The organism is Ruminococcus sp. RTP21359st1_H3_RTP21359_211015, from assembly GCF_040909065.1.
GTDB lineage: Bacteria > Bacillota > Clostridia > Oscillospirales > Ruminococcaceae > Hominimerdicola > Hominimerdicola aceti.
Map to the genome: position 1 here is coordinate 1 of NZ_JBDGDD010000005.1, position 115343 is coordinate 115343.

A 115343-nucleotide genomic window follows, 5' to 3' on the forward strand; every position below is an offset into this window, starting at 1 on the left:
TCATATTACGCTGCTGTTGGCGGAGGAGTATTGAGTTGAAAAGGAATCACAGCTTGGGAAGGGGCTGTGATTTTTTTTGATAATTTTTCGTGCAAACGAGATTGCTTTCCACGGAGAAAATTTTTCATAGTGTCCATAATGATGTTTGCAATGCACAAACGTTCAATCACAAATTTGACTATAGAAAGTGAAATCTATACACTTTATTACTGTAAAATTTTATTTTTAATCAACATATGATACTTGAAAAAATGTTTTATATATGATACAATAAATACAGTTCAGCGTTTGCAGATTTTTATTCTGCAACACGATAATATAAATTTAGAATTGGAGAAAAAGCTCATGGCAGTCAGTTATAAAAAGCTGTGGAAAATACTGATAGATAAAGATATGAAAAAAAAAGATCTTTGTTTAGCGGCAGGCATTAGTCATGCTTCTATGGCAAAGCTCGGTAAGAATGATAATATTACAACAAGTGTGCTTGTAAAGATATGCAATGCTCTGCAATGCGATATAGGAGATATTATGGAAATGGTGCCAGAAACGGCTGTCGAAAGGATGCAGAGTGATGAGCGTTAAAACAATGAAAGCTCCTGCTGCAAAGCCTATTTTGAAATGGGCTGGCGGTAAGACGCAGATGCTTGGCGAGCTTATGCCGAGAGTTCCGAAAACATACGGCAGATATATAGAGCCTTTTTTTGGCGGCGGAGCTTTATTCTTTTCTTTGAAGCCTGATAATGCTATCATAGCCGACAGCAATCCTGAACTGATAAATATGTATCTTCAGGTTGCACATCATGTTGATGATGTTATCGAGTGCTTGCAGAAATATGAAAATACAAGTGAGATGTTCTATGAGGTTCGTTCTCTCAATTGGCAGACACTGCCGAAAGCCGAAGCCGCTGCCAGAACAATATATCTGAATAAAACTTGTTTTAATGGCTTATACCGTGTAAACAGAAATGGACAGTTCAATACTCCGTTTGGAAAGTATAAGAATCCAAAAATATGCGATATTGACGCACTTAGTCTTGCTTCTGAAGCACTGAGAAAGGCAGATATTCTTTGCGGTGATTACACCCTTGTACTTGAACACTATGCTCAGCCAGGAGATTTTGTATTTTTGGATCCACCATATCTTCCCATATCCGAAAACTCAGATTTTAAGAGATATACCAAAGAACAGTTTTATGAGGACGATCATATTGAGCTGGCAAAGATGATCGGTACACTTCATGAACGTGGTTGTTATGTGATACTCACTAATTCCAATCATCCTCTTGTTCATCAGCTTTATGAGCAGTATAAGATAGAGGTTATCCAAACTAAGAGACATATCTCCTGTCATGGTGATACCCGAAAGGGTGAAGATGTAATTGTTACAATACCGCCTGAAAAGAAAAAGGCTCCTAAAGGTGAACCTCTATCCGATCAGGTATCGTTATATCCTCCGACGAGATTTATGGGTTCTAAGAGAAAGCTGCTCGGTGAGATATGGAATGTAGCTTCACGCTTTGAGTTTGATACGGCTGTCGATCTTTTTTCCGGTTCTGGAATTGTTGGATATATGTTCAAATCTCACGGCAAAACAGTAATCAGCAATGATTATATGGCTATGTCGGCAACGTTTACGAAAGCTATGGTTGAAAATAATACTGTTACACTTCCGATGGAAGAAGCTGAAAAGCTCTTGATACAGCAATGTGATGTAGATCATTTCGTATCGAATACATTTAAGGATTTGTATTATACAGATGAGGAAAACGAACTGATTGATATACTTCGCACAAACATAGCAGCGATAGAAGATCAGTATAAGAAAGCTATCGCAATGACAGCTCTTATTCGTGCCTGCACAAAGAAAAGACCTCGCGGCATATTTACATATACGGGGCATAGATATGATGACGGTCGAAAAGACTTGCAGAAATCACTTTCTCAGCAGTTTCTTGAAGCAGTAGAAGCTGTTAATAATGCTGTCTTTGATAATAATAAAGCTAACAAGTCCGTAAACGGTGATGCTATGGCTTTGACAGGTATCAATCCCGATCTTGTTTATATAGATCCCCCATACTATTCACCACTGTCGGATAATGAATATGTACGCAGATACCATTTTATTGAAGGACTTGCCCGTGACTGGAAAGGCGTAGAGATACAAGAGCATACAAAAACAAAGAAATTCAAATCATATCCTACACCTTTCTCAACAAAAGACGGTGCATACAATGCTTTTGATAAACTGTTCATCAAATTCGCCGACAGTATCCTTATAGTATCATATTCTTCAAACAGCCTGCCTACACAAGAGGATATGGTAGCTTTGATGAAGAAATACAAAGAACACGTCGAAGTGGTTCCCGTAGACTATAAATATGCGTTCGGCAATCAGGCTGATGCAAAAACACATAGAAACTCTGTTCAGGAATACCTATTTGTAGGGTATTGATAGGAGAATAAGTTATGGAAGAAAACATAAAGATTTGGCTCGTTGGTAATACAGGTCTGAGAAATCCTAACAGAATACAGGAAGGTCTTGCAGTATATGCCAAATCTGCCTTTGTCGGCAAACTACACGGTAGAGATAATGAAATCGGCTTTATGAATCTGCTGAATAAAGAGGGCATTATTCAAAATGAAAGCGGCAAGGACGAATCAGGCAGTCATGCCCGTAAATGGCGTTTGATGTTTGCGAAGAACGGCTATATCTATCCACAAGTCGGCAAAAAGGACGGCAATCAGGACGATCTCGGAGCTATGGATGAGATAACTCCGTTCGGCAGAACATTTCTGAAAGCTGATACTTTTCCTGCGGTTCAGGAATGTTTTCTCAGAGCAATGAGCGTTGAGCAGTTTGAAATGCCTGATAAAACAACATACTTCTCTCCGCTCCGCTGGATGCTTGCTATCATGCTGGAATTGGAGAAGCGGACTGGCTCTACAGAAATGAGCCGTATTGAGTTTGCCCTGTGGGGACATACCACTAATCCGAGCTATGATCTCTCAGAGGTTGTTGATCACATTCTTGATCTCAGACAGCGCAGAGCGAAAGCACCTGCAAAGCGTACTTTTGATAAAAACGAAATCAAAGAGCGCGGCAAGTATTACGATAAGAAATCCGACAATTTCACTGATTACTGTGATATGAATATGCGCTATCTGCGTATTTCAGGTATGTTTCAGCGTAAGGGCAGAGGTATTATGATTATACCTGCGAAACACCTGCTTGCAGAGAAACTCGCTAAAAGTACAGCAACATCAGAACCGCTTATGGAAGCATATAAAAAGCTTTGTTCTGGTGCTCCACTGCCGACGGATAACATCGATGTAGCTAAAACTCTACTTGAAGATCTCAAAAAGCAGATGAAGAAACGGCATATTGTATACGATATTTCTGATCTTTCGCTTAACACTTCTGCCGAGATCAATATTGCAAGACAGCGTTTGGAAGATACACTTGCCAAAACAAACGAAATACAGTACGCTAACGATCAGCGTAACCAGTGGAAAGAAATAGCCGACTATATGTCGCTATTGATAAAAGGTGGTGGAAAGCTCGTCTACGATGAAGATAACGCTATTGAAATACCGAAAGACGAAACTCCTGCATATTTTGAGTGGACACTTTGGAGAGCTGCACTTGCGATAGATCACATGATAAATAAACCGTATGAAGTCCGTGGGTTCAAACTTGATTCGGATTTTTTGCCCGTAACAGCAGCAGGAGGAGGAAAAGGTGATCTTTATTGCGAATTTGATAAATTCATGATACTTACAGAAGTTACAATGTCTACATCGTCTAGACAGGAGGCAATGGAAGGTGAACCTGTTCGTCGTCATGTATCAGATGCAGTATTGAAATATGACAAGCCGGTATATGGACTTTTTCTTGCTATAAGAATTGATACCAATACGGTTGAAACATTTCGACATGGAATATGGTATACCAAAAATGACGAAAAACAGAGGCTGGATATTGTTCCTCTTTCTTTGGAACAGTTTCGTAGACATTTTGTTTCAATGTTTGAAAGTAAACAAGCATGCCCTGAACATCTGAGAGACCTAATACTTCAATGCGAAACTGAACGTGATAATCTTGAGGCTCCAGATTGGATGCAGTACATTGAAAGTGTAGTTACACAGAGAAGTACCGCTCTTAGTAGTTAGTATAGTTAAAAGCAAATTATGTCTCGCTTTTTATTTTATCATCTCGCACCAAACACGCACCAACTATCCCTATAAGGTGCCAGCCTATGATAACATATGCCGCTCTAACTTTCTTCAAAAACAGCAATATATCAGCATTTGCAAAGATTTGAAGGGACATGAAAGCCCAGTCGAAGAATTCCCTACGATGAAGACGTTGGAGTAAACATAGTAAGATAATTATTAGAATTAATGGGCAATTCCAATCGGGATTGCCCATTTTCTAAAATGAATGGAAATACAAATCGGAATTTGTGGAGGATATTAAAATGGCGCAGATAATATGGGATGGCAATAAAAACTGGGAAAACGTTTGGGACGGTAAGCAGCCGTGGGACAGAGAGATTGAAGAAAAAAGCATTCCTGAAAATGCAGTTCTAATTGACAGACCAGATGACATAATTAAAGCATCAATTCCATACATGATTATCCCTTGTATTGTATGCTTTGTTGCAATTTTTACAAAAAAGGCGCAATCAGATGAATTTATATTTAATTTATGGCTTATGCCGCTGTCATTTATTATTGGCTTTTTTGTTGCGATGCCGTTACATGAATTTCTTCATGCTATAAGTTATCCAAAGGGGGCAAAAGTTTATATAGGAGTATCTCTAAAACAGTTGAGAGCATATGCTGCATCCTCAGCAGCACTTAGCAGAGGACGATATATAATGATGTCATTGGCACCTTTGATTCCGGGGATAATCTTTCTTGCTGTTTTCGTGGTCTGCCCGATTTCAATGAAGTGGTTGATGACAATATGTGTAGTTCCTTCGTTTATGGGACTAATTTCTCCAGCACCCGATTATATGGATGTTTTAATCATATTGCGAAAGGTACCGAAGGGGGCAATGATTCAGGCAACAGAAAATGGATTGGTTTGGTATCTCTAATACGACAGATTCCAGTTTCCCAACCTGCCCTTTGAGATAGGAGAAATCCCTTTCTCAAAGGGTATTTTTATATTGTGCAGTTTGTATGAGGTTTCTTGTGTTTCATATTATCACATAAGAAACCGCAAAGACATCACCGCTCTTACTTCTCCTCAAACATCCACTTGACCGCCTTTTCAGCATACTCACTCCAAAACATCATATCGTGGTTGCCTTTGCTTTCAAAATACTCGTGAGAAACGTTTCTGCTTTCAAGAAATTGGTGAAGATCACGGTTGTTTTCAAGCAGGAAATCTTCTGTACCGCAGCACATAAATATATCTGGGATATTTTTGCCCTCTCGCTGAAGTTCGTCTATAAGAAATTCGGGATTGTTCCTGCTGTTAAGCACCTCAGAGGTTTCGCCGAAACATTCTCTGTAATATTCATAATTCGCCACATCGTTGCCCTGCCCCTCTGACATTCCTGCGACTTCGTGTACGATAAGAGCCGAAGATAATGCAGCAACCTTGCCAAAGGTTTCCGGATATGCAAATGCTGTATGAAGCGCACCAAATCCGCCCATTGAAAGACCCATAATGTATGTTTCACTGCCGTCTTTCGCAAGTCTGAAAACTCGTCTTACATAGTCCACAAGCTCCTCGCCGACGAATTTGCAGAACTGATGACCAGTCGAGCGTCCGTCCAGCCAAAAAGAATTTTCGCCCGAGGGGATAACTACCGCAAAATTATACTTGTCCGAAAGATATTCAGGCACCCAGCTTTCTGCGTCACCTGTAAAACCATGCAGCAAGAAAAGCGTTTTGGTGCTGTTTTCCGAGTATTTCGTATCTGTCTGCCCCCAGTCCTGCCTTATGTCACATGGCAGGTACATTTTAAACGTGGTATATCTCCGCAGGCAATTTGAATAAAATCTGATCGTTAAGTTTGACATAGCTTTTCCTCCTGTTTTTTATATAATTATACTACATAAAATCAGGTTTGTCCAAGGGGGCAGCGAAAAAATTTTTCAATTTCCCTCACAAAATCATTTATCCCTATAAAAATAAAAATCACATCTGTCATAGCCTCGTCCCAACGTACCTTGCCGCTTTTTCATAATATTTTTTGTCGATCATAATTCTACGCTCCTCCACATTTACAAGGTGTCTGTCTACCTCGTCTGCAACTATTTTATTCATTATATCAAAATCAAAGCCGCAAAGTCAAACCAGCAAAAAGGCTGTCTGACCTTGCGGCTTTTGACCTTTATAATACAATACTAATCGAAATGTGCCCTACATATCCTCCCTCATCATATCATTCTCACTCTTTATAAACATAAGCACAAAGCATATAAGCAGCAATGCACAAGATATCCATATAAACTCATTGCCTATGTATAATGAATATGCTCCGCCTATTCCTGCACCGCAGGCAAATACGAATATCGTAAGAAAATATTGCAGCGATTTCCTAAGCAGCGACTTGTCCCCTATCCTCATGTATGCACTTATGGATTCCATTGCACTTCTCATATTTCCTATGCACATCGTGCTTGCGTATGGATAACTATTTACTTTCCTGAACGATTGCACCTGCATTGCACAGGCACATGATGAAAGTGCATTCGCAACAAAATCGTATGAACCGCCAAGCGGTATAAACCCCACAATGCAAAGCAGCACCATTTCCGTGAAAACTATTATCTGCCGCCAATGTATAAATCCCACGTCCTTGAAACGTGCGTGCAGACGCTCGGCTATGAAAATCCCCATTGCAAACGCCAGCACAGGTATAAGATAGTGCAACGCCCTGTGCCAGTTGCCTTTTGCGACATATGTGCTCATAAGCACAATGTTTCCCGTCTGTGCATTTGAAAAAACTTCACCTCGCACAAAATACGAATATGCGTCCTGCAAGCCCCCTGATATGGTCAGAAGTATCATGAGCATATTGGTTTCAGACATTTGTTTTCTTGATCGTAACATCATTTTATCATATTCCTTCATAAAAAATTAACAAGAAAAATATTTTTATACACTTTAATTTTCTCCTTTTTCCATTATAATTATCTCAGATATATAAGTCAAATATATAATTTATATGCAAGATATAAAATATTGATATAGCAAGAAAGTGATAAAGTGAATATAAATTACGAATATTATAAGATATTTTATTATGCCGCAAAGAACCGCAGCTTTTCAAGAACGGCAAAAGTGCTGCTCACAAATCAGCCTAATATCACAAGAGTGATAAAAATACTCGAAGGAGAACTTGGCTGCACGCTTTTCAATCGAATGAAAAACGGCGTCACGCTTACCCCTGAGGGAGAGATACTTTACGAGCACATCTCAAAGGCGGTGGAACTTATTACAGAGGGCGAAGATGAGATCTCAAAAGCCAACGACCTGCAAAGCGGAACTGTCACCATAAGTGTGACGGAGACCGCACTTCACGGCGTTATGCTGCCACTTCTCAATGAGTTCCATGAAAGATATCCGGGAATAAAAATAAAGCTGCTGAACCATTCAACCCCTCAGGCACTGACTGCTCTCAAAAGCGGCATTGCAAACCTCGCTGTGGTAACAACGCCGATAAGCACAGAGGGCTCGCTGAATTTTCATAAGCTCAGAGAGTTCCGTGAACTTATCATATGCAGCACAAAGCTAAAGGATCTTGCAAAGCGAACGCTCACTCTTGAGGAACTTTGCAGCCACCCTATAATATCACTTAACCGAAACACAAGGACATATGATTTCTATTCCGATTTCTTTTTCCAGCATGGAATAGATTTTCAGCCGGATATAGAGGTCGCAACTGCCGATCAGATAATGCCGCTTGTGAAAAGCAACCTTGGCATAGGTCTTATACCTGAACCAATGGCACAAAGCGGCGATGTTTATATTCTGAAAACTGATGAAGAGTTTCCAAAGAGGAGCATCGTTCTTGCAGAAAATGCAGACAAAAAACTCAATGCCGCCGCTACAGAGATACAAAAAATGATACTGAAAAAGTGTAATATGTTTGCAAATGCTGAGATATGACATATATGAAAGGAGATAATAATATGCCAACAGTTTTGCCAAAAGAAAATGAAGTCGAACAGTTTTTTTCAAGGATAATGGCATCGGAAGGAGCTTGCGAAAGGCTCAGCAGCGTGCTTTACGATCACCTTAGTGACGACGATATGCAGACCGATCCTGACCCAAAACATCTTGTGCAGGTGCTTTTGACCGCATATACGAACGGTGATATAAGTGCACTTCTGCTGGAGCTTTGTGGAAGAAGTCTTTTCGATCTGCTGAGAGAGGCTTACCTTATACCAAAGCGTTTTCACGGAAAAGCCGGAAAAAATCCTGAACTCCTTACGACCCCTGAAGGCGATGTCATTGAAGAAAAGAAAAAGCTTGTCACAAAGCATGAGTTCGAAAAATTTCGTGATGTGTACAAAAACCACAGCTGTGCACCACGTTCAAAGCTTTATCTTGCAGACGGATATGACCTTATGAGGGTCTATACCGACGGAATGAACATTAAGGAAAAGCGTGTTGACAAAAGACGTGGCGTGCTTATACTTTACGCCCTGCCTGACACTGTAAAGCTTGGACTTTCCGAGGCTCAGACCTATGATGTTATATGGAATACTTTCCACAAGATACAGCAGACTGCCCCAACTGCAATGGTCTATTACGGACAAGAAACAGGCGAAAAGGCTGGAAAATCATTTGATGAGATCGGCGTTTTACTGCCTGTTCATCAGTTTGAAAAGAAAATGCTCATGCACCTCAGCGAGATAGACGGCATTGTGCTTGCCTGCCGTGAGGAAATGATGAAAAAAGCAGGCTCAGACAGCCTTGATCTTTAAAAACGGAAGTGATACTGAATGTCACAAACTATAGTTAAGAAAAATCACATGGATATCCCATGGCACGATTTCACAGACGCCGAAAAGGACGAGCCAGTATCAAAGGCGAGCCTAAAAGAAAAAGCCTCTGTTATAGGCAGGGTGGGAATGATGTTTCTCTCCTGCGGAACGGGAGCGTGGCGTGTGAGAAGTTCCATGAACACCATGTCGGAATGTATGGGACTGACCTGCACAGCAGATATCGGGCTTATGTCCATAAACTACACCTGTTTTGACGGCGAGGCTTGCTTTTCGCAGTCTCTTTGCCTTACTAACACGGGAGTAAACAATTCAAAGCTAACACGTCTTGAAATTTTCATCAACGATTTTGTCAGCCGCTGCGATAGTTTGACTTGCGAACAGGTCCACAATGAACTTGACGATATCGAAAAGATACACGGACTTTACTCGCCGCCTGTTTTGGGCCTTGCGGCGGCACTTGCCTGCGGAGCGTTCACATTCCTGCTTGGCGGTGGACTGACCGAGATGATATGTGCATTTTTCGGTGCAGGCATTGGCAATTATGTGCGGAGCAAATTCACAAAGCACCACCTTACCCTTGTGCTTGGAATAGTTGCCTCAGTATCGGCGGCGTGCCTATCATATGCAGGGCTGTTTGAACTTGCGAAAATACTTTTCAATATAAAAATGCAGCATGAGGCAGGCTACATATGTGCAATGCTTTTTATTATACCTGGTTTTCCGTTCATCACAAGCGGCATAGACCTTTCAAAGCTCGATATGCGTTCAGGCATCGAGCGGCTGACCTACGCCCTCATCATTATAATTGTAGCCACAATGACGGCGTGGTTAATGGCACTTATCCTGCACCTTACGCCAATGGACTTTTTGCCTCTGCACCTTACCTTATGGCAGTTCATACTGTTCAGACTTGCGGCAAGTTTCTGCGGGGTTTTCGGATTTTCCGTTATGTTCAACAGCCCTGTCAAGCTTGCAGCCTCTGCGGCAGTTATAGGTGCACTTGCAAACACTCTGAGATTGGAACTTGTTGACCTTGTTTCATTTCCTCCGGCAGCTGCTGCGTTTGTGGGGGCATTCACCGCAGGCATACTCGCCTCGCTGCTGAAAAAGTATGTGGGCTATCCGAGAATATCCATCACCGTTCCGTCCATAGTCATAATGGTTCCGGGATTATATCTTTACAAGGCTTTCTATAATTTGGGCGTCATGTCCCTTGAAACATCTGCGTCATGGCTTGCGTCTGCTCTGCTGATAATACTAGCTCTGCCTTTGGGGCTTATCTTCGCTAGGATAATTACGGACAGGTCATTTAGGTGTTGTACTTAAAATCTTAGTCATAGCTAAAGCTATACCGAACCCACATAAAAAACTATATTGATATACACTTTCCTATTAAGACTATTCTCCATTACCTATAACTGGCGTCAGCGGCATTTGTCAGCAAAAGCGAAGTGCTGAGGTGTTTTAAGAACATAACAGGACAGTCGCCGTTTGAATATCTAAAAAATTATCGTCTGCGCAATGCGGCATATATGATAAAAAACACATCTGACTCGATAAATGCTATCTGTGGGCTTTGCGGCTTTGACGATCACAGCTATTTTTCAAAAGCCTTTAAAGAAGCCTACAGGTGCAGTCCCAGAGATTTTAAGAAGTAGAATATACGGGACAATATCTCACAGACTTATCCGTCTGTCGTGTAGACATTACATTTTCCTGTTTATAGGACTACGATAAAACTATTATCAAACAAAAGACGTTTCATTTTATCCAAGTGGAACGTCTTTTGCATTTGTGCTTTTTCTTGTATGAAAAAAGGGTCAATTATTCTCCTCCCAATAATCCTCTGCATCCTCGTAGTCATAGAAATCATCATAGTGATCCTCATAGAGATCCTCTGGGTCGTCATAATCATGAGCATCATACTCAGCAGATTTACTGGTTGAGGTTTTATTGGTATTCTTACGGGTGGCTCTGGTAGCTGAACTACTTGCTGTAGTGGTTTTCGGACGTGATGTTGTAGCAGTTGTGAATACTGAAGTATAGCTGTTATTATTGTAATACTTAGGGTCATGTATCAAACAGTAGCTGCTGCCTTCTTCAGGAGTATTGTCACAGCCGGAGTGTGCGCATTTTGGACGCAGGGCATCATAGATCATGGCTATCCCTATGATGATCAACACAGCGACAACGATTCCTTTGAGATTGAACGAGCTATGCTGAGAGCTGTTTTCTGTTGCCAGCTTGTAGCCTATATAATCGTCAAGCATTTCCTCGTTTCTGTTGTTTTTTCCAGATTCCATAATCACACCTCCAAACTGTATTTCTAATATTATACCATATTTTTTAAGATTTGTGGTAACAATTTTTGGACAGCTACTTATTCTGTCCCTTTTATCATTTTTCAGTGGCAAAGTCGGGAGATGTTGCCCACTTGGACGTTTTTATAAAGCAACGAACCATTGAGTACGAAACAACGAATTGATAATTGACCTGGGTTTATCTCTATGCTATAATTAGCGTACACCGGTGATAAAATAATTCGGAGGTATTTAAATGCAAGTAAAAATTGGTGAGAAAATAAAAGAACTGCGAAAGGTGACAGGAAGGAAGCAAGAGGACCTAGCCACCGCCTTAGGTGTTACGCCACAAGCCATTTCAAGGTGGGAGGCAAATGGCGGTTATCCGGACATGGAGATGATCCCATCGATAGCTAACTATTTCCATATATCGATCGATGAATTGTTTGGCTATAATAATGACAGGAACAGAATTATTCAGGAATATAATGATAAGGCTCAATGGCTGATAAATAATAACGATGATATGACAGAGTGTATTGCCCTAATGCGTAGAGGGCTTGAAGAGTTTCCAGACAGAGTGGATTTTAAGACCAAGCTTGCTTGTGCTTTACATAAGCAAGGTTGGAAAAATAAAGGCAAAGAGCCAAATATCTTTTGGGAAGAAGCCGCTAAACTGTATGAGAAATTATTGTCTCATGACCAATCGTGTATCATTCCGTTATTATCCGTATATTCCTGCCTTGGTAAATATGAAAAAGCCGAGCAGAAAGCATCTGAACAGCCCGACCTTGAATTGTGCAGACAAGTTCTGCTGGGGAATTTAGGGAGTATCGGCAGTATAAATGATAAGAAAAGGGCTGAACAATATCGTGGAGACGCAGTGTTAGAGCTTCTTCATGCTTTTCAAAAATCACTTGATGAAGCGATAGTGTGTAATAATGAACTGAATAATAGTCGAGAAGGATTGGAGCTTCTTTTATTGACTCGACAGTTGTTTGATAAAATAGTAGGTACTGAATGCCATGGATTTCACAGTGACTTATGTTTTATAGATATGAGATGCGTCAAAATCGCAAATAATATCGGAGATCATAAAGTTGCAATGGACTGTTTTGATTCAGCGTTTGAGCAATATATTAAATTTGAACAATGGAAAATTAAACAATCCAAAAGATGGGAAGAACGGAATAATAAGAGCATAAATGATGAGAATAACGATGAGCATTTTACTTCATCACTGTTGAAATCTGTAAATCCGTCAGGTCATAAAGTAATTGTATGTGAGCCAAGCTTTTTAGTAAAGACTGCGACTTCCTTTCCAGAGAAGGAAAAGAAGTTAATTACAGAAGATCCAAAGTACGCTTGCATATTTGAACAATGATTTTACATGATCAGTAAACAACAAAAACCTTTCTTTCGTTCGACAAATTTCAGTTTATAAAGGTACAGTTAAATTATTATAAAAATAATGGCCACACAACACCACAGGCTCTCGCCACACTGAAAAGCAGCGTGGCAGACCTTGCGGTGGTGACAACGCCTATAAGCACCAAGGGTTCACTCAGATAACATAAGCCAAAAGAGTTCCATGAGCTTACCCCCATTATACAGCTTGAAGCGAACTCTATGCCAATGGGTAAAAATTTTTTTCAAACCTCCCCAATTTTACCCCTAAGTATGCTATAATAGAATAGACAAGAAACCCGACCCAAAACCCAGCGAGGTGCTTTTATGACATATGCAATATCTGATATCCACGGCTGTTATGAGGAGTATATTAAGCTTCTCGAAAAAATAGGCTTCTCTGAGGACGATACCCTCTATATCCTAGGTGATATCTGCGACAGGGGCGAAAAGCCTATGGAGATCTATAACGACATCATGACTCGTGATAATGTTATCCCGCTGTTCGGCAACCACGAACACCTTGCCTATATCAATCTCCGCCACCTCATAAAAAATGACGTGAGCAAGCTTACAAAAGACGAACGGCTAGACCTGATAGATTGGCTCACCAGCGGAGGCAAACCCACTTTCAGCGAATTTATCTCCCTCTCCAAAGCCGACCGCATGGACTTCATGGAGTTTCTCAAAAGCTTCTCAATGTATGAGGATATTACCATAAACGGCAAACGTTTTGTCCTCACCCATGCAGGTCTTGGGGGCTTTAGCGAGGATAAGCCCCTTGATGAATATACCCTCCACCAGCTTATCTGGGAGCGTGCCGACTATTCAAAACGCTATTTCAGAGACCCGAATACTTTCCTTGTGACAGGTCACACCCCTACAGCCAATATCCCAAACCACGGCAGACCCGAAGCATACAAAGCCAACGGACACATAGCCATAGACTGTGGCTGTGCCTCAGGTGGACGTCTGTGCGCATACTGCTTTGAAACTGACAGTGAGTTTTATGTTGACAAAATAAACCAGCCCATTGAAAATTACTTCAAAATGTGATATACTTGTTCTAATAACATAACCGACGAGGACAAAACGGAGGTTATGCCGTATTAAAGCGTATTTATAGATTATATTTTATGGAGGTAATCATGGCTTTTGATTTTAAGAAAGAGTATAAAGAATTTTATATGCCTAAAAACAAGCCAGAAATTGTAACTGTTCCTAAAGCAAATTATATTGCAATCAGAGGAAAAGGCGACCCAAATGAAGTATGTGGAGCATATCAACAAGCAATTAGTGTGCTATATGCTGTTGCCTATACACTGAAAATGAGTTATAAAACAGATCATAAAATTGAAGGATTTTTTGAATATGTAGTTCCACCACTTGAGGGTTTTTGGTGGCAGGACGGCATAGACGGTATAGACTATACTGATAAGGCATCATTCAATTGGATATCTGTTATCCGTTTACCTGAATTTATAACTCAAAAAGACTTTGAATGGGCAGTTGAAACAGCAACTAAAAAGAAAAAGTTAGATTGTTCGTCAGCAGAGCTAATGACAATTGACGAGGGATTATGTGTTCAAATAATGCACTTGGGTTCGTTTGATGATGAACCAGCTACTATTGCTCTAATTGATGAATATCTAGAAAAAAACGGATATGTCAATGACATAACTAAGACAAGGTTACACCATGAAATTTATCTCTCAGATGCAAGGAGAGTTGTCCCTGAAAAATGGAAAACTGTCATTAGGCTTCCAATAAAGAAGATATAGAATACTTCCATTTAGTCATTCTTTTCTTAAATAATTATCCACCGATACAGCCCCTCTGTATCGGTATTTTTCTGCCCCAACGCCCCTATCCGCCCCACCTCTATTGACATTTCCCCCTCAATATGCTATCATAAAAAAGAACAAGTTAGTTGTAACTATCTCAATAACACCACAGGAGGAAGAAGAAATGGATATGAATGAAAAACCAAAGCTTTCAGGCGTGCCTGAAACTATGCTTCAAACTGTTTACGCCCGTGCAAAGGAAACCAAAACAAGGGGTGCGATAAAAGATACAAAAGCCGTGGAGATAATAGATAAGATAAACTATGATTTTTCACTTGCCGATAAGGACTCAGCAATGCACAGTGGCGTTGTGGCAAGGACAATAGTCCTCGATAAGCTTGCGAACAAGTATCTTGCAAAAAACAAGGGCGCAGTGGTGGTGAATATCGCCTGCGGACTTGATACACGCTGTTACAGAATGAACGGCTATTCCCATTGGTATAACCTTGACCTGCCCGAAACTATCGCCGTGAGAGAAAAGCTTCTCCCTGAATCAGGCGAGATATCCCAGATAGCAATGTCCGCAATGGACGATTGGAGCGGAGAAATAACCGAGCACGATGCCCCTGCTATCGTCATCATCGAGGGTCTGACTATGTACCTCTCAGAAAAGGACGTAAAGGAGATATTTGACGTCATAAACAAACGCTTTGAACACGTCACAGTATTGGTCGAGACAATGAGCCCCACTATGGTAAAGCGTATGAAAGAAAAGTCGATCGAGGGCAGCAAAGCCAAATTCACATGGGGCGTCAAGGACGGCAAAGAGCTTGCAAAGCTTATCCCGAACTTCCGCCACATTGAAGACCACAGCCTCGCCGAGGGAATGGCGGATTTTATCCCAATATTCAAGCTTCTTAAAAAGATAAAGCCTGTGAGCAATATCTCAAACAAGATAGTAGTAATGGAAAAATAACTTTAACTTCCCAACCCCGCCATGCTATAATCCCAAATTTAGAAGTTCCGCCACGCAAAAAGCCCGTCAAACAGCGTATCAGCGTTGTTTGACGGGCATATATTTTATACAAGTAAAAAACAGGTGAATATGCCTCTAAAATTATGGAGCAATAAGCATTATATCCTTTATATATGTACGCTTTGGGCCTTGAGACTTAATAACAAAAGAAATATGATTTCCCTTACTTATTATGTTTTCAGCATTAATGGTCTGAGAAAAAATGTTTTCATCAATGGTATATGTTTTATTATCATATCCCGTAACCTCTGCGTATTTTGCTCTTTTACCGCGTTTTACATCAGCTATGACTCCTTCTATTCTCGTAATGTCATTATTATATTCCATTACGGAATTTACATCGTCATCTATAAGTTCTGGATATTGCTTTTTGTATTTTGAAATGACCTCATAGGTTTCAGTGATCACATCACCGCCGCAATTCATATATAATTTTTTATCTCCAACAATATAAAATTCTTTTTTTGCACGGGTAGCGGCAACATTCATCATGTTTGGTTCACTCACAGCCCATCTTGCAGCACCTGCACTCTGTTGATCTGCTCCAAGTACCATAAAAACTATCGGCGCTTCTTTACCCTGAAATGTGTGAATAGTTCCCACGTTTTTAGGCTTTCCATGGTCGTCAAACCTTGTAAAGCCTATTTCCTTTAATTTTTGGGAAAGCATATACGCAACATTTGTAAAGGGCGATATGACGTATATGATATCTTTTGCTTTTTTGTCAATGATGGCAGGGTTTTCTTCTATCATTTTCTTGATTTTTTTTAAAAGGAATTCCCCTTGCTCCTTCACATACTTGTCATTTGCTTTTCCCTTTACGTCAAACCAACCAGTTTTTCCGTTTCCAGGGTTACCTTGAACCATAAATTCATTATATGAAATTCTATTTGAAATTGTAAACATAGGATCCAAACATCTTCTATGGACCCATAATGGTATACCTATCCATGATCTGTCAGATCTATCCTCTCCTTTGTAAAATCCATATCTGCTTGCACAGTCAGTCAATGTCTGCGTTGATGCGGAATTTGATAAATATTTTTCAGTCACTCCAAAATGTTCTCTAAGCATATTCAGAATGTTTGAATCCATTGTGAGTACGGGCTTTATTTGAGAAGGATCTCCTACGACCATAACATTATGGCTTCTGAAAATTGCTCCTACGCTTGCTTGCGGAACAGCCTGTCCCGCTTCATCTATAAAAAGATGACCAATGGTGTTGACCCCAAGATTTTTGCACATTCGAGAAAAGCTTGCAAAGGTGGAGCTTATAACAGGGATAGTCAGGTTAATCCACCCCCATGCTGCTTCAATAATATTTTTCCTTTCGATGTACTTGTTCTGAGAATCCCATATTTTAGCGGCGGCCATGACATTTTTTCTGTTTTCGTATAAAAACTGTTTTCTGACTTTAAGAGCTTTTATAAACAGCTTTGATTGTCCCTCTCTGTAATATTCATTAAACCAAGGATTTGACAAATGCAATTTATCATAATCCTGAGCCATATCAAGCGACATGACATCATTGTGATCTAACACAGAACTGAATTGCTGAACACTTTGCTCTAATTGCGATATTTGTTCATGGCAGGATAATTTCCATGCTTCAAGATCTTGTTGTGCGGCATTTAGCTTTGCTGAATACTTTGCTTCTTTTTCTGTTAGATCCTTTATGCGATCTTGAAGAGTATCTTCTTCATTGTTGTAATAAATTTCTTTATCTAAAGCATTTTTAAACCTTTCATTGGCCTCGTTTATTTTAAGCTGGTATTCACTTTTTTTATTTTTGCTTGAAAATAATCCCGGCTTTTGCTTTTGCAGCATATTAACATATTCTTTTACGCTGGCTTTAGTTTCTCTTGTTTTTCCCAAATAGATTGAATTTTCCTTTAGAAGATGCTCCGCCTGCTTGCGCTCTTCAACTATTTTCTTTAAAGCTCTGTTTGCCTCTACAAAATCACTATTAAATTGCTCGGTTTTGTCTTTTAATTTGGTATCGTATAATGATCTTAATTGATCGAGTTTAATACGTTCCTTATGATATTTACTAACCTTTTCTGCAAATTTCTGAGTTTCTTTTCGGATATTACTTACCCTTTCATACTGCTCAATGAATTCTGCATATACATCACTATCCGATACATATTCTTCATTCAAATATTTTGCAACACATTTTACATTGGCAGTTATATGCTTCATATTTGCATATCTTCCGCCCTCAAGAGAAAACAGTCCCCAGAATTTATCTGTATCGTCATTTGGCTTGACGAGAATGGTCTCATGCTTTTTACCATTCTCATCTTCTTCCCGTTTTGATAATACTTTTGAATTAGCAATGTTGCAAAAATAGTTAGCTTCTTTAAGCTCTTCGATAAACTTTTCGTCAATTTGTTCCTTAGTGAGAGGAAGTTCATTTACGATATTCTGCACTGCGCCATTATTGGAACTTGCAACAACAATGTTGTTTTCTGTAATGATCTCTGGAAGAACTCCAATAGATATGTTGTCAGAATCTGCCGTTTCTTTTGATGCCTTAATTGACTTGTCTCTTAGTTTTGCGATATCATAAGCCTGTTTTACAATAAGTTCTGCAAAAATGTCCTTCAGCAAAGTGGTTTTTCCTGTTCCCGGAGGACCATTCACGCTTCTTATTGTTGTGTCATCATATCCTGCTGAGAGATTTACCGCAACCTGTTGCATAAGCGAAAGAGCAAATTTTGTGTTTCCAGGAAATCTTCCCAATGGATAATTTTTAGGCTGAAGTATATCCTCAAAAACATTAGGGGCAAAATTCGGAGAAGTATTATTGCTGTCTAGATTTATTCGATTTTTTGTGTTTCCGTAAAGGTATACGTTAAGATTAGCGGTCGATATTTCTTTAGCATTTTCAAGATCATCAATGAAAAAAGAATGAAGATTTGTTGCGTCACTTTCTATATTTTTAAGGAATTGGATCCTACAGCTATCTGTTGATATTTTGAATTTCTTTAGGACTTTGTTAAATGCTTTATTGAACTTATATGCATCTTCTGAGGACTCATCAAAAAGCTGAGCAAGTTCTTTTTTTAGTTCGTCTTCAAATATTTTGAAATCAGCTTTATTGGGGATCTTTTTAAAATAACGTATGTATGCGCTTTCAGCGAAAAACATCATATCCTGCATATAGTTCAGTTTTTGGTCAAAGTACAGAGCGAAACTGAACTTCTTTCCTGTATTTAATTCTTCGTTAGTAGGCTTAAGATTATATTTTTCACGAAGTATTGCAATAACCTCAATGAAATCGAACACATCAAAATACAGAACTATCCCACTATTTTGATTATTTATATCGTTACAAATTTTGTTGTTCGTGATATTACTCTGAATATAGGAGTAAAAATCATTTTCCTTAGGGCTTTCCAACTTGAATATAGCTTTGTCATTATCTTTAATATCGCCCTCGGATAAATGTTCGATCATTATCCAGGCATCAATAATGTTTTTCTTGTCCACCATTTTAGCTTCTCCTCAAATGAAATTATAAATTGTATTTATACACGAAAGAAACAACGTCTAAAGATATCGACGAGAGTTATCGAAATATAACATTCCAATTATACCATATAAAGGGCGGGTTTTCAACACTTTTTGTAGAAATCTGCTTAAAAGAACTGCTCAAAACAAAATTTACAGACGATGACAAAAGAAAAATACGGGATTTAAAAGCTGTGAGCAGGTCAGAAAAGTGATCTGGCTTATTGACTATTGGTGCGGTAAGAACGTAAAAGAACTAAAAAAATGCCGCTTTCAAGGCACTAGATAATGCACATTGAAGCGGCAAACCAATTTTACCTTTCAGCGGCTATCAATACAGTTCTGCATGGTAAGCCGTCTGCATGATAAATTCAGCGGCGCTGCGTTTAAGAAATAAACGCCCTCTGAAGTCTCTGAGTCCCCACTTGATAAGGATCCTCTTGGCCGCATCTGCGTTCTGTTTTTTCGCCATAGCCCTAAACTCTCTCAAGAAACCTAACAGGCACACTCTCCGTCAGCCAAACTCCGTTCTCCGAAAGATAAGACTTATAAAAACGCTCGTCTTTTTCTTATCCATTGCCATTCCCCTATCTTCCGTTCATCACCCAAGCAAACCCCTTAGCTGTCCGCAAAGCAGGCTCTTTAAAATGCCCGCCCTTGTTCCATTCAAGGGCACATTCGATACCCTGCCCCGTCAGCAAATCATAACTCTCACGGATACAGTTGCCCACCTTTGACATGACCGCATTTTTCGTCCTTTCTTCCTTGTCACCAAGGCTGAGATAAACAGCGTCGGATTTTATCTTATTCTCTTTCATATACCCCACAAAATCAGGAAACCACACCGACGGAGAAGCCGCCGCAACACCTGAAAATTTCTCCGTTTGAAACGCCGCCCACAAGGCAAAAAGCCCTGCCAGAGAATATCCGCCAATGTAATAATTCTTGCTCTTGTCCGAGCAAAGCGTTAATATCTCCGCCAGAGTGTCTTCCGCTCCATTGCCGAAGCCCTCATTGCCAAATACCGCAGGAGCGTTCCAAGGCGATAACTCATCGTTCCAATCATCGACCTTCACCGCAATAAGCTGAAAATCCACACTCGTGAGCTTTTTTATCTCTGCCACCTCATTTTCTATCTCAGACAGATCATGGTCACCCACCGGCTGGATAAGAACAATATCAGCATTTTTGTCGCCATAATAATGGTATGTCATTTTGCCGTCACCTCTGTAATGTATCTCACTTCAAGTACCCCTTTACAACGCCAACAAATTCCCCTATATCCGCAAAATAATTAGGATAAGCCTCACTTAGCCTTGCGAAAGAAGAAAACCTGACAAGCACATTGTCCGCCCTATCGTTGCTGCGGTATTTCGTTTATTGACAGTATATCACATTATCCGCAATATTTCAACAGCCCTCAAAGTCAAGCCCTTTTAATCTGTGTAGTACTACAATAATTGTACCACATTGCAAAGTAAAATACTTGAAATGACATACGGAATATGGTATAATAACACTATCTAAAAAACTATCGGAGGAAAATTATATGGGATTATTTGATAAACTTCGTGAACCTGTGGTACTAAAAGAGGACAGCAGTGCGAAAAAACAACTTGAGCAGCTGGACTTTTATTCAAAGCTTGCACCTGAAAGTGTCAAGGAACAAATAGAACAGGACAAAAAACTTGTTTACTATGGCATAAAAGGTGAAGAGGCATTGATGTTTGAGCTGAAAAACAGTCATATGCCTATGTATATTCTTCACGATATTTTCTTTGAAGAAAATGGACTTACAACGCAGATAGACTATATAGTAATCACACGAAAAGTGATACTGATAATTGAGTGCAAAAACCTCTATGGAAATATTACTGTTAATAATCAGGGAGATTTCACTAGAACCATTCAATTTGGAAAACGCTATCATAAAGAAGGTATATATAGCCCTATAACTCAAAATCAGCGTCATTTGGATATGATAAAAGAAAAGCGTCGAAACACTAAAGGCTTACTCACCAAGGCTATTTTTGAACATTATTTTGACGATACATATAAGTCAGTAGTTGTTTTAGCTAATCCAAAAACCATAATTGACATGAAGTATGCACCTAAGGATATAAAATCCAAGATAGTTAAAGTTGACGGACTTAACAGCTATATAAAAAGACTGAATGACGAAAGCCGAAACGAAAATATGTCAGATAAGCAAATGAAAGAATTGGCTGATTTCTTTCTGCAAAGCAGCATTCCAAATACTACTGACTATACTGCCAAATATCAGCTTGAAGTCAATGAGGAAAAAACAGTTACTGTAAAGGAAGAGCCAATTCAAAACACATATTTTGACAGCATTGAAAATTCACCTGTATATAAAGCATTAAAAGACTATCGCTACAAACAAAGTGTTAAGGAAAAAATCAAGCCATATTTCATTTTTAATAATGCTCAGCTTGAAGAGATAATAAAAACTAATCCTCAAACTTTAGAAGAACTAAAATCAATAAAAGGCTTTGGTGATGCCAAATGCCTAAAATACGGTAAAGACATTCTAATGATATTGGGAGATTATTGATATAACAATAACTAACTTCAGATATATCCACCGATACAGCCCCCCTGTATCGGTATTTTTCTGTCAGAGAAACCTACCTCTCCCCTATTTTATTGACATTTCCACCTCAATGTGCTATCAAAAAAAGAATGAGTTAGTCACAGCTATCTCAATAACACCGCAGGAGGAAGAAGATGAATATGAATGAAAAAACCAAAGCTTCTTAAAAAGATAAAGCCTGTGAGCAATATCTCAAACAAAATAGTAGTAATGGAAAAATAACTTTGACTTCCCACCCCCACCATGCTATAATGATAAAAAAAGAGGTGACCCCACATGACCAATAAAGCATACTACCACCTGCCGGGGCTTTTCGAGTTTTATGACCTTTACGCCGCTTTCCTGCCCATATTCCGTAAACATAGAGATTATTTCTATGACTGGTGCGAAATAGGCTCTGTCTATGGCGCACCTGCCGACTGTATATGGGGCGGCGGACGAGCAGGCTTCGGCGAACATTCTCCACGAGAAGTCCTCGACCTTATGAAAGAATACAACATCTCCTCACGGCTGACCTTCAGCAATTCCCTGCTAAGAGAAGAACACCTTTCAGACAAAAAGTGCAACGACCTTTGTAGGCTGTTTTCCCAAAGCCAGCCTCCACAAAATGGCGTGATAATATGCTCCGACTTGCTTCTTTCATATCTGAAAGAGAATTATCCCAACCTCTATTTTGTGTCCTCTACCACAAAAGTCCTCACCGAGTTTTCTCAGCTTGTAAACGAGCTTGACCGCGACGATTTTTCCTATGTAGTCCCAGACTTTCGCCTGAACAAAGCCCTGGATAAACTCTCCGATCTCACCACTGAGCAGAAAAACAAAGTTGAGTTTCTTTGCAACGAGTGCTGTTATGTAGGCTGTGCAGACCGAAAAAACTGCTATGAAAACGTCAGCCGCAAAAATCTAGGCGAAAACTGTCCCGACCATGTTTGCAAAGCACCCAATGCCTCAGAGGGCTACCGCTTTTCAAAAGCCATGGAAAGCCCCGCCTTTATCGGCATAGAGGATATCCAAAACACCTATCTCCCCATGGGCTTTTCAAACTTCAAAATAGAGGGCAGAAACCTTGGAAGCGCCTTGATACTTGAATTTCTGCTCTACTATATGACAAGACCCGAACATCAGCTAAAGGTCAGAGAGCAAATTTATCTCGACAGTATGCTGGATCTGTTCTGACTATTCTTCACATTGCATATCTCCCATATTGCAAGAAATATGTCACAAAACTCATGTTACCCATGGCTTACTTGGAAACAAAAATCAAAATAAGTGTAAACAATGCCACTTTTTTGTTGAAACAGCCATTATAATATAGTATAATAACACAGTGCTTTGTCACAAAAAAGTTATAGGAGAATTTACATGAAGAAAATTATCGACATATTTCTGCGTTCTTTGCTCACAGGCGTGGCAATAGCCATAGGCGGAACAGTCTATCTGTCCTGCCCTAACAAATATCTGGGAGCATTTCTTTTTGGCATTGGACTGTTTGTAATACTGTCTTTCAGCTTTAATCTCTTCACAGGAAAAGTCGGCTACGCAGTTGAAAACAAGCCCTCTTATCTCGGTGAGCTTGGCATAATATGGCTCGGCAATTTTGCAGGAGCCGTCCTCTCCGCCCTGCTTATTGCCCAAACACGCATATCCACCATAAGCGACAAAGCCACAGAGCTTTGCAATATAAAGCTTGGGGATAATATCACAAGCGTTTTTATCCTATCATTTTTCTGCGGAATACTTATGTTCGTTGCCGCAGACGGCTATAAAACTATCCAAAACCCTGTGGGACAGATACTTGCAATATTTCTCCCCGTTGTGGTCTTTATCCTCAGCGGCTTTGAACACTGCGTCGCTAATATGTATTTCTTTACCATAGCAGACTTATGGAGCATTAAAGCCTTTGGCTACCTTATTATAATGTCCCTTGGAAACTCCATTGGCGGAATACTTATCCCCCTTCTGCGAAAAGGCTTCGTATCAAAAGCATGACGCCTATTTTTATAAGATTATGTAACACATAAAAAAAGATACCGCAGTTCAAAAAGAACTGCGGTAAAAAAATGACTTCTGCTCTCAGGAACACAGTAAAGGGGGTATTATGAAAAAAACAAATAAAACAAAGGAGTCAATAGTAACCATAAGATAACAAATAAAACACAATTTAAACAACTTAGAAGGAGTGTGCAGAAGTCATAAGGCAATACCGCACAAGGCACGCCTGTCGGCTTTGTACGCAATCTGCTTGCAGATTTTCCGCCATATCGCACCAAAGCTCTCAAGCTGGTTTACCAGCTTTGAATACGCTAGTATTCCTGCGTCGCTTTAGCACAATCTGACGAAAAATCTGACGGCACATCTTGCGCACAATCCTTGTGCGGTATTGCCTTGATTCGTTCCTGATATATGTATTATATCACACTAAAAACCATTTGTGGTAACTTTTTTTGGACAGTTGCGACTTTTTTCAAAAAAAATCTGCACTCTGAAAATCCCAAAGCTTTCAGAGTGCAGATTTATCTTTTTTTGTAGAGGCGAACAGCGTTTGCCCCTTCCCACGTCTATCCGAATTGTCGCCTGTCTATCAAATAATATCCGCCCTGCGTTTACCTATCTGTGCAAACTCTTTGCGCCTTGTGATAAAGTAAGCCACTGTTACCGCAGTGCCTGTTATCACCCAGGAAACAGGGTAAACTATCATGAGCATAAGATAGCTTCTGTGAGCCGCATAAATCGTGTTCACCCACACAAGCCTGAACACGCAGGTGCCAAGCACAGTTATGACCGCAGGTGTCATAGAGTGACCCATTCCCCTAAGACAGCCGCCCGATATTTCGTAAACGCCCGTAAGAAGCTCCAGCAGGCAAACTGACCACATTCTTATCATTGCGTAGTGTATAACGTTCTCGTCCGTTGAGAAGATCTGTATAAAAAGGTGTCTGCCAATAAGGAATATCAGACTCAGCCCAAGACAGCTTGCAAGCCCGATAAAGGTGCAAAGCCTGTATATCTTTTTACAGCGTTCCTTATCCTGAGCCGCAAAATTCTGACTTGTAAAGGTGGTCGCAGTCTGAGCGAAAGCGTTTATCACAAAATATGCCATGAACTCAAAATTCTGTTCCGCTGTGCTTCCAGCGATACCGTCTGAACCGAAGCTGTTTATCGCCGCCTGTATCACAACGTTTGACAGCGAGAAAACCATGCTCTGCAAACCAGCCGGCAAGCCTATCTTTATGATACCGAGGAGATATTTCCAGCGTATCCTGAGCTTTCTGAAATCAAGTCTTAGCATTTCCTCCTCGTGGGTAAGAAAGTAAAGTATCATGCAGGCACTGAAAAAGTTTGATATAACAGTTGCCGTTGCAACGCCTGCCACGCCCATTTTGAACACGATCACGAACACAAGGTTCAGAATAACATTTATAACGCCTGCGGTGATAAGAGCGTAAAGAGGTCTGGTGCTGTCGCCCTTGCTCCTAAGCACTGCCGAACCAAAGTCATATATCTCTATAAAAGGCATTGCAAAGAAGAATATCCTGAGATACAGCGTTGCAAGCTTTAAAACATCGTCAGGCACATTCATCATGCCAAGGAGTATCGGTGCAAGTATCTCGCCTACACCCAGTATGATAAATCCGCTTATGACCGCCAAAAGCACCACCGTATGTACAGCCTCGTTTGCCTTATCTTTTCTCCCCTGACCTATAAGCCTGGCCACCACAACGTTTGCACCGACAGAAAGCCCCAGAAAAAGGCTTACAATAAGGTTCACCAATGAAGAATTGCTTCCAACCGCCGCCATGGCTTTGTCGCTGTCAAATCTGCCCACCACCGCAAGGTCAGCAGAGTTAAAAAGCTGCTGTAAAATACTTGACAATGCAAGGGGCAGTGCAAAAATAACGATCTTGCCCACAAGCGGACCGTTTAACATATCTATTTTCTTATTTTTCATACCAGATCTTCTCTCATCTTTCAACTAACTATTTCTCATACCTAATATTATATCACACCATCAAAGCTATTTCAATACTCGAATTTGCACATAAGCACACACAGAGATGCGTAAAAATCTAAACATTACGACCATTTGTACAATTTTTTGAACTCTTTGCCTGTTGACAAAGGCATGAAATGGTGTTATAATAATATTCCACGGGAGGTGAGCAGTATGGCGATAGACAAAAAAGGCACAAAGCAGATTGCCGACAACCGAAAGGCACGTCACGATTATTTCGTGCTTGAGCAGATAGAGTGCGGTATCGAGCTTGTGGGAACAGAGGTCAAGTCTATAAGGAACGGCGGCGTCAATCTGAAAGACAGTTGGTGTTCTATCGAGGACGGAGAGATGTGGGTCAAGGGTATGCACATATCCCCTTATGAACACGGCAATATTTTCAACCGTGATCCACGCCGTGAGAGAAAGCTGCTGCTCCACAAACGTGAGATACTGAGGCTGTTCGGAAAGGTACAGCAGGAGGGTCTTACGCTTATCCCGATGTCGCTATATTTCAAAGGCAGCAGAGTCAAGCTTGCACTTGGACTTTGCAAAGGTAAAAAGCTTTATGACAAGCGTGACGACATGGCAAAGAAAGCCGCACAGCGTGACATAGAGCGTGCCATGAAAGAGCGAAACTAACATGGGGGTGTAAAGGTTTCGACGGGGGTTTTGAAGCACGATAAGCGAGTAGAGGAGCGCACACTCTTTAAACGGCGTACGTTTTAAAATTAGACGACAACGATAATTTTGAATTAGCTGCTGCTTAAGTCAGCGCTCGTCTTGCCTTAGAGTACCACGGCTTTGGTAAAGGCGTCGATCAGTGGTGAACGTTACAAAGCGACGGCTGTAGCCTTGTGATGTATCACAGCCTACCAAACACACAGGCGTGTCTGTTTGCCTTTGTGCAAGGGAACGGGAGTTTTCCGCAATAACAGAATACACTCGTAGAAGTTCGTGGGGATAGGCTTTCGGACAGGAGTTCGATTCTCCTCACCTCCACCAGCCACTCGCCGTGGCGGGCATTTCCCGTCAAGGCTTTTTTGTAAGCACACAAAGTCACCGCTGTAATAATTTGTGTGTCACTTTTACAAATTCAGGGGCGTGCCCCTGCACCCAATCCGCTTTACTTTATGTAGAGCGGTTTTTTATTGCCGCCCATCAATTTTATCTAAAACCCAACCATTGTTTCGCCGTGGCGGGCATTTCCCGTCAAGGTTTTTTGTAAACACACAAAGTCACCGCTGTGATAATTTGTGTGTCACTTTTACAAATTCAGGGGCGTGCCCCTGCACCCGATCCGCTTTACTTTATGTAAGGCGGTTTTTTATTGCCGCTCATGGATCATTATTTATAAACCCAACTTTGTTATTTCACCATGGCAGACGCTGATATAAAAAAAGAGTGCATTACCACCTCAGATAATGCACTCTTATATTTTACCCTATTTTTCCTCCAGTCCGCTGAGCGAAAGCCTGCTCTCCATTTTCTGAACAGTCTTGCTCTCCTGCTTTGCGATCTTCGCTTCAAACCAGAAGGTCGAGCCTTTGCCCTCCTCCGATTGAACGCCGTATGCAAAGCCGTGGGCTTTCAGTATCTCCTGACAAATGGAAAGTCCAAGTCCTGTGCCTACCACGTCACGCTTTACCTTTGCGTCACGGTAGTATCTGTCAAATATCTTTGGCAGAAGTTCCTTAGAAATGCCCTTTCCGTTGTCTGTTACTTCAATACGAACCACATCAGCCTTGTTTATCTGCTTGATACGAATGACCTTGTTGTCACCTGTGTAGTTTATAGCATTGTTTATAAAGTTGTAAATGACCTGATCCAGCTTTGCGATATCCGCCGTTATCACTCTGTCCTCGTCTGGAATATACTTGATATCATAACCATTTTGCTCTATGAGTATCTGATATCGAGTCATGCAGTCATTGAGCTTGTCAACTATAGAGAAGTCCGTGAGTTTAAGCTCCGCATTGCCCGACTCCAGCTTTGAAAGCTCCAGCAGATTATTTACCAGACTTGAAAGCCTGTCAGCCTCGTCGATAATGACTTGGATATGCTCCTGCCTCTTCACAGGATTATCCCCCGACAAGTCCCTTATCATTTCCGCATAAGCCTTTACCATAGTGAGCGGTGTTCTCAGGTCGTGAGATATGTTCGCAATAAGGTCTTTCCTAAGCTCCGATACCTTTTGTATCTCGTCCTTGGCATTGTTAAGCACCGTGGAAAGCTCCTCTATCTCACAATAGCCATGACCATTGAACTCCACCGTATAATCCCCTTCACCGAATTTCTTCGCCGTGTTCGTAATGTCAACGATAGGCTTTGAAAGTCGCTTTGAGATATACATAGTTACAATAAAAGCAAGCTCAAAAAGTATGATAGTGATATAAATGAGCTGTTCTCTTATAATGCTTACAGTGGAATCTATCGGCTCTATTGAGCTTTCAATGAAAAGATACGCCTGCTTATCCGAATCATCAGTGTAGATAGACGTGCAGTAAAATATCTCCTTGCTCTTGAAATTCTCATTCTGAGCAATTTTCGTGATGTAGTTATCGTCCGACTGCTTTAGCTTAGATATCATCTTGAAAAGTCCGATGCCATAGCCCTTGTTTATGACCTTGTTAAGATGCGAATATGCTCCCATGTTGTTTTCCATTACAAGAGGATTGCCCATTTCGTCCGTTATAACAATGCAAAGGCTGTTGTCAAAAGCCAGCGAGCGGTTCGTTACCTCCTGCTCGTCAGTGCCATATGCTTGGATTATCTGATTTGCAGCGTCTGTGATATCTCTTATCTTCGCCGACTGATAATATCTTTCCAAGAAAAAATACTGAAAAAGCCAAATAAGAATAAGAATAAAAGCCGTGAAGAATATAAAATACATCCACACATATGACCGCAGACTTCTTTTCGCCTTTATCTCCGCTGTCTTATTGCTGACTTTTTCCTTGACTTCTGCAAGCTTACTGGATCTTTTCAAACTTATATCCCATTCCTCTCAGAGTAACAATAAGATTGCGGTATTTTCCAAGGCTGTTTCTCAGCATTTTTATGTGAGTGTCCACAGTTCTGTCGTCACCGTAAAAATCAAAGCCCCATACCTCTTCAAGAAGTTTCTCTCTTGAAAGCGCAATGTTCATGTTCTTCACCAGATAGAAAAGCAGGTCATACTCTTTCGGAGTCATGGAAACCTTCTCTCCGTCTATCTTTACCTCACGGGCTGTAAAGTTTATCTCTAATCCCTCGTATCTTATAACGTCCTCAGTGCGCTGAGAAGCTGACGCGCGGTTAAGCACCGCCCTTATCCTTGCCATAAGCTCCTTTGGCGAGAACGGTTTTACTACATAATCGTCAACGCCTATCTCAAAGCCGAAAAGCTTGTCATACTCCTCGCCCCTTGCGGAAAGCATTATAACAGGTATCTGCTTTATTTTTCTTATCTCCTTGCAAGCTGAATAGCCGTCAAGCTTCGGCATCATAACGTCCATTATGATGATATCGAAATCCTGATTTTTCACCATTTCCACAGCCTGCATACCGTCCTCAGCCTGAGCTACTTCATATCCCTCAAACTCGGCATACTCTTTGATTATCTCTCTTATTTTAATTTCGTCATCGACTACAAGAATTTTTGCCATAGTCATTCCCTCCTATTCAGGCAACACCGCACAAGGAACGCCTGTCGGCTTTGTACGCAATCTGCTTGCATACAAATCTTGTATGTTGCTACCTTAATTCATATTCTTTGCTTATATAATAACCTATTATTGTGTAAAATTTGTGACGGTTTATAGAATATTCTAAGCCATACCGCACCAATTCACAAGAAAACTACTGCCCGCCAACCAAAATGGTATGACGGGCAGAGCTTATATAGGAATTTGTTATGAAAATGTCAGGAATCAGCAATGTCCCATCATAATGAGAGCCATAAGACAAAAACCTGTTACGATACAACTCATTGCGCCCATGATGTTGTCTATTTTTTCTGCTGTAAGCTTTTTCATAGTGATTACCTCCTTGGGGTCTAAAATAAACTATTCTGTTCTCAGTGCGATAACAGGGTCTTTCTTTGCCGCCACTCTTGACGGGAACAGACCTGCGATAAGCGTCAGGCAAACGCTTATTGCAATGAGTACAACTGCCGCACTGACAGGTATTGAAGCTCTTATCGGCACGTCCGTAAGATGTGCGATTATCATGTTTATCGGTATTGTGAGCAGATATGAGATAATTATTCCCAATGCACCTGCCACAAATCCCACGATAACTGTTTCGGCATTGAACACTCTTGATATATCCCTCTTTGAAGCACCTATACTTCTCAGAATACCTATCTCCTTTGTTCTTTCCAAAACTGAGATGTAGGTTATAATGCCTATCATGATAGATGATACCACAAGTGAAATTGCAACAAATGCAATAAGAACGTAGCCGATAGCGTTTATGATAGAGGTGATAGAACTCATCATAAGACCAACATAATCGGTGTATTCTATCTTGTCCTCTTCGCCGACACTGTCGTTGTAATCGTCGATAATATCTATTATCTTTTCCTTTGAAGCAAAGTCCACAGGATAGATATTTATGCTGTCAGGGTCTTCAACAACTGAATAACCAAGAGTTTTCATGTTGTTGTCATAGTTTGAAGTGGAATATTTTCCGCTGTTTGCAAGCTGATCCGCATTTGTGTCGGACTGTTCTTTGAGCATTTGCTTCATAAGCTCCATTTGCTCGTCAGAAAGTGAAGCTATATACTTCTTCTGAGTTTCGGTAAGAGATGACATATCACCGCCCTGAATTGCTGACATATCCATTGAACCCATGGCATTCATGCCCATATCTGCAAGCTCGCCTGTATTGGAAGCACCGCTCTGCTCCATAAGAGCCTTATACTGCTCCTCGGTCATTCCCTCAGGAATTTCCATAGAGCTGTCGCCTGCAACCAAACCAGCCTTCTTATCTGTGTCGGAGCTGTCTGCTGTTTTGTCAGCCTTGCTTTCTGTATCGGCTGTGCTGTCGGAAACGGTTTCTGAACTGCTGTCTGTATCTGCCGCATTCTCATCCGTTTTGAACTTAAGTCCTGTGAAAACATCTATGTCAGGATTTGCTATCTGCTCTTTTACTATCTCGCTGTTATCTACTTCGTCGATAAGATATGTCATAAGGTCATGACGATAGCCTATCGCACCGCTTATGGAAGCAGAGGAAGCGTCCTCGTCAGGTCGCAGGATACCGACTACACTTATTTCTGTGCCGTTTGCAACAGCCTTTTTCATGTAGCTCTCATCGCCTGTCATATCTTCCCACACACCGTCTTTTTTCTTATAGAGATCAGGTGTAGGAACGACCTTGAATTTCAGGTCAAGAAGCTCATCATAGGTGTAAACGTGCTGTTCGCTGTCAACGGATATATCCTCTCCTGCCATGGCACGTCTTACTATGCCGTTAAGCGAGCTTGGGTCAAGAAGTCCGAGAGAATAAAGCACATAGTCGTTTATCTCGTTGTTCTTATCAACTACAAGCACAACTTCGTTATACTTTTCAGGCAAACGTCCTGCGATAACGTCATACTGCTTGTCGATAAGCTCCTCATTATCTATCATTTCGCTCCATACGTCAGTACCCATGCCCATCATTCCACCCATTGAGCCACTCATTGACATTGCTTCCATCTGAGTTGAGGACATATATCCCATATCTTCAAGAAGCGTTGACGGATTGACCTGCATTACACCGCTGTCGCTCTCCGTGAAAACGTTAAGTGTGGTGGCGTATGTGTACTGAACGTCGCTTGTAAGGTCTTTCAGGTCGCTGTTATCGTCAAGATATTTCTTGAACTTCTCCAGATTGTTGACCTTTGTTTCTTCCATGAGAGTGTTTATCATCTCGCCCATGGCATTCTGAGAATAGACCTTGTCTTTATCGTGGTTTGCTGAATCCTCATGGTTTTTCGCCATGGTGTTCATTATCTCGCCTATACTTGCGGTGGTCTTTGTTATCTGAAGCGGATAGCTTGAAAGGGTATCAGACTGCACCTGATCTATATAAAGCTGAACACCGTTTGAGATAGAAAGAATAAGTGCGATACCGATTATACCAATAGAGCCTGCAAAAGAGGTAAGAAGCGTTCTTGCCTTTTTTGTCATAAGATTGTTTCGGCTCAAAGACAGTGCAGTAAGGAAGCTCATGGAAGTTTTAAGCTTTTTGCGCTCTTTCTTCGCCGCCTTTTTGTCAGCCTTAGTAGGCTCTTTTTCAGGCTTTTTGATAGGCTCAACAACATTCTTGTCAAGAGGGTCGGAATCGTCTATGACCTTTCCGTCAAGAAGTTTGATTATTCTTGAAGAATATTTCATTGCAAGCTCAGGATTGTGCGTTACCATTATAATAAGCTTGTCCTTTGAAATGCTCTTCAAAAGCTCCATTATCTGCACGCTTGTTTCAGTATCAAGCGCACCTGTAGGCTCGTCTGCAAGCAGAATGTCAGGCTCATTCACAAGTGCTCTCGCAATGGCAACTCTCTGCATCTGACCGCCTGACATCTGATTAGGCTTTTTGTGGAGTTGGTCGCCAAGACCCACCTGCTCGAGAGCCTTGACGGCTCTTTCACGTCTTTCTGACTTTGAAACACCTGAGAGGGTCAAAGCAAGCTCAACGTTTGAAAGCACTGTCTGGTGCGGTATAAGGTTATAGCTCTGGAACACGAAGCCTATGGAATGGTTTCTGTAGGAATCCCAGTCGCAATCCTTGAAATCCTTGGTAGATTTGCCGTTAATGTTAAGGTCACCGCTGGTATATCTGTCAAGGCCGCCGATAATGTTCAAAAGAGTGGTTTTACCGCAGCCTGACGGGCCGAGGATAGAAACGAACTCATTCTCACGAAAATCAATGCTGACGCCTTTAAGGGCAGAAACGGTGGAATCACCAACGACATAATCTTTTTTTATGTCCTTTAAACTAAGCATATATTTTCTCCTATTTTTGTTATTGTAAAGATATTATAATAGGGTTTTATAAACTCAGTTTAAACATAACACAGTTTTGGGTGTAAAAATTGTCGGAGGGGGGATTTAAGTGAGGAGTGAGGAATGAGCATAGCAAGCCAAAGTAAATTGCAAGCATAAAGTAAAATAAAGCACCGAGCGAAGCAAGAGATAAAGCGCACGCTCAAGCCCGGCGCTAGAGGGCTTGTGGGGTCTAGGGGCAAAGCCCCTAGCGGAGTATGAGGCAGAGCCTCATTCGGCGCAAGCCGACAAGGTGCAGATTGTAGTATCAAAAGCATATAGAAGTCCGATATCAGATAAAAGTGATATCGGAGAATTAAATCTGCACCGCCTTTCTAGCCCTAAGCGCAATGTAAATACGCAAAGAGCGGAGCGATTTTGCGGAGGTAGGACTTGCCCAAATAACTGTAGGGGCGAACAGCGTTCGCTCCATGTTCAGAATTTGCCATAAATTCTAAATTGTAGGGGCTTGGCGAAATTTCTGTTCGCAAGCTCACAGAAATACGACAGTCCGCTCGGAGGAGCGAGGTTTGTATTTTGTTCACAAGCCATGCAGGGGGACAAAGGCTGTCGAGGGGGCGGGACGTCGGGGGCGCCGTCCCCTACAAGCGTGATAGGATAGTTTTTTGTTCTGTCCTACAATGGTTGTAATCGTGGACTTGTTTCTTCGACGGGCGAGCGCTGTTCGCCCCTACAGATTTGTTGCCGTAATTTTGTGGTTTTGTACGATTTTTATTCAGTTTTCAAGCTTCAAACAAGGTGCAGGAAGTGCTTTTCTGTGCGATCAGAACCTCTCATCGTGTTCACCTAACTCACGTTGACAAAATGTTTCCTCATACACTGCTACCTTGCAGGATATTCAATTTGGGATAATACCCCTATACTTATCCCCGAAAAGCACCACTTTTGTTGCATAAAAAATGCAACAATTGCAGAAATGTTGCCAAATTAAAATATAAATCATTTGTTTGCACAAGACAATACCCCTGAAATTGTGCAGGATCAACATGGAATTTTGAACTAAATGTGTCTTGACATCGTTAATATCACGTTAATAAAACGGTGATATAATAAAAAAATGCAAAGTGAACGGAGGAGTAAAAATGTTTCACATACTTGTGGTGGAGGACGATACTAACACTCGCAAACTGACCTGTGATGTGCTTAGCGACAACGGCTACACACCTATCGAGGCTCGTGACGGTATAGAGGCTCTCGAAATAATGGACGAAAAACACGTTGACCTTATTATAATGGACGTTATGATGCCTCGTATGGACGGCTTGGAGCTTTGCGAAACTATCCGCAAGGCTGGGTTTCAGACGCCTATATTAATGGTGACGGCTAAGGAAACGGCTTTTGACAAAAAGCAGGGCTTTATAAAAGGTACGGACGATTACATGGTGAAGCCTGTGGACGAGGAGGAAATGCTTCTGCGTATTCAGGCACTTTTGCGACGTTCGCAGATAGTGAGCGACCACAAGATAACTGTGGGCGACACCACTCTCGACTATGACGCACTGACTATCAAGACCCCTGAAGGCATAAGAGAGCTTCCACCGAAAGAGTTCATGCTTCTTTACAAGCTTCTTTCCTATCCCGACAAGATATTCACCCGCCGTCAGCTTATGGACGAGCTTTGGGATATGACCTCAGACACTGACGAGCGCACTGTGGACGTACACATAAACCGCATAAGAGAGCATTTGAAGAATAACCACGATTTTGAGATAATGACAGTGAGAGGGCTTGGCTACAAGGCGGTCAAGCTGAAAGGATAGGCTCATGAAAAAACATCTTATCTCTGCTCTTCGCTCAGAGCGCAGGCGAAATTACACCATGAATGCCAGCATAGTTTCGGCGGTATTTATGATAATGATATGGGCAGGGCTTCTTACGGGATTTATAATGATAGGCATAAAAAGATGCCTGCATTTTCTATCCCCTTTGCAAATGCCTTTTGTTTTCCTTATTGTAGGACTTGTGGTATCTGTAATAATCGGCACTTGCATTTCTGCTGCTGTAGCAAGCAAGATAGTAAGACCTGTGCGTGAGGTAAAAAAGGCAATGCACAGGGTAGAAAAGGGAGATTTCTCTCAAAGGTTAGAGGTAACAGGCTTTAACGGCGAGATAGACGAGCTTATAGAAAGCTACAACAAAATGGCGCAGGAGCTTGGGGGCATCGAGATGTTCAGGGAGAATTTTATCAACAGCTTCTCCCACGAGTTCAAAACGCCTATCGTTTCTATCCAGGGCTTTGCAAAACAGCTAAAAAAAGAAAATCTGTCAGAAGAAAAAAAGCAGGAATACATTGACATTATCATCAGCGAATCAAGGCGTTTGACCAATCTTTCATCGAACATTCTTATGCTTTCAAAGCTTGAAAATCAGCAGATCATCACTGACAAGACAAGCTTTTCCCTTGACGAGCAGATAAGAAACTGCATACTTCTTCTGGAAAAGCAATGGACGGCTAAGGACATAAGCTTTGACATTGATATGCAAGAGATACAATACACCACCAATGCGGAAATGCTTTCGCAGGTGTGGGTGAACATAATAGGCAACGCCATAAAATTCTCCCCGGAGGGAAGCTCTATCAGAGTAAAGCTTTTCAAAGAGGGTGATGTGATAACGGCTGAGATAACTGACCGTGGCATCGGAATGGATCAGCAGACCATATCACACATTTTCGAGCGTTTTTATCAAGGGGACAGGGCGCACGCTTCAGAGGGAAACGGACTTGGTTTGCCCCTTGTTAAGCGTATCGTGGAGCTGTGCAACGGCAATATCCGTGTAGAATCACAATACGGAAAGGGTACAAATTTTATTGTTACGCTCCCGCAAAACGACAAATGACCTTAGTATCATAAAAAAGACGGACACTTCCAAAGAAATGTCCGCCTTTTTCTATTTTATCAGATAGCCGCAAAGCCCTGCTTCAGATCGTCTATGATATCCTCGACATTTTCAAGACCTACGGAAAGTCTTATCATTCCGCCGTTTATGCCTGCGGCAACGAGCTGTTCGTCTGAAAGCTGTCTGTGTGTTGCGGAGGCTGGGTGAAGGATACAAGTACGGATATCGGCAACGTGAACTTCGTTGGAAGCAAGCTTAAGGCTGTCCATGAACTTTGCCGCTGTATCTCTTCCGCCCTTGATAACGAACGAGATAACGCCTGCTGTGCCAAGAGGGAGATACTTTTCAGCAAGCTTATGGTACTTATCGCTTTCAAGTCCAGGATATGCAACGGACTCTACCTTGTCATTGCTTTCGAGGAATTTTGCCACTGTGAGCGCATTCTCGCAATATTGCTTCATTCTTACAGGGAGAGTTTCAAGACCCAGATTGAGCAGGAACGAGGAATTTGCTGCAGGATAGCAGCCGAAATCTCTCATAAGCTGCATTCTTGCTTTTACGATGTAAGGTGCAAAAGAATATTTCTCAGTGTAGATAGTGCCGTGATAGCTTTCGTCAGGCTCGGTCATGCAAGGGAACTTTCCGCCCGTCCAATCGAACTTGCCGCTGTCAACGATAACGCCGCCAACCTGAACTGCGTGGCCGTCCATATACTTTGATGTGGAATGGATAACGATATCTGCGCCCCACTCGATAGGTCTGCAAAGGTATGGAGTAGCGAAAGTATTATCAACGATAAGAGGAACACCATTCTTATGGGCGATATTTGCAAAACGCTCGATATCGAAAACTGTCAGCGCTGGGTTTGCGATAGTTTCACCGAAAACAAGCTTTGTATTATCCTTGAATGCCGCCTGTATCTCATCATCTGTAGCGTCTGGGTCAACAAAGATACACTCTATGCCAAGTCTTTTCATTGTTATGCTGAAAAGGTTTATGGTGCCGCCATAGATAGAAGTGGAAGCTATAAAGCTGTCCCCTGCCTGACAGATGTTCAGGATAGAGCAAAGTGTGGCAGCCTGTCCGCTTGATGTACACATTGCGGCTGCACCGCCCTCGAGAGCGGCTATCTTCTTCTCAACTGCGTCTGTGGTAGGGTTTTCAAAGCGTGAGTAGATAAGGCTCTTGGTGGGGTCGTCAAAGACCTCGGCTATCTCTCTTGATGAGTCATAGACATAGGTTGTACTTTGTACGATAGGCACTACTCTCGGCTCTCCGTTTTTAGGCGTATAGCCCTCGTGTAAACATTGTGTTTCGATCTTCAATCAAATCAAATCCTTTCAATGCGGTAACGACCGCAAAATTTTTACCAATATAAAAAGCTTTTCAAAAAGCGTTTAAAACAGCAGCCTCCTAAGACCGCCTCAACATTATAAATGCGTTTATTCTGCATAGCGAAAACTCATAGCTGAATCGAAAATATCTTCTCCCATTGAAACATACTTTAGTGGTATCACCACATTATATTGTATATATTCACTGTCAGAAAACTCATATATGCCCTGAACGTTCACACTTTGATCCTCACCCAGAGCCGCAATAACACAGCCACGCTTGCCATTGCCAAGGTCAAGTCCCCGATAATCAAGCCAAACATTATCATCAGAGCTGATATCAGCCGACTTTGCATACATATCTAGCATATCATCGACCGTGGTCTTGTCAAGCCGCTGATAATAAGACAATGACAGATTTAACCCGTCATATTTTTCGTCCACTTTGCCGTCAATAAGATTTGCATAGACGATCTTCACATCTCTCGTGCCGTCAAAATCATCTGTGGTTATCTCATGCTTTTCCAACTTTGCGGCAGAAAATCCACCTATCTCAGGCAACTCTAAAGCGGCAGAAAAATCCGAAAGTTCTATGGTCAAACCGTTTTCAATATCATAACGGTCTATATCCACCGACTCTCCGTTAAACATATCATAAACATAGCTGTCTATGACCATGTAAACGCCACCCGTGGTGATATTCGCAGAAATGCCATTTTCGTCAACGAAACTTTCAAGTTTCGTGAACGTGCTATCCTCGTCAAACTGCATTATAACTGCACTAGCTTTCTGCTCGTCGCTTATTTTGTCGCTAAACTCAAAACGAATGACCCCACCCCCGAAATCAGCGTCAGTATACTTGACAGGTATACTAAGGAGCGGCTCGTCAGAATTTATCATTGCGTTTATACCATAATAATCAGAAAGCATTGCCTCTGCACCAAAATTGCCCTCTACGGTGCATTTGGCTGTATATGGTATTTCGCTAAGGTCACAAACAAGCTCAGGGTCACGAATTATTTCCACCTGCGAACTGTCATCCGTCTGCGAACTTTCCTCCACACTGTCGGGCGTATCTGACACCGCTTCCGCAGTAGTAGTATCTTTCGTTTCTGAAACGCTGTCTGCGGCTTCCTCAACAGGTCCGCAGGCGCAAAGTGACACTGACAGCAATACTGCCAGCAGTACGGCTTTTTTTCTGCTATTTTTCATATTAAGTTTCTCCCTATTTTTTTTATTTTGTTTACCTTACAAGTCCTTGAAGTCCACCCTTGCCCCTGTCAAAGCGCTTTCCATTACTATTCTTGCACACTCTGAAAGCGAAACTGCGCTTTTGCAGGTCATCATGGCTTTTTGTATGCAAAGTCCGAAAACTATGTGAAGCTCTCCCCTGCCTGCTGACTTCTGTGCTATAGGCAGAAGCGGTTGCCAAAGAAGCTTTATATAGCTTTGGACAGTTTCGCCTGTGGTACAATTTCTTATTTTGCCAAAGCTTGCGCCCCCTGCGTTTGCCGCAGTGTAGCGGAGCATTTCCCCAACGTCCGTAAAAGGCTCGTTATATTTTTGAAGCACTCCTGCGGTAAAAGACCACACTGAGTAGTTATTGCCCACAAGCTTTTCGTCAATGATATCGCCGTAGAAATACTTTCTGCCCGACTTATCAGTGAACACTGTGAAAACGTCCTCCTCTTGAACTCCCTCTGTCATGAAAAGCTTTCTCACGTCCTGCTGACAGGAATAGCCTGCAAGAGAGCCTATACAGCACAAAAGGGATTGAGGATGAACGTAGCCCTCAGGGCTTCTCATGGCTCTGAGAAGTCTGTCAAAAATTTCAAAGGCACTGCTTTTATATTGTTCAAGTTCCATTTTTATCACCGTTTCTCACATTTTCTCCCCTTTTTGGCTTTTCTTCATGATGTTTATCAGATAAAATTCAGGGGCTTGACGATCTGAAAAGACCTATCAGCCCGCTGAAAAATATTTTTTATCCTTTGATATTATACGTTTATTTCTGCAACATCGTCAGACACGCCGTTTGCTTCGACAACAGGCTTTACGCAATTTTCGATAAACTCGTCCACCTGCTGTGGGCATCTGCCGATAAAGTTTTCAGGCTTCATTATCTTATCCATTTCTTCCTTTGTTATCATGAACATAGGGTCGTTAAGGATAAGCTCGCAGAGGTTATTGTCAAGTCCCTCTTTCTTAACTCTTGCGCCTGCTACCATTGAATACTCTCTTATTCTTTCGTGAAGTTCCTGTCTGTTTCCGCCCTTTTCTACAGCGTCCATCATAATGTTCTCGGTAGCCATGAAAGGAAGCTCTGCCATAACTCTTCTTCTGATGATCTTGTCATATACTACCAAGCCGTTATCAGGATCTGTAACATTGAGCATGATATTAAGTATAGCGTCAACACCAAGGAAAGCTTCGGCAACGGAAATTCTCTTGTTTGCAGAGTCGTCGAGAGTTCTCTCAAACCACTGTGTACCTGCTGTGAATGCAGGGTTGAGAACGTCGCAGATAACGTATCTGGCAAGTGATGTTATTCTCTCATCTCTCATTGGATTTCTCTTATATGCCATAGCGGAAGAGCCTATCTGATTTTTCTCGAACGGCTCTTCTATCTCCTTGAATGACTGCAAAATTCTTATATCGTTTGAGAACTTCATAGCAGACTGAGCGATACCGGCGAGAACTGAGCATACCTGATAATCCATTTTTCTTGAATAGGTCTGACCTGAAACTGGAACGACAGCGTCAAAGCCCATTTCCTCGGCTATCATTTTTTCAAGCTCTTTTACCTTATCAGTATCACCGTGGAAAAGCTCCATAAATGAAGCCTGAGTGCCTGTAGTTCCCTTTGAACCAAGGAGCTTGAGGTTAGCAAGTCTGAAATCCAGATCTTCAAGATCCATAAGAAGCTCGTTGCACCAAAGAGTAGCTCTTTTGCCCACTGTTGTGAGCTGTGCAGGCTGAAGGTGAGTATAAGCAAGGCAAGGCATAGCCTTATACTTATCGGCAAACTTTGCAAGCTGGTCGATAACCTTGACAAGCTTTCTCTTTACGACCTTAAGTGCATCTCTCATGATGATAACGTCTGTGTTATCGCCTACATAGCATGAAGTTGCGCCAAGGTGAATGATACCTGCTGCCTTTGGACAAACAAGGCCATAAGCATAAACGTGTGACATAACGTCATGACGAACAAGCTTTTCACGCTCAGCGGCAGCGGCATAATCTATATTATCAATGTTAGCTTCAAGCTCGTCTACCTGCTCCTGAGTAACATTAAGACCGAGCTTCATTTCAGCACGGGCAAGGGCTACCCACAGCTTTCTCCAAGTAGTAAACTTCTTGTCAGCAGAGAAAATAAACTGCATTTCCTTGCTTGCATATCTGGTACAAAACGGGCTTTCATAAGAATTTGTCATTGTTCTTCGACCTCTTTCGTAATATTATATAATGTATACACACTTATTATAGCATATTTTTTGCGGGTTTACAATAGGTTTAAGGAGAAATGTTTACTGTGGGACAACAATGGATAGGAAAGGAGCTTTTAAAAGTTAAATTTCTGTAAATTTTCAAGCGGAAACAGAGCTGTGCTTGACTTTTTGGGGCGGATATGTTATGATATTAAAGCCGCATATTCACGGTCATAAGTGTTTGTATTTGCAGACCACCATGCGTAGCGAGTTTATTTAAAGGTAGGTGCATTCGTAATGTACGCAGTAATTGAAACAGGCGGAAAGCAGTATCAGGTTAAGCCTGGTGATGAGGTTTTCGTAGAAAAGCTGGACGTAAACGCTGAGGACGCTGTTACTTTCGATAAGGTAATGGTAGTTGGCGCTGACGACGGTATCAAGGTTGGTGCTCCATATGTTGACGGCGCTTCCGTAACAGCTAAGGTCATCAAGAACGGCAAGTCCAAGAAGGTGACTGTATTCACTTACAAGCCAAAGAAGGGCGAAAAGACCAAGATCGGTCACAGACAGCCTTACACTAAGGTTATGATCGAAGCTATCAACGCATAATGATCTGTGCTGATTTTTTCAGAAATGAGCATGACAGACTTGTGGGATTTCGTATAACGGGTCACGCAGGTTATGCAGATTATGGCGAGGACGTATGCTGTGCAAGCGTATCGTCTGCTGTAATGTTGACGGCTAACACTGTCACTGAGGCTTTTAAGATAAAGGCTGATGTCGCAGTGGAAGAAAACGAAATAATATTAAGGCTTGAAAATGACAGCTCAGAGGAGGGGGACAAGCTACTTTTAGGGCTTCTCACTCATTTATATTTCCTAGCTGAGGAATTTTCAGGCAGGATCAAAGTCACGGTCAGAGATAACTGATCGGACGGATTACATTTTATGGAGGTGTAATTTAGATGATTAAGATTTCAATGCAGTTTTTCGCTCATAAAAAGGGAATGGGTTCTACAAAGAACGGACGTGATTCTGAGTCAAAGAGACTTGGCGTAAAGAGAGCTGACGGTCAGTTCGTACTGGCTGGTAACATCCTCGTTCGTCAGAGAGGTACTCACATTCACCCAGGCGAGAACGTTAAGAAGGGTTCTGACGATACTCTGTTCGCAACAAGCGATGGTGTTGTAAGATTTGAAAGACTCGGTAGAGACCGCAAGAAGGTTTCGGTTTATCCCAAGGCTTAATTTTGTAACATATGACCCTGAGCCTTAGGCTTGGGGTCTTTTGTTGGTTAATGACAACTAAATTTACGCATAATATCATTTATAAGGAGGTTTGATCATGTTTGTCGATCAGGCGAAGATCTATATAAAAGCCGGTGACGGCGGTGACGGTGCAGTTTCATTCCACCGTGAGAAATACGTTGCGGCAGGCGGTCCGGACGGCGGTGACGGCGGTAAGGGCGGAGATATTGTTTTCGTTGTTGACGACAATATCTCAAACCTTATAGATTTCAGATATAAGAGAAAATATGTTGCCGAAAAGGGACAGAACGGCGGCGCCAAAAACTGCTCAGGCAGGAATGCTCCCGACCTTGTTGTCAAAGTTCCTAGAGGCACTGTGGTTAGAGAGATAAAGAGCGGCAGGATACTTGCCGACCTTTCTACCGATGAGCCTGCTGTTATCGCTCACGGAGGCAAGGGCGGGCGTGGAAACGCTCATTTTGCCACTTCCACAAGGCAGATACCGAAGTTTGCAAAGCCTGGTTTCCGTGGTGACGAATATGAGGTCATGCTTGAGCTCAAGCTTATTGCAGACGTGGGACTTGTGGGCTTCCCGAATGTGGGAAAATCCACGCTCATTTCTGTTGTTTCAGCGGCAAAGCCAAAGATAGCCAACTATCACTTCACTACCCTGACGCCTGTGCTTGGCGTTGTTAAGATAGAAGAGGGAAAATCTTTTGTTATGGCAGATATTCCAGGTCTTATCGAGGGTGCGAGCGAGGGCGTCGGTCTTGGTCACGAATTTCTCAGACACGTTGAAAGGTGCAGACTTATCGTTCACGTTATCGACGTTTCAGGCAGCGAGGGCAGAGATCCTATTGAGGATTTCAAGGCGATAAATCACGAGCTTGAAAACTTCTCAATGGAGCTTGCGGAAGCTCCGCAGATAGTTGCCGCAAACAAGAGCGATATGGCTACCCCTGAGCAGGTAGAAAGACTGAGAAACTATGTTGAGGATCAGGGACTTCTGTTCTATGAGATCTCTGCCGCTACCACAAAGGGTACAAAAGAGCTTATGTATGGCGTATGGGAGCGACTTTCTGTTTTGCCGCCTGTTAAGCAGTTTGAAGCTCAGCCGCTCACTCAGGAGGAGCTTGACGATAAGCTCATCTCAAAGAAAGACTTCCGTGTTACTGTGGAGGACGGCGTTTATTTCGTGGAAGCAGATTGGCTTCTTGACATACTCAGGACGGCTAATATGGACGACTACTCTTCCCTCCAGTATTTCCAGAACGTACTCAGGACCAGCGGCATAATCGACAAGCTGGAAGAAATGGGTATCGAAGAGGGCGACACTGTTTCTATATTCGACTTTGAGTTTGAATATCTCAGATAGGAGGGAGCGTCACGGGAAAGCTTTCTGATATGGACGCCATGCAATACTCCCCTCTGGCACTGGCTTTTATCGGGGACGGCGTTTACGAGATAAGGGTAAGAGAAAAGCTTATCCTTGAAGCTAATATGCCTGCGGACAAGCTGCACAAGCTCACGGTTGAGAGGGTGTGTGCGGAGTATCAGGCAAAGGCTGTTCGCAAGTGGCTTGACGAGGGGCTGCTTAACGAACAGGAAATGGATATTTTCAAAAGGGGCAGAAATGCAAAGGGCATAAATGCTCCGAAACATTCCACTGTGGGGGAATACCGCATGGCGACAGGTTTGGAATGTCTTTTCGGTTTTTTATATCTCACGGGGCGTGAGGAACGTATAGGTGAACTGTTCGAGGCAGCATGGTCTGTGGGCAGCATCAATGAATAATATTACATCAAGGAGTGAATCAAATGTCAGGTCATTCAAAATGGGAAAACATTAAAAGAAAAAAGGGTGCAACAGACGCTGCAAGAGCTAAGATATTTACAAAGATAGGCAGAGAGATCGCTGTTGTAGTTAAGCAGGGCGGTGCTGATCCTGCAGGTAACGCAAAGCTGAGAGATCTTATCGCAAAGGCTAAGTCAAACAACGTGCCTAACGATAATATCGATAGAATTATCAAAAAGGCAGCAGGCGACGGCGACAAGAACAGCTACGAGTCAATGGTATACGAGGGCTACGGTCCAAGCGGTGTTGCTGTTATCGTTGAGTGCCTTACAGACAACAAGAACAGAACAGCAGGCGATATCCGTCACTTCTTCGACAAGTTCGGCGGAAACATGGGTACATCAGGCTGTGTATCTTTCATGTTCTCTGATGTTGGTACTGTTGTTATGGAGAACAACGGTGCTGACGAGGACAAGATAATGGAGGACTGCTTTGAAGCAGGCGCTGACGATTTCAACGTTGATGACGATGTTATCGAGATATCATGCGACCCTAATCAGGTTTCTTCTGTAAGAGAAGCTCTTGAGGGAATGGGTTACAAGGTACTTTCTGCTGAGGCTGAGAAAGTTCCTTCAAACTACACAACTATCGAAGACGAGGACGCTATCAAGAAGATGGGTCTGCTTCTTGAGCATCTTGAGGACGATGACGACGTTCAGAACGTTTACCACAACTGGGAGAATATGCCGGTTGAAGAGGAAGAATAATCAGGAAAATTTCTGACACTTTACTATTGACATTTACATATAATGTGGTATAATAGAATTAGAAAGATTTATTCTTTTAATAGGGGTTGCGAATCCGTCTAAAATCGCTTTAATAGGTATTTAAAGGGTCAATTTGTTTTGACCCTTTATTTTTTTTGTATGCAGATGTATGTGTGCGCATAAATGGACGGAGAAGCTCATAAAATAATCATGCAGATATGGGGGACTGACGCTTGCAGGGTGGCAGTCCCTTTTAAGCTTTAAACGACGATTTTTCGGGGATTTTCGTGTTAAAATCGCTGAAAATCCTTGCAGCTTTGCGGTGCTGTTTGTAAGTTGTGCTATTGACATAAAAGGGGTTATAGTATATAATAATCGTATGTGTAGATATTGCCCTGAAAAGATAAAAAAATACAGATAATGGGTGATAAGGAAGAAGCAGAAAATGATAGGAGGAAACTTATGAACAAGATTTTTTGTTCTGCTCTGACAGCCGTTGTTGCAGGTGCTATGCTCACAGGCTGTGCCATGCCTTGGGAAAAGGGTGCTGATGACGACGTTGCCCCTGGTGGTTATTCCTATACGGCTGACTCAAATTCAGAACAGAAACAAGCTTATCGCTGGCTCATAGAGCCAACTATAAACGCCGATAATATCATTTCTTTTGACGGAAGTCAGGTCGACCCTAACAACGAAAAGAACACAGCTTATGCCAACTATTCTGTTATCAGACAGAATGGCAAATATGGCATTATAGACTACAGCGGAAACATGGTAGTGCCTGCGGAATATGACGATTACTACACCTGCTGGTGCGGAGAGGTCACGCTTTTCAATATTATAAATGAAAAGAATGATGAGTATGAGTATTGCAGTATCGACAGCTCAAATCAGGTAGTATACTATGCGGCGGAACATCATGACAGCTCACCGAAATATTACTGGAACAGCAATGAGGAAAAGATCTATGTAAAGGACGCTGACGAAGAACAGGGCGAAGAATACACTGGCAAAAAGGCTGTTGTGGTATGTGAAGCTGACGTGAAGAAGTCTGACAATGGTTTTTATGACATTTCTCCTGTGAGCGAACCGCTTTACGGGCTTGCTAAAAAGGACAAGCTTATACTTGATATGCAGTACACTGATTTCTATGCCCCTGCATACAAAGGCGCAGGACTTACCTGCATCGCCTTTGAGAACGATGAAGGCAAGTGGGGATATGTTGGTTCTGACGGCAAGACTATAATCGACTTTAAGTGCGACGGTGACATGAGTGCCTATTGCGGAAAGGTGATAGATGACGAGATGGCTGTTCATCCTTATCTTTTCACTGACGATTATCTGCCGGTATCCATAGATTCATCATATGGTTATTATGACATAGACGGCAACTGTATCGTAAAGCCAGGCGAGTTCGATCAGGCAAGACCTGCTCACAACGGCAAGGCGTGGGTAATGAAGTCTGGAAAATGGGGCGTTATAGCATTCGGTGACGCACCTGTGGAGGAGGACTCATCAGAGGAAGAGACCACCACAACTACGACCACCACAAGCTACATCACCACGACCACAACTTCAAAGACCACCACAACAACTTCGGTTTCAACAGAAACGAAAAAAGCAACTGAAACTACTCCATCTTTGACACAGCCAAGTGAAACCACTGAGGTGTCAACGAACACGGAAACTGCTACAGAAACAGTAACGGAGCCTGTTACGGAAACTGATCCGCCTGCTCCTGAGCCTGAGCCTGAACCGACACCTGAACAATAGTAAGAATATAAACGGCGTTATCCCACTTTTGGGTACGCCGTTTTTTGGTGCATGAATATGTGCGGATATTGAAAATGCGTGCATAAACAAAGCATCGAAAGCGGGACGTCGTATTTCTGCAAAGCAGAAATTGCGCCGCTCCCCTACATGATTTGTGCGTTTTTAATATATTTTTTTGCTATACAAAAAAAGCCCTGCCGAAGCAGAGCTTTTCTTTTTTTACTGGTTATATATCTCTTTTCTGAGAAGTGCTTTGCAGGCTTCAAAATCCACTTCGAGAATTGATTGACCGTCAGATGATGTGCCATATGAATAGGAATCATCATCAGGTATTCTCATGGACTTTATCTCGTAATTCATGGAGAATATCGCCTTATAGGTAAGAGCAAAAAGCTGTGTCTGGGACATATTGGTTGTAAGATGTGACATTGATGCTTTTGCGAACTTGTCTATAGTCAGCGGATCTGAGCTTTTCGCCTTTTCGATTATCTTTGTGATAACTGTTCTCTGGCGTTCTGTTCGCTCGAAATCTGCGTTGCCAACATATCTAAGTCTTGCATAGGCAAGTGCCTGATTGCCGTTTACATGGAGCTTCTTTCCGCCCTTATCAAGATAGTCTGTACCCTTTTTATTGCCAAGAAGCTTATTTTGCTCTGCCATTGGAGGCTTCATGCCCTCGGCTTCTTCGTCGGAAATGTCAAGCTCGATACCGCCAACTGCGTCAACGATATCAACGAATGACAGAAAGTCGATATAAACATAATCGTCAACGGCAATATCAAAATTATACTCTATGGTATCCATAAGAAGCTCTGCACCGCCGTAAACATACGCCGCATTGAGCTTTGACCATGTGTCTATATCATTTCCGTCAGCGTCAATGCCCTTGATATTCACATACATATCACGCATGAAAGAGGTCATTGTTATCTCTTTTGTGGTGCTGTTAATGGAGAGAAGTATCATAGAGTCTGTTCTGCCACGCTCGTCAGCGTTTCTTGTATCAGAGCCTATAAGCAGGATATTTCGTACATCAGAGCTGTTCATGGAAGCATCTGTGTTCATTCGCTGACCTCTTTCCACCTTGTTCACCATGCCTATGTATCGCCATATAAGCACGTTCGCCAATATGAAAACCACCAAAAGTATGATGATAAGCACCTTGAAAAAGGTTTTTATAGGGTGTCTTTTTTTATTTTCCACTTTGTTTTTACCTTTTTTGTTCGTCTGACCATTACGGCTTTTATTGTTTTTGCCAAATTGCAGGTCATTATTTCGTCTTTGGGCTGAGGTCTTGTTGCTTTTTGCTGACTTGCCTGAACCTCTCTGCTTGCTTTGTCCGTTCTGTGGACGTGACGTTTGTCTGCTCTGTGTCTGCCGTCTTGGAGTGCTTTCTCTGTATGAGCCTGCGTAATCTGATGATGAACGGCTTCCCTGCCCGTATGGCTGAGCTGTACCCTGTGTACGATCATCAGGGTAGCCAGCGTCATAGTAATCGTCAAAGTCGTTCACGCCCTCGTCTATTTGCTGAACACGCTGTCCGCCCGCACCGCTTATGCGGTTGAACTCGTCAAGCTGTCGCTGATATTCCTGTTCATAGTAGTCCTGAGGCTTATTATCGTTTGTGTAGTTTTGTTGTCTGTCTTTATTAGCCACCTGACTGCACCTCCGTTCATTTTTACAATACCAATATTATAGTACATATCAGGCTTATTGTCAATGACAGAAAAAAGGCGGAGCTTTTTCCAGCGTCCGCCTTTAAGGCAAAACCGTGCAAAGCCGTCAGGCGGGCTTTGTGCGGTGTTGCCTTAACATAGTTTTTTATTTTATTCTGCTGCTTCTTAGGGCATTGAGGATAGCTATTACGGCTACGCCAACGTCTGCGAAAACCGCAAGCCACATTCCTGCAAGTCCCAATGCACCGAATATAAGCACAAGGGCTTTTACTCCAAGGGCAAAAATTATATTCTCTCTTACTATTGTCATAGTCTTTCGGGATATCTTTACTGCGTCTGCTATGCTTGACGGATCGTCGTTCATAAGCACAACGTCTGCGGCTTCAATGGCGATATCTGAGCCTAAGCCACCCATTGCGATACCGATATCGGCTCTTGCGATAACAGGTGCGTCATTTATTCCGTCCCCTGCGAATGCAACAAGTCTGCGGTCGGGGTCTTTTATAAGCTGTTCGACCTTTTCAACCTTGTTTTCAGGGAGAAGCTCGCTGAAGAATGTTTTTATGCCCACTTTCTTTGCCACCTTTTCGGCGGTATCTTTCTTATCGCCTGTGAGGAGGACAGTTTCGACCCCAAGATCTCTAAGTCTTGAAACGGCTGTGGCGGAGGTTTCTTTTATCTCGTCACCGAGAAGTATCTCGCCTATGAACTTGCCGTCAAGGGCAACATAAACTGCCGTTGCGGAGTCTTCTGAGCTTTGTGCTGCAATGCCGTTTGTTTCAAGAAGCGCTTTCTTTCCGCAAAGTATCTCCTTGCCGTCAAGCTTTGCTCTTACACCGTTTCCTGCAATCTCTTCAACATCAGAAAGTCTTGCACCGTCTATTTCCTTGCCGTATCTCTGCACTATGGAGATACCGATAGGGTGAGTTGACATACTTTCTGCATATGCGGCGGCTTCAAGGAGGATATCCTGTGAAACGCCCTGTGGGTTTACGCTGAGGACAGTGAACTTGCCCTTTGTGAGAGTTCCTGTTTTATCAACGGCGAGCGTCTTACACTGTGCCATTGTTTCGAGGTTCTTTGCACCCTTTATAAGTATTCCCTTTTTAGAAGCTCCGCCTATTCCTGCGAAGAACGAGAGAGGCACTGAGATAACAAGTGCGCATGGGCAGGATATCACCAGGAACAGAAGTCCTCTATAGAGCCATTTTGAGAACTGGTCAAAGCCCAGAATGAAGCTTGGTATAAACACCAGTGCAAGTGCAGCAATTACTACCGCAGGGGTATAAACTCTTGCAAAACGTGTGATGAACTTTTCGGTCTTGGCTTTTCTTTCGCTGGAGTTTTGCACCATATCGAGAATTTTAGACACTGCAGACTCGTGGAAGGTATTTGTGACCCGAACTTTGAGAAGTCCTCTCAGGTTTGTTGAGCCACTGAGGACGCTGTCCCCTGCTTTGACCTCGACCGGAAGAAACTCACCGGTAAGTGCTGATGTATCAAGCTCTGATTCGCCTTCTGTTACGATACCGTCAAGAGGTATTCTCTCGCCTGTTTTTACGGCAATTATCTCGTCTTTGAGGATATCCTCAGGAGGAAGCTCGTATGTTTTGCCGTTTCTCATTACTGTTACAGACTCAGGCTTAAGCTCCATAAGCTTTGTGATAGATTTTCTTGACTTCTCTACTGCGATAGTCTGGAAAAGCTCGCCCACCTGGAAGAACAGCATAACGGCTGCACCCTCACGGAAGTCTTTAAGTGCAAATGCGCCAACTGTTGCGATAGTCATGAGCAGTGACTCGTCAAAAGCCTCGCCTTTAACAAGGTTTCTTACAGCGGCGATAACAACGTCAAGACCTGCGATAAGGTAAGCAACTATTGCAAGGCCTGCACTGAGATACTCACATACAGTGCCGCTTCCAAGCTTATCCAAAAGCATTGATGCGATAAAGAACACGATAGCCACAGAAAGCTTGACTATCTCGCCCTTATGGTCATTCACAGGCTCTTCCTCTGCTGTCTGAGCACCATAATCCTTAACAGTAACATCAGGCTCAAGCTGATGGACGGTATCTTCTATCATGATACGCAGGTCAAGGTTAGAGCCGTCTGTTTTGACAGTAAGTTTTTTGCTGATAAAATCAACGTTTGATGAAATAACGCCTGCAAGCTCACCCACACGGTTTGCTATCTTTTCACCGCAGTTAGGGCAATCGAGATCCTCCAGCTTCAGATAGAGAGTTTTCTCAGCGCAATTGCCAAGCTCTTTCACGCTAACGTCAGGTTCAAGCTTATGGACGACGTTTTCTATCTGGGTAAAGAGGGCGTTTTTATCGCCGTCAAAATCAACTGTGAGCTTTTTATTGATAAAGTCAAGGTTAGAGCTTTTAACGCCTGAAAGCTCGCCCACACGTTTCTCGATCTTTTCCGCACAATGAGGACAATCGAGTTCCTTAAGAAGCAAAGTCATTTTACTCATTTCACATTCTCCTATACTACAAAGATCAGATCACTTCTTTACTCGCTGATATGCTCGATACCCATATTGAGTATGACAGCGACGTGTTCATCGGAAACTGAATAATAGACTGTTTTTCCCTCACGTCTATACTTCACAAGTCTGGCCTGCTTTAGCACTCTCAGCTGATGCGAGATAGCTGACTGTGACATTTCCAACAGCTCTGCGATATCGCACACGCACATTTCGTCCTTTATAAGGGTAAAGAGTATTTTCACTCTTGTTTGGTCGCCAAGGACTTTGAAAAGCTCTGCCACGTCATATATCTCCTCCTCAACGGGCATTGTTTTCCCTATTTCCTCCATTTTCTCTATATTCTTTCCTCCGCACTGTTTATGCTCATGCTTTACTGTATTCTCGCTCATTTATTTTCGCTCTCCTTTTCTTATTATTGTTTTAGTATATTCGATATGGGTCATTTCAATTCATCATATGAATAACTGTTCATATGTTTATTATATCATATATTCATGTTTTGTCAAGGGGGGTTTGAAAATTTTTTTGATTTAAGTTATTGGGGGTATTTTGTTTACATGGTACTGGTTGCATACCATGCGGGCGAACGATGTTCGCCCCTACGGATTATTCGGGCGAGTTTGCTGTGCCGCAAAATCGCTTCGCTCTTTGCGGATTTACGTTGTGCTAAGGGATAGAAAAGCGGTGCAGGTTTATGCTTCGATGTTGGTTTTATTTGATGTTTGGGTTCTATGTGCTTTTTGGATTTGTTCTGCACCGCTTAGTAGGCTTACGCCTATTGAGGCTCTGCCTCAAGCTCCGCTAGGGGCTTTGCCCCCAGACCCCCACAATGGGTTTCACCCCTTGACCCTGACCAGGGGCGTGCCCCTGGACCTTTTGCTCGCTTCGCTCGGTGTTGGGGCACAACTCTGGTCAGCTTTGCCCATTCCTCACTCCTCACTCATCATTCCTCACTCCTCATTCCTCATTCCTAATTCCTAATTCCTCACTCCTCACTTTTTACACCTGTATTTAAACTTGACAAGTGTCTAAAAAAATGTTACTATACTATAGTAATAAAACTTATATGCAAATTCTCGGTCCTATCGGAAAGGAAATGATACTATGTCAAAACCTGTTGAGATCCAATCTCAGGATCTAACCAAAAGATACACCCTCGGCGAGGAGATCTTCAACTCCGTTTCACACGGTGCAGGCGGTCTGCTATCCATTGCCGGCACTGCCGTTCTTATCGTTCTCGCTGCCATTTACTCCAACGCTTGGGGCGTTGTAAGCTCCGCTATTTTCGGAGCTTCTCTTATCATACTTTACACCATGTCAACCCTTTATCACGCTATCACCAATCCAAAAGCCAAAAAGTTTTTCAGGATAATGGATCACAACACCATTTTCTTCCTCATCGCAGGCACCTACACCCCTATCACCCTTGTGCCTTTGAGAGGTGCGTTTGGCTGGGTTCTTTTCGGAATCGTTTGGGGTGCGGCTATTCTTGGCATTGTGCTGAACTCCATTGACCTTGAAAAGTTCCGCAAGCCTTCTGTTGTATGCTATATCGCAATGGGCTGGGTAGTTATAATCGCCGTCAAGCCTATGATAGAAAAGGTTTATCCTCTGTCCTTGTGGTTTATTCTTATAGGCGGACTTTTCTACACTGTGGGCGTTATTTTCTATGTTAAAAAGAGCAAGAAATATTTTCACTCAATATGGCATTTGTTCACCATTGCGGGAAGTGTTTTCCACTACTTTGCGGTGCTTATGATGATAACACATGAATAAAAGATCATCCCGAGGGTTTGCGTCCTCGGGATTTTTCTGTTTAGAGAAATTATTTCTAAAATGAAATATATGGCGGTTTTTCTATTGCAAAAATGGCTGAAAAGTAGTATAATCATAATGATGTATTATATGTGACTGCACTGAAATTTTCACATGGGTGCGGTTTTGACATGAAAGGAGCATTTTTATGCGTAAGTCCGGTATTTTAATGCACATATCCTCTCTGCCTAACGATTATGGTATCGGCAAGCTTGGCAAGGAGGCTTATGCTTTTGTGGATTTTCTTGAAAAGGCTCACCAAAAATGTTGGCAGATACTTCCTATATCTCCTACAAGCTATGGTGATTCGCCATATCAGAGCTTTTCTGTTCACGCTGGAAATCCATACTTTATAGACCTTGAAGCTCTGGAGAAAGAGGGTTATCTGAAACCTGCGGAATACAAGGATATTGAGTGGGGCGATGACAAAGGGTCTGTTGACTACGGCAAGATATACGAGGTCATTTTCAAGGTGCTGAGGACGGCACACAAGCGTTTTCGCAAGAAGCCTGAAAAGGCATACTCAAAATTCGTGGTGGAAAATAAAGACTGGATATACGATTACGCTTTGTTTATGTCGCTGAAATTTGCCAACAAGGGCAAGGCTTGGTATGAATGGGACGAACCGCTGAAAATGTACAAGCCTAAGGCGATAAAAAGTGCAAGAAAAGAATATGCAAATGATATAGACTTCTGGTGCTTTGTGCAGTATAAATACTTCCAGCAGTGGAAAGAGCTAAAGGCTTATGCCAACGAAAAGGGCATCGAGATAATAGGCGATATCCCCATATATGTGGCATATGACAGTGTTGAGGTGTGGAGTACACCGCAGTATTTCAGCCTTGACAAGGAGAAAAAGCCTGTTGAGGTGGCAGGATGTCCACCTGACGCATTCACGGCAGACGGTCAGCTTTGGGGCAATCCTCTTTACAACTGGGAATACATAGCGAGAGATAAATTCCGCTGGTGGGTAGAGCGTATAAAGGCGGCTTCTGACACCTATGACGTGGTGAGAATAGACCATTTCAGGGGCTTTGAAAGCTATTACTGCATACCATACGGTGCAAAGAATGCAAAAAAGGGCAAGTGGAGAAAAGGTCCTGACATGAGGCTTTTCAAAGAAGTGAGAAAACAGCTTGGGGACGTGAAGATAATCGCAGAGGACTTGGGCTTCCTTACAAAACACGTTGTAAAAATGCTCAACGCAAGCGGATATCCTGGCATGAAGGTGCTGGAGTTCGGCTTTGATTCTGACAACACAAATGGCTATCTGCCCCACAATTTTAAGACCACAAACAGCATTTGTTATACAGGTACGCACGATAACGAAACCATACTTGGCTGGATAAAGAGCTGTGACGAAAAGACCAGAAGCTACTGCAAGGACTATCTTGGAGTTACAAAAGACGAGTTCGTGCCTTGGGCAATGGTAAGACTTTGTTGGTCCAGCGTGTGTGATACAGCTATCGCACAAATGCAGGATATACTTTGCCTTGACGATAAAGCCAGAATGAATACACCGTCAACAGTGGGAGCAAATTGGAAGTGGAGATTGGAAAGCTTTGATAAGCTTGATGATACTTTGGCGGAGAGATTGGCGAAGATAACAGCGGTTTATGGAAGATAGAGCAGGGATAAATGAGGAATGAGGAGTGAGGAATGTGCATAGCTTATCAGAGTTGTGCACAAGCACCGAGCGTAGCGAGCAATAAAGCGCAGGCTCAAGCCCGACGCTAGAGGGCTTGTGGGGTCAAGGGGCAAAGCCCCTGCGGAGTTTGAGGCAGAGCCTCAATAGGCGTAAGCCTACTAAGCGGTGCAGAACAAATCCAAAAAGCACAAAGAACCCAAACATCAAATAAAACCAACATCGAAGCATAAACCTGCACCGCTTTTTTATTCCTTAGCGCAACGTAGATCCGCAAAGAGCGACAGCGATTTTGCGGCAGAAGAAAATTGGCCAAAACATTGTAGGGAAACGGCTCAATTTCTGTTTCCCAGAAATGCGACGTCCCACTCGAAGTGACAAGGTTTAAATTATCCAGAATTTGTGCAGAGCAACATTGTGCGGATAACACAAATGAGATTGCAGTCGAAACGGCGAGGGGTGCGGGACGCCGAGGGCGTCGTCCCCTACGGTGCGGTGGGAAAATTTTCATGGTTATTGAGCCATGTTGTTATCGTTGCTTGTTTCTTCGACGGGCGAACTATGTTCGCCCCTACCATACGTTATGCGGATAATCACAAAGTACAAAATGCAATAGAATACATAAAATATCAGAAAGGATAAAAACCAATGAACAAAGAACTGTTTTACAGCGAACTTAATAAAGACCTGAAAAAGAAGTTTGGCACGAGCGTTGAAAAAGCTCTGCCTTGGCAGCTCCACGAAAGCCTGTCGGCTACTGTTATGGAGCTTATTGACAGCGATTGGGAGAACAGCAGAAAGGCTCACCTTGACAGCCGCAGAGCCTGCTATCTCTCTATGGAGTTCCTTATGGGCAGAGCCGTTTATAACAATCTCCTTTGCCTTGGTATCACTGACGAAGTGGACGAGCTTTTGAAGGCTCACGGCAGAAGTCTTAATGACCTTGAAGAAATAGAGGACGCTGCCCTGGGCAACGGCGGTCTTGGAAGACTTGCCGCTTGCTTCCTCGATTCCGCCGCCGCTCATGACCTGCCTTTGGACGGCTACGGAATAAGATACAAGTATGGTCTTTTCAAGCAGAAGATAGTTGACGGTTTCCAAAAGGAAGAGGCTGACAACTGGACTAAGTACGGCGACCCTTGGTCTAAGAGATGCGAAAATGACAAGGTAGTCGTTAAATACGGCGACCAGACTGTTTATGCTGTGCCTTATGATATGCCTGTTATCGGCTTTGGCACTAAGAACGTTGGCACACTCAGACTTTGGCAGGCTGAGAGCGTGGAGGATTTCGACTTCGCTCAGTTTGACTGCGGTAACTATGACGGTGCCGTAAAGGCTAAAAATGACGCTGAGAACATTTCTAAGGTGCTTTACCCTAACGATAACTGTGAAGAGGGCAAGATACTCAGACTTAAACAGGAATATTTCTTCTCCTCCGCTTCTGTGACGGATATTCTCAAAAAGCATTTGGCTAAGTTCGGCACTCTTGACAACCTTGGCGACTATATTACTATCCAGCTTAACGATACTCACCCTGTTATCGCTGTGCCAGAGCTTATAAGACAGCTTTGTGCTGAGCATAGCTATGACTTTGACAAGGCTTTTGAGATCGCCCACAAGGTCTTTAACTATACAAACCACACTATCATGGCTGAGGCTCTTGAAAAGTGGGATTGCAGACTTGTGGAAAAGGTAGTGCCTGAGGTCTACACATATATCCTTATGATAAACGAGCGTTTTATAAAGGATATGTACGCTCTCAAAAAGGACAGAGAATATATCTCTAAGCTTTCTCCTGTTGGCGACGGCATGGTAAAAATGGCGTTTATGGCTATCTATGTTTCAAGCTATATAAACGGTGTTGCGGCTATCCACACTGAGATACTGAAAAAGGACGCTCTTAAAGACTGGTATGAGCTTTATCCTGAGAGATTTCAGAACAAGACCAATGGTATCACACAAAGACGTTGGCTTGCACTTTGCAACCCTGAGCTTTCCGCACTTATCACAAAGCTTCTTGGCAATGCGGACTGGGTGAAGAACTTGGACGAGCTTAAAAAGCTTGAAAAATATGCTGATGATGAAGCTGTTCTTAACGAGTTCATGGCTGTTAAGGAGGCTCAGAAGAACCGCCTTGCCGCTTTTGTAAAGGAGCATGACGGTGTTGACATCGACCCGAACACTATTTTTGACATTCAGATCAAGCGTCTGCACGAATACAAGAGGCAGTTCCTTAACGCTTTGTCTATACTTTACATTTACTATGGCATCAAGGACGGCTCTATAAAGGACTTCACACCGACAACATTTATTTTCGGTGCTAAGTCTGCACCGGGATATCGCAGAGCAAAGGCTATCATCAAGCTTATTGGCGAGATAAGCAAGCTTGTGAACGCTGACCCTGACACAAAAGACCTTATCAAGGTAGTATTCGTACAGAATTACAACGTTTCCTATGCGGAAAAGCTTGTTACTGCGGCTGATGTTTCCGAGCAGATATCTACGGCAGGCACTGAAGCGAGCGGTACAGGCAACATGAAGCTTATGCTCAACGGTGCTGTTACACTGGGAACTTATGACGGAGCTAACGTTGAGATAGTTCAGGAGGCAGGCGAGGAGAACAACTACATCTTCGGTGCAAGAGTAGAGGAGCTGGCTGAGATAATGCCAAAGTATGACCCTAGGGAGATACTTTTCTCAAACGACAAGATAAAGCGTGTTCTTGACAAGCTTATTGACGGCAGTCTTTCAGACGGCGGCGTTCCGTCCAACGAGGAGGGCAGCTTCAAGGAGCTTTACAAGGCGCTCACTGACGGTGCAAGCTGGCACGTTCCTGATCACTACTATGTTCTTGGCGACCTTGAAAGCTATGTTCAGGCAAAGCTCAAGGTCAACGCAGACTACAAGGACAAGCTTGCATTCGCTAAGAAGTGCTGGCTGAACATTGCAAATGCAGGAAAGTTCTCTTCTGACAGAACTATCAAGGACTATGCAGAAAACATCTGGAAGATAGAGCCTGTTAAGTTGTAATTGGAAATCAAATTTCTATGCAAATTGAATTTGTTAAGGGTATGACACATGATTTTAAGCTTTTTATACACGAAAATGAACTTATCATAATATTAATTTGCGAAAATATGAACTAAAGCATTAATACACAAAGGACAGGCTCGTTTTTTGACGGGCTTGTCAGTTTTGATGTAAATATATTCAAGGGATAGATTTACATAAATGGCAGGAGGATAAATGTTAGACACCTTACTTAAACTAGACGGCGACATACTGTTATGGATACAGGACAACCTGCGTGCAGGGTGGCTCGACCCCATAATGAAGTTCATAACATATCTTGCAAACGGAGGTGCGTTATGGATAGGCATATGCGTTTTACTTCTCATACTGAAAAAGACTAGAACAACAGGCATCGTGTGTTCATGCTCCCTTGCGGTGACTTTTCTTATAAACAACATCATTCTCAAAAACATTATTGCCAGAACAAGACCTTACGAGGTGGTCGAGGGGCTTAACAGGATAATAGGGGCACAATCGGACTACTCGTTCCCGTCTGGACATTCGGGAGCTTCCTTTGCAGTGGCGGTGGTAATGTTCATGGAGATGCCGAAAAAATATGGCGTGCCTGCACTTATAGTGGCAACACTCATTGCATTCTCACGGCTGTATGTTGGTGTACACTATCCATTCGACGTTATCGCAGGCGTTCTAACGGGAACGATATATGCTGTTATCACAGTGGCAATATACAGAAAATTCTTCAAGGACAAGAAACATTCTGAAAAATAAAAGACATTTGACGGGCGGTTTTTGACCGCTCGTTTTTTGTTGCTTTATCATCAAATTCTATTGAAAATCAAGTGGAAATATGCTATCATAGAGATAATAAAAACAAAGGAGAAAATCTTATGAAAAAGGTGCTTAAAACTATTCTTATGGGTGCTGTGGCTTTCAGCCTTGCTATGGGAGCGGGCTGTGGGACTGGTGAAAACAGTAGTCTGGAAAAAGAAAGCTCAAAGGCTGAGGACAGCAGTTCACAGAATAAGCGCAGACAGCTTCGTGACAAGTCTGACTACGGAAAAGTGATAGCCCTCACTTTTGATGACGGCCCTAACACTGACACAACTCCCCTTGTGCTTGACAAGCTTGAAGAACACGGCATTGTGGCTTCGTTTTTCGTTATCGGAAACAACATCACTGACGAGAGTGCAGAGATCATGAAGCGTGCTTACAACATGGGCTGTGACATTGAAAACCACTCTCAGAGCCACCCTGACATGACAAAAATGACCGCAGAGGAAATAAAGGCGGAGATAAACTTTACCTCTGACAAGGTGGAAAAGGCTGTTGGCGAACGTCCACAGTTTTTCCGTCCGCCATATATTGCGGTGAACCAGACAATGTTTGACGTTATAGATATGCCGTTTATATGCGGATACGGTGCAGAGGACTATAACAATGCCATAGGCGTTGAGGAGCGTGTTGAAAAGGTGCTTGCACAGGCTAAGGACGGGGGAATTATCCTGCTTCACGATATGAACGGAAACGTTCAGACAGTTGAAGCCCTTGATAAGATAATCCCTGCGCTCAAAGAACAGGGCTACGAGTTCGTTACCATAACAGAGCTTTTCCACGCAAAGGGAGTTGCCATTGACCCTGACTCCGAGATAATCTACAGCTACGCTGAGCAGACTGAAATGTACGGCTAAAAATGACAAACAAAACCGCCTGAGAGAAATAGCTTCTCAGGCGGTGATTTTTTTTATCAAGTAAATCGTGCCCCAGGCTGATCCTCCGGTGGGATAGGCGCTCCGCAATGAGGACATTCTGTACAGGTATCTACGACATAGGTATAGCCGCAATATTCGCAGGCTTTTTCCTGAGCTGCGTCAGAACATGGCTTTGCTTTGGCATATTTTCTCGCCTTTGGATTTATGCCTATCATAAGGCAGGCGTGCAGACACACAAAGGCCAGAATGGCGATCGAAGTAAATAGCATAGCCCAATTCACTTTACTCTTCATTACGGTAGGCGTCAGGTCGTCAAATGATGTGCTGATAGCCGAGGACACTGTATAGCGTGTTCTCGCTGTGAGATTTTTCTGCAGCTCGTCATTGAAGCTGTTCGTTACTGATCCTGTCAGAACATCATCTGTATCATTGCCCTGCATATCCTCCCAATACCAATCCTCATAGCCGTCAGAGGAAGAATAGCCGTCAGGGGTAGAGTAAACTATGAGCCAATGGCTCTCGTCCGCAAAGTGGTTCACATACAGATCATAGGCATAATTTTCAAGATCTGAATAATACCCCTGCCAATCGGAATTTTCCACTGTTATGACCGCAGGAGAGATACCGGTGCGGTTATAAAATGCCACCAGCGAGTTCCTAAGCTCTGCGGTGTTGCCAAGGACATTTGCTTTATCCTCCACAACTATTTTATAATCATAGTTCTGTGGAAGCTTATGAGGGTGATGATAAGCCTCGGCAAACATAGAAAATGTGAATAAAATAAACGGCAGATAGAAAAGCAGCATAAGAAATCTCAAAGGACTTCTTTTTTCGGTTATGTCATAATCTGCATAGACATAGACAGGTCTGTGATGATCATAATATACATATCTTCTTGCGTCCGGGAAATAGGTGCTTCTTACGTGGCGTGAGCTTCTTCCTGAGCCTCCGTGCGAATGGCTGCTGTGATGCGAGCCTCCGTGTGATCCTCCTCCGTGAGAGCCTCCTCCCGATGAATGTGGCATTTATTATTTACCCCTTTCTTATTTTTTTGCAGCATCTGCGACAGGCTGTTCTGTTTCCACGTTATGTGGTCTGAGCGGTGCTCCGCAGTGTGGGCACTCATGACAAGTGCCGATAACATAGACATTTCCGCAGTATTCGCAGGTGTCCTCTTTTGCATCATTTGCACATTTCACTGCGCTTCGGTAAGCCTTTTTATTCGTAATAAGCGTCTGATATATCTCATAAGCCCCGATACCTGACAAGAGAAGTCCCCATATCACGAACAGCCACTCTACATGACCGTCCATAACGTTTGGCGTAGTTTCATCAAAAGCCGCTGCTATAGCGGAGCTGACATCATAACGGCTGTTGGCGGTAAGATATTTCTGCATAAGATCTTTGAAATCGTCTGCTACATCTACAGTTATGATATTGTCGGTATCATCGCCTGATATAATCCCCTTAGAGTAGACACATGAAATAATAAAATGGTGTAACTCTAAAGGGGGTTATTTTATGTCAAAGAATAAACCACCAGCCAATGCTCCTCGTCGTCAAATTCCGTCACATACATATCATAGGCAAAGTCCTCTAGCTTTGAATAGCTTCCCTGCCAATCCTCGTTGTTCACTGTCATTACCTCAACAGGTATACCCGTTTCGTCATAGAAATCATCTATTGCGCTTTGCACCATATCGGCATCGTCAATTACCCCTGCACAGTCCACTATCTCACAGCTATAAGAAGGACTTGTATCCATTTTTTGTGGCTTATCATAGCACATGGCAAGAAGCATGATACCAAAGAGCAGGCTGACAGCACTGCCAAGTATACTGAAAAACTTACCTGAAGCGGTCCCCTTGCGAATATCATAGTCAGCATAGACATAGACAGGACGATAGTTTTCATAGTATACGTATCTTCTTGCCCCAGGAAAGCTTGTGTGCTTTATGTGTTTAGCACTCGACCCTCCCGAACTTGATGAAGAGCTGGAAAAGCCTGAGCCGCTGTGTGACCCTCCGCTGTGAGAGCCTCCCCCTGATGAATGTGGCATTTATTTTTTACCCCTTTCCCCTATACAAATCTATAGATCCATCAATACTGCACACGCTCGGCTGTGTAGCCGTCTTTTTCAAGCAGGTCGATTATTCCTCCCTCGCCTGCATAGTGTGCCGCACCAACAACATAGAACACGTTCTTGCCCTGAGACATAAGATCCTCGGCAGCTTTTGCCATGTTCTTGTTTCTGTCATAGAGCATTTGGTTATTATAATCCTCGGCGATCTTTTTGTCCTCCTCGGTATAGCCTGCAAGCTCCTCCTCGTTATCTTCCTCAAGGAAGGTTTCGATATCTCCCGACTTCCATGCGGTATAGAGGTCTTCAAGAGCCTGCTTTTGGCTCTCCTTGGTTTCACCCTCGTAGCTTCTGAACATAAGGTCATAGATATCGTCAGAGAAATTTATGAGCATATTCATCTGGAAATCCACCGACTCAACTTCGTATATCTCCTTGCCGTCTGCGTGGGCAGTGGTAAGAAGGAAGTTATCAAGACCCTTTTCCGTGTCAAAGTCTGAATCCTGAATAAGCAGGGTATCAAGAGTGCTTGAAACAGCCCATGGTCTGTAGACCTCCAGGGCTGAGATATCCATGCCCCAATAGCCGAGATATGTTTGCAGGGCTGAATATGCTTCCTCGGAAATATGCTGGCTGAGCTTTGTGTTATCATTATAAAGCATTTGCTTCATAAGATTTTTCATATACTCGCCGTCCTCGCTTGTGGAGGTTATATCGCACTCCACCGCAAGTATATCAGCATTGTTGTACGCATTCGTTACTGCCTCAGGCAGCGGATAGCACTCGTCTTTCAGTGCATGGAAAGAGCCGAGCATCACCATTGTGTTGCCCTCAGGTGAAGTCACTTTCCACATAGCAGGTGTGATACCGTTCGTCTTTGTATCGTCCGTTACCGATGATGAGTTGTCTGAAACACTGCTGTCAGGCGCAGAAGTGGCAGAAGCTGTACTGCTCGCCTCCCCTGTGGTGGTTGTATCAGACGTTGTGTCGGCTGTTGTAGTTGTGGCTGCCTTTGAGCTGCTGTCGGTCTGTGAACTGTCAGGCACATCTCCGCATGAGCAGAGATGTGCGGCGCACATTGCAGCGACTGTAAAAAGGCTCAATGTTCTATGTATCTTTTTCATGGTTTTATCTCCTGTCTTCATAGTTGTATGTTTCAGTATATCACACATCAAAGAAATTTTCAAGTATGGTTACAATTCTGTAATAGTCAGGCTTTATTCTCCCTTATACGCTTTTCTATCGTTTCCATATCTATGCCGTATTGTTTAAGGATAGTCTGAGCGAAGCTGTTGTCACGGGGCATTCCACGGACTATCTTATACTTTCGCTCTCCTGTTTCATCATCTGCGTCGGCGACAATGCTTGCAAGCTTTGTTCTGAGCGTACTGTCTTTATTAAGCTCCACGGTCTTGTATGCGATATCCACAAGATGTGTTGCAAAAACTCCTCTCACGCCCATTTTGCAGAATATCCTCAAAAGCTCGCAGGCGACCTCAACACACTCCCTTGGGGTTGTGCTTTGGATAGACTCGTTCATAAGAAGCAGGCTGTTTGCTGTGATAGTGTCGCTTATTTCACGGAACTCTTTTATCTCCGTGGTGAAACGGCTTGTGTCGATACCTGTTTTTTCCTCTTGCGGGAACTGAGTGTAGATATAGTCCACAAGGGATATTTCACAGTATGAAGCAGGCACATAAAGCCCTGTCTGCGCCATTATCTGACACAGACCGACCGCACGGAGAAATGTGGTCTTTCCGCCATTGTTTGCGCCCGTAAGCACATAAAAGCCCTCGCTGTCACCTCCCATGGTGATATCGTTTGTGACAACGGATTTTTTCTCCTTGTGGTCAAGATTATATATCCTGGCTTCACGGAAATAAACAGGGTCAAAGATATCCTTTATGACGGCTTTTCTCTCACCTGCAGGAAGAATTTTCGGACGGCACATTTTAAGCCCCTGATCTTCGCAGGCTTCTATCAAAGCCACTGCGCCCATGTAGTATTCAAGCTGATAGTCTATATAGCGCATATCGGCAATGCCTGCTTTCTGATACTCAGCAAGCACCTTGTCTATCATTTTCACAAAAGTATCAGTAAGATCGCTAAGCTCGTCAAAAAGGGTCTTATCCACAGTATTGATAAGCTTATCGTCAGACACCTCGCTGTCATTATACTTTTTTCTGAGATTTTTCACAACAGCCTTATCGTTGAACTTTGCCCCATGGTAAAGTATCCTGTCAACAAGGGACGGTTTTATATCGTAACGCTCTTTTGAAAGCTCTATAATGCCTGCTGAAACAGGAACTAGCCTTTCGTCGAGGTTTATAGCGACCGTAACACTTCGTATGCGGTCATAGAGCGCCTTTTTAAGCTTCTCTATCTCACCCTTCAGGGATATATAATGCTTGTCACCGTAATGCTCCTCAAAGAACGCAAAAAGCTTTTTTACGCCCTCTGAGCGTATCTTATCTTTCATTTTTCCATAAAAATCGTGCATTATCTCCATGCACTGTATGTAAGCGTCAAAGCCGCTTATGGCATCATCAAGCTGTGAAAAGCTGTCGGGAGTAGTAAGATTATAGATGTTCTTTCTGTCATTTTCCACCATGACGTTTATCACCTTGCGTATGGTGGCAGACAATGACGGAAGCCTTATGAAATCATCAAGGATATCAAGGCGGTAGTTTATTACCTCCTCATCGTCGCAAACCTCACAAAAAAGCCTCATTACACGATACTGGTAATGGGGCGTGATAAAATCAGCCACCTTTTCAAGCTCCAGATTGTCAACAAACGCTCTGGGGAGCTTTTCAAGGGCGGCAGCTCTTTTTTTCATTGCGTTGTGCTTTTCCACAGAGGGATAAAGCAGGTCAGCCACAGGGGCTTTCATATCAAATTCGTCAAGTTTTGAAGCCATTTTCGTTTCCTCACTGGTCTTTGGCAAGGGCTTTCAGGTCTATTATTATGCCCACCTTTGCAAGAGCCTTTGACACAAGCTCTGCACTTAGGGGGTAGATATCAGTTTTTCCACACTCGTGGTCATACTCGTATCTGAAAAACTGCACATAATTCTCCTGATGATCCTCAGACGTATAAACTTTTCCCATGATATATTTATTTTTTATGGCATAATAGTTCACAGGCTTGAGCCTGAGAATAGCTTTCGGGTCGGCAGACATTTCCGATGCGAGGGTATCAAAGCCCTCGTCGACGTAGTTTATTTTTCTGCACTTCATATCCTTTATTTTCTTTTTAAGAGGCGGCTCGCTCTGAGCCTGCTTCTTTTTGAACAGTGAAAACATTTTTACACACCAAGCCTCTCAAAAAGCTGTTTGCGGCAATCTTCTTCAAGCTTATCGTTTATAGGTGCGGGGATATACTTTTCGCCAATCTTACGGCTCATGCAATATGAAATAACATAGTCGCTGACCTTTGGATTTTTAGACAGGAGCGGACCATGGAGATAGGTTGCGATAACGCTTTTTTCCATATAGCCCTCGGTACTGCTTTCAAACTCGTTGCCGTTGCCTGAAAGGACTTTTCCGAATGGGGACTTGACGTTGGTGGTCTGTCCGCCGTGGTTTTCAAAGCCTATGACCTTGTATTTTTCTCCGTCAAGCTGAGCTTCTATAACGATATTACCGATACATCTGCATCTTTTATCGGTAGACGCCACAGTATAGTAATCAAAAAGCCCCAGTCCAGGCACTTTCTCACCGTTTGAGTCCTTATAATACTGACCCATGAGCTGATAGCCGCCGCATATCATCAGGAAAAATGTTCCTGCCTTATAAGCTTCCATGATACTGTCCTTGCAGGAAACGAGGTCATCTGCAAGTATCTGCTGTTCAAAGTCAGCACCGCCGCCAAGATAGATGATATCATACTGGGTGAAATCAGTTTCCTTGTCACCAATAAGATGCTTTGAAACTTCCAGCTCTATGCCACGCATTTTGCAGCGGTATGAAAGCACTTCAACGTTGCCGCTGTCGCCGTAGAGGTCAAGCATATTAGGGTACATATGAAGAATTTTCAGCTTTTCCATTTTACTTTTCCTCCCCGTTTTCTTTCAGGTTCTTGTATCTTTTTATTGCCGCTCTTGTTGGCTGGATAGCGGTATAATTTGCTATGGCAAACTTATCCCCCTTTGTGGAGAAGAGTGACGCTGTTGCTTCGTCAAGATCAGGATAAACGAATATCTTGTCAGGGTCATAGCCTGAACATTTTATTCTTATGGCGATATCGTAGGCTCTTGTACCAGAAGTCACAACTCTGTCAACATTATTGAACACAGAGAAGTTTATATCCCATATCCAGGAAACGTCATGGCCGTCTGCAAGGTTATCGTTAAGGACAAAAAGCAGTTCCTTTGAGCCTGCCTGCTCGTTCATCACACGCAGGGTCATATTTGCGCCAACAGGGTTTTTAGCAAGGTTCACAAGAAGGCTTGAGCCGTCAACCTCAAAGCGTTCAAGTCTGCCGTTATTCACCTCGAAATGCTCGAAAGTGTCATGCAATATAGCCTTATCAAAATTATAGAGCTTTGCGGCGGTATAGACAGCTGCCATGTTATACATATAATAGATACTGTTATGAGCGGTCTTATATGTTTCCCCGTCTGCTTCAAAGGACGGAACAGTCAGGTCAACGTTCTTTATCTCCACCTCAGGCTTGATATTGCCGAAACCACACTTTGGACAATGGAACTTGCCGATATGTGAATACTGATAATAGTCATAGACAAGCTCAGTATCGCAGAAAGGACAGAACTTGCCCTCGCCCACCTCATAAGGCTTATCCGTTGCGCCCTGATATCTGTCAACGCTGAAATAGTGGATATTCTTGTTATTAGGGTTAGCAAGTCCAAGTCTTGCCACGTTTGGGTCATCGGCATTGAGAACAACGTTGCCCTCAAATGTTTCAAGGAACTTTTTCACCTTGAGAATGAGTGTTTCCACCTCGCCGTTTCTGTCAAGCTGGTCACGGAAGAAGTTTAGCAGAACAAGGGTCTGCAAATTGAGCTTTGAATAGACCACAGGAACGTGTGACTCGTCAGTTTCAAGCACAAGATAATCGGCGTGGACTCTGCCCCTCATATCGCAGTGATTGAGCAAAAGTGAGCATATTCCCGTATCAAGATTGTTGCCCTCCGGGTTTGTGATTATCTTCTTTCCACCGCTTGCAAAAATGTGGCTGAGATAGTTTGTAACAGAGGTCTTGCCGTTGGTGCCTGTGACAGCAACGATAGGGCAATCCACCTTGAAAGCCTTCAGGCAGTCTTTATTTATAGTCCACAGCACAAGCCCAGGAAAGTTGCCTGCGTCCCTGCCAAGCAGGTGCAGAGTTTTTACCATAAGCTTGCCGAAAATAATGGTGAAAGCGTTTTTTAAACTCATTTATGTATCTCCTATTAAAATAAAGTCGTATAAAATAATAATAGACCATAACGCCCATAATGTCAAGCATTTTAGACCTTTGCAAACAAAAAAACACCGCACAAAGGCGATAGACGCCCCTTGTGCGGTGTTGGCTTCTATATAATTTTTGAGAGAAAATCTTTCAAACGCTGATTTTCAGGGTGTGCAAAGAACTCTGACGGCTTGTTCTGCTCGAGTATTTTTCCGTCTGCCATAAACAGAACTCTTGAAGCAACTTCCCTTGCAAAGCCCATTTCGTGGGTAACGACAACCATTGTCATTCCGTCGTTTGCAAGCTGTTTCATAAGCTCCAACACCTCGCCCACCATTTCAGGGTCAAGTGCAGAAGTAGGCTCGTCAAAAAGCATTACTTCAGGGTTCATCGCCAGTGAACGTGCAATAGCTATTCTCTGTTTCTGACCGCCTGAGAGCCTTGAAGGATACTCGTCAGCCTTATCAGGCAGACCAACTCTTTCCAAAAGCTCCTCCGCCTTTTTGTCGGCTTCATCGGCTGTCATAAGGCCAAGCTTCACAGGGGCAAGAGTGATATTCTTTTTTATTGTAAGATGTGGGAAGAGGTTGAAATGCTGAAAAACCATGCCCATTCTCTGTCTGAGCTTGTTCATTTCATGCTCGTTCGCCTGAGTGATGTTCTCGCCCTCGAAGAAAATATCTCCAGAAGTAGGTCTTTCCATAAGGTTAAGACAGCGGAGAAAGGTGGATTTTCCTGAGCCTGACGGACCAACGATAACGACCTTTTCGCCCTTGTCGATAGTTTCGTTTATATCTTTCAGCACTTCGACCTCGCCGAAAGACTTGCTGAGATGTTTAACGTCTATCACTTTGCGACAGCCTCCTTTCAAGCTTTCCTACCAGATGAGTAAGCACAACTACCATTATGAGGTAAATAAGTGCAACTGTTATAAGCGGCATGAATGCCGAGAACGTCTGAGAACGGATTATATCTCCGCCCTTTGTAAGGTCCTGAATTGCGATATATCCTGCAACAGAGGTTTCTTTAAGCAAAACTATGCACTCGTTTGCAAGGGCAGGCAGAACAGTTTTAAAAGCCTGCGGAAGAACTATTGTTATCATTGTCTGACGATAGCTAAGGCCAAGGCTTCTTCCTGCTTCAAACTGACCGTTGTCAACTGACATGATACCTGAACGGACTATCTCAGCCACATATGCGCCTGAGTTCACGCCGAATGCAAGCACAGCCACAAGAGTCTTGTCTATGTTCACACTTCCGAAAATAACAAAATATGTTATAAGGAGCTGAACTACCATAGGAGTTCCTCTTATCACTGTAAGATACACTCTGCAAAGGGCGTTGAGTATCTTCATTTTGCCTGTCTTATCATGAGTAGAGCGGACTATAGCCACAAGAAATCCCAACACAAAGCCAAGTATGACCGCAAAGAAGGTTATGATAAGTGTTGTTTTAAGACCATTGGTAAGATAATGCCAACGGCTCTCGTCCAAAAAATTTTGCTGGAAATCGTCGATCAATTTGTTCAATTCAGCACTTCCTGTTCTTTATCAAAATAATTTCGGCTGCCGCTCTACGACAGCCGAAGTGTGAAAAATTATTTCTTTCTTACGATTATTACCTGACTTGATGATGTGTAAGTGTCAGAGAAAAGAACGTTTTTCTCTCTGTCAGGTGTAACTGTCATACCTGCAACGCCAACGTCTGCCTTGCCTGACTGAACGGCTGAGATGATAGAATCAAATGCCATATCGTCTATCTTAAGCTCATAACCAAGCTTGTCGCAAACTGCCTGCATCATATCAGCGTCGATACCAACGACCTTATCGTTCTCTTTGCTCTCGTATGGAGGGAACTCAGCGTTTGTTGCCATTACAAGCGTACCCTTATCTCTGCTAACATTATCAGGGGACTTGTATGGGTTCTTGCCAGCGTTCTCGCCAACGTAGTTTGCCTTGATAGCGTCAAGTGTTCCGTCAGCCTTAAGCTCCTTGAGAGCACCGTTGACAGCTGTCTGAAGCTCAGTGTTGTCAAGCTTCATAGCGATAGCGTATTCTTCCTCAGCAAAAGGCTCGTCAAGTATTTCAAGATCGTCGTTCTTCTCAACGAATACCTTAGCAGGCTCAGCGTCGATTATAACAGCGTCTATCTTGCCCTGCTTCAGAGCCTGAACAGCATCAGCGCCCTTGTTGTATTTTTCTACCTTAGCGTCCTTAACGTCCTCGGCATAGATATCGCCTGTTGTTCCAAGCTGAACACCGATAGTCTTGCCCTCCAGATCGTCAACGCTGTGAACTGTATTAGCAGGCACTCCGCAGCCTGCAAGCATTGTAACGCTCATTGCCACTGCAATAAGTCCTGCTGCAAATTTCTTCATAACATACATTCCTTTCAAAAATTGATAGCGACAGCCCTCCAATACCGACTGTGCATAAACCTATATCATATATTATAACTGAACAAACGGCTTTTTGCAATAGCTTTTATCAGTGATTTGATATATAAATTATGAATTTTTTGTTTTGCCAAACCATTTTAGTAAACAAAAAAGGTATCCACCCAATGGGGACACCTCTTTGTGAAAATCAGCTTAGAAATTCATTGTGAACTGAACTCTGTGGTTGCCGTCTGCGTCATCATCTATCATTTCAGCCTTTACGATAGTGATAGGCGTAACAGGCTTTGACTGTGCGTTGTCTGAACCTGTTGTTCTCTCAACTTTAAGAAAGTCATCAACAACGTCCATGCCCTCTGTTACCATGCCGAAAGCCGCATACTGTCCGTCAAGGAAGGTATCCTTATCGCTGTAGCAGATAAAGAACTGGCTTGAGGCACTGTCCATATCGTTTGCTCTTGCCATTGAAACAACGCCTCTTGTATGGCTCAGGCTGTTTTCAACGCCATTTGCTGAGAACTCGCCCTTGATAGTTTCCTTGCTTCCGCCTGTGCCGTCACCGTTAGGGTCACCGCCCTGTGCCATAAAGCCGTCTACAACTCTATGGAAAGTAAGTCCGTCATAGAACTTTTCCTTTACCAGCTTCTCGAAGTTCTCGCAGGTGATAGGTGCGTCATTGGCATAAAGCGTGATAACGAACTTCTTGTCAGTGTCAGCCGCAGAGGTCTGTGATGAGCTGTCACCCTTATCTCCGCAGGCTGTAAGAACTGCGCAGGCAAGCACGCCTGCTGTGCAAAGAGCCAATGCTCTGAATAGCTTTTTAAGTTTCATTTTTATCGTCCTTTCGATCATTATTAATGGCACTTCTGCCTTTTCACTAGCCTATTATAGCACCTCCCTGCAAAAAAATCAACATCAGACCATGTTTTTCACATAATTTTCATCATACGAAGCCTAAAGTTGGCTTATTTAATATTGATTTTTGACTCTTAATGGAGTATAATTATAATGTTTTTTAAAGAAAAATATAAAAACTATGTTATGTATGGAGGACTGAACAAAATGGATAAGCTGAAAAAAGCTCTGCCTTTTATCTTCCCACCTCTGGCTGTATTGCTCATAATGGGATTTGCTTTTTATCGGCATGGGCTTTACCCTTTTGGTGACGGCACTGTATCATGGTGTGATATGTCACAGCAGGTGATACCCCTGCTCACCGACTTCAAGGATATTTTCACAGGCAAGGACGGAATGTTCCTTAACTTCCACAACGCAGGAGGAATGGACCTGTGGGGCGTTTTCTTCTTCTTTATCGCAAGCCCCTACACCTTGCTTGTGCTTTTTGTTGACAAGGCTGACATCATCTACCTTGTGAACATTCTCACAGTGCTTAAAATGATGACGGCGGCTGTCACGGCGCAGATATATTTCCGCTCCTGTCAAAAAAAGCTCGACCCTTACATTGGCGCTGTACTCAGCGTCATATATGCATTCTGCGGCTATGGAATGCTCTATTATCAGAACAACATATGGCTCGACATGATGTATCTTTTCCCGCTTCTTATGGTGGCGTTCAGGGAGCTTTTTGAGAAAAAGCGCATTATCCCATACACTGTCATGCTCACACTTATGATGATAGTGAACTACTACATCAGCTACATGATAGTTGTTTTCATACTGCTTTTCATGGCGCTTTGCTGTTGGCGTTACCGCAAGGAAGAAAAATACAAGGACGTTCCATGCAGATTTGTTATAGGCTCGCTCCTTGGTGCATTGCTTTCGGCGGTGGTATGGATACCATGCTTCCTGCAGTTTTTGTCAAGCGGACGTTCAAAGTCAGTTATCCAACAGCTTGAGACTTCTTCATTCATCACAAACTACTACACGACCTTCTGCCTGCTGTTGTCAACGGCTTCGGTCATAGTGATAGTTGCGGTATTTCTTCTTGACGGCAAAAAGAGGAGCAAGCGTCTTAACACCGACCTTATAATGCTCTTTTTGATGCTCGTACCTATTTTAATAGAGCCTGCGAACCTTATGTGGCACACGGGAAGCTATATGTCATTCCCATGCAGATACGCTTTCATCACCATTTTCTTCGCACTTATCTGCGCAGGATATTTCCTTTCATCGGAAAACGCAGTGGCAAAAGGAAAGAAAAACTGCGACCACTTTGTTATATTCCTGATACTTGCGGCACTTATCTACGGCTTTTACAACTTCTCTGAGGGCTTTGTTGAAAACAACCGCTCGGGAATATCAAAATACACTTCAAGTCTTTGGCAGGACAGCACCGCCTTTGAGCTTTGCCTTGAATTTTTCATTGTGGCGGCGGCATTTTATGCGATTGTCGTTCTGCTACACAAAAAAGGCTGGATATCAAAGAAGATATTTGCTGTCTTCCTTGCAATGTTCGTTGCGGCTGAGTCCTACGCAAACGTGAACATTTATATGGTATCCCCAAGCATGAACAATCCTCAGCGTGCGGCTAATCATCAGAAGATAATGGATCTTTCAGACAGACTTGACGAAACAGAGGGCTTTTACAGAGTAAAGACCGCAAGCAAGCTTTTCGAGGTCAATCTGGTCGGTTCAATGGGATACAATTCCCTGAGCCACTACACCTCCCTCACAAGCCGTGATTATATGTACATGATGAAACAGCTTGGTTACTCCTCCTACTGGATGGAGGTAGGCTCATATGGCGGAACGGAGCTTACTGACGCTTTGCTGTCAGTAAAATATCTTATTGAAAAAAGTACAGGCTCGGCTGACGCTGTATATTCAAACGATACCTACGAAATAGTGCCGACAGAATACTATCTCCCCCTTGGCATTGTGACCGACGCTGACCTGAGCGGCAGTGAGGAGCTTTCCACAGGCACAAGAAGTAACGTTCAGAAGAAGCTTTTTGAACAGCTTTTCGGTGGCAACGGTAACAAGCTTATCACAGACTACGAATACACCACGATCTATGGTGTGCAGGACGACAGTAACTTTAAACCGAACTACACCCTCACTACTACTAGCGATGTAGCCTACATGGACTACAGCATAGATGTGACAGACAAGCAGACACTTTATTTTGACTGCTTCGACAAGCTTTCAAACAGCCTCAGCGAAGATATAAACGGAAGCTTCATGGTAACAGTGAACGGTCAGGTAAAACAGATGGATTATCCGTCACAATCGAGTAACGGGCTTTTGAAGCTTGGGGAATTTGAAAATGAACACGTCAACGTGCGTGTGACCTTGAAGAAAGACATCACAAGCTGCCGTTCCTATGGCGTTTTCGGGCTTCACCACAATGTTCTTGAAAAGGCACTTGAGCAGGCACAGACCGCCGGTCTTACAGACAGTGACGGCAAGCTTTCTGGAAGCGTTAATGCAAAGGCAGGACAGAAATGTGTGCTTCAGATACCATATCAGGAGGGTCTGAAAATAAAGGTCAACGGCAAGGCTGTTTCATATGACAAGGTTTTCGGTGACCTTGTAAGCTTTGACTTGCAGGAGGGCGAGAACACCATAACTGTAACAAGCGTGCCAAAGGGCTTTTATGCAGGTCTTGCACTGACTATCGCAGGCATTGCACTGACAGCAGGATTTTTCTTCATAAGAAAGAAACTGAAATTCGGAGAAACTATGGAAACCGCTGCATTTGTGGCAGTAATCGGTGCGGGAGCTATAGTGATCATAGTGGTTTATGTTGCACCTTGCATACTGAATATTTATAGCTGATAAAATATAACAGATATAAATAACACAGGGGCAAACAGCGTTCGCCCTCCTTGGTACAAGCATTGTAATTATAAAAACAAAAACTGCGGATAGCATTTTGCCGTCCGCAGTTTTTATTTTATCCGAATTTACTTATGCTCCTCCAGATACTTTTCAGTATCCATTGGATAACATTTCAGGTTTGGAAGCTCGTCAAGGGTGAGAACTCTTTCGCTGTTGTAGATCTTGTTCCACTCGTCAAATGTGGTGTACTGATCTGAAAGCTGTTTATCCTTGATACAGAACTCGCCGTTCCATGTACTGAACCACGCCCAGCGTGTGCCGTCGTTGAATGCTCCGTCAGGGTCGAACATCGAACCGTTCTCTGTCATTGCGATTATCTTTTTTGTGGATGTGCTTGACTTCACAAGGTCATAATACCACTTCTGTGAAGAGCTGTCCCGCTCTGCAGGATAACAGTCATAGCCCATGATGTCAACATACTCATCACCCGGATACCAGTCAGGATTCTGTGCGTTCCATACCCAGATCAGGTTGTTAAGACCATACTCATTTGTGAACTTGTCATACATGAGCTGCCAAAGCTGAATGTATGCGTCCTTTCCTGCTGAACCCCACCAGAACCATGCGTTGCCGGGATACTTAGGGTCGCCTGCCGCCTCGTGGAGAGGTCGCCAAAGGATAGGCACGTTTGCGTCTGCAAGCTCTTTAAGTACCCCTGCCATATGGTCAAGGTCTGCTATGATAGAATCGTAGCCCTCTTTGTCCTCGCCGCTGAGAGCCTTTGCAAGGTCGAAGTCTGTGTATTCAGAATAGAAGCCCTGCCACCATGCTCCGCCGTTCTTTTCCAGGTTTTTCTCAGGGGCATACCAATGCCAGCAAAGTGAAACTATACCGTTTTCGTTGTTGTACCAGTCCATAGCCTGCAACGGCACCATATCTCCGCCGCCTGCGCCATGTGAAAGTGCGCTGTTTGAAAGGTTTGAAACGTCAAGACCAAGTATAGCAGGCGTCTTGCCTGTGTGCTTCTTTATCTCCTTGAACTCACGGCAGTCCTTGCCCTCGTTATCTCCTGAGGACTGACCTGAGATAGTATACTTTCCGTAAACGTCCGTAAGGAAGTTATAAAGTCTTTTTGCCTCGTCAGAAGCGTTAGGGTTTGAAAGCTGATTTGATACCTCATACTGTGAAAGGTCGATAGCAGGAGCTGGGGTTATCTTTATCTTGTCAATATAGATATGACCATTGTCGCCCTTTATGCCTACCTTATGAGTACCTTCGTCGATAAGCACATTTTCAGCCATAGTGTCGCCAAACTCTGTTGTGGTCGATGTGAAGTTTGTGAGCGCAGCACCGTCAACAGTGATAAGATTTGACTGACCCTCGCCGTCTGCCGCCATTGTGAGAGTAATATTATAGCTTCCCTTTGCAGGAAAATCTATCTCGAACTCCACCATATCTCCCGATGAGCCTACGGAAACGAAGCCATCGCCAGAAAACTTACCAAGGAAATTCTTATCAAGCACTGCCGCACCTCCCGAAAGAGTTCCTTTTTCCGCCTCGGACTCGTAACTGAAATCCTCAGGAACGTCATACTCTGTCGTTACGTCTGAAAGGTCGATATTGCCCATATCCTCAACGACAGGGGCTGTTGTAGTGGTAGTCTCACCTGCTGACGAGCTGCCTGAGCTGCTGTTTCCTGTGCTGCTACAGCCTGCTGCCGCACAAGCGATAAGCACTGCCATAACGGCAGCAACTGTTCTTTTCATTATTTCACGCATAATGTTCTCCTTATCATTAATATTTAAAATATTCAAATTTTTATAAAGCCAAGCTTTGCGAAGCTCTCGCCTTTAGGCTTTATATTCCATACTTTTAAATATATCATATAAAAAATCATTGTCAATAGCCATTTTTAATGTTTAACATCGTGTTCAAAATTGATAACGTTTACTTTTATTTGAACTAAAAAAATATGAACCCACACGACATTGGGTTCATATTTTCATATATAAAAAATATTATTTTCTGAGAAACGTTCTGTATACCCAACGGGTGAATTTTCTGGGAAATATAAACAAGCCAAGCTGCAGAGCGCATGGCATGAAAAAGTCACGGAAGCCCGTATACCCTGAGCGGTGTATTATCCACCTCACACGAATGAAAGCCTTTGTATGCTCCCAGCTTTTGCGTGTATCCACAGTATTTTCATCTATGCGGTAGCGCACAAGCACCTCAGGTATATTCTGCCCCTTTGCACCATGCTGTAACATTCGTGCGATAAACTCATAGTCCTCGCACATTTTAAGGTCACTGTAACCGCCTATCTTCTCCGCAAAGGACTTGCGAAAAGCCACAGACTGCCTGTTGAAAGGGTTGCGTCGTTTGGAATATGAAGCGATATCCTTATGCATGACAGGCACTTTTTTCACCGAAACTACCTCGTCAGTGTCAGTGTCGAACTCCTCCACATATGTGCCGATGATATCAAGCTTAGGTTTCACCGCAAAAAGGGTCATCTGCTTCAAGCATCGGTTAGGGAGAGATATATCGTCGCTGTCCATTTTCACGATATAATCGCATTTACACGCCTTTATGCCCTCGTTGTAAGCCTTTCCAACGCCCACGTTCTCGTCTATCTGAACGATATGGAAAATATGCTTGAACTCGTCCTGAAAAGACTTCACGATGATATTAAGCTCGCAGGTGAGCTTGCCGTCGCACACAAGCACGAAGTCAGAGGGAGGATATGACTGCATGAGCATAGACTCAAGACTCTCGTTAAGGTTCTCAGGAAGCTCACGGTCATACACCGACATAAGCACACTGTATTCAGGCAGCGTATATTTTCCAACACGATACGTCATAAAATCCCTCCCCTGCATTATTATCAACTCAATTATACTATAACAGCTCCAAAAAGTCAACTACGACCAACAAAGTATACTATTTATATAGTACAGACCAATACACAAAAAAGACCGCCCCATTCGGAACGGTCTTGTAAGCTACTTTGAAAAATTAGCCAAGCTTCTTAGCAAGCTGTGATACCTTTCTTGCAGCGGCATTCTTATGCATAATGCCCTTTGTGCAAGCCATATCTACCTTCTTGATAGCAGCTCTTACTACTTCTTCCTTGTTTTCTGCATTCTCAGCTACAGCAGCGTCAGCCTTCTTGAGTGCAGTTTTAAGATCAGACTTTACAGCCTTGTTTCTCATTGTCTTAGTGTTGATAACCTTGACTCTCTTCTTAGCGGATTTAATGTTTGGCATACCGACACCTCCCTCATTCTGTATAAATTTGCACTTATTTGCACAAGCTATCCGCAGACTGAGAGGAAATGCGGAAAGCCCTTTAAACAAGCCTTGTAAAATATTTTACCACATTTCAAAAGAAATTGCAAGGGGGTTTACTGAAAAAAATATAGAAATTTTGCGGTCTAAATTGTAGGAACACACAAAAACTTACACGATATCACAGAAAGGTGAATAAAATGAGCATTAGAACGGATATGGCGGCGGAGAGCTTTTCTCAGGCAGGCGGTGCGGAAAAGCTTCAGGGAGTGAAAGTCAAAAACAAGGTTATTGAAAACGCTAGGCTTGAGGTAACGGACATCACCATAGAAACACAGGAAGCCGCCGAAAAGCTTGGCAGACCTGTTGGCAGATACATCACCCTTACCGCCACAGATTCAACATTCGATATGTACAGCGACAGTTTTCGTGAGCGTGCAGAAGTCATAGCAAAAGCCATAGGGGAGCTTTGCGGTGGTTGTGAACGTTTTTTGGCGGTAGGGCTTGGGAACTATGCCCTGACTTCCGACGCTGTTGGCCCTCTTACTGCTGAAAAGATCTTCGCTACCCGCCACATAAAAAGCCTTGCAAAAGAGATTGATACTGACGATCTGGGCGAGGTCACAGTGATACAGACAGGAGTGCTTGGAAACACGGGAATAGAATCCTCAGAGCAGGTAAAAGCAATTGCAGAGCGTGTAGCACCGCAGGCTATCATTGCCGTTGACGCACTGGCTTGCAGCGAACTTTCAAATCTTGGCAGGACAATACAGCTTTGCAACACCGGCATTTCTCCGGGAAGCGGAGTCGAAAACGCACGAAAAGAGCTTTCGCTTTCGACCCTCGGGGTAAAGTGCATTGCCATAGGTGTGCCAACGGTCATAGACCTTTGCACTGCCGCACAGCACATTTTCGGTCAGACCGCACCTGAAAGCTCCGAAAACATCATGGTCGCTCCGAAAACTGCTGACAAACTTTCGGAAAACTGCGCAAAGCTCATTGCAATGGGCATAAACCGCGCCGTTCACCCTGCCATGTCGCAAGAGGACATTCAAGCTCTCACCTGCTGACAAAAGGCAGGTGGTACAGTAATGTAAAACCTGTATACAACAATTGTAAACTTTTTATTAATATGTATGAGTGAAATTGCGAAAACGTTTTCTGAAAACGAATACTCACACAAATTCAACACACCTTTGTCATAATCAACAAAAACGCTTGAGCTTTATATTGCAAAATGCTGATTGACTAAATTTAAACTTTTTGTTATCATTAGTAAGGACGAAAAATAAGCGTTATGGCAAGCGTTGTCGGGTAACAATGCTTGTCGATCGTAACAGATGAACGTTTTTGGGTAAGGAACATTCGTCTATTATCAAGGAGGTTACTATAATGAAAATGGCAAAGAGAATTTTCGCTGCTGCTTGTGCGCTTTCACTGGCTTGCAGCATGGCTGCTTGCGGCAGCTCATCAAGTGACAGCTCATCTTCCAAGAAGGAAGCTAAGGCTATGACAGATGATCAGAAGGAGCAGGTAAATGCACTTCAGGATAAGCTCCCTGACATCGAGCTTTCAAACAAGACTATCAAGTGGATGGCTCACTATGACATCAACCCTAGTGATGGTAAGTCAGAATCACCTGCTATCTCACTTTTCCAGACTAAGTACGGTGGAAAGATCGAGTACGTTCAGACAACTTGGGATAACAGATATACTGATCTTGCTAAGGCAGTTATGGCTAACGACTCACCTGACTTCTTCCCTGCTGACGACATGGACGCATTCCCTAAGGGTGCTATCAAGGCCATGTTCGAGCCTATCGACGATGTAGTTGATTTCAGCTCAGACATCTGGTCATCATCACAGACACTTAACGATTCATTCGTATTCAACGGCAAGCACTATGTAGCTGCTATCGACGTAAGACCACAGTATGTTTGTACATACAACACAAAGACAATATCAGACTTTGGCTATGACGATCCTGCTGAGCTTTACGCTAATGACGAGTGGACATGGAGCAAGTTCACAGAGATGTGCCTTGACTTTGCAGACTCTGAAGCTGACAGATATGCTCTTGATGGTTACTGGTATGGCAAGGCTCTTAACGATACTTGCGGTTATCCACTTATCGGTCTTGAGGACGGCAAGCTTGTAAACAACATGGGCAAGGCTGAAGTTGGCACAGTTCAGGATCTTATGTACAACCTTGAGAAGAACAACGTTGTATTCGACAGATCAAGCAACAACTGGAATACAAGAGGTGACGGAGCTAACGGTGAAGGTCTTGGTTCACAGCTCACACTGTTCATTCCTATCGGCACATGGGCTCTCGAGGATACTCCTGAAAAGACTAAGACATTCGGAAGCGTCAAGGACGGCGAGGTTATGTTCGTTCCAATGCCAAGAATGGACGATTCTGACAAGTACTATGTATCTACAGGTGTAAACGGCTATCTTCTCTGCAAGAATGCTCCAAACCCAGACGGCTTCAATGCGTTCGTAAACTGCTGCAAGGTTGCAAACTCTGAGGTACAGAACATTACAGAAGAACAGCTCAAGAACGACTACGGCTGGACAGACGATATGATCGAGATGCGTAAGACAATTTACGATCTGGCTAGACAGAATCCTGTATTTGACTTCCAGGACGGCGTATCTGCTGAGCTTTCAACACTTATGCAGACAGTAAACCAGGCTACAATGATAACAGGCGGCGGAGCTACTACATGGACAGAGTGCGTTGCTGAGAACCAGAAGGCTGTTGATTACATCATCAAGGAAGCAAACGCTAACGTTGCTGAATAATTCAGTATTTTCAAGCGGGACGTTCATTCGTCCCGCTTTTTTATTGCCTTTGTATTTGTCACGAATTTGTTAAATATATTTGTACGCAAAATGCACAATATAAAATACATAAATTTGTGCAAGAATTTTACGAATTTTTATGTACAAATCACAAAAAATATGCTATAATAAATACACGTTAAAAAGAATATATCAAAGAAGGGAGATATGTTTTATGAGATCGATTATTACTATCAGCCGTGAATTTGGCAGCGGAGGACGTGAAATAGGCAAGAAGCTTGCTGATGATCTGGGCATACCTTTCTATGATAAAGAGCTTTTGGAAATGGCTTCAAAAGAGAGCGGTATATGTCAGGAGCTTTTTGTTAAGAACGATGAGTCCTATACCAACAGCTTTCTTTTCTCACTGGTCATGGGTAATTACCCTGTAAGTGCAGACGGCAGGATCAATCCTGATATGCCGCTGAATCACAAGATTTTCTTGGCTCAGTTTGAAACTATCAAGAACATTGCAAAGAAGGGTCCTTGTGTTATTGTAGGACGTTGCGCTGACTATGTTCTGAAAAATGAGCCTAATATTATCGACTTCTTCATTTCCGGCAACACTGCCGAAAAGAAAAAGCGTATCCTTGAGAGATACGATATCGAAAAAAACAAAGCTGAGGACTTTATCCGCAAGACTGATAAGCGGAGAGCTTCATACTATAATTATTACACCGACATGAAGTGGGGCGAAGCAAAGAACTATGACCTTTGTATCAACTCGTCCAAAACAGGCGTTGACGGTGCTATCAAGCTTATGAAGGCTTATATCGAAATAAAAGAAGCCAACGCTGATAAATAGGAATTTTTCGTTTTAATTCATTTTACTTTCCTTACTACGAAAGAGGGCTGACCATAGGGTCGGTCCTTTTCCGTTTTATGAGGAGTTTTATTACTCCAGCTTAAACAAAGTGTAACCAATATGTTATTGACAATAACAAGCAAATATATTATACTGTATAAAAGGGCAGAAGTCCGACAAAAAAATAAAAAAATACTGCAAAAGGAGAAACAGAAAATGGCTGAAATAAAAGTTATCACTATCGGCAGACATTATTGCGCAGGCGGTTCGACTATCGGTAAGCTTGTGGCTGAAAAGCTTGGTATCCCATGCTATGACAGAGAGATAATCGACATGGCGGCACAAAAAAGCGGCATTGCAATGAGCGAGATACAAAAATACGAGGAAGCCGCTCTGAGCATTCTCAAAACACCGATAAATCTGTTTTCAAAGGAGAAAGAGTATCCTATAACAGAGAAGATATTCGCTGCTGAAACAGAGGTAATAATGGAGCTTGTTTCAAAGGGAAACTGCGTTATCGTGGGCAGATGTGCAGATTTTATACTGAAAAACAAAGTCAAGACGCTGAATGTCTTCATTAATGCAAGCTTTGAGAAGCGTCAGGAGTGCGCAATTGAGAAGCACAACATCTCCGAGGACGAGGTGGAAGCAAGGCTCAAAAAGTATGACAAAAAACGTGCCGACTATTACAACTCCAACACCAACAAAAAGTGGGGAGATATTTCAAGCTATGATATGTGCCTTGACAGCGGCAGGCTTGGCTACGAAATGTGCGCCGAGATAATTGCTGACACTGTGAAGCTTTCAAGGGAGAAATAGGGGCAATATTTTATTGGGAGCGATAAAAAATGTCAAAGGATAAGGAAGTCAAGACCAACGCCATGCGTATTCTTGACAGAAATAAGGTAAAATACAAGGTCAACACATATGAGTGCGACGAATTTATCGACGGCATACACATTGCAGATATGCTCGGTCAGCCGTATGAAAGCTCGTTCAAGACCCTTGTGACAGTGGGTAAAAGCGGAAATTACTATGTTTTCGCTATCCCTATCGCAGAGGAGCTTGACATGAAAAAGGCGGCAAAGTCTGTGGGCGAAAAGTCGGTGGAGATGCTCCATGTGAAGGATATAAACTCTGTTACGGGCTACATTCGTGGTGGCTGTACACCCCTTGGTATGAAAAAACAGTACATGACGGTAGTTGACAGCTCTGCAGAGCAGTTTGAGGAGATAATCATAAGCGGCGGACGTATCGGGTCGCAGATAATGCTTTCTCCGAAAGACCTTATCAAGGTCACAAGGGGTAAATTTGAGAGCATAACAATGAGTGAATAGACAAAAAAAGAGAGCCGCTTGGCTCTCTTTTATTTTGCATTTATGTTGATATATTCGGGCTTTGTCTTTGAGTACATTATTTTCTGGCTGGAATAAAGTCCGTAATAGCCCGAAAGCATATAGCTTACTCCGCAGGCAACCGCAAAAAGCACAAGTCCACTTCCGCCGAAAAGCTCATAGCTGAGAAGTATGGAAGCCACAGGGCAGTTCACAACGCCACAGAAAAGTGCCACAAGACCTATAGCCGCACCGAATGATGGGTCAAGCCCCAAAAAGCCTGCGGCTGTACAGCCGAAAGTTGCTCCGATAAAGAAGGTCGGGACTATCTCACCGCCCTTGAAGCCTGTATTTATAGTTATGGCGGTGAAAAGCATTTTCAGGGCAAAGGCTTCCGGGTGCGCCTTACCTTTCTCTAAAGCCGCCACGATAACGTCTACGCCTACTCCGTTGTAATCCCTTGTACCTACAAGCAAAGTCAATGCAATGATCACAACGCCACCTACAGCTATCCTGAGATAGGTGTTAGGCAGATACATCTGAAATCTTGAATGTGAAAACTCCATTACCATGCAAAGGAGTATGGATATCACCGCACAAAGAGCCGCAAGCGCCGCTATCTGAGTCACAGACACAAGGGAAAGCCTTGGTATGCCTGTTATGTTGAACTTTGTTGGCGCAAGCCCTGCCAACAGCGATATTTTATATGCGATAAGAGAGGAAGCTATGCAAGGCACAAGACCCACATAGTATATAACGCCCACGCTTATTACTTCCATAGCGAAAAAAGTCGCAGTCAAAGGCGTGCCGAAAAGTGCGGCAAACACTGCACTCATTCCGCACATTATCACAAGGCTGGAGTCTTTTTCGTCAAGCTTTAAAAGCTCGCCTGCCTTTGCGCCAATGCTTCCGCCAAGTTGCAAAGCCGCACCCTCACGTCCTGCCGAACCGCCCGTAAGGTGGGTGAGTACGGTGCCTAGAAAGATGAGAGGCGCCATAAGCAGCGGCACTTTGATGTTTCCACGAACAGAGCTTATGATAAGATTTGTACCGGTCTCCTCGTTCACCTTGCAGACACGATAGCTGAAAATGATAAACAGACCTGCCAACGGCATAAGATACAATGTCCAGCTATGACCCTCACGGAAGCCTGTGGCAAAGTTTACCGCCATATGGAACAGCGAGCCGACTATTCCCCCTATTACACCCACTGCGCAGGCGATAAAGACCCACTTTGCAAAGGCTATGGAGAATTTTTTCACCGTCCGCATTTTGCTTTTTATAAACTCACTGCTTATTTTTCTCACCCCTTTTTACAGAAAAACAACGGGCGACATATGCCGCCCGAAATACTTGAAATACAGCCCCACAATAATGGGACGTCGCATTTCTGTGAAACAAAAATTCAGCCGTTCCACTACAAGATAATATGCTAAATTATACCTCAGCGATTACCTCTACCTCAACGAGAACGTCCTTTGGAAGCTCTTTTGCGGCAACGCATGAACGTGCAGGCTTTGATGTGAAATACTCGCCGTAAACTCCGTTAAATGCACCGAAATCTGACATATTCTTAAGGAAGCATACTGTCTTTACAGCCTTGCCGATAGATGTTCCTGCGGCTTCAAGAACGTTTGTGAGGTTCTTGCAAACCTGATGTGTCTGCTCCTCGATAGTTGTTGCCTCAACGTTGCCTGTTGCTGGATTTATTGCTATCTGACCTGATGTGAAAACAAGGTTTCCTACCTTCATTGCCTGTGAATATGGACCAATTGCGTCCGGTGCGTTCTTTGTGTAAACAACTTCTGCCATTTTTATCTACTCCTGTCTTAAAATTACTTATTGACTATCTTAAAGCCTGCGGCTGTAAGAGCCTGTCTTATCTCTCTGATATGATCGAAGTTTCTTGTTTCAAGAACAAGTCTGAGCAGGCAATCTGTGATATCGCTGTCCTCGCTTGCTCTCTCGTGGTGAACAGAAACAACGTTTCCGCCAAGCTTTGAAATTATCTCTGAAACATCTCTAAGCTGACCAGGTCTGTCCTCCAGCTGGATAGTAAGAGTATCAGATCTGCCAGACTTGAGCAGACCTCTCTTGATAACTCTTGAAAGGATAGTTACGTCTATATTTCCGCCTGAAACAAGACATACAACCTTTTTGCCCTTGATGTCAGGTATCTTATTAAACATTACTGCGGCAACAGGTGTTGCGCCTGCGCCCTCTGAAACGAGCTTTTGCTTCTCGATAAGGTGGAGGATAGCTGATGATATCTCGTCGTCTGAAACGGTAACAACGCCGTCAACATACTTGCTGCAATACTCAAAGGTATGCTCGCCAGGCTCTTTTACCTTGATTCCGTCTGCGATAGTGTGAACGCTTTCAAGGCACTCTATCTTGCCGTCTTTAAGTGAATTTACCATTGAAGGTGCGCCTTCAGCCTGAACGCCGTATACTCTAACGCTTGGCTTGAGCTGTTTTACAGTGAATGCAACACCTGAGATAAGTCCGCCGCCGCCAACTGGAACAACGATAACGTCTGCGTCAGCCACCTGACTTAGTATCTCCAGACCGATAGTTCCCTGACCTGCGATAACGTTCTCGTCATCGAACGGGTGAATAAATGTATAGCCGTTAGCGTCACGAAGCTCGATAGCCTTTGCATAAGCGTCATCATAAACGCCAGGCACAAGACATACCTCAGCGCCATAGCCCTTGGTTGCCTCTACCTTTGAGATAGGTGCGCCGTCAGGAAGACAGATGATAGACTTTATACCGTTCTTTGTTGCGGCGAGAGCAACGCCCTGTGCGTGGTTTCCTGCTGAGCAGGCGATAACGCCGTGTGACTTTTCCTCGTCTGAAAGCTGTGATATCTTATAATAAGCTCCTCTTACCTTGAAAGAACCTGTTACCTGAAGATTTTCTGTTTTCAGATAAACGTCACAATCAGGGTTTACCTTTGGCGCATGGATACACGCTGTTGGTCTGATGACCTCTTTAAGCACGTTTGAAGCGTCAAAAACCTTATCCAATGTAAGCATAAAAAACAACCTCTTTTTTCTATGTAATAAAAAAAGCCCTCGCCTGACTAGAGGCGAAGACATAATATCTCCGTGTTACCACTCTGATTGCAGACCATAAGCCTGCCACTCATATCTCTTTCTAACGGTGAGAAACCGTATCCGCTTAACACATCTGCTTAGGCGGATCAGCTCAGAGATGATCCTGACGGCGTTATCCCTGCGGACTTTCACCAAACGTCCGCTCTCTGCGAAGTATTCGCACCGTCACCTTTCTCGTCACAGCCTTTACGATATTCAATACAATCATTATATCACCATAAATATGAATTGTCAACAGCAATAAAATGAATTTTTCTCTAAGACATTATACAAAAAATAAAAACCCACACGAGCGTGCAGGTTTTTATTCATTAAGGAAGTATAGAAAAAATATATGAAGAAAACAATCATGAAGTCTTTTTAACTGTCGGTCTTTCCTTTCCGACTGTAATAATATTACCACTGCAATGTGATAGAATTATGTGCAAAGAGAGTGCATTTGCAAAAATATCACCTTTTGTTTGCGTAATGCACAACGATATGACGAAGCTTCCCTGTGGTCATATCCCTGCCCTTTATATCCGCTCCGTTGTGGCTCATAAGCTCAGCGCAGACTATGCCGTCGGTACTGCACCTGAAAACCTCGTGTCCGTCACACACCACCACAAGCTTTTCACTATCAACAGATATTCCGCCTGTTCTTCCGATAACATTTTCCTCTGCGCCCTCACGCTCCACCACATAGGAAACTCGTTTTCCGTGATAGCGTTCAAGCTCTTTTAACGGAGTGCCTTTATTTTTTCTGAAAAGTCCCATTTTACGCTCCTGTATCAATTATCTGCTATATTATTATCATTTCCTGCACAAAGCTGCCTTGCGGAGGCGATAACGTCAAGCGACTCGCCCACCGACTGCAAAAAGGCTGACAGCAGCCCAAGCTGGTCAACGCTCAAACCCTCGCCAAGATAATTTGCAAATGCCGCAGCCATTATATTAAGCTGCTGACCGCAGCACGATCCCCTGTTTTCCACTGATACCGCCCTTTCCTGCTCACAACGTTTCTCTGTCATAATATGCGTCAGAAGAATAATACGTTCGCATATGCAGATAATAAGGGCATATTCTGAAAGGGGTCACGCCTATGAACATCACTCACACCATACTTGCCACAGTTGGCTCTATAATCGTTATGTTTGCCATATCAAAGCTTCTTGGCAACAAGCAGATATCACAGCTCACGCTTTTTGACTACATCAACGGCATCACCATAGGCTCTATCGCCTCTGAAATGGCTGTTTCGCAGAAAATGGACGAGCTTATCGTGCCTGTTATCGCAATGGTGCTTTACGGACTGACAGGCTTTCTGCTGTCGGTGCTTACGATGAAGTCTATCCACTGCCGACATTTTCTTTCGGGCAAGCCTATCCTACTTATTGAAAAAGGCAAAATATATCCCGAAAACCTTAAGACCGCCAAGCTTGATGTGAACGACCTGCTTTCAAGAGCAAGAACATCAGGCTATTTCGACATCTCAAAGATATACTACGCTATTCTGGAAACCAACGGCACTATCTCTTTCATGGAACGTGCCACAGAAGCACCTCTCACTCCAAAAGACTTAGGATATGAGAAGCAGGACGAAAAACTTTGCACCGACCTTATCCTTGACGGCGTTATTATGGAGGACAACCTGAAATACGCAGGCAAGGAGATAAAATGGCTCACCAACGAAATAAGAAAGCAAGGCTGTTCATCGCCTGACAAGGTCTTTCTCTGCATAGTTGACGGAAACGACAAAGTGACAGTGTTCCCGAAAACTCAGGAGAGCAACAAGAAGATCTACTTCGACTGAACCTTCTTCAAAAACTCGTGCAGCTCCTCTGCAAGCCTGCTCACAGGCAGACCAACAACGTTATAAAAGTCCCCGTCTATCTTTTCCACAAGAAGTGCTCCAAGCCCTTGTATGCCGTAAGCCCCCGCCTTATCCATAGGCTCGCCGCTTTTCACATAGGCTTTTATCTCCTGGTCGGAAAGCTCTCTGAAAGTCACTGCGGTATCAACGGAAAAGCTACTGTAACGACAGCCTCTGCCAAGGGTAACGCCTGTTACAACATGATGAGTCTTGCCTGACAGCATTTTTAACATTCTTATGGCATCAGCTTCGTCCACAGGCTTACCGAGAACTTCCCCATCGCATATTACAACAGTGTCACAGCCGATAACAACGCTCAGGTCATAGACCGAAGCGATACATCTGCATTTTATCCCTGAAAGATACTCAGGGGCAAGCTCTGGTGTAACGTCCTCCGGTATTTTTTCGTCACAATCAGAGGGGATAACCCTGAAATTCTCACACATCAATGACAGCAGTTCTTTTCTTCTTGGCGACGCTGAAGCAAGTATAACATCATAATCCATAAGCTCGCTTGAAATATTCACTGACATAAAGATCTTCCTTTACTTCTTTTACTTCTTACTCAAAAAGGCAACGCACTTATTATCCTGCGCTGCCTTAGTTTTTTTATTACAACTTCATTCCGCACTCTGAGCAAAACTTAACGCCTGCCGGCTCTTTGTGACCGCACTGAGAGCAGAATACAAAACTGCTGTTTGCAGGCTCTTGCACCGGAGCTTCTGCTATCACCGGAGCAGGCTGTGGCATTGGTGCAGGCTGAGGTGCTGTTTCAGGCTGTGGGATAGGTGCAGCAGTCTGTGTCACAACAGGCTCAGGGATAGGAGCGGCTGTCTGAACATTCTGCTGAGCAGGATTGCCATAAACAGGATTAGCCTGTGGCTGATTATAAGCAGGTGAAACAGGGTGATTATGATAGCCCTGACTGTTTTGTATAACAGGCTGTGCGCCCATTGGAACTGCACCGCCCTGAGCAGGCTGCTGATAAACAGGCTGAGCCATTTCAGGCTGTTTTGTTCCGCAGTTAGGGCAGAACGCCATATTCACTGGTATCTCGTGGCCACAGCCGGAACAAAGTTTCATTCCTCTGATGGTAAGAAGCTGTTCATTAAGATTTTTCAGTTCTTCAAGAGTTGCGTCTATCTGAGCAATAAGGTTTTTCACCTCCGGCTCTTCTATCTTGTCAGCCATTCTGAGCTTAACAAATCTGCCTATCTCAGTATACTTATCGTTTATAAAGGCAAGCTTTGCGTCTATCTGTGCCTTTACTGCATTTTCAGGTGTATTCTTAGGTGAAAAAAATCCCATTTTTATTCTCCCTTTCGGTTATAATATTTCGTCTGTATTTTGCTCTGTGGCGATATTATCCTCAGGCTGAACGTCAAACGAAGTTGTTGTAGTATCAGGTGCTTCTGTAGCAGGAGCGGTGGTAACAGTGCCGTTCTCGGTCGGCTGAGTCTGTGCAGGCTCACTGTCCTCTTTGCTGTCGCCTGAAGCGTTTCCGCCTTCGTCAACTATCTCTGAATCCTTTATCTCCTTATCTATCTCGTCCTGCGACATCTGACCTCTCTTTACAGCTTTGTCATTTACAGCCGACAGACCAAGATAGCAATTCACATAATAGTGAGTAAGTATCTGATCATATGTATAGCCAGCCTCGGCATAATAGCAAGCGCCCCACTGCGACATTCCAACACCGTGACCCCAGCCATAGGACTTGAAAGTGAACACACCGTCCTTATAGCTTATCTCCATGGCGTTCGATTTCACATCAAAGAGATTGCAGAGCGTGATACCTGTTATCCTGGCTTCACTGCCATCATAGGTACAGCTCGTATGACCGTCGATAGTCACTCCGCTTATATACTTTCCGCTGAAAGCGGAGTCTATTTTAAACCAGTTCTTCACGTCGTCTGAAAGCTTTATATCAGTTTGGCTCTCGATACGCTCCTTGACCTCGTCTTTTGTATATGTAGCTTCAATGCCCCAGTTAGGATCTTTATCGTCAAACTCGCTCTTTACACGCTTGAGATACGGGTAAGAAACGCCCCATATATCCTCGCTGGTTGTAGAATAACCTGCTGTTGAAGCAGAATAAACTGCATTTATGATATTGCCGTTATACATAACGGTCTGACCCTCAACGGCATTTATACATCTTTCTATCTTTGAAGAATATCCGCTTTTAAGCCCCACCGTAGGTATAGCACCGATAGAATCGTTAAATCTGACCCATGTATAAGCCGCCACGGCCTGCGCCTTTATGGCTTCCTCGCCCCACTCACCGCCTATCTCGCTGTTGACTATCTGACAGAGCAGTTCATGACCATTAAGAGTGACAATATTTCCTGAGATTATATCGTTGACAGTATAATACTCATCAGCGACGCTTCTTGTATCTGTAAAGTTAGCAGGGTCGTTCTTTATGTCGTAATACTCGCCCTTATCCTCAGGCATTTCCACAGTAAACTCACTGGCTGAAGCCTTTTTCTTTGTGGTCTTTGCCTGCTTTTTCTGCTGAACATAAGACATATCATACTTATCCACAGAGGACTTTTTGAACTTCACAAAGTCATAGACCTCAGTAGCGGCAGTGGTTTTAACGCTTTGAGCTTCAACGTTTTTGACCTGCACCGCAGGGGCTTTTTCTGCGCCCACGCTTTTATTATCCAGCAGCAGCTCACCGCATATACCAACGGCAGTTATACTCATTACCGCTGCGCAGACATTTGCACATATCTTTTTTGTCATCAAATTCATCGTCAAGACACTGTCCTTACCTTCAAGCGGTCACACCGCAAAACATTCCCAATGGCAGCAAAATACTCACTGCATACCTAAATAATAGTTTATCAAATACTGAAAAAAAGTCAAGACAAAGCTAAGTTTCGTCCTGACTTTTCAGCATAATATACAATTTTACATCTACAATATCGGCATTTTAGCCAAAAACTTCAAATATTACTTGAAGTATCTCTGACCATCAAGCTCCATGCAGAATGTGAGTGATTCAAACCAAGCCGCTGTGCTTCCACCGCAATACTTTGGAGCGTAGTAATAAACTGCACCGTTTGAATTATCCTCGCCGTTCAGCGCTCTCTTTGCACAATCAATAGTGTTCTGAGTTGGCTTGTTTCTGCCGCTGTAATAGCCGTTTATTGCAGTGAACTGATTTGGCGCTGTAAGAACGTCGCTTATAGAGCTTCCAAATCTGCCTGTTTTCACTCTGTTGATAATAACATTTGCAACAGCGATCTTGCTCTGCTCTGAGCAGTTTCCTACCTCGCCCTGAAGAACGTAGCAAAGCATATCAAATTCTTCATCTGTATAGCTTATAACAGAACTGTTCGAGCTTGATGTTGTTGCTTTCTTTGTTTCTGTCTTTTTGGTTTCAGACTTTGTTGTCTTAGCCTTTGTTGTCGTAGTCTTTTTCGTTTCAGACTTCTTAGCTGCTGTTGTAGTTTCGGACTTTGCAGCGGAAGTTGTTGTTACTTCTGCCTTTTTAAGATAGTCCTTCATTACATATCCGCTGTAGTCGCCGTATGTAACCTTATACCAACCGTCGCTTGTTTCAGCCGTAACGATAACTTCCTCGCCTGTTGCAACGATAGCTTCTATCTCTGAGTTCTTGTCAGCCTTTTCTCTGACGTTCACGATCTCAGTTGCGACCATTGTTACGTTATTGACCTTTTTTTCTTTTGCTGCATTTTTAGTAGTTTCTGTCTTTTTTGTTGTAGTGGCTTTGGCGGAAGTTGTTGTCTCAGACTCTGCCTGTGCCATTTTATACTCGCTGATACCCGCTTTTCTCCATGTAACGGTGTTCATTGAAGTATAGGTCTCATCTCTCTCAGTTTCTGCTTCTGTCACAGAAGTGGTCTTAGTGTTGGTTATTGCAGCTTTTGTGTCCTTCTGAGCCTCGTTGTTGCCGCTTGTAAGTGCAAAGATACTTACTGTACCTATCATCAGCACTGCCAGCGCACCGCTGCCCAGCATTGTTCCTACTTTCCTGACCGACGGCTTAGCTGTTCGCTTTATGCTGTCTTCAGTTTTTTTCTGCTTCATTTTAATCACATTACCCTTTCCGACCGTCTGCACGCAAACCGTCTTCACTGCCGTCCGTGAGCTTGACGTCAGCTAAAATTTATTTTACACCGATTTGGTGTAATAAACATCAATAATCCCAGCCGAAATACTTCTTATTGTTTCCGTATACGTTTCTCCAGCATTTAGGGAAATAAATATCCTTATTTGCCTTGTCCTTATAGGAATCTATTATAAGATCCAGGTTATCGTCAGCTGTCATTTTCTTTGCCACGATCACCCACCTGAGATTTGAAGTTTCGTTTGTACAAGTTGAGAGCGATATATACTTATCGTCTGCTGTACACTCGATATCGTTTGAATACCACGAACGCTTTCTCACTTCTGAGATCCAATCGTCAAACTTATAGTCAGCGTCGTCAAAATATCTGGTAGTCCAGTATTTGAAGAGCTTTCCGTCGTCCTGATTTTCAAGTATTCCCGTCACGAACGCACCCACGATAACATACTTACAGTTGCTGTCATAGATAGTATTGAACTCGATAACAGGATATTTCTTAAGAAAATCCACTCCCTTTTTATACTCAGTAAGGTGAGTAAAAGAAGTTCCCACATATCTCATGTTATGACCATATATCGTGATATTGTCAGACTGCCCGTCCTTATTTATAGTAGACCAAGCGTCTGCATAAATGCTTCCCGATTCGTAATACTGCTTGTCTATATTCTTGTAAAGATAATATTCATTATCCTTGCCTTTAAGAACAGGGAAGTTTATATATTCATCACCAGCGGAATTTTTAAAGCCGGGGATCTTTATCCAGCCTACGACGTCCTTGTTCCTTTTCAGAAGCTTCTTAGCCCAACCCTGAACTTTTCTGTCCTTCGTTGAAGCCTCAGGGTCAGAAACGTCAATATCGTCTGAGCCGTTATTCTTGCTCAGGTCAACGTCATCGCTAAAGTCAGGCTCGTAATTTACGATCTCCTGCATATAGTTCTGATCCTGCTCGTCGGCTTTCAGAAAATCAGAAAGCTCATTAAGAGAAACACAGAAAAGCACGATAGAGAACATGAACACTATCTTTCTGAACACTTCTCCTGCTCTGTCGCCCTTCCACGGGATAAAATATCTTACTACTCTTACAAAAAAGTTTGTATCGTCCTTTTCGGACAGATTCATTGTTTCATTAGCCATTGACATTTATTTCAAGCCTCCGTCTTTTGTTCATACAGCTCAAGCACCATTCTCAGTGCTGTTTCTGTTGTAAGCATACGGATCTTTCTTCTGTCCAAATTCTCATATTCTTTATAAAGCTCAAGCCGTCTAACTATTTCTTTCTGACGACTTCTCACTGAAACATATACAGTTCCCACAGGCTTTTCCTGAGAGCCACCGCTTGGTCCTGCTATACCAGTAACAGCCACTGCACAATCTGCACCGAAAAGCTTCAGCGCACCCTTGCTCATCTCACTGGCTGTCTGCTCAGAATAAACAGTATACTGCTCCAGCGTTTCCTTTTTCACGTTCAGAAGCTTCATCTTTATTTCCTCCGTATAGGTGCAAGCACCGCCGAGGAACATTTCCGACGCTCCCGAAACGGAAGTGATCGTCTGGCTTATCATTCCGCCTGTACAGCTTTCCGCAGTACACAGCTTCCGACCGCTCTTTATCATATATTTTACTACACTTTTTGTAACTATGTCAATACTATCTGTAACCACTTTGTCACCTTCAGCAAATTTCATAGTAATAATCACCCCTTTTAGTTATATATTGCACATAAAAAATCGGCTCTTTTTGTCCATTTTGTTAATTCGACGATTTTCAAAAACCAATGTTAATAGCAAATTCTGTAAGCAAATGTTACACTTTTGTTACCAAATTACTGATTTTTCATTATTAGCAAGCCCGTTCAACACCCTTTTGGACGCAAAGAAAAGCCCTGAAAATTCGGGGCTTTTCGGCATTTTTCACCATGGGAAGACACAATATTCGGGTACAAAAAAGCGTACAATTAAGCTACAAGCTGTTACAGTTTTAACCCGTTTGTAACCTTTTCACAGACACCATGCAACGGGTGTACGCCATGAAAATACGCTATGCGTTTTTGATAAGATAAGGCTTTGTTCCCTCGATAGCTTTCTGGATATAAGGCTCCCAATCGAAAGCGTTCTGAGCGGCTTCAACGTCTGCAAGATTTGGTCTTGTCTTAGGGTGCTTAGGCGTGAAAACTGTACAGCAATCCTCATAAGGGAGGATAGAGGTATCAAAAGTATCTATCTTTCTTGCTATCTCCACAATCTCAGATTTGTCCATACCAACGCATGGTCTGAATACAGGCATACGGCAAGCGGCGTCTGTGCAAACCATTGCATACATAGTCTGGCTCGCTACCTGACCAAGGCTCTCGCCTGTTACAAGGGCTTGAATATCCTCTTTCTCGCATATCCTCTGGGCTATCTCCATCATAAGTCTTCTCATAAGGATAGTGAAAAGCTCCTCAGGGCAATTATCTCTCAGAAGCTCCTGGATCTCCGTAAAAGGCACGCAGAAGAAGTTTATATCACCGCAGTAAGCAGTGATTATCTTTGCAAGCTTCTCCACCTTCATCTTTGCTCTGTCGGAAGTATAAGGCGGAGCTTCAAAGTGGATAGCGGATATTATTGCACCACGCTTTGCCATCATATAGCCTGCAACAGGCGAATCTATACCGCCTGAGAGAAGAAGCATTGCCTTTCCGCTTGAGCCTACAGGTATTCCGCCAGCGCCCTCGATAGAGCCTGCGTGAACATAGGCGTTGGTTTCTCTTATCTCCACTGTTACTACAACGTCAGGATCGTGAACGTCAACTTTAAGGTGTGGAAATCTTTCAAGTATCTTTCCGCCCATTTCTATACATATCTCAGGAGACTTGAATGGGAACTTCTTATCTGAACGCTTTGCGTCCACCTTGAAAGTTCTCGCAGTTTCCATTTCGTCCTCGATATAGTCAAGTGACTTTGTGAGTATCTCGTCCATATCCTTTTCCAGAACGCAGCAGCGGCAGAGCTTAACGATACCGAAAATTTTCGACAGCTTTTCCACCGCCATGTCAACATCACTGTCATCATTAAGTGGCTCAACATACAATGTGGACTGCGCTTTTGATACGCTGAACTGTCCACAGCTTTTAAGTCTTCTTTTTACGCTCTTTGTCATCATGCTCTCGAAGCTTGATTTGTTAAGACCTTTCAGAGCTATCTCGCCATATTTGCAGAGAATGATTTCTTTCATAAATTTTATCCTTTCTTTACGAAAACTGCACAAAAAAGTTCTCGTCAAAAACCTGACAAAAGCGACCTTTTTCGCCGTTCCCCTTTATAAATAGTACAAAACATTTGTTTGCGTGTTTTACCTTACCTTGCACAGGTCATTTTGCGCAGACTTTATGCCCTCCATAAGAGCGTCGATATCAGCCTTTGTGGTGTCGATACTAAAGCTTATCCTGATAGTGGAATCAAGGCTCTGCTCTGGATATCTGAACTCTTTTAGCACAGAGCTTTTCTTGCCCTTTGAGCAGGCTGAGCCGCTTGAAACATATATCTCATGCTTTTCAAGATAGTGGAGAAGCACTTCGGACTTTAACCCATTGACGGCAATGCTTGTGACATAAGGCGAGCCGCCTTTTCGTGAATTTACGAAAACATCGCCGTTTTCGTTACACTTTTCTATGAGATAGGCTTGGATATCAGCCGCCTTTTCAAAGTTCGCAGAAACATTCGGCGCAAGCTTTTTCACCGCCGCACCGAAACCGCATATGAGCGGCACTGACTCAGTACCCGAACGAAAACCTTTTTCCTGTCCTCCCCCAAGCATAAAAGGCGGTATATGAACGCCCTTTTTCACATACAGTGCACCGATGCCCTTTGGAGCGTATATTTTATGACCGCTAAGAGATATCATATCGGCATTCAGCTTTTTGGCTTTCACAGGAATTTTCATAAATCCCTGAACGCAGTCGCAATGAGTAATCACCTGGGGATACTTTTTCTTTATCATAGAAAAAGCCTTTTCCACAGGGAGTATGTAGCCGTTTTCGTTATTCACAAGCATACAGCTAACAAGGAACGTATCCTCATTCACAGCCGCAAATATGTCACGGGCGTTTATCTCGCCGTTCTCGTCAGGTGATATCCTTATGACCTCACAGCCCATATCTTCAAGCTCCTGCGCAGGATTTTTCACAGCAGGGTGTTCAACAGAGGATATGACAACACGCTTTTTACGTTTTCCGTGAGCCTTGTAAGCCCCGAAAATAGCGGTATTGTTGCTTTCAGTAGCGCCTGAAGTGAAATAGACCTCATCAGGGGTAACACTGAGAGCGTCGGCAATGATCTCACGAGCGTCAGAAACAAGAAGTTCAGCGTCAAGACCTGCTCTGTGCAGAGAAGAGGGGTTTCCGAAGACCTCCAAGCCTTTCATTACAGCCGCTTTAGCTTCATCACAAGGTTTTGTGGTGGCGGCATTATCAAGATATATCAATTATCACAAGTCCTTTCATGTTTTATCGCAATTATTTTTATTATAACATATAATTGTGAATAATGCAAATAGCGGAGCGGTGTTAAGTGAGGAGTGAGGAATGACACAGCCGAACAGAGAAAGAAGCCAATGCAAAGCAGAGAAAACACCGAGCGAAGCGATTTTGCGACAGTAGAACTTGAAGCCAAAATGTAGGGGACGGCGCCCCCGACGTCCCGTTTCGGGGAAGTTCCAAGATATGGATTTTTTTACAAAGTTGAGTGGGTGAACGAAACGGGCGAACTACCGAGGTTTGTAAGGTTATCAAGGTTTGCGTGATAACCAATTCGCCAAAACCCCAAGTTCACATACAAATGCGGCACGGCATTTTCAGCCGCACCGCACAAAGCACTATTTATCACAGTTACAATTACTTCCCCATGAAGCCATTGACAGTCTGATATAATATCCCTGCGCTTCTCCGCAAACAGGACACCTCTCAGGGGCTTGCGTGCCCTCCACGATATAACCGCAGTTCAAGCATACCCACGTTTCAGACTGGGAGGAAGAGAACAGCTTTCCCTCTTTCATAAGCTTGCCAAAAGCTGCGAAACGCTTGCCGTGAACATTCTCTATCTTGGCGATATTCGTAAAGTCCTGCGCTATCTTTCCATAGCCCTCCTGCCTTGCGACCTCAGCAAACGCAGGGTAAACATCTTCTGATTCCTGACGCTCGTTGTGGTCTGCCATACCAAGCAAGGTACACATATCCTCCGAAATATCCACAGGATAACCGCCGTCAACAAACACGCTCTCCCCTGACAGCTCTTTGAGATGCTCGTAGAATATCTTTGCGTGAACTTTCTCCTGATCGGCTGTGAATTTGAACAGGTCGGCAAGCACATAAAGCTTCTGCTGTCTTGCCTTTTCCTCCGCCATTGTGTAGCGGTTTCTTGCTTGACTTTCCCCTGCAAAGGCTCTCATAAGGTTATCTTTTGTTTTTGAATTTCTGAAATCTGACATTTTTTTATCCTCCTACTTTATACAGTCAGTGTTCCTGACTTGCTTTCCACAAGAATGAGTATCTGCTCCTCCTCAGCGGTCTGTGCATTTATATACACAAGCACGTTCCTGCCGTTTTCTGCCCTGCACCGAAACTCATAGCACAGCTTCTCTTCCAAGCCGTCTGTAGGGATAAGTGCAAGCCTGCTGGATACTATTTCAAGGCGAGGGGACACGCTCTCTTTCGCTCGGCTTTGGGATATATCCGCTTCGGGAATATCTCTGTCATAGTGGTTCACCAAAAAGCCCTTTGCGTCAAAGCCTAATATCTCACCGTCGTCCATTGCTACTGATACCTTTATAAGGTCGGTGTAACAGCACACGTCAAGGTCGTTGTAGGCGAAATTCACTGTGAGAACGTTGTCGATATTCTCATAGTAGGTGGTTTTCATGGACAGTATGCCGAGGTCATCGAGAAAATCCTCTGCTGCCTTTACTCCCTGCTCGTTTGTAAGCTCTGTGCTTTCGCTGATACGGCTTTTGAGGAAATATGAGATATATCCGCCCTGCTTTGTCACCTCGCAAGCCACCGTCTTATCCTCGTTTGAAAATCTCCAGCATGGCATTTTGCCCTCTACCTCTGAGATATCTGTGAACACTGTGGAGTTCATGTTAAGCCCCAGGGAACAGCGTTCAAGGGCTTTGGTCTGTGAAACGTTCTCTGCCTCAGATGTCATGCGTGGGGTACGCTCCATGATATTGTCTGAGAATGGACCGTCATAAATAAGGCTTGGATAGCTTTCAAAGCTTCCCTCAAAGTCTGAGAAGCCATCTGTCACTGTGGGCGGGTCGCTCTGCTGTGAGCCTGTTTGGGTGAGGGCTATCTCACCGCTGTTCACTGAGCTTTCAAGCTCCCACATATCCTCGGAAAGTTCTTTGGAAAAGTCATAGAGCGAGGATATGTTCTCATACTCCTCGTCTGTTATCTCCTCGCCGTTCATGAGCCTCTCGCTCACTGCCATGGAGTAGTTTCCTACCTGTGAGAGAAATTTGTAGGTGTTTTCAAGCTGCAGCTCTTCTATGGGAAGCTGTGACAGAGCCGCCTTTGCCGAGGACGCTTCTCTGTAAAGCTTCACCGCAAGTGACTGGTGCATTTTCCCTGAGCCTGCATAAAGCTCCTTTTCAAGAGTGTCGCTCACGTTCTCTACTGCGTCGCACAGGTCGCCCATGGCTCTTGAATAGGTGTAGTTCACACTACGCAACGCCCTTTTTTCACTGCTCATAAGTTGTATATTTCTCACCGCAAGCACACCCACGACAGCCACTGTGAAAGACACTATCCTAACTGCGTTTCGCTTTGATATATCCATTTTTTATGCTCTCCTTTTCTTTTTTCTCCATTATTATGCCAGCTAAAATGCTGATTATTCTCATTAACTGTGCCTTGCAGTGCCATTTCAGGCACATCATGATACACAAAATTTCTTTCCTAATCTTGTGTATCATGAACATCTTTACTTACTTATTATTACATAAATCTCAAAATAAGTGTAATGATTTAACTTTAAAATTACTGAATTGTATTTATCTGTATAAACGCAAATTTGACAACGTTCAGAAAAAGGGCTATAATAAAGGATGTGTAAAAATTATCGTGTAAAATGGCAGGAAAAATGTTAACTCTGCCTACAATTCTACGGGAGGAAATTATGAAATTTATTCCAAAGCTGACTGGTGTGGTTTTGTCAGCGGCAATAATGGCTCAGTCTGTTCCATTCGTGTATGCGGCAGAGAAAAGCATTGCGTCAAGTGAGCTTTCAAATGATATCCAGGTATCAAAGCCTGAATATGCTACAGGCAATATGGAGGCTGATGGTCTTTTAGAGCCTGTCACTGAGGACGACCCTGAGTATCATAAATATCTTGAAAACAACGATCCATACGGCATTATGACAATGTCTGCTCTGTGGGGGGCTGACAGCCTTACTCATCAAAACAGATTCAGCGGTGTTTCAAAGGTCTATGGCATTGACGTTTCCTATTATCAGGGCAACATAGATTGGAAAAAGGTCAAAAACAGCGGTGTGGAATTTGTTATCATAAGAGTAGGCTACCGTGGCTATGGCAGTGCAGGAACGCTTGTGGAAGACCCTAAGTTCAAGACCTATCTTGACGGAGCTACCAAGGCAGGGCTTAAAGTTGGCGTATACTTCTATACGCAGGCGATAACCACAGCCGAGGCTAAGGCAGAGGCTAAGTTCGTTCTTGACAGGATAAAGGGATATTCTTTGCAAATGCCTGTTTATTACGATATCGAGTCTGTTGACTATGACACTGGCAGACTTGACAGCGCAGGGCTTTCCAAGGCTCAAAAGACCGCTCTTTGCACAGCTTTTTGCGACACTATCATAAAATCGGGCTACAGCGCAGGTGTTTATGCAAACTACACATGGCTAAACTACTACATTGACGGAGCAGGGCTTGGCAAGAAATATCCTATATGGCTGGCTCACTACACAAGCAACACCAATTATGACCAACGCATGGATATGTGGCAATATTCAGGAAGCGGTACTGTTTCAGGCATTTCAGCCTACACTGACGTAAACGTATGGTATTCGGGCAAGCTTCCACTTTATGTGTCCGACCTTATCTCAGTGTCAAACACCTCCACCTCCAACAAATTTGCCTGGAACGGCGCTCCTGACGCAACAGGATATGAGGTATATCAGGGAACAAGCCCTAGCGACCCTAAAAAGAAAAAAATAGGGGATACAAAGAATACATATTTTACAAACTCCAACAAGTCCACAGGCACTATGTACAAATACATGGTGAGAGCCTACAGTGACGCTTCTGGCAAGCGTGTTTACGGGGATTACTCTGATGTTTTCACCACCTGCACTCTTCCTGCGAACATCTCAAAGATATCCGCTTCTGCAAGGGGAACTTCTGTCACCATTAGCTGGGACAAAGTTTCAAAGGCGACCGACTACATCGTGGAGCATTATGTGAACGGTGCATGGAAACAGGTCGGCACAACTTCAAGCCTTTCATACAAGGTGAATGGTATCACACAGAACGGCGTTAATAAGTTCAGGGTAAAGGCGAGAAGAAATTACAGTGGCGTATACTACAATGGTGGCTACACATATGTAAACGCTGAGGTCACTGACATACCAAGTACAGTAACAGGCATAAGAAGCACTTCAAACACTTCTACATCAAACACCATAACATGGAACGCTTCCAAAAAAGCGGAAGGCTATGAGATCTATCAGTGGATAGGTACTAACGACAGCTACAAGCTCATAGGCACGACCACGTCCACAAAGTTCACAAACTCAAAGAAAAGCTCAGGCACGATGTACAGATACAAGGTAAGGGCATTCAACACTGTTGACGGACATCGTATCGAGGGTGCATATTCCTCTGAGCTTACCACCTGCACTCTTCCTGCAAACGTATCATTCTCCCTTTGCTCCACTGACGTTGATTCCATAACACTCAACTGGAACAAGGTATCAAAGGCTACAGGCTATCAGGTAGAGATGTACACAAACGGAACATGGAAAACTCTCTCCACCATTTCGGGAACGAGCTACACTGCAAGCGATCTTTCACAGAAAACAGCTTATCGTTTCAGAGTGAGAGCCATAAGAAATTATAACTACATAAACTACTACGGTGACTACACTGAAAAGGACATCACCATTCGTCCTGCAAACACACCAAAGGGGCTTTCCTCATCAGTGAACACATCAAGTTCTAACACTATCACATGGGAAAGCGTGAATGGAGTATCTGGCTACAGCGTTTATCAGTGGATAGGCACTACCGACAGCTACAAAAAGCTCGGCGACACTGCTTATCCGTACTACATCAACTCAGGCAAGTCATCAGGCACTATGTACACATACAGAGTAAAGGCATATTATGTAAGCGACAATGTTATGCAATACAGCAAGCCTGCACAGGTGGTCACCTGCACACTTCCTGCAAACGTCACTGTCAAAACGGCAAAGCGTTCGGGAAGCAACATCTCACTTGCATGGAACAAGGTATCAAAAGCCACAGGATATGAGATATATGTGAAGTCAGGAAGCAGTTGGAAGAAGCTCACCACAACATCAGGCAAAAGCTACACTGCAAAAAATCTGTCAGACACTAAAACATTCAAAATAAGGGCATACAGAAAATACAATGGTGTGAACTATTATGGTGCTTATACTGAAAAGACGGTTAAATAGTCACTCGCCGTGACGGGCATTTTACGCCATACATTGTGATATGATACAAATTTGCACCGCTGAATAAAAATGAGGGGCGACCTTAGGTCGTCCCTTTTTTTGCACAATTTTCAATATCCGCACAACATTATTGTAGGGGCTGGCGCCCTCGACAGCCCGTCCCCTCGACGTTTCGTCTGCAATCTCATTTGTATTATCCGCACAATGTTGCTCTACACAAATTCTGGATAATCCAAACCATATCGCCCCGAGTGGGACGTCGTATTTCTGCAAAGCAGAAATTGCGCCGCTCCCCTACATAGTTTGTACGTTAAATCACAATACTTTGCTTCCATTTGCTGTAAGCTTGAACTTTGCTCCCAGAACACCTGCCGCACCTCTGCACATAAGCATACGCTGCAGGAAAATGTCAAAATAGTCATACATGGTGCAGATACTTTCGTCTATCTGCAAATTAAGGGATATGACCTTTTTATCAGCATTTATCTTTAAGCTCGCTTCTGTTACCGCATAGTTCACCCTGTCATGGATATCAAAAGAGGACTTATCCTTATTTGACACACGATTTCTTCGCACGTCTGTTTTATCACCTATTATCACTGCGGCTGACACCGGGTCTGTTGCGCCCCCTGTTGATTCGTCATGGCTTCCAATGCAGGAAACTATCGTCACCCTATCTTCCAATGGCATATCAGTGTCTTTGAGAATATCGTTTGCAAGTATTGCACCATACTCTGCATGGTGTGTACGATTGACAGCGTTGCCGATATCGTGCATATACCCTGCTATCTTTGCAAGCTCTATGGTATGCTCATCATAGCCGAACTCTTTAAGTATTGCGGCGGCTCTGTCTGCCACAAGAGTGGTATGCACCTCTGAATGGTCTGTAAAACCCAGAGATGTAAGATTTATCCCTGCCCTTTTTATAAATGCTTTTATTTCCTTGTTTTTTCTTATCTCTTTGTATGTCATTGATTTCTCCTGTTGGTTTATGATTATATTTATCTACGCAAGGCTTTTTACGTCCAAATAATGTATTGTAGGGGCGAACAGTGTTCGCCCGCATTTGCTCGCCTGCATGAATTTGCGATTATACAAACCATGTCGCTCTCCAAACGGGACGTCGTATTTCTGCAAAGCAGAAATTGCGCCGCTCCCCTACAGTCACTCGCCGTGACGGGCATTTTACGCCATACATTGCAGCATGAGATACACTTGCACCGATCTTTAAAATGTGTAATTATAACCTGCAATTATCATATCACTATCCAAGCTTATATACAATACATTCCGCATTTATTTTACAATATTTTGACACTATACAGGCACAAAATAGCCGTCGATGTGCTCTTTGTCAAGCCCCTCGCCAATGACGATAAACACCGCCTGACCTCGCTCTATAGGCTTAACAGTGATGTTCTTGTGGGTGGCGTTAAGCTCAAGCCACTTGCCCTCAGCGTTTTGCATAAAGCCTTTTACACGGAATATCCTTCCGCACTTGCTGTCGCTCATAAGCCTGCTCACAGCATCTTCCATAGCATTATCAGGAAGCTTCATATTCATAAAATACAAAGAGGTATAAGCTTTATCTTGGTCGAACCACAGCTTTTCGTGGGAATCAGGCTCATAGCCACTGTTGGCTATCCTTTCCATATCCTCATCTGTAAGCTCCGACCAATCTTTCATTATTATCTCAGGCTTAGTCATTCTGTGGCAATGGAACTTTTTCTGCACGGCTTCAAGGTGTTTTAGAGTATCCTCAAGCTCCTGTTTTGTGGCTTCCTGACATCTGCTCATGAGAACTATGCCTGCTTCCGAAAGCTGAGAAGCAAGAAGATAATCAGAAGCTTCCGACAAGTTGGTATCAAGGCAGGCATCTGCAATAGTTATAACGCTTCCTATCTCATACCAATTATCAAGAGGTTCTTCTCTGAGCACGTCAAAGAACTCGTCAGCTTCATAGATACCTGACGGCTCCACAATGACCCTGTCAAGACCGCGCATACCCATAGCGATAAGCTTGGTCTTAAAACGCCGTCTGTGGCAATCCTTATCAGCCGCCGAGACCATTTCAAGGTCGCAATTCTCGTCCAAAAGCTCCTGCAAAAGAAGCATATCCACATTCACTGCACCGAAATCATTCTCCAACACGCCAATTTTACAGCCCTTATCCAAAAGATAACGGGCATATTTTTTTATAAAAGTGGTCTTCCCTGCTCCGAGAAACCCCGTCACAAGGTCTACCTTGGTTTTCTTTTTCTCTGTGTTCATAGTTAATGCCTCCTAATGGTCATATTATACCACATTGACAGTGCTTTGGCAATGACAGAAATAAAAAAAACACGCCTTACGCTAAGTAAAGCGTGTTTTGTACAGGGACTCGCCCTACATTGTAAAAGTTGACAACAAAGCTTGACAACAAAAAACGCACCCTGCAAGCTCGCAAAGTGCGTAAATACGCTGGTGCGCCAGAAGGGACTCGAACCCCCGACCTACTGGTTCGTAGCCAGTCACTCTATCCAGCTGAGCTACTGGCGCATTCAACTCTAATATTATATCATATGCAAGCCCCTTTGTCAATGAGTTAATGGAATTTCTCTGCTTATTTTACAGAATGTTCACATCGTTTCTTGTAGCTTCACACCTTTATCATCCCTTTAAATGCCATTGTTTTTCACACTTTTTGTCAATCAAGTGTTTGTAATCATTTGTAATACTTTTTCGGCAAACTGCTCTGTTTTTAACCGGAATTTTTGTAGATTATTTATCATTCTATGCCCTTGACTTATATTCTGATTGTGGTATAATAGTAAATGTTCAATATTATGTTGTGATAAAAGAAGCCAACCACAATATATAGTGGTTGAGTAGGATAGAATGAAAGGAAGAGTATAGGTGAAGATAATAAAAAGAAGCGGCGCTGAGAATACGTTCGATAAGGAAAAGATAGAAAATGCCGTTGCGAAAGCTAATATCACTGTGGAGGAAAAGGATAGGCTCTCTGAGGGAGAAATAGGAGAGATAGCACAGAATATAGAGGACAAATGCTCTGAAATGAATAGGGCTATGGACGTTGAAACTATTCAGGACTGGGTGGAAGCCGATATCATGCGCCACGGCAAGTATACAGTGGCAAAGCATTATATCACCTACCGCTATGAGCGTTCTATCGTCAGACAGGCTAATACTACTGACAAGCAGATACTTTCTCTTCTTAACTTCGAGAACGAGGAAGTCAAGCAGGAAAATTCCAATAAGAACCCTACTGTCAATTCAGTTCAGAGGGATTATATGGCAGGTGAAGTGAGCAAGGATATCACAAGAAGATTTTTGCTTCCTGACGATATAGTTGAAGCTCACGAAAAAGGTCTGATACATTTCCACGACGCCGATTATTTCGCTCAGCATATGCACAACTGCTGTCTTGTCAATCTTGAGGATATGCTCCAGAACGGCACTGTCATAAGCGAAGTCATGATAGAAAAGCCACACAGCTTCTCTACAGCCTGCAATATCGCTACACAATCTATCGCTCAGATAGCTTCTTCACAGTATGGCGGACAGAGTATCACACTTTCCCACCTTGCTCCGTTCGTTCAGATATCCCGTGATAAATACCGCCGTGAGGTAAAAAAAGAGTTCGCAGAGCTTAATATCCCTGCCGACGAGGATACTATAAATAAGGTAGCCGAAATGAGAGTAAAGGCTGAGATAGTTCAGGGCGTTCAGATGATACAGTATCAGGTCATCACTCTTATGACAACAAATGGTCAAGCACCTTTCGTTACTGTTTTCATGTACCTTGACGAGGTGCCGGAGGGGCAGACAAGAGATGACCTTGCGGCTATCATAGAGGAAATGCTCAGACAGCGTATCCAAGGTGTAAAGAACGAAAAGGGTGTCTATATAACACCTGCGTTCCCTAAGCTAATATATGTCCTTGAAGAGGACAACATAAGAGAAGGCTCAAAATATTGGGAGCTTACAAAGCTTGCTGCAAAGTGTACCGCAAAGAGAATGGTTCCTGACTATATAAGCGAAAAGAAAATGAAGGAGCTTAAGGTAGACAAGAATGGCAATGGTCAGTGCTACCCTTGCATGGGCTGCAGAAGCTTCCTTACAACATATCTTGACGAAAACGCCAAGCCTAAATATTACGGCAGATTCAATCAGGGTGTTGTTACAATAAACCTTGTGGACGTTGCCTGCTCGTCATATAAGGATATGGATAAGTTCTGGAAGATATTTGATGAAAGACTTGAGCTTTGCAGACGTGCGCTTATGCTCCGTCACGAAAGACTTAAAGGCACTCCGTCAGACGTTGCGCCTATCCTTTGGCAGAACGGCGCATTGGCAAGGCTTAAAAAGGGCGAAACTATCGACAAGCTCCTGTTCGGCGGATATTCCACCATATCACTTGGCTATGCAGGTCTTTGCGAATGCGTAAGATACATGACGGGCAAGTCACACACAGACCCTTCAGCAACGCCTTTTGCACTTGAAGTTATGCAGCACCTTAATGACGCCTGCGCAAAGTGGAGAGCAGAAACAAACATAGATTTCAGCCTTTACGGCACGCCATTGGAGTCCACAACATACAAATTTGCAAGATGTTTACAGAAGCGTTTTGGTGTTATCGAGGGTGTAACAGACAGAAACTACATCACAAACAGCTATCATATCCATGTTACCGAGAACATCGACGCATTTGACAAGCTCACCTTTGAGTCACAGTTCCAGGCTCTCTCACCAGGAGGAGCTATCAGCTATGTGGAAGTGCCGAATATGCAGAACAACATAGAGGCTGTTCTTGCAGTTATGCAGCATATTTACGACAACATCATGTATGCAGAGCTTAACACAAAGAGCGACTACTGTCAGAAGTGCGGTTTTGATGGTGAGATAAAGATAGTAGAAGATGACGGCAAGCTTGTATGGGAGTGTCCGAACTGCGGCAACAGAGATCAGAACACTCTGAACGTTGCAAGGCGCACCTGTGGCTACATCGGCACGCAGTTCTGGAATCAGGGCAGGACTCAAGAGATAAAGGAGAGAGTTTTGCATTTGTGATTTTTAGGAAAACCCAAAAATTTTTTTGAGCGATTTTCAAAAAAAGTGAACATTATAGCCGTTAAAACTCAAAAGTTCAAAAATCAAAACTCGTCAAAAAAATGAACATTATAGCAAGGAAAACTCAAAAACTCAAAACTGCAAAATCCGAAAATAATGAACATTATTATTGACATAAAACAGCAAACAGCATATAACTATCGGGGCAATACAAAATCGTATTGCCCTGCGTTGTATGTATGAAAGGAGCGGAAAATGAATTATTGTGAGATAAAGAAAACCGATATCGCCAATGGCTCAGGGGTGAGGGTCACGCTGTTCGTATCAGGCTGCAGACACCACTGCAAGGGCTGTTTTCAGCCTGACACCTGGAACTTTGACTACGGCAAGCCTTTCACAGATACCACCGCAGACGAGATACTTAACGCCCTCTCAAAGGGCTATATAAAAGGACTTACGCTCCTTGGCGGCGAGCCTATGGAGCCTGAGAACCAGCCTGAGCTTACAAAACTCCTCCGCCGTGTGAAAACCGAACTTCCCGACAAGGACGTGTGGTGCTACACAGGCTGTACCCTTGAAACTGACCTGCTTGCAGGCTCAAAGTCCCCATACAGAACGCAGTACACAGACGAAATGCTGAGCCTTATCGACTACCTAGTTGACGGCGAATTTGTTCTCGAAAAGAAAAACATCTCCCTGAAATTCAGAGGGTCTGAAAATCAGAGGATACTTCATAAAAAAGACGGCATTTGGCTGCCTTGCGAAGATATGTAAAACAAAACCGCTCCCCGTGACATCACGAAGAGCGGTTTTTTATACAAATTGTAGGGGGACGGCGTCCTCGACGTCCCATTTATTGACCATGTGTCATGCTCTTGACCTTACTTTTCAGACTTTGTAAAGAATATCGCCTTTATAAGCTGGATAACAAGCATTGAGCCAAAGCTTAGAATGTATATCCATGCAAACTGCATACCTGTCATGTCTGCGATCTTGAAAAGTCCCTTGAGCGGTGGAACGAGCAGAACGGAGTTTAAAAATACCATTCCAAGACCGAACGCCATAAGACCGAACTTGTTGTTGAAAAAGTCCTTTGAGAAGATAACAGGGCCTTTTTTCTTGCACGAGAAGCCGTGGAACAATCTTGCAGAGCAAAGCACCGCAAAAGCCATCGTCATGCCAAGATCTGCGCTTGTCTTGTTTCCGATAAGGAAAGCCGACGCTACCGCTATCGCTATAACTACGCCATACAATGCGATCTCGCCCAGGAAAGGACGTGTGAGGATAGATTCGTTTGCGTTTCTAGGCTTGCGTTTCATGACCTCTTCAGAGTGCGGTTCAAGACCCAAACCGATAGCAGGAAGCGAGTCTGTAAGCAGATTAATAAACAGCAAATGTATTGCCGCAAATGGGACTGGAAGTCCAAGAAGCGAGTTGAAAAGCACCACAAGAATTGCCGCAAAGTTGCCCGAAAGCAGGAAGAGTATAGCCTTTTTAATGTTCTCGTAAATGTTTCTGCCGTTTCTTATGGCCTTTACTATAGTTGCAAAGTTATCGTCTGCAAGCACCATTGAGGCAGCGTCCTTTGAAACCTCAGTTCCTGTGATGCCCATTGCAACGCCCACATCAGCCTGCTTTAACGCAGGTGCGTCGTTCACACCGTCGCCTGTCATGGAAACTATACAGCCGTTTGCCTGCCAAGCCTTTACGATCCTTATTTTATGCTCAGGTGTAACACGAGCGTAAACAGCCTTGTCCTTTACAAAGTCAACAAGCTCTTCGTCTGAATAAGCGTCAAGCTCGTGACCCTCAACAGCCTTTGAGTTGTCGTCAAGAATACCTATCTCACGGGCAATAGCCGAAGCCGTAACGATATGGTCGCCTGTTATCATGACTGGCTTTATGCCTGCCTTGCGACATTCCGCAACGGCCGCCTTTGACTCCTCCCTCGGAGGATCCATCATAGCAATAAGACCGACAAACTCCAATCCGTCCTCGTCCTCTGGACATACGGTATCCTTGTCGAATTTTTTCTCTGCAAATGCAAGTATACGCAGACCTTTTTCCGAAAGCTCTGCCACACGCTGGGTTATAACAGCCTTTTCTTCGTCGCTTGAAGTTATCCTGTTTATAAGAACGTCAGCCGCACCCTTTACATATAGCACCTTCTCGCCGTCGATAACGTGCAGAGTTGACATAAGCTTTCTGTCTGAATCGAATGGTATCTCAGAAATTCTCGGGAGAGTTTCTCTCACCTTGTCAGTGTCTATACCAAGCTTTGTGCCAAAATTGATAAGAGCCGTTTCAGTCGGGTCGCCTATCTCAACGCCGTCCTTACAGCTTGAATCGTTGCAAAGTATCATGGCTCTTGTCATAGTCTTGACCTTTTCATCGTCAAGGTCAACAGCGTCAGTGTCGATTATCCTGCCATCTACCATTATTTTTCTGACTGTCATCTTGTTCTGTGTCAGTGTACCGGTCTTGTCAGAGCATATTACAGAAACGCTGCCCAAGCCCTCAACAGCTTGAAGCTTTCTTATGATAGCGTTTTCCTTTGACATTTTCTGTGTGCCGAAAGAAAGCACAATAGTAACGATAGAGCTGAGAGCCTCAGGAATAGCCGCAACAGCAAGTGCGATAGCGAACATGAACGAATCCATAAGCTCGCCACCACGAAGCATACTAAGTCCGAACACTACTGCACAGACAATAAGTATAGCAATGGAAAGCTTTTTGCCGAACTCGTCAAGCGTGTTCTGGAGAGGCGTTTTTCTTTCTGATGCGTTTTGGATAAGTGAAGCTATCTTGCCCACCTCAGTGTCCATACCCACCTCAGTGACAAGCATTTTTCCTCTGCCGTATGTGACAAAAGAGCCTGAATAAACCATGTTAGCACGCTCAGCCAAAGGCTTTTCGCCCTCTATATCGCTCATATCCTTGTCGATATTAACGCTCTCACCTGTAAGTGCAGACTCGTTCACCTGAACAGACGCACATTCTATCAGCCTGCCGTCTGCACATATCTGATCGCCTGCCTCGATAAGAAGAATGTCGCCCACTGCGATCTCCTCAGAGGGGATAATGACCTTTTCACCGTTACGAAGCGCCTTAGCCGTCGGTGCAGAAAGCTTTTTAAGGTTCGTCAGTGACTTTTCAGCCTTGACGGTCTGAACTGTACCCAAAATAGCGTTCATTGTGATAACAACGAGAATTACCGCACAGCTCTCAACGTCTTTCATGAAAGCTGAAACTATCGCAGCAATAATGAGTATAAGCACAAGAAAGTCCTTATACTGCTCTAAAAATATCATTGGAATGGACTTTTTCTTGCCCTCCGTGATAACATTTCGTCCGAACTTTTCGCAGTTTTTCACTGCCTGCTCGGTTGAAAGACCATTTTCACCTGATGAAAACTCAGTGTAAAGCTGGTCAAGTTTTTTTTGATACTGCTTCATAAAATACCACCTTTTTTATTTTTTCCTGTAAGCATTGCCGATATACCCTTCAAAGCCTCCTTTTCTCATAGGCTCAGAAAAATAAACGCATAAAAAATCGGCAAGACGTTTATTGGGTAAACTGCGCCTGTGGCAATTTAATCAATAAAAGTCTCGCCGTTTAGATATGCAGCGGTCCCTCATCGGAACGTATTGACGCAAACATAAACGGATCTCTCCGCCAGCTACTCTCTTTTACTATGAGGTTATTATAACCTATATTTTTGATTTTGTCAATAGTTTTTTATATATTTTATTGTACATTTGCAACGCTTCATATCATCAAAAAAGTGAGTCTTTGAAGCCTGACTTTTGTGTAAAAAGTCCTTGGACATATGAAAAAATATATGGTATAATAATTATAACAATGAGCAGCGACAGCGTAAGTCCGATTGTATTCGGACCTATGCTGTTTTTTATGCGCAAAAACGGGAGGTAATAAAATATGAGCGAAGAAGTTCTGAAAGAAAACAAGATGGGCGTTATGCCCATGCCGAAACTCATGCTGAGCATGGGTCTGCCTATGATAATTTCAATGATAGTTCAGGCTTTTTACAATATCGTTGACAGCTATTTCGTAAGCAGGATAACAGATGATACAGTTGAGCACATAGGCGAATATGCCGTAAACGCCCTAACCCTTGCATACCCTGTCCAGCTTTTGATAATCGCTGTAGGCGTAGGCACAGGCGTTGGAATAAATGCCTTGCTCTCCAGAAGCCTTGGAGAAAAGAATTTTGAGCGTGCAGGCAAAATAGCAGGCAACGCCATTTTCATAGGTCTTTGCACCTACATCGTGTTCATGCTGTTCGGATTTTTCGGCACTGACGCATTTTTGAAAACACAGACCCATGATAGTCTTGCTCTAAAGCTTGGGGGCGAATATCTAGGCATATGCTGTGTGTTGTCATTCGGTGCAGTAGGTTCAATGATATTTGAAAAGCTTTTGCAGGCGACAGGCAAAACTATCCATTCCACCATTGCTCAGCTTGTAGGCGCAATAGCCAACATCGTCCTTGACCCTGTTTTGATTTTCGGGCTTGGCCCTTTCCCAGAGCTTGGAGTAAAAGGTGCCGCATATGCCACTGTCATCGGTCAGGTACTCACAATGGTCATAGGCGGCGTGCTTCATTTTGTGTGCAACAAAGAGATACCAAGCGGCATGAGGTATTTTATACCCCAGCGCAAAATGATAACAAACATTTATAGAATAGGCGTTCCTGCCATAATAATACAGGCTCTTATGTCCGTCATGACCTACGGTCTTAATGTCATACTCAACAGGATAGGTCAATCCGCCGTAACAGCCTATGGTATCTATTATAAAATACAGCAGTTCGTATTCTTTGCGTCATTCGGCATGAACAACACTATCATTCCGGTTGTATCATACAACTACGGCAAAGGGGACAAAACAAGAGTTCGTTCAGGCATAAAATACGGTATGCTCTACACGTTGGGACTCATGCTCCTTGGCATTATAGGCTTGCAGCTTTTTGCTTCTCAGATATGCCATGTATTCTCACTGTCAGCGGATACGGAGATATTCGCCACCTACGCCATAAGGATAATCACTTTAGGCTATCTTTTTGCAGGTGCAAACATAGCCTATCAGGGAATTTTTCAGGCACTCGACCATGGCATAGCTTCCCTTGTGCTTTCCCTTATCAGACTTTTAGTTATCCCTCTCCCCACGGCTTATCTTCTCACCCTTACCTCCTCAGCAGGCAAGATAGTATGGGCAGCCGTTCCGTTCGGCGAGCTTGTAGGCACTGTCGCCGCCATTGTGATAATGGGCAGGATAAAACGTGAGATAAAGCTCAAAGACTAAAACACTGCCCTTGATTATTATTCCAAAAGGTGATATAATAGCATTGGTGATAATAATGAAAAGGAAAATACTTGTAGGCCTGCTTACCGCCGTTATCTTTTTGGCTTGCGCCATTGTGATAAATATAACCCCAAAGGTGGAGAAAGGTTCAGCTGTGCTGACCTGTGACGGAAGCAAATATGAGCTTCCCGGCACTGAAAAGACACGATACTGCAATGGCAAGAGCGAGAGCCTTTCCGCTGAAGAGAGCTTTGAAGATCTGCTCTCCTCTGTACCGTCATTTAATGTAAAGGCAGATGTAGATAAGGACGGCAATGTTACCCTTAAAACCCCTATGTCCGTAGAAGTCACAGGGGACAGGCTCGGTGACGTGCTTTACACTGTCTACAGCTATGACGGAAAGGTGCTTGCCAAGGAGTCCAAAAAGCTGGAGCTTCCAAAAGAGGATATTGACGGCTGTCTTGTGAAAATAAAAATTACATGGGGCAAGAAAGACACAAGCTATCTTGAAGAAGATTACTGGTTTGCCGCAATGTACAATACCGAAAGATAAACATAACATCAAAATGTAGGGGCGACCTCTGGTCGCTCACTTTCTTTCTGTAAACTTTCAGACAACAAAACGTCGGACGAATTTGAAAACGTCCGACGTTTTTTTAACATATTTGAAATCCTATTATGCCCGCCATACAAATAACGCTGCCGATAAATCTCAGCTTTGTGATAGGCTCTTTTCTTATGAGCGCTATAACAAACAGCGAACACAGTATCATAGGCTGGATAAATGACGCACTCGCAAGGCTCACAGCAATAACAGCGTTCTCCGCAAGCAGACCTGCCACATTCGGAATTTTTGTAAGCACGACCACCCATGCGCCCTTTTGATTTTTCTTGAATATCTCCAAAGGCTTCGCCCTTGGCAGAAGTATGATAGCCATAAGTATAAGCGCAAAGAACAGCGCCATGGTCGAGGATATGTAATTCTCCGACGCTCTTACAACTATGCCGTAGCCGTATCTTGCCAAAAGATAGAACACCAAAGGAACAACTATCCTGCGGTAATTTATATTGCCGCTGTCCGTTCTGCCTGATTTTGCGATAAAAACAAGTCCTGCAACAGTAAGCACGATAAAAAGAAACTTGAAAATGCTCGGCTTTTCACCAAGGAAAATATCCGTTGCATAGGACATGAAAAGGGTGATACCAAGCCAAGCCTTAAGCTCAAAGGCTGATATTTCATCAAGGATAATAGCCGAAAGCTTAAATTCAAGGATCTTCGACAAGCACAGCAGACCTATCGCCGCAAAGGATTGCCAGCTAAATGTAATAGTCCTGTCGAGGAAAGGCAGACAGCAAGCCATGAAAACAGCCGTTGCCGCCGCCATTAAGAATCCAAGCTCATCGCCGTTGAATTTTGCCGTTGAAACAGCGTACTTGTCACTAAGGGAACATATCGTGTAGCATACAACTACAAGTATAAGCAAAAACATTATTTTTCTTCTTCCTTACTCTATGATTTTCTAAGACCTGTATGCTGTGAAACATACGAAATAATGGGCGACCCAAGGTCGCCCCTACGCAAAGCCGATTTATCAGTTCTTTTTATTTTTCACAAGCCATACTACCGCCAAAATACCAAGTATCACCGAGAACAGAGTAGCAATGGCTAGACATATCCAGCTTGCATACTGACTTTGTATAAATTCGTTCTGCGATTGGCTTCCTATAAGGGTATCTACCCCCGATTGCGAGCCTAACGCTGAGAACAGTATTATAAATGCCATTCTCACATTCATTACGCAGGCTATAACGCTGTAAATATGCACTATACCCTGAAAAAGGCACACTCCGCAGTCGTCCTTTACATAGCTTTTCACTCCAAGCACCGCACATACCACCGACACTGCCGTGTAGATAATGAACGCCGCAAAAAGCACTATCGTTGGAACTTTTGCCCCCTCGGTTTTCACTATCATGCTCATAAGCCCAGCCATACACCCCATGAACACAGCCGCTGCCGCAAGCCCTGCAACAGACCATTTTCTGTATATAAGTTCTGACTTTTTTATCTGCTCTTTCTTTATCTGCTTAGGCATTTTCTTCCTCCGCCTTCTTGCTTTCAAGCTCCTCTTCGGATATCTTGAAGCGTATCCTGTCTATTTTCTGCTCGTCCTCCATTTTCACTGTCATCTCAAAAGGCGGACAGCTTATAACTTCATTCTGCTCAGGAAGTCTGTCAAGCATATCCATTATCCAGCCACCGAGAGATGTTCTTTCGGTTTCGATAGTGTCCTCCGGCAGTCCTGTCCTCTCAAGAAAATCCGATACCGAAAGCTCCGCCGACGCTTCGTAAACACCGTCGCTTATTTTCACAAGGGAGGTATCCTCCTCGTCACTTTCATCATAGATCTCGCCCACAAGCTCCTCTATGATATCCTCAAGGGTACAAATGCCCTCCGTACCGCCGTATTGGTCGAGCACCACCGCCATATGCACCTTTTTGCGCTGCATCTGCTTCAGGATCTCAGAGATCTTGCGGTTTTCGGTTATGTAAAGTGGCTTGTTCATTATAAGGCTTATGTCCGTCTTGCCCTTGAGATACATTTCAAAAAAGTCAGACTGGTGGATAAGTCCCACAATGTGGTCTAAGTCCTTGTCATACACGGGGAGCCTTGAAAACTTTGTCTGCACAAAGCGTTTTTTTATGCTCTCCATATCCTCATGAAGCTCAACACCCTCGATATTTACTCTCGGCACAAGTATCTCGCTTATGGTTATCTCGTCAAAATCAAGTGCCGAACGCACAAGCTCCGACTCCTGCTCTTCAAGTACGCCCTCGTCCTGAATCTCGTCTATGATATATTTAAGCTCTTCCTCAGTAACAGACGGCTCGCTGTTCTTGTTGCCCACAAGCTTTGTAACACCGCTTTTTATGCCCATAAAGATAGCCGTTATAGGCGTGATGATGAACATGAATGCGGAAAGCGGAGCCGCCATAAGAATAGAAAACCGCTCAGAATTTTCCTTTGCAAGGCTCTTAGGCAAGATCTCACCAAAAATAAGCACAAGCACCGTCATGACTACAGTAGCCAGACCCACGCTTCCCTTGCCGAACTTCTCCGTAAAAAGCACCGTTGCAATAGAAGATGAAGAAATGTTCACCACGTTGTTTCCAACAAGTATAGCAGTGAGTGCCTTGTCAAAATTATCGCATATGTTCATTGCCTTCTTTGCAGACTTGTTTCCGTCGTCTGCAAGTTTTTTAAGCCTTATCCTGTTGCATGAAGAAAACGCTGTCTCCGTTGCAGAACAAATAGCAGACAGCATAAGAAGCACAGCGATGATAACAACTTTCATAAAATAAAATTATCCTTTCAGGTCAGAATATAAATTTGCTGCCCTAGTTATAAAAATAGCACTAAAGGCAGTCATGAAAACTGACTACATATAGTTATCATAACATATTTTTTAACCAATTGCAACAGTATTGTTGAAAAAACGATGTAAAAGAGTTATAATATTCTTTGTGTTCATAATATTCATATGCACAAAAGGAGATAACAGAAATGGCAAAGAAAAATAAAGACATTTTCGACAAAATTATGGACTGGAAGATATTCGGCTGGTTCAGACCCTTTTACGTCAAAAACAAGGAAATGCTTTTGTATCTGTTTTTCGGCGTACTCACCACCGCAGTCAGCTTTGTGACCGCAGGCATCTCAAAAGTACTTTTGGAGCAGGCAGGCATAGGCAAGGGCGGTGTTTCCACCACAAGCACCGTCATATCATGGATATGTGCAGTAACATTCGCATACATAACCAACAGGATATGGGTTTTCGAGTCTGAAGCAGAGGGCAAAAAGGCGATAATCTCCGAAGCGGCTTCATTTTACGGCGGAAGGATATTCACTCTTCTCGTAGAAATGTTCATGATGTGGCTCGGCTACTCACTTCTCAGCTTCAACTATTGGGTAACAAAGATAGTGGCAAACGTTGTTGTGCTGATACTTAACTATGTAATCAGCAAGCTTGTGGTCTTCAGAAAGAAATAAGCATACAAAAAAAGCTGTCAGATCTGACAGCTTTTTATTTTGCCCCAGTTGCCACGTTACAACCGACTAATCTTTGTACATAAGCGTGACCGCCATGCCGTTTATCACGCCCACTACAACTCCGCACACAATGAAAAACACCTTGATAGGCAGGTCAAGCAGAAGCGAGATAAGCCCGAACACGATAACGAACGCCATTGCTCCGCCTATCTGCACAAGAAACTTTCTTTTCACAAGCACAGGAAAACGCTCAGCAAGCTTTGCGGTCTTGTTACCCTTGTGGTCAATTATCCTGTAAATAAGCTGAGTCAGTGCCATTGGTATTCCGATAAATAAAATTGCTGTTATAAGTTTGTCCATTTTAAATTCCTCCATTTTTCACTTAAATTATAGCTTTTTTTGTATCAAAAAAGGCTGCCCAAGACGCAGTTCGTCCGTGGGCAGCCTCATTGCTGCATATAAAATTTCTTTTATCAACAATTAAAGAACTCTTACGCCAACAACGCCCTCGATAGACTTGAAAGCGTCAGCGTCAACGTCGCCTGTAACATCGAGCATTGTGTAAGCCCAGTCTTTCTTAGACTTGTTTACAAGGTTCTCGATATTTGCGCCCTTGTCAGATACAACAGATGTGATCTGTGCAATAAGAGCAGGAACGTTCTTGTGAAGCACGCAAACAAGGTGGTCGCCTGTTTTAGCAAGCTCTGCATTAGGGAAGTTTACAGAATTCTTGATAGTTCCCTTCTCGATATAGTCGATAAGCTCGTGAGCCGCCATTGTTGCGCAGTTGTCCTCAGACTCAGGTGTGGAAGCGCCAAGGTGTGGAAGAACGATAACATTCTCCTCGCCAAGAACAACATCATCTGCAAAGTCTGTTACATACTTTGCAACCTTGCCGTCCTTGATAGCCTTTACAACAGCCGCACTGTTGATAAGCTCGCCTCTTGCAAGGTTGATAAGACGAACGCCGTCCTTCATCATTGCTATCTGAGCTTCGTCGATAGTGTTCTTTGTGTCAGGTGTATAAGGAACGTGGATAGTGATATAGTCACTGTTCTTGTAAATATCATTGATATCAGCAGTTACCTTTACAGCAGGCTCGAGCTGGATAGCTGCGTTTACTGAAAGGAATGGGTCATAGCCGATAACGTCCATGCCAAGTGCAACGGCTGCGTTTGCGATCTTTCCGCCGATAGCACCAAGACCGATTACGCCAAGAGTCTTGCCCAATATCTCAGGACCTGCGAACTTAGACTTGCCGCCCTCAACTGTCTTTGGAGCGTCAGGAGTGCCCTTGAGTGATGCAGCCCATGCAGCAGCCTCAGTTATCTTTCTTGAAGAAAGAAGAAGCGCACAAATAGCAAGCTCCTTAACAGCGTTTGAGTTTGCGCCAGGTGTGTTGAATACAACGATTCCCTGCTCTGCGCACTTCTCAACTGGAATATTGTTTACGCCAGCACCTGCTCTTGCAATAGCAAGCAGGCTCTCAGGCATTTCCATATCGTGCATCTTTGCTGAACGTACCATTATAGCGGTAGGATTTTCAGCATTGTCGCTTACTGTGTACTTAGCCTTGTCGAAAATATCTGTACCGCAAGCGGCGATCTTATTCAAAGTCAATATGTTGTACATTAAACTAACCTCTTTCATCTATTTAAGTGATAATTCTTACAAACAGGCAAAGAACAAGTATTACAGCGAAAAGAACGAGAACAACTTTGCCTTTTGACTTACTTCTTTCATTAAGCTTATCACGCCAATCGTCCGGATTGTTTTTGATCAAATCAGCAGTGCTTATCATATGAAGCAATCGATGAAGCATTGAAATTTCACCTCGATCAAATCTGATTATGCGTTCTCAGCCTCGAACTTCTTCATGAACTCAACAAGCTTTTCAACGCCCTCGATAGGCATTGCGTTGTAGATAGAAGCTCTCATACCGCCAACAGTTCTGTGACCCTTGAGGTTTACAAAGCCTGCTGCTGTAGCCTCAGCAACGAACTTCTTGTCAAGCTCAGC

At 43.3% G+C, this 115343-nt stretch carries 100 protein-coding genes, 1 tRNA gene, 1 other RNA gene and 1 other annotated feature (1 of these 103 running past the window's edge); of the genes, 44 read left to right on the forward strand and 58 right to left on the reverse strand.

All coding sequences use genetic code 11. The features are described from left to right. Positions 1-345 precede the first annotated feature (345 nt). The 4 genes from AB5Z01_RS03110 (at position 346) to AB5Z01_RS03125 (ending at position 5102) form a co-directional block, all read left to right on the forward strand. Entirely contained in the window at positions 346-582 is a 237-nt protein-coding gene (locus AB5Z01_RS03110) for a helix-turn-helix transcriptional regulator (RefSeq protein ID WP_332009233.1), read from the forward strand. Next, on the forward strand, positions 572-2452 hold the full coding sequence (locus tag AB5Z01_RS03115) for a Dam family site-specific DNA-(adenine-N6)-methyltransferase (protein WP_195221039.1): 1881 nt from the start codon (positions 572-574) through the stop codon (positions 2450-2452). Before AB5Z01_RS03110 ends, AB5Z01_RS03115 begins: the two co-directional genes overlap by 11 nt. Before the next feature lie 14 nt (positions 2453-2466). Next, on the forward strand, positions 2467-4170 hold the full coding sequence (locus AB5Z01_RS03120) for an AlwI family type II restriction endonuclease (RefSeq protein WP_195221040.1): 1704 nt from the start codon (positions 2467-2469) through the stop codon (positions 4168-4170). 308 nt (positions 4171-4478) lie between these two features. After that, positions 4479-5102 (forward strand): DUF3267 domain-containing protein, encoded by a 624-nt coding sequence (locus AB5Z01_RS03125; protein WP_024739139.1) that lies wholly within the window; start codon positions 4479-4481, stop codon positions 5100-5102. Positions 5103-5244: 142 nt separating this feature from the next. Here AB5Z01_RS03125 and AB5Z01_RS03130 read toward each other — a convergent pair whose 3' ends face one another. Both AB5Z01_RS03130 and AB5Z01_RS03135 read right to left on the reverse strand, forming a co-directional pair. After that, on the reverse strand, positions 5245-6036 hold the full coding sequence (locus AB5Z01_RS03130) for an alpha/beta hydrolase family protein (protein ID WP_278645803.1): 792 nt from the start codon (positions 6034-6036) through the stop codon (positions 5245-5247). Positions 6037-6379: 343 nt separating this feature from the next. Next, positions 6380-7075, reverse strand: a complete 696-nt coding sequence (locus tag AB5Z01_RS03135) for a YoaK family protein (RefSeq protein WP_022288241.1) — start codon at positions 7073-7075, stop codon at positions 6380-6382. Between the two features lie 153 nt (positions 7076-7228). Here AB5Z01_RS03135 and AB5Z01_RS03140 point away from each other — a divergent pair, with 153 nt between their 5' ends. From AB5Z01_RS03140 to AB5Z01_RS03155, 4 genes are all read left to right on the forward strand, one after another. Then, on the forward strand, positions 7229-8131 hold the full coding sequence (locus tag AB5Z01_RS03140; protein WP_022288240.1) for a LysR family transcriptional regulator: 903 nt from the start codon (positions 7229-7231) through the stop codon (positions 8129-8131). Between the two features lie 23 nt (positions 8132-8154). Beyond that, positions 8155-8952: a DUF4866 domain-containing protein gene (locus AB5Z01_RS03145; RefSeq protein WP_022288239.1), complete on the forward strand. Its 798-nt coding sequence runs from the start codon at positions 8155-8157 to the stop codon at positions 8950-8952. Between the two features lie 18 nt (positions 8953-8970). Further along, complete coding sequence (locus tag AB5Z01_RS03150; protein ID WP_117859224.1) at positions 8971-10299, forward strand: threonine/serine exporter ThrE family protein; 1329 nt, start codon at positions 8971-8973, stop codon at positions 10297-10299. A gap of 92 nt (positions 10300-10391) precedes the next feature. Beyond that, a complete protein-coding gene (locus tag AB5Z01_RS03155) occupies positions 10392-10631 on the forward strand; it encodes a helix-turn-helix transcriptional regulator (RefSeq protein ID WP_353805460.1) in 240 nt (79 codons plus the stop codon). Between the two features lie 162 nt (positions 10632-10793). Here AB5Z01_RS03155 and AB5Z01_RS03160 read toward each other — a convergent pair whose 3' ends face one another. After that, positions 10794-11276, reverse strand: a complete 483-nt coding sequence (locus tag AB5Z01_RS03160) for a hypothetical protein (protein ID WP_287216380.1) — start codon at positions 11274-11276, stop codon at positions 10794-10796. 253 nt (positions 11277-11529) lie between these two features. Between AB5Z01_RS03160 and AB5Z01_RS03165 the strand changes: the two genes are divergently transcribed. The 4 genes from AB5Z01_RS03165 to AB5Z01_RS03180 all read left to right on the forward strand — a co-directional run bounded on the left by AB5Z01_RS03165 (position 11530) and on the right by AB5Z01_RS03180 (position 15440). After that, a complete protein-coding gene (locus AB5Z01_RS03165; protein ID WP_287216382.1) occupies positions 11530-12657 on the forward strand; it encodes a helix-turn-helix transcriptional regulator in 1128 nt (375 codons plus the stop codon). Positions 12658-13007: 350 nt separating this feature from the next. Further along, positions 13008-13736 carry a metallophosphoesterase gene (locus AB5Z01_RS03170; protein WP_287216384.1) on the forward strand — a complete coding sequence of 243 codons (729 nt, stop codon included), beginning with the start codon at positions 13008-13010 and terminating at the stop codon, positions 13734-13736. A 92-nt stretch (positions 13737-13828) separates the two neighbouring features. Next, complete coding sequence (locus AB5Z01_RS03175; protein ID WP_278339601.1) at positions 13829-14461, forward strand: GyrI-like domain-containing protein; 633 nt, start codon at positions 13829-13831, stop codon at positions 14459-14461. Positions 14462-14648: 187 nt separating this feature from the next. Beyond that, positions 14649-15440, forward strand: coding sequence for a class I SAM-dependent methyltransferase (locus AB5Z01_RS03180; RefSeq protein WP_332009240.1), 792 nt, complete (start codon positions 14649-14651; stop codon positions 15438-15440). Positions 15441-15581: 141 nt separating this feature from the next. On the opposite strand, the gene AB5Z01_RS03185 is transcribed toward AB5Z01_RS03180, so the two are convergent. The 3 genes from AB5Z01_RS03185 to AB5Z01_RS03195 all read right to left on the reverse strand — a co-directional run bounded on the left by AB5Z01_RS03185 (position 15582) and on the right by AB5Z01_RS03195 (position 20230). After that, positions 15582-18998: an ATP-binding protein gene (locus tag AB5Z01_RS03185; RefSeq protein WP_195221046.1), complete on the reverse strand. Its 3417-nt coding sequence runs from the start codon at positions 18996-18998 to the stop codon at positions 15582-15584. A 349-nt stretch (positions 18999-19347) separates the two neighbouring features. Further along, the gene (locus tag AB5Z01_RS03190) at positions 19348-19488 is read right to left on the reverse strand and encodes a hypothetical protein (RefSeq protein ID WP_368365325.1); all 141 of its coding nucleotides are present in this window, start codon (positions 19486-19488) and stop codon (positions 19348-19350) included. Between the two features lie 115 nt (positions 19489-19603). Continuing rightward, positions 19604-20230, reverse strand: coding sequence for an esterase (locus tag AB5Z01_RS03195; protein WP_287216417.1), 627 nt, complete (start codon positions 20228-20230; stop codon positions 19604-19606). A 335-nt stretch (positions 20231-20565) separates the two neighbouring features. Here AB5Z01_RS03195 and AB5Z01_RS03200 point away from each other — a divergent pair, with 335 nt between their 5' ends. From AB5Z01_RS03200 to AB5Z01_RS03210, 3 genes are all read left to right on the forward strand, one after another. Then, positions 20566-21591, forward strand: a complete 1026-nt coding sequence (locus AB5Z01_RS03200; RefSeq protein WP_117859190.1) for an NERD domain-containing protein — start codon at positions 20566-20568, stop codon at positions 21589-21591. A 315-nt stretch (positions 21592-21906) separates the two neighbouring features. Beyond that, positions 21907-22806, forward strand: coding sequence for a hypothetical protein (locus AB5Z01_RS03205; RefSeq protein WP_368365326.1), 900 nt, complete (start codon positions 21907-21909; stop codon positions 22804-22806). A gap of 186 nt (positions 22807-22992) precedes the next feature. Next, positions 22993-23619 (forward strand): formate/nitrite transporter family protein, encoded by a 627-nt coding sequence (locus tag AB5Z01_RS03210; protein WP_195552161.1) that lies wholly within the window; start codon positions 22993-22995, stop codon positions 23617-23619. Positions 23620-24211: 592 nt separating this feature from the next. On the opposite strand, the gene AB5Z01_RS03215 is transcribed toward AB5Z01_RS03210, so the two are convergent. Next, entirely contained in the window at positions 24212-25579 is a 1368-nt protein-coding gene (locus AB5Z01_RS03215; protein ID WP_242994561.1) for an MATE family efflux transporter, read from the reverse strand. Positions 25580-25795: 216 nt separating this feature from the next. On the opposite strand from AB5Z01_RS03215, the gene smpB reads away from it, so the two are divergent. Both smpB and ssrA read left to right on the forward strand, forming a co-directional pair. Further along, complete coding sequence (gene smpB, locus AB5Z01_RS03220; RefSeq protein WP_022286588.1) at positions 25796-26263, forward strand: SsrA-binding protein SmpB; 468 nt, start codon at positions 25796-25798, stop codon at positions 26261-26263. Between the two features lie 3 nt (positions 26264-26266). After that, positions 26267-26626, forward strand: a transfer-messenger RNA (tmRNA) gene (gene ssrA / locus AB5Z01_RS03225). Between the two features lie 439 nt (positions 26627-27065). Here ssrA and AB5Z01_RS03230 read toward each other — a convergent pair. The 3 genes from AB5Z01_RS03230 to AB5Z01_RS03240 form a co-directional block, all read right to left on the reverse strand. Beyond that, positions 27066-28610 carry a cell wall metabolism sensor histidine kinase WalK gene (locus AB5Z01_RS03230; protein ID WP_287216376.1) on the reverse strand — a complete coding sequence of 515 codons (1545 nt, stop codon included), beginning with the start codon at positions 28608-28610 and terminating at the stop codon, positions 27066-27068. Further along, on the reverse strand, positions 28594-29268 hold the full coding sequence (locus AB5Z01_RS03235) for a response regulator transcription factor (RefSeq protein ID WP_022286586.1): 675 nt from the start codon (positions 29266-29268) through the stop codon (positions 28594-28596). The genes AB5Z01_RS03230 and AB5Z01_RS03235 overlap by 17 nt, the downstream gene beginning before the upstream one ends. Before the next feature lie 399 nt (positions 29269-29667). Beyond that, positions 29668-32595 (reverse strand): ABC transporter ATP-binding protein/permease, encoded by a 2928-nt coding sequence (locus AB5Z01_RS03240; RefSeq protein ID WP_287216375.1) that lies wholly within the window; start codon positions 32593-32595, stop codon positions 29668-29670. A 1142-nt stretch (positions 32596-33737) separates the two neighbouring features. Here AB5Z01_RS03240 and AB5Z01_RS03245 point away from each other — a divergent pair. After that, a complete protein-coding gene (locus AB5Z01_RS03245) occupies positions 33738-34415 on the forward strand; it encodes a response regulator transcription factor (protein ID WP_117859183.1) in 678 nt (225 codons plus the stop codon). A 4-nt stretch (positions 34416-34419) separates the two neighbouring features. Then, positions 34420-35493 (forward strand): HAMP domain-containing sensor histidine kinase, encoded by a 1074-nt coding sequence (locus AB5Z01_RS03250; RefSeq protein WP_256322560.1) that lies wholly within the window; start codon positions 34420-34422, stop codon positions 35491-35493. A 59-nt stretch (positions 35494-35552) separates the two neighbouring features. Here the strand turns inward: AB5Z01_RS03250 and AB5Z01_RS03255 are convergent, their stop codons facing one another. From AB5Z01_RS03255 to purB, 4 genes are all read right to left on the reverse strand, one after another. Then, positions 35553-36818 (reverse strand): O-acetylhomoserine aminocarboxypropyltransferase/cysteine synthase family protein, encoded by a 1266-nt coding sequence (locus AB5Z01_RS03255; RefSeq protein WP_022288724.1) that lies wholly within the window; start codon positions 36816-36818, stop codon positions 35553-35555. 117 nt (positions 36819-36935) lie between these two features. Then, positions 36936-38039 carry a hypothetical protein gene (locus AB5Z01_RS03260; protein WP_287215484.1) on the reverse strand — a complete coding sequence of 368 codons (1104 nt, stop codon included), beginning with the start codon at positions 38037-38039 and terminating at the stop codon, positions 36936-36938. A gap of 36 nt (positions 38040-38075) precedes the next feature. Next, the gene (locus AB5Z01_RS03265; RefSeq protein WP_287215486.1) at positions 38076-38693 is read right to left on the reverse strand and encodes a hypothetical protein; all 618 of its coding nucleotides are present in this window, start codon (positions 38691-38693) and stop codon (positions 38076-38078) included. 131 nt (positions 38694-38824) lie between these two features. Continuing rightward, on the reverse strand, positions 38825-40261 hold the full coding sequence (gene purB / locus AB5Z01_RS03270; protein WP_046441833.1) for an adenylosuccinate lyase: 1437 nt from the start codon (positions 40259-40261) through the stop codon (positions 38825-38827). Between the two features lie 291 nt (positions 40262-40552). Between purB and rplU the strand changes: the two genes are divergently transcribed. The 7 genes from rplU (at position 40553) to AB5Z01_RS03305 (ending at position 45835) form a co-directional block, all read left to right on the forward strand. Beyond that, positions 40553-40864, forward strand: a complete 312-nt coding sequence (rplU, locus tag AB5Z01_RS03275; protein WP_022288731.1) for a 50S ribosomal protein L21 — start codon at positions 40553-40555, stop codon at positions 40862-40864. Continuing rightward, complete coding sequence (locus tag AB5Z01_RS03280; protein WP_022288732.1) at positions 40864-41184, forward strand: ribosomal-processing cysteine protease Prp; 321 nt, start codon at positions 40864-40866, stop codon at positions 41182-41184. The genes rplU and AB5Z01_RS03280 overlap by 1 nt, the downstream gene beginning before the upstream one ends. Before the next feature lie 35 nt (positions 41185-41219). Beyond that, positions 41220-41501, forward strand: coding sequence for a 50S ribosomal protein L27 (gene rpmA, locus AB5Z01_RS03285; protein WP_022288733.1), 282 nt, complete (start codon positions 41220-41222; stop codon positions 41499-41501). A gap of 97 nt (positions 41502-41598) precedes the next feature. After that, positions 41599-42876 carry a GTPase ObgE gene (gene obgE / locus AB5Z01_RS03290; protein WP_118162585.1) on the forward strand — a complete coding sequence of 426 codons (1278 nt, stop codon included), beginning with the start codon at positions 41599-41601 and terminating at the stop codon, positions 42874-42876. Positions 42877-42905: 29 nt separating this feature from the next. Further along, positions 42906-43295 carry a Mini-ribonuclease 3 gene (locus tag AB5Z01_RS03295; protein ID WP_046441827.1) on the forward strand — a complete coding sequence of 130 codons (390 nt, stop codon included), beginning with the start codon at positions 42906-42908 and terminating at the stop codon, positions 43293-43295. Between the two features lie 23 nt (positions 43296-43318). Beyond that, positions 43319-44062, forward strand: a complete 744-nt coding sequence (locus AB5Z01_RS03300) for a YebC/PmpR family DNA-binding transcriptional regulator (RefSeq protein ID WP_038672277.1) — start codon at positions 43319-43321, stop codon at positions 44060-44062. Between the two features lie 462 nt (positions 44063-44524). Beyond that, the gene (locus tag AB5Z01_RS03305) at positions 44525-45835 is read left to right on the forward strand and encodes a WG repeat-containing protein (protein WP_256320920.1); all 1311 of its coding nucleotides are present in this window, start codon (positions 44525-44527) and stop codon (positions 45833-45835) included. A 219-nt stretch (positions 45836-46054) separates the two neighbouring features. On the opposite strand, the gene AB5Z01_RS03310 is transcribed toward AB5Z01_RS03305, so the two are convergent. The 3 genes from AB5Z01_RS03310 to AB5Z01_RS03320 form a co-directional block, all read right to left on the reverse strand. Continuing rightward, positions 46055-47491: an LCP family protein gene (locus AB5Z01_RS03310; protein WP_287215490.1), complete on the reverse strand. Its 1437-nt coding sequence runs from the start codon at positions 47489-47491 to the stop codon at positions 46055-46057. Positions 47492-47656: 165 nt separating this feature from the next. Next, a complete protein-coding gene (locus tag AB5Z01_RS03315) occupies positions 47657-49990 on the reverse strand; it encodes a heavy metal translocating P-type ATPase (protein WP_287215492.1) in 2334 nt (777 codons plus the stop codon). A gap of 38 nt (positions 49991-50028) precedes the next feature. Beyond that, a complete protein-coding gene (locus AB5Z01_RS03320; RefSeq protein ID WP_022287119.1) occupies positions 50029-50394 on the reverse strand; it encodes a metalloregulator ArsR/SmtB family transcription factor in 366 nt (121 codons plus the stop codon). Positions 50395-51109: 715 nt separating this feature from the next. Here AB5Z01_RS03320 and AB5Z01_RS03325 point away from each other — a divergent pair. The 5 genes from AB5Z01_RS03325 to AB5Z01_RS03345 all read left to right on the forward strand — a co-directional run bounded on the left by AB5Z01_RS03325 (position 51110) and on the right by AB5Z01_RS03345 (position 58186). Continuing rightward, a complete protein-coding gene (locus AB5Z01_RS03325; protein ID WP_287215494.1) occupies positions 51110-51781 on the forward strand; it encodes a hemolysin III family protein in 672 nt (223 codons plus the stop codon). 187 nt (positions 51782-51968) lie between these two features. Then, the gene (gene malQ, locus AB5Z01_RS03330) at positions 51969-53447 is read left to right on the forward strand and encodes a 4-alpha-glucanotransferase (RefSeq protein WP_287215496.1); all 1479 of its coding nucleotides are present in this window, start codon (positions 51969-51971) and stop codon (positions 53445-53447) included. 666 nt (positions 53448-54113) lie between these two features. Beyond that, positions 54114-56495: a glycogen/starch/alpha-glucan phosphorylase gene (locus tag AB5Z01_RS03335; protein WP_368365327.1), complete on the forward strand. Its 2382-nt coding sequence runs from the start codon at positions 54114-54116 to the stop codon at positions 56493-56495. A 216-nt stretch (positions 56496-56711) separates the two neighbouring features. After that, a complete protein-coding gene (locus AB5Z01_RS03340) occupies positions 56712-57266 on the forward strand; it encodes a phosphatase PAP2 family protein (RefSeq protein WP_117859450.1) in 555 nt (184 codons plus the stop codon). A gap of 119 nt (positions 57267-57385) precedes the next feature. Then, the gene (locus AB5Z01_RS03345) at positions 57386-58186 is read left to right on the forward strand and encodes a polysaccharide deacetylase family protein (protein ID WP_287215500.1); all 801 of its coding nucleotides are present in this window, start codon (positions 57386-57388) and stop codon (positions 58184-58186) included. Between the two features lie 56 nt (positions 58187-58242). Here the strand turns inward: AB5Z01_RS03345 and AB5Z01_RS03350 are convergent, their stop codons facing one another. From AB5Z01_RS03350 to AB5Z01_RS03405, 12 genes are all read right to left on the reverse strand, one after another. Next, complete coding sequence (locus tag AB5Z01_RS03350; protein ID WP_287215502.1) at positions 58243-59232, reverse strand: TPM domain-containing protein; 990 nt, start codon at positions 59230-59232, stop codon at positions 58243-58245. Between the two features lie 18 nt (positions 59233-59250). Continuing rightward, positions 59251-59604: a hypothetical protein gene (locus AB5Z01_RS03355; RefSeq protein WP_287215504.1), complete on the reverse strand. Its 354-nt coding sequence runs from the start codon at positions 59602-59604 to the stop codon at positions 59251-59253. A 122-nt stretch (positions 59605-59726) separates the two neighbouring features. Further along, positions 59727-60266 (reverse strand): hypothetical protein, encoded by a 540-nt coding sequence (locus AB5Z01_RS03360; RefSeq protein WP_287215505.1) that lies wholly within the window; start codon positions 60264-60266, stop codon positions 59727-59729. A gap of 41 nt (positions 60267-60307) precedes the next feature. Continuing rightward, a complete protein-coding gene (locus AB5Z01_RS03365) occupies positions 60308-61411 on the reverse strand; it encodes a TraB/GumN family protein (RefSeq protein ID WP_287215507.1) in 1104 nt (367 codons plus the stop codon). A gap of 86 nt (positions 61412-61497) precedes the next feature. Continuing rightward, positions 61498-63207 (reverse strand): DNA mismatch repair protein MutS, encoded by a 1710-nt coding sequence (locus AB5Z01_RS03370; RefSeq protein ID WP_287215509.1) that lies wholly within the window; start codon positions 63205-63207, stop codon positions 61498-61500. Between the two features lie 10 nt (positions 63208-63217). Continuing rightward, complete coding sequence (locus AB5Z01_RS03375) at positions 63218-63592, reverse strand: hypothetical protein (protein ID WP_287215511.1); 375 nt, start codon at positions 63590-63592, stop codon at positions 63218-63220. A 2-nt stretch (positions 63593-63594) separates the two neighbouring features. Further along, complete coding sequence (locus tag AB5Z01_RS03380) at positions 63595-64335, reverse strand: type 1 glutamine amidotransferase (RefSeq protein WP_287215513.1); 741 nt, start codon at positions 64333-64335, stop codon at positions 63595-63597. A 1-nt stretch (position 64336) separates the two neighbouring features. Next, a complete protein-coding gene (locus AB5Z01_RS03385) occupies positions 64337-65686 on the reverse strand; it encodes a MurT ligase domain-containing protein (protein ID WP_287215515.1) in 1350 nt (449 codons plus the stop codon). Between the two features lie 137 nt (positions 65687-65823). Further along, on the reverse strand, positions 65824-66549 hold the full coding sequence (locus AB5Z01_RS03390; RefSeq protein WP_022287638.1) for an amino acid ABC transporter ATP-binding protein: 726 nt from the start codon (positions 66547-66549) through the stop codon (positions 65824-65826). After that, positions 66536-67228: an amino acid ABC transporter permease gene (locus AB5Z01_RS03395; protein WP_117877813.1), complete on the reverse strand. Its 693-nt coding sequence runs from the start codon at positions 67226-67228 to the stop codon at positions 66536-66538. The genes AB5Z01_RS03390 and AB5Z01_RS03395 overlap by 14 nt, the downstream gene beginning before the upstream one ends. A 68-nt stretch (positions 67229-67296) precedes the next feature. Next, positions 67297-68076, reverse strand: coding sequence for a transporter substrate-binding domain-containing protein (locus tag AB5Z01_RS03400; RefSeq protein WP_022287636.1), 780 nt, complete (start codon positions 68074-68076; stop codon positions 67297-67299). Positions 68077-68289: 213 nt separating this feature from the next. After that, positions 68290-68925: a peptidylprolyl isomerase gene (locus tag AB5Z01_RS03405; protein ID WP_270761470.1), complete on the reverse strand. Its 636-nt coding sequence runs from the start codon at positions 68923-68925 to the stop codon at positions 68290-68292. A 231-nt stretch (positions 68926-69156) separates the two neighbouring features. Between AB5Z01_RS03405 and AB5Z01_RS03410 the strand changes: the two genes are divergently transcribed. Next, positions 69157-71832, forward strand: coding sequence for a YfhO family protein (locus AB5Z01_RS03410; protein ID WP_332008287.1), 2676 nt, complete (start codon positions 69157-69159; stop codon positions 71830-71832). Positions 71833-71960: 128 nt separating this feature from the next. On the opposite strand, the gene AB5Z01_RS03415 is transcribed toward AB5Z01_RS03410, so the two are convergent. From AB5Z01_RS03415 to rpsT, 3 genes are all read right to left on the reverse strand, one after another. Then, positions 71961-73613 (reverse strand): glycosyl hydrolase, encoded by a 1653-nt coding sequence (locus tag AB5Z01_RS03415; RefSeq protein ID WP_368365328.1) that lies wholly within the window; start codon positions 73611-73613, stop codon positions 71961-71963. Between the two features lie 240 nt (positions 73614-73853). Beyond that, positions 73854-74699 carry a glycosyltransferase gene (locus AB5Z01_RS03420; protein ID WP_022287632.1) on the reverse strand — a complete coding sequence of 282 codons (846 nt, stop codon included), beginning with the start codon at positions 74697-74699 and terminating at the stop codon, positions 73854-73856. Positions 74700-74853: 154 nt separating this feature from the next. Then, on the reverse strand, positions 74854-75105 hold the full coding sequence (rpsT, locus tag AB5Z01_RS03425) for a 30S ribosomal protein S20 (RefSeq protein ID WP_022287631.1): 252 nt from the start codon (positions 75103-75105) through the stop codon (positions 74854-74856). A gap of 221 nt (positions 75106-75326) precedes the next feature. Here rpsT and gpr point away from each other — a divergent pair, with 221 nt between their 5' ends. From gpr to ybaK, 5 genes are all read left to right on the forward strand, one after another. After that, on the forward strand, positions 75327-76196 hold the full coding sequence (gpr, locus tag AB5Z01_RS03430; protein ID WP_278339865.1) for a GPR endopeptidase: 870 nt from the start codon (positions 75327-75329) through the stop codon (positions 76194-76196). A gap of 322 nt (positions 76197-76518) precedes the next feature. Further along, positions 76519-77934, forward strand: coding sequence for an ABC transporter substrate-binding protein (locus tag AB5Z01_RS03435; protein WP_117927458.1), 1416 nt, complete (start codon positions 76519-76521; stop codon positions 77932-77934). 214 nt (positions 77935-78148) lie between these two features. After that, entirely contained in the window at positions 78149-78778 is a 630-nt protein-coding gene (locus AB5Z01_RS03440; RefSeq protein ID WP_022287628.1) for an AAA family ATPase, read from the forward strand. Between the two features lie 216 nt (positions 78779-78994). Then, entirely contained in the window at positions 78995-79597 is a 603-nt protein-coding gene (locus AB5Z01_RS03445; RefSeq protein ID WP_022287627.1) for an AAA family ATPase, read from the forward strand. 29 nt (positions 79598-79626) lie between these two features. Beyond that, entirely contained in the window at positions 79627-80115 is a 489-nt protein-coding gene (gene ybaK / locus AB5Z01_RS03450) for a Cys-tRNA(Pro) deacylase (RefSeq protein WP_022287626.1), read from the forward strand. A 29-nt stretch (positions 80116-80144) separates the two neighbouring features. Here ybaK and AB5Z01_RS03455 read toward each other — a convergent pair whose 3' ends face one another. The 5 genes from AB5Z01_RS03455 to AB5Z01_RS03475 form a co-directional block, all read right to left on the reverse strand. Then, positions 80145-81383, reverse strand: a complete 1239-nt coding sequence (locus AB5Z01_RS03455; protein WP_368365329.1) for a chloride channel protein — start codon at positions 81381-81383, stop codon at positions 80145-80147. Between the two features lie 166 nt (positions 81384-81549). Further along, positions 81550-81924 (reverse strand): RidA family protein, encoded by a 375-nt coding sequence (locus AB5Z01_RS03460; protein ID WP_022287624.1) that lies wholly within the window; start codon positions 81922-81924, stop codon positions 81550-81552. Between the two features lie 23 nt (positions 81925-81947). Continuing rightward, complete coding sequence (gene ilvA / locus AB5Z01_RS03465) at positions 81948-83150, reverse strand: threonine ammonia-lyase (RefSeq protein WP_022287623.1); 1203 nt, start codon at positions 83148-83150, stop codon at positions 81948-81950. A gap of 46 nt (positions 83151-83196) precedes the next feature. Next, positions 83197-83421, reverse strand: a binding site (T-box leader). 260 nt (positions 83422-83681) lie between these two features. Further along, a complete protein-coding gene (locus AB5Z01_RS03470) occupies positions 83682-83987 on the reverse strand; it encodes a hypothetical protein (RefSeq protein ID WP_022287622.1) in 306 nt (101 codons plus the stop codon). Positions 83988-84001: 14 nt separating this feature from the next. Further along, complete coding sequence (locus AB5Z01_RS03475) at positions 84002-84241, reverse strand: hypothetical protein (protein WP_022287621.1); 240 nt, start codon at positions 84239-84241, stop codon at positions 84002-84004. 71 nt (positions 84242-84312) lie between these two features. Here AB5Z01_RS03475 and AB5Z01_RS03480 point away from each other — a divergent pair, with 71 nt between their 5' ends. Continuing rightward, positions 84313-85023, forward strand: coding sequence for a DUF421 domain-containing protein (locus tag AB5Z01_RS03480; protein WP_287215985.1), 711 nt, complete (start codon positions 84313-84315; stop codon positions 85021-85023). Here AB5Z01_RS03480 and AB5Z01_RS03485 read toward each other — a convergent pair. From AB5Z01_RS03485 to ypeB, 10 genes are all read right to left on the reverse strand, one after another. Next, entirely contained in the window at positions 85011-85616 is a 606-nt protein-coding gene (locus AB5Z01_RS03485; protein WP_181979751.1) for a nucleoside triphosphate pyrophosphatase, read from the reverse strand. The two genes, AB5Z01_RS03480 and AB5Z01_RS03485, sit on opposite strands and share 13 nt — an antisense overlap. A gap of 79 nt (positions 85617-85695) precedes the next feature. Further along, positions 85696-86391 (reverse strand): zinc-ribbon domain-containing protein, encoded by a 696-nt coding sequence (locus tag AB5Z01_RS03490; RefSeq protein WP_138336358.1) that lies wholly within the window; start codon positions 86389-86391, stop codon positions 85696-85698. A gap of 18 nt (positions 86392-86409) precedes the next feature. Continuing rightward, positions 86410-87843, reverse strand: a complete 1434-nt coding sequence (locus AB5Z01_RS03495) for a SpoIID/LytB domain-containing protein (RefSeq protein WP_287215988.1) — start codon at positions 87841-87843, stop codon at positions 86410-86412. Positions 87844-88044: 201 nt separating this feature from the next. Next, a complete protein-coding gene (locus tag AB5Z01_RS03500) occupies positions 88045-89145 on the reverse strand; it encodes a cell wall hydrolase (RefSeq protein WP_195221551.1) in 1101 nt (366 codons plus the stop codon). A 109-nt stretch (positions 89146-89254) separates the two neighbouring features. Beyond that, positions 89255-90325: a class B sortase gene (locus AB5Z01_RS03505; protein WP_287215990.1), complete on the reverse strand. Its 1071-nt coding sequence runs from the start codon at positions 90323-90325 to the stop codon at positions 89255-89257. Between the two features lie 5 nt (positions 90326-90330). Next, positions 90331-90870 carry a CinA family protein gene (locus AB5Z01_RS03510; protein WP_287215992.1) on the reverse strand — a complete coding sequence of 180 codons (540 nt, stop codon included), beginning with the start codon at positions 90868-90870 and terminating at the stop codon, positions 90331-90333. A gap of 352 nt (positions 90871-91222) precedes the next feature. Then, a complete protein-coding gene (gene thiI, locus AB5Z01_RS03515) occupies positions 91223-92398 on the reverse strand; it encodes a tRNA uracil 4-sulfurtransferase ThiI (protein ID WP_117863880.1) in 1176 nt (391 codons plus the stop codon). Between the two features lie 117 nt (positions 92399-92515). Continuing rightward, on the reverse strand, positions 92516-93646 hold the full coding sequence (locus AB5Z01_RS03520) for a cysteine desulfurase family protein (RefSeq protein WP_368365330.1): 1131 nt from the start codon (positions 93644-93646) through the stop codon (positions 92516-92518). Positions 93647-94036: 390 nt separating this feature from the next. Further along, on the reverse strand, positions 94037-94648 hold the full coding sequence (rbr, locus tag AB5Z01_RS03525; RefSeq protein WP_117863882.1) for a rubrerythrin: 612 nt from the start codon (positions 94646-94648) through the stop codon (positions 94037-94039). A gap of 17 nt (positions 94649-94665) precedes the next feature. Further along, on the reverse strand, positions 94666-95997 hold the full coding sequence (gene ypeB, locus AB5Z01_RS03530; protein WP_368365331.1) for a germination protein YpeB: 1332 nt from the start codon (positions 95995-95997) through the stop codon (positions 94666-94668). 339 nt (positions 95998-96336) lie between these two features. Here ypeB and AB5Z01_RS03535 point away from each other — a divergent pair, with 339 nt between their 5' ends. Further along, a complete protein-coding gene (locus tag AB5Z01_RS03535; RefSeq protein ID WP_287215997.1) occupies positions 96337-98877 on the forward strand; it encodes a GH25 family lysozyme in 2541 nt (846 codons plus the stop codon). 315 nt (positions 98878-99192) lie between these two features. Here AB5Z01_RS03535 and AB5Z01_RS03540 read toward each other — a convergent pair whose 3' ends face one another. From AB5Z01_RS03540 to AB5Z01_RS03550, 3 genes are all read right to left on the reverse strand, one after another. Then, positions 99193-99849, reverse strand: coding sequence for an HD domain-containing protein (locus AB5Z01_RS03540; protein ID WP_022287608.1), 657 nt, complete (start codon positions 99847-99849; stop codon positions 99193-99195). A gap of 345 nt (positions 99850-100194) precedes the next feature. Further along, positions 100195-101148 carry a GTP-binding protein gene (locus AB5Z01_RS03545; protein WP_038672317.1) on the reverse strand — a complete coding sequence of 318 codons (954 nt, stop codon included), beginning with the start codon at positions 101146-101148 and terminating at the stop codon, positions 100195-100197. 190 nt (positions 101149-101338) lie between these two features. Further along, positions 101339-101415 (reverse strand) — tRNA-Arg (locus tag AB5Z01_RS03550). A gap of 357 nt (positions 101416-101772) precedes the next feature. Between AB5Z01_RS03550 and nrdD the strand changes: the two genes are divergently transcribed. Next, complete coding sequence (gene nrdD, locus AB5Z01_RS03555) at positions 101773-103947, forward strand: anaerobic ribonucleoside-triphosphate reductase (protein WP_332008310.1); 2175 nt, start codon at positions 101773-101775, stop codon at positions 103945-103947. A gap of 255 nt (positions 103948-104202) precedes the next feature. Next, positions 104203-104721, forward strand: coding sequence for an anaerobic ribonucleoside-triphosphate reductase activating protein (nrdG, locus tag AB5Z01_RS03560; protein WP_117863310.1), 519 nt, complete (start codon positions 104203-104205; stop codon positions 104719-104721). A 107-nt stretch (positions 104722-104828) separates the two neighbouring features. On the opposite strand, the gene AB5Z01_RS03565 is transcribed toward nrdG, so the two are convergent. Then, complete coding sequence (locus tag AB5Z01_RS03565; RefSeq protein WP_332008313.1) at positions 104829-107402, reverse strand: cation-translocating P-type ATPase; 2574 nt, start codon at positions 107400-107402, stop codon at positions 104829-104831. Positions 107403-107886: 484 nt separating this feature from the next. On the opposite strand from AB5Z01_RS03565, the gene AB5Z01_RS03570 reads away from it, so the two are divergent. Next, positions 107887-109272: an MATE family efflux transporter gene (locus AB5Z01_RS03570; RefSeq protein WP_287216295.1), complete on the forward strand. Its 1386-nt coding sequence runs from the start codon at positions 107887-107889 to the stop codon at positions 109270-109272. 55 nt (positions 109273-109327) lie between these two features. Beyond that, positions 109328-109825 (forward strand): hypothetical protein, encoded by a 498-nt coding sequence (locus tag AB5Z01_RS03575; protein WP_195221544.1) that lies wholly within the window; start codon positions 109328-109330, stop codon positions 109823-109825. Positions 109826-109928: 103 nt separating this feature from the next. Here the strand turns inward: AB5Z01_RS03575 and AB5Z01_RS03580 are convergent, their stop codons facing one another. The 3 genes from AB5Z01_RS03580 to AB5Z01_RS03590 all read right to left on the reverse strand — a co-directional run bounded on the left by AB5Z01_RS03580 (position 109929) and on the right by AB5Z01_RS03590 (position 112629). Beyond that, positions 109929-110762 carry a hypothetical protein gene (locus tag AB5Z01_RS03580; RefSeq protein ID WP_138336391.1) on the reverse strand — a complete coding sequence of 278 codons (834 nt, stop codon included), beginning with the start codon at positions 110760-110762 and terminating at the stop codon, positions 109929-109931. Between the two features lie 102 nt (positions 110763-110864). Beyond that, positions 110865-111368, reverse strand: coding sequence for a hypothetical protein (locus AB5Z01_RS03585; RefSeq protein WP_117859499.1), 504 nt, complete (start codon positions 111366-111368; stop codon positions 110865-110867). After that, positions 111361-112629 (reverse strand): hemolysin family protein, encoded by a 1269-nt coding sequence (locus tag AB5Z01_RS03590; protein ID WP_195221543.1) that lies wholly within the window; start codon positions 112627-112629, stop codon positions 111361-111363. The genes AB5Z01_RS03585 and AB5Z01_RS03590 overlap by 8 nt, the downstream gene beginning before the upstream one ends. Positions 112630-112838: 209 nt before the next feature. Between AB5Z01_RS03590 and AB5Z01_RS03595 the strand changes: the two genes are divergently transcribed. After that, a complete protein-coding gene (locus AB5Z01_RS03595; RefSeq protein WP_038672404.1) occupies positions 112839-113324 on the forward strand; it encodes a GtrA family protein in 486 nt (161 codons plus the stop codon). A 66-nt stretch (positions 113325-113390) separates the two neighbouring features. Here the strand turns inward: AB5Z01_RS03595 and AB5Z01_RS03600 are convergent, their stop codons facing one another. The 4 genes from AB5Z01_RS03600 to serC form a co-directional block, all read right to left on the reverse strand. Then, complete coding sequence (locus AB5Z01_RS03600; protein ID WP_195221542.1) at positions 113391-113684, reverse strand: hypothetical protein; 294 nt, start codon at positions 113682-113684, stop codon at positions 113391-113393. Between the two features lie 120 nt (positions 113685-113804). Next, on the reverse strand, positions 113805-114956 hold the full coding sequence (locus AB5Z01_RS03605) for a 3-phosphoglycerate dehydrogenase family protein (RefSeq protein ID WP_022288561.1): 1152 nt from the start codon (positions 114954-114956) through the stop codon (positions 113805-113807). 22 nt (positions 114957-114978) lie between these two features. Beyond that, complete coding sequence (locus AB5Z01_RS03610; protein WP_022288560.1) at positions 114979-115146, reverse strand: hypothetical protein; 168 nt, start codon at positions 115144-115146, stop codon at positions 114979-114981. 26 nt (positions 115147-115172) lie between these two features. After that, positions 115173-115343, reverse strand: the end of a protein-coding gene (gene serC, locus AB5Z01_RS03615; RefSeq protein ID WP_117859494.1) for a 3-phosphoserine/phosphohydroxythreonine transaminase. Its footprint extends 912 nt past the window's final position; 171 of the gene's 1083 nt are visible here — the last part of the coding sequence; its start codon lies off the right edge, out of view; its stop codon occupies positions 115173-115175.

What these genes read in the sequence shown, in the direction of transcription:
- thiI (WP_117863880.1), bottom strand. Translation starts at nt 92,398, where the DNA reads ATGAAAGAAATCATTCTCTGCAAATATGGCGAGATAGCTCTGAAAGGT.
- AB5Z01_RS03400 (WP_022287636.1), bottom strand. Translation starts at nt 68,076, where the DNA reads ATGAAGAAATTTGCAGCAGGACTTATTGCAGTGGCAATGAGCGTTACA.
- AB5Z01_RS03380 (WP_287215513.1), bottom strand. Translation starts at nt 64,335, where the DNA reads ATGGAAAAGCTGAAAATTCTTCATATGTACCCTAATATGCTTGACCTC.
- AB5Z01_RS03245 (WP_117859183.1), top strand. Translation starts at nt 33,738, where the DNA reads ATGTTTCACATACTTGTGGTGGAGGACGATACTAACACTCGCAAACTG.
- obgE (WP_118162585.1), top strand. Translation starts at nt 41,599, where the DNA reads ATGTTTGTCGATCAGGCGAAGATCTATATAAAAGCCGGTGACGGCGGT.
- AB5Z01_RS03345 (WP_287215500.1), top strand. Translation starts at nt 57,386, where the DNA reads ATGAAAAAGGTGCTTAAAACTATTCTTATGGGTGCTGTGGCTTTCAGC.
- AB5Z01_RS03610 (WP_022288560.1), bottom strand. Translation starts at nt 115,146, where the DNA reads ATGCTTCATCGATTGCTTCATATGATAAGCACTGCTGATTTGATCAAA.
- AB5Z01_RS03115 (WP_195221039.1), top strand. Translation starts at nt 572, where the DNA reads ATGAGCGTTAAAACAATGAAAGCTCCTGCTGCAAAGCCTATTTTGAAA.
- rpsT (WP_022287631.1), bottom strand. Translation starts at nt 75,105, where the DNA reads ATGCCAAACATTAAATCCGCTAAGAAGAGAGTCAAGGTTATCAACACT.
- AB5Z01_RS03180 (WP_332009240.1), top strand. Translation starts at nt 14,649, where the DNA reads ATGGATATGAATGAAAAACCAAAGCTTTCAGGCGTGCCTGAAACTATG.
- AB5Z01_RS03370 (WP_287215509.1), bottom strand. Translation starts at nt 63,207, where the DNA reads ATGGCTTCAAAACTTGACGAATTTGATATGAAAGCCCCTGTGGCTGAC.
- AB5Z01_RS03545 (WP_038672317.1), bottom strand. Translation starts at nt 101,148, where the DNA reads ATGAACACAGAGAAAAAGAAAACCAAGGTAGACCTTGTGACGGGGTTT.
- AB5Z01_RS03170 (WP_287216384.1), top strand. Translation starts at nt 13,008, where the DNA reads ATGACATATGCAATATCTGATATCCACGGCTGTTATGAGGAGTATATT.
- AB5Z01_RS03150 (WP_117859224.1), top strand. Translation starts at nt 8,971, where the DNA reads ATGTCACAAACTATAGTTAAGAAAAATCACATGGATATCCCATGGCAC.
- AB5Z01_RS03280 (WP_022288732.1), top strand. Translation starts at nt 40,864, where the DNA reads ATGATCTGTGCTGATTTTTTCAGAAATGAGCATGACAGACTTGTGGGA.
- AB5Z01_RS03455 (WP_368365329.1), bottom strand. Translation starts at nt 81,383, where the DNA reads ATGCGGACGGTGAAAAAATTCTCCATAGCCTTTGCAAAGTGGGTCTTT.
- AB5Z01_RS03435 (WP_117927458.1), top strand. Translation starts at nt 76,519, where the DNA reads ATGAAAATGGCAAAGAGAATTTTCGCTGCTGCTTGTGCGCTTTCACTG.
- AB5Z01_RS03565 (WP_332008313.1), bottom strand. Translation starts at nt 107,402, where the DNA reads ATGAAGCAGTATCAAAAAAAACTTGACCAGCTTTACACTGAGTTTTCA.
- AB5Z01_RS03135 (WP_022288241.1), bottom strand. Translation starts at nt 7,075, where the DNA reads ATGATGTTACGATCAAGAAAACAAATGTCTGAAACCAATATGCTCATG.
- AB5Z01_RS03500 (WP_195221551.1), bottom strand. Translation starts at nt 89,145, where the DNA reads ATGAAGCAGAAAAAAACTGAAGACAGCATAAAGCGAACAGCTAAGCCG.
- AB5Z01_RS03215 (WP_242994561.1), bottom strand. Translation starts at nt 25,579, where the DNA reads ATGAAAAATAAGAAAATAGATATGTTAAACGGTCCGCTTGTGGGCAAG.
- AB5Z01_RS03475 (WP_022287621.1), bottom strand. Translation starts at nt 84,241, where the DNA reads ATGACAGAGAAACGTTGTGAGCAGGAAAGGGCGGTATCAGTGGAAAAC.
- AB5Z01_RS03125 (WP_024739139.1), top strand. Translation starts at nt 4,479, where the DNA reads ATGGCGCAGATAATATGGGATGGCAATAAAAACTGGGAAAACGTTTGG.
- AB5Z01_RS03360 (WP_287215505.1), bottom strand. Translation starts at nt 60,266, where the DNA reads ATGCCACATTCATCAGGGGGAGGCTCTCACAGCGGAGGGTCACACAGC.
- AB5Z01_RS03350 (WP_287215502.1), bottom strand. Translation starts at nt 59,232, where the DNA reads ATGCCACATTCATCGGGAGGAGGCTCTCACGGAGGAGGATCACACGGA.
- AB5Z01_RS03190 (WP_368365325.1), bottom strand. Translation starts at nt 19,488, where the DNA reads ATGGCGAAAAAACAGAACGCAGATGCGGCCAAGAGGATCCTTATCAAG.
- AB5Z01_RS03260 (WP_287215484.1), bottom strand. Translation starts at nt 38,039, where the DNA reads ATGAAAAATAGCAGAAAAAAAGCCGTACTGCTGGCAGTATTGCTGTCA.
- AB5Z01_RS03305 (WP_256320920.1), top strand. Translation starts at nt 44,525, where the DNA reads ATGAACAAGATTTTTTGTTCTGCTCTGACAGCCGTTGTTGCAGGTGCT.
- nrdG (WP_117863310.1), top strand. Translation starts at nt 104,203, where the DNA reads ATGAATTATTGTGAGATAAAGAAAACCGATATCGCCAATGGCTCAGGG.
- AB5Z01_RS03325 (WP_287215494.1), top strand. Translation starts at nt 51,110, where the DNA reads ATGTCAAAACCTGTTGAGATCCAATCTCAGGATCTAACCAAAAGATAC.
- AB5Z01_RS03120 (WP_195221040.1), top strand. Translation starts at nt 2,467, where the DNA reads ATGGAAGAAAACATAAAGATTTGGCTCGTTGGTAATACAGGTCTGAGA.
- AB5Z01_RS03470 (WP_022287622.1), bottom strand. Translation starts at nt 83,987, where the DNA reads ATGGGACTTTTCAGAAAAAATAAAGGCACTCCGTTAAAAGAGCTTGAA.
- AB5Z01_RS03420 (WP_022287632.1), bottom strand. Translation starts at nt 74,699, where the DNA reads ATGACGTATCGTGTTGGAAAATATACGCTGCCTGAATACAGTGTGCTT.
- AB5Z01_RS03175 (WP_278339601.1), top strand. Translation starts at nt 13,829, where the DNA reads ATGGCTTTTGATTTTAAGAAAGAGTATAAAGAATTTTATATGCCTAAA.
- AB5Z01_RS03510 (WP_287215992.1), bottom strand. Translation starts at nt 90,870, where the DNA reads ATGAAATTTGCTGAAGGTGACAAAGTGGTTACAGATAGTATTGACATA.
- ypeB (WP_368365331.1), bottom strand. Translation starts at nt 95,997, where the DNA reads ATGGATATATCAAAGCGAAACGCAGTTAGGATAGTGTCTTTCACAGTG.
- AB5Z01_RS03265 (WP_287215486.1), bottom strand. Translation starts at nt 38,693, where the DNA reads ATGGAACTTGAACAATATAAAAGCAGTGCCTTTGAAATTTTTGACAGA.
- AB5Z01_RS03195 (WP_287216417.1), bottom strand. Translation starts at nt 20,230, where the DNA reads ATGACATACCATTATTATGGCGACAAAAATGCTGATATTGTTCTTATC.
- AB5Z01_RS03605 (WP_022288561.1), bottom strand. Translation starts at nt 114,956, where the DNA reads ATGTACAACATATTGACTTTGAATAAGATCGCCGCTTGCGGTACAGAT.
- AB5Z01_RS03580 (WP_138336391.1), bottom strand. Translation starts at nt 110,762, where the DNA reads ATGTTTTTGCTTATACTTGTAGTTGTATGCTACACGATATGTTCCCTT.
- AB5Z01_RS03185 (WP_195221046.1), bottom strand. Translation starts at nt 18,998, where the DNA reads ATGGTGGACAAGAAAAACATTATTGATGCCTGGATAATGATCGAACAT.
- gpr (WP_278339865.1), top strand. Translation starts at nt 75,327, where the DNA reads ATGAGCATTAGAACGGATATGGCGGCGGAGAGCTTTTCTCAGGCAGGC.
- AB5Z01_RS03495 (WP_287215988.1), bottom strand. Translation starts at nt 87,843, where the DNA reads ATGAATTTGATGACAAAAAAGATATGTGCAAATGTCTGCGCAGCGGTA.
- AB5Z01_RS03315 (WP_287215492.1), bottom strand. Translation starts at nt 49,990, where the DNA reads ATGAGTAAAATGACTTTGCTTCTTAAGGAACTCGATTGTCCTCATTGT.
- AB5Z01_RS03585 (WP_117859499.1), bottom strand. Translation starts at nt 111,368, where the DNA reads ATGCCTAAGCAGATAAAGAAAGAGCAGATAAAAAAGTCAGAACTTATA.
- AB5Z01_RS03355 (WP_287215504.1), bottom strand. Translation starts at nt 59,604, where the DNA reads ATGCAGAAATATCTTACCGCCAACAGCCGTTATGATGTCAGCTCCGCT.
- AB5Z01_RS03205 (WP_368365326.1), top strand. Translation starts at nt 21,907, where the DNA reads ATGACCAATAAAGCATACTACCACCTGCCGGGGCTTTTCGAGTTTTAT.
- AB5Z01_RS03130 (WP_278645803.1), bottom strand. Translation starts at nt 6,036, where the DNA reads ATGTCAAACTTAACGATCAGATTTTATTCAAATTGCCTGCGGAGATAT.
- AB5Z01_RS03110 (WP_332009233.1), top strand. Translation starts at nt 346, where the DNA reads ATGGCAGTCAGTTATAAAAAGCTGTGGAAAATACTGATAGATAAAGAT.
- AB5Z01_RS03410 (WP_332008287.1), top strand. Translation starts at nt 69,157, where the DNA reads ATGGATAAGCTGAAAAAAGCTCTGCCTTTTATCTTCCCACCTCTGGCT.
- AB5Z01_RS03460 (WP_022287624.1), bottom strand. Translation starts at nt 81,924, where the DNA reads ATGGCAGAAGTTGTTTACACAAAGAACGCACCGGACGCAATTGGTCCA.
- AB5Z01_RS03505 (WP_287215990.1), bottom strand. Translation starts at nt 90,325, where the DNA reads ATGTCAATGGCTAATGAAACAATGAATCTGTCCGAAAAGGACGATACA.
- AB5Z01_RS03250 (WP_256322560.1), top strand. Translation starts at nt 34,420, where the DNA reads ATGAAAAAACATCTTATCTCTGCTCTTCGCTCAGAGCGCAGGCGAAAT.
- ilvA (WP_022287623.1), bottom strand. Translation starts at nt 83,150, where the DNA reads ATGCTTACATTGGATAAGGTTTTTGACGCTTCAAACGTGCTTAAAGAG.
- AB5Z01_RS03200 (WP_117859190.1), top strand. Translation starts at nt 20,566, where the DNA reads ATGGGATTATTTGATAAACTTCGTGAACCTGTGGTACTAAAAGAGGAC.
- AB5Z01_RS03490 (WP_138336358.1), bottom strand. Translation starts at nt 86,391, where the DNA reads ATGGGATTTTTTTCACCTAAGAATACACCTGAAAATGCAGTAAAGGCA.
- AB5Z01_RS03160 (WP_287216380.1), bottom strand. Translation starts at nt 11,276, where the DNA reads ATGGAATCTGGAAAAAACAACAGAAACGAGGAAATGCTTGACGATTAT.
- AB5Z01_RS03535 (WP_287215997.1), top strand. Translation starts at nt 96,337, where the DNA reads ATGAAATTTATTCCAAAGCTGACTGGTGTGGTTTTGTCAGCGGCAATA.
- AB5Z01_RS03240 (WP_287216375.1), bottom strand. Translation starts at nt 32,595, where the DNA reads ATGCTTAGTTTAAAGGACATAAAAAAAGATTATGTCGTTGGTGATTCC.
- AB5Z01_RS03300 (WP_038672277.1), top strand. Translation starts at nt 43,319, where the DNA reads ATGTCAGGTCATTCAAAATGGGAAAACATTAAAAGAAAAAAGGGTGCA.
- rplU (WP_022288731.1), top strand. Translation starts at nt 40,553, where the DNA reads ATGTACGCAGTAATTGAAACAGGCGGAAAGCAGTATCAGGTTAAGCCT.
- AB5Z01_RS03485 (WP_181979751.1), bottom strand. Translation starts at nt 85,616, where the DNA reads ATGTCAGTGAATATTTCAAGCGAGCTTATGGATTATGATGTTATACTT.
- rbr (WP_117863882.1), bottom strand. Translation starts at nt 94,648, where the DNA reads ATGTCAGATTTCAGAAATTCAAAAACAAAAGATAACCTTATGAGAGCC.
- AB5Z01_RS03365 (WP_287215507.1), bottom strand. Translation starts at nt 61,411, where the DNA reads ATGAAAAAGATACATAGAACATTGAGCCTTTTTACAGTCGCTGCAATG.
- malQ (WP_287215496.1), top strand. Translation starts at nt 51,969, where the DNA reads ATGCGTAAGTCCGGTATTTTAATGCACATATCCTCTCTGCCTAACGAT.
- rpmA (WP_022288733.1), top strand. Translation starts at nt 41,220, where the DNA reads ATGATTAAGATTTCAATGCAGTTTTTCGCTCATAAAAAGGGAATGGGT.
- AB5Z01_RS03375 (WP_287215511.1), bottom strand. Translation starts at nt 63,592, where the DNA reads ATGTTTTCACTGTTCAAAAAGAAGCAGGCTCAGAGCGAGCCGCCTCTT.
- AB5Z01_RS03295 (WP_046441827.1), top strand. Translation starts at nt 42,906, where the DNA reads ATGGACGCCATGCAATACTCCCCTCTGGCACTGGCTTTTATCGGGGAC.
- AB5Z01_RS03595 (WP_038672404.1), top strand. Translation starts at nt 112,839, where the DNA reads ATGGCAAAGAAAAATAAAGACATTTTCGACAAAATTATGGACTGGAAG.
- AB5Z01_RS03385 (WP_287215515.1), bottom strand. Translation starts at nt 65,686, where the DNA reads ATGAGTTTAAAAAACGCTTTCACCATTATTTTCGGCAAGCTTATGGTA.
- purB (WP_046441833.1), bottom strand. Translation starts at nt 40,261, where the DNA reads ATGACAAATTCTTATGAAAGCCCGTTTTGTACCAGATATGCAAGCAAG.
- ybaK (WP_022287626.1), top strand. Translation starts at nt 79,627, where the DNA reads ATGTCAAAGGATAAGGAAGTCAAGACCAACGCCATGCGTATTCTTGAC.
- AB5Z01_RS03600 (WP_195221542.1), bottom strand. Translation starts at nt 113,684, where the DNA reads ATGGACAAACTTATAACAGCAATTTTATTTATCGGAATACCAATGGCA.
- AB5Z01_RS03540 (WP_022287608.1), bottom strand. Translation starts at nt 99,849, where the DNA reads ATGACATACAAAGAGATAAGAAAAAACAAGGAAATAAAAGCATTTATA.
- AB5Z01_RS03145 (WP_022288239.1), top strand. Translation starts at nt 8,155, where the DNA reads ATGCCAACAGTTTTGCCAAAAGAAAATGAAGTCGAACAGTTTTTTTCA.
- AB5Z01_RS03340 (WP_117859450.1), top strand. Translation starts at nt 56,712, where the DNA reads ATGTTAGACACCTTACTTAAACTAGACGGCGACATACTGTTATGGATA.
- AB5Z01_RS03320 (WP_022287119.1), bottom strand. Translation starts at nt 50,394, where the DNA reads ATGAGCGAGAATACAGTAAAGCATGAGCATAAACAGTGCGGAGGAAAG.
- AB5Z01_RS03235 (WP_022286586.1), bottom strand. Translation starts at nt 29,268, where the DNA reads ATGGCAAAAATTCTTGTAGTCGATGACGAAATTAAAATAAGAGAGATA.
- AB5Z01_RS03210 (WP_195552161.1), top strand. Translation starts at nt 22,993, where the DNA reads ATGAAGAAAATTATCGACATATTTCTGCGTTCTTTGCTCACAGGCGTG.
- smpB (WP_022286588.1), top strand. Translation starts at nt 25,796, where the DNA reads ATGGCGATAGACAAAAAAGGCACAAAGCAGATTGCCGACAACCGAAAG.
- AB5Z01_RS03445 (WP_022287627.1), top strand. Translation starts at nt 78,995, where the DNA reads ATGGCTGAAATAAAAGTTATCACTATCGGCAGACATTATTGCGCAGGC.
- AB5Z01_RS03570 (WP_287216295.1), top strand. Translation starts at nt 107,887, where the DNA reads ATGAGCGAAGAAGTTCTGAAAGAAAACAAGATGGGCGTTATGCCCATG.
- AB5Z01_RS03415 (WP_368365328.1), bottom strand. Translation starts at nt 73,613, where the DNA reads ATGCGTGAAATAATGAAAAGAACAGTTGCTGCCGTTATGGCAGTGCTT.
- AB5Z01_RS03480 (WP_287215985.1), top strand. Translation starts at nt 84,313, where the DNA reads ATGAACATCACTCACACCATACTTGCCACAGTTGGCTCTATAATCGTT.
- AB5Z01_RS03575 (WP_195221544.1), top strand. Translation starts at nt 109,328, where the DNA reads ATGAAAAGGAAAATACTTGTAGGCCTGCTTACCGCCGTTATCTTTTTG.
- AB5Z01_RS03590 (WP_195221543.1), bottom strand. Translation starts at nt 112,629, where the DNA reads ATGAAAGTTGTTATCATCGCTGTGCTTCTTATGCTGTCTGCTATTTGT.
- AB5Z01_RS03440 (WP_022287628.1), top strand. Translation starts at nt 78,149, where the DNA reads ATGAGATCGATTATTACTATCAGCCGTGAATTTGGCAGCGGAGGACGT.
- AB5Z01_RS03405 (WP_270761470.1), bottom strand. Translation starts at nt 68,925, where the DNA reads ATGAAACTTAAAAAGCTATTCAGAGCATTGGCTCTTTGCACAGCAGGC.
- AB5Z01_RS03165 (WP_287216382.1), top strand. Translation starts at nt 11,530, where the DNA reads ATGCAAGTAAAAATTGGTGAGAAAATAAAAGAACTGCGAAAGGTGACA.
- AB5Z01_RS03335 (WP_368365327.1), top strand. Translation starts at nt 54,114, where the DNA reads ATGAACAAAGAACTGTTTTACAGCGAACTTAATAAAGACCTGAAAAAG.